100 protein-coding genes, 1 tRNA gene and 1 pseudogene (2 of these 102 cut by a window edge) are annotated in these 115,343 nt (G+C 40.8%); 51 read left to right on the forward strand and 51 right to left on the reverse strand.

What is annotated here, in order from left to right; genetic code table 11:
• The 5 genes from H6G69_RS08370 to H6G69_RS08390 form a co-directional block, all read left to right on the forward strand.
• Positions 1–1,745: the 3' portion of an HAD-IIB family hydrolase gene (locus H6G69_RS08370; protein WP_190684474.1), read on the forward strand. 472 nt of this gene lie to the left of the window's left edge; only the last 1,745 of its 2,217 coding nucleotides appear in the window; the start codon falls outside the window, past its left edge; its stop codon occupies positions 1,743–1,745.
• A 288-nt stretch (positions 1,746–2,033) separates the two neighbouring features.
• Positions 2,034–2,813, forward strand: a complete 780-nt coding sequence (locus H6G69_RS08375) for a class I SAM-dependent methyltransferase (RefSeq protein WP_190684477.1) — start codon at positions 2,034–2,036, stop codon at positions 2,811–2,813.
• A 57-nt stretch (positions 2,814–2,870) separates the two neighbouring features.
• Positions 2,871–3,707, forward strand: a complete 837-nt coding sequence (locus H6G69_RS08380) for an urease accessory protein UreD (protein ID WP_190684481.1) — start codon at positions 2,871–2,873, stop codon at positions 3,705–3,707.
• Between the two features lie 22 nt (positions 3,708–3,729).
• A complete protein-coding gene (gene ureA, locus H6G69_RS08385) occupies positions 3,730–4,032 on the forward strand; it encodes an urease subunit gamma (protein WP_190684484.1) in 303 nt (100 codons plus the stop codon).
• A gap of 10 nt (positions 4,033–4,042) precedes the next feature.
• Positions 4,043–4,348: an urease subunit beta gene (locus tag H6G69_RS08390; protein ID WP_190684487.1), complete on the forward strand. Its 306-nt coding sequence runs from the start codon at positions 4,043–4,045 to the stop codon at positions 4,346–4,348.
• Between the two features lie 40 nt (positions 4,349–4,388).
• Here the strand turns inward: H6G69_RS08390 and H6G69_RS08395 are convergent, their stop codons facing one another.
• The gene (locus H6G69_RS08395; RefSeq protein ID WP_190684490.1) at positions 4,389–4,766 is read right to left on the reverse strand and encodes a GxxExxY protein; all 378 of its coding nucleotides are present in this window, start codon (positions 4,764–4,766) and stop codon (positions 4,389–4,391) included.
• Positions 4,767–4,834: 68 nt separating this feature from the next.
• Here H6G69_RS08395 and ureC point away from each other — a divergent pair, with 68 nt between their 5' ends.
• Complete coding sequence (gene ureC, locus H6G69_RS08400) at positions 4,835–6,541, forward strand: urease subunit alpha (protein ID WP_190684493.1); 1,707 nt, start codon at positions 4,835–4,837, stop codon at positions 6,539–6,541.
• Positions 6,542–6,729: 188 nt separating this feature from the next.
• Here ureC and H6G69_RS08405 read toward each other — a convergent pair whose 3' ends face one another.
• Entirely contained in the window at positions 6,730–7,431 is a 702-nt protein-coding gene (locus H6G69_RS08405; protein ID WP_190684495.1) for a hypothetical protein, read from the reverse strand.
• Positions 7,432–7,878: 447 nt separating this feature from the next.
• Here H6G69_RS08405 and H6G69_RS08410 point away from each other — a divergent pair, with 447 nt between their 5' ends.
• Positions 7,879–10,149: a transglycosylase domain-containing protein gene (locus H6G69_RS08410; protein ID WP_190684498.1), complete on the forward strand. Its 2,271-nt coding sequence runs from the start codon at positions 7,879–7,881 to the stop codon at positions 10,147–10,149.
• 65 nt (positions 10,150–10,214) lie between these two features.
• On the opposite strand, the gene H6G69_RS08415 is transcribed toward H6G69_RS08410, so the two are convergent.
• Both H6G69_RS08415 and H6G69_RS08420 read right to left on the reverse strand, forming a co-directional pair.
• Positions 10,215–11,678, reverse strand: a complete 1,464-nt coding sequence (locus tag H6G69_RS08415; protein ID WP_190684501.1) for a DUF4335 domain-containing protein — start codon at positions 11,676–11,678, stop codon at positions 10,215–10,217.
• The gene (locus H6G69_RS08420; protein WP_190684503.1) at positions 11,675–12,301 is read right to left on the reverse strand and encodes a DUF3038 domain-containing protein; all 627 of its coding nucleotides are present in this window, start codon (positions 12,299–12,301) and stop codon (positions 11,675–11,677) included. The genes H6G69_RS08415 and H6G69_RS08420 overlap by 4 nt, the downstream gene beginning before the upstream one ends.
• A gap of 547 nt (positions 12,302–12,848) precedes the next feature.
• Between H6G69_RS08420 and H6G69_RS08425 the strand changes: the two genes are divergently transcribed.
• From H6G69_RS08425 to H6G69_RS08435, 3 genes are all read left to right on the forward strand, one after another.
• On the forward strand, positions 12,849–13,367 hold the full coding sequence (locus tag H6G69_RS08425) for an adenine phosphoribosyltransferase (protein WP_190684506.1): 519 nt from the start codon (positions 12,849–12,851) through the stop codon (positions 13,365–13,367).
• A 115-nt stretch (positions 13,368–13,482) separates the two neighbouring features.
• A complete protein-coding gene (locus H6G69_RS08430) occupies positions 13,483–14,523 on the forward strand; it encodes an ABC transporter permease (RefSeq protein ID WP_190684509.1) in 1,041 nt (346 codons plus the stop codon).
• Positions 14,524–14,712: 189 nt separating this feature from the next.
• The gene (locus H6G69_RS08435; RefSeq protein ID WP_190684511.1) at positions 14,713–14,994 is read left to right on the forward strand and encodes a hypothetical protein; all 282 of its coding nucleotides are present in this window, start codon (positions 14,713–14,715) and stop codon (positions 14,992–14,994) included.
• Positions 14,995–15,026: 32 nt separating this feature from the next.
• Here H6G69_RS08435 and lspA read toward each other — a convergent pair whose 3' ends face one another.
• Together lspA and H6G69_RS08445 are read right to left on the reverse strand one after the other, a co-directional pair.
• A complete protein-coding gene (gene lspA / locus H6G69_RS08440; protein WP_190684514.1) occupies positions 15,027–15,500 on the reverse strand; it encodes a signal peptidase II in 474 nt (157 codons plus the stop codon).
• A gap of 91 nt (positions 15,501–15,591) precedes the next feature.
• Entirely contained in the window at positions 15,592–16,179 is a 588-nt protein-coding gene (locus tag H6G69_RS08445; RefSeq protein ID WP_190684517.1) for a biotin transporter BioY, read from the reverse strand.
• Between the two features lie 759 nt (positions 16,180–16,938).
• Between H6G69_RS08445 and pstS the strand changes: the two genes are divergently transcribed.
• The 4 genes from pstS to pstB all read left to right on the forward strand — a co-directional run bounded on the left by pstS (position 16,939) and on the right by pstB (position 21,127).
• Entirely contained in the window at positions 16,939–18,120 is a 1,182-nt protein-coding gene (gene pstS / locus H6G69_RS08450) for a phosphate ABC transporter substrate-binding protein PstS (RefSeq protein ID WP_190684519.1), read from the forward strand.
• 196 nt (positions 18,121–18,316) lie between these two features.
• Entirely contained in the window at positions 18,317–19,267 is a 951-nt protein-coding gene (gene pstC / locus H6G69_RS08455; protein WP_190684521.1) for a phosphate ABC transporter permease subunit PstC, read from the forward strand.
• A gap of 19 nt (positions 19,268–19,286) precedes the next feature.
• Entirely contained in the window at positions 19,287–20,168 is an 882-nt protein-coding gene (gene pstA / locus H6G69_RS08460; protein ID WP_190684523.1) for a phosphate ABC transporter permease PstA, read from the forward strand.
• Positions 20,169–20,320: 152 nt separating this feature from the next.
• Entirely contained in the window at positions 20,321–21,127 is an 807-nt protein-coding gene (pstB, locus tag H6G69_RS08465) for a phosphate ABC transporter ATP-binding protein PstB (RefSeq protein WP_190684526.1), read from the forward strand.
• 274 nt (positions 21,128–21,401) lie between these two features.
• Here pstB and H6G69_RS08470 read toward each other — a convergent pair whose 3' ends face one another.
• The gene (locus H6G69_RS08470; protein WP_190684528.1) at positions 21,402–23,354 is read right to left on the reverse strand and encodes an APC family permease; all 1,953 of its coding nucleotides are present in this window, start codon (positions 23,352–23,354) and stop codon (positions 21,402–21,404) included.
• A 282-nt stretch (positions 23,355–23,636) separates the two neighbouring features.
• On the opposite strand from H6G69_RS08470, the gene H6G69_RS08475 reads away from it, so the two are divergent.
• Entirely contained in the window at positions 23,637–23,783 is a 147-nt protein-coding gene (locus H6G69_RS08475; RefSeq protein WP_190684530.1) for a hypothetical protein, read from the forward strand.
• A gap of 20 nt (positions 23,784–23,803) precedes the next feature.
• On the opposite strand, the gene crtW is transcribed toward H6G69_RS08475, so the two are convergent.
• Positions 23,804–24,589: a beta-carotene ketolase CrtW gene (gene crtW / locus H6G69_RS08480; protein WP_313950330.1), complete on the reverse strand. Its 786-nt coding sequence runs from the start codon at positions 24,587–24,589 to the stop codon at positions 23,804–23,806.
• 659 nt (positions 24,590–25,248) lie between these two features.
• Here crtW and H6G69_RS08485 point away from each other — a divergent pair.
• Complete coding sequence (locus H6G69_RS08485) at positions 25,249–26,145, forward strand: SGNH/GDSL hydrolase family protein (RefSeq protein ID WP_190684532.1); 897 nt, start codon at positions 25,249–25,251, stop codon at positions 26,143–26,145.
• Positions 26,146–26,158: 13 nt separating this feature from the next.
• Here the strand turns inward: H6G69_RS08485 and H6G69_RS08490 are convergent, their stop codons facing one another.
• Positions 26,159–27,595: a carotenoid oxygenase family protein gene (locus H6G69_RS08490; RefSeq protein WP_190684534.1), complete on the reverse strand. Its 1,437-nt coding sequence runs from the start codon at positions 27,593–27,595 to the stop codon at positions 26,159–26,161.
• Between the two features lie 296 nt (positions 27,596–27,891).
• On the opposite strand from H6G69_RS08490, the pseudogene H6G69_RS08495 reads away from it, so the two are divergent.
• Both H6G69_RS08495 and H6G69_RS08500 read left to right on the forward strand, forming a co-directional pair.
• Positions 27,892–28,053, forward strand: a pseudogene (locus H6G69_RS08495) (Hsp20/alpha crystallin family protein); the annotation flags it as partial.
• A gap of 419 nt (positions 28,054–28,472) precedes the next feature.
• On the forward strand, positions 28,473–32,372 hold the full coding sequence (locus H6G69_RS08500; protein ID WP_190684538.1) for a PAS domain S-box protein: 3,900 nt from the start codon (positions 28,473–28,475) through the stop codon (positions 32,370–32,372).
• Between the two features lie 98 nt (positions 32,373–32,470).
• Here H6G69_RS08500 and groL read toward each other — a convergent pair whose 3' ends face one another.
• The 3 genes from groL to H6G69_RS08515 all read right to left on the reverse strand — a co-directional run bounded on the left by groL (position 32,471) and on the right by H6G69_RS08515 (position 35,217).
• Entirely contained in the window at positions 32,471–34,108 is a 1,638-nt protein-coding gene (groL, locus tag H6G69_RS08505; RefSeq protein ID WP_190684540.1) for a chaperonin GroEL, read from the reverse strand.
• An 83-nt stretch (positions 34,109–34,191) separates the two neighbouring features.
• Positions 34,192–34,503: a co-chaperone GroES gene (groES, locus tag H6G69_RS08510; protein ID WP_190592386.1), complete on the reverse strand. Its 312-nt coding sequence runs from the start codon at positions 34,501–34,503 to the stop codon at positions 34,192–34,194.
• Between the two features lie 552 nt (positions 34,504–35,055).
• Positions 35,056–35,217, reverse strand: a complete 162-nt coding sequence (locus H6G69_RS08515; protein ID WP_190684542.1) for a hypothetical protein — start codon at positions 35,215–35,217, stop codon at positions 35,056–35,058.
• 431 nt (positions 35,218–35,648) lie between these two features.
• On the opposite strand from H6G69_RS08515, the gene H6G69_RS08520 reads away from it, so the two are divergent.
• The gene (locus H6G69_RS08520; RefSeq protein ID WP_015113911.1) at positions 35,649–36,326 is read left to right on the forward strand and encodes a response regulator transcription factor; all 678 of its coding nucleotides are present in this window, start codon (positions 35,649–35,651) and stop codon (positions 36,324–36,326) included.
• A gap of 616 nt (positions 36,327–36,942) precedes the next feature.
• Here H6G69_RS08520 and H6G69_RS08525 read toward each other — a convergent pair.
• The gene (locus tag H6G69_RS08525; RefSeq protein ID WP_190684545.1) at positions 36,943–37,596 is read right to left on the reverse strand and encodes a DUF3386 domain-containing protein; all 654 of its coding nucleotides are present in this window, start codon (positions 37,594–37,596) and stop codon (positions 36,943–36,945) included.
• A gap of 103 nt (positions 37,597–37,699) precedes the next feature.
• On the opposite strand from H6G69_RS08525, the gene H6G69_RS08530 reads away from it, so the two are divergent.
• The gene (locus H6G69_RS08530; RefSeq protein ID WP_190684548.1) at positions 37,700–38,362 is read left to right on the forward strand and encodes a LuxR C-terminal-related transcriptional regulator; all 663 of its coding nucleotides are present in this window, start codon (positions 37,700–37,702) and stop codon (positions 38,360–38,362) included.
• Between the two features lie 173 nt (positions 38,363–38,535).
• Complete coding sequence (locus H6G69_RS08535; protein ID WP_190684551.1) at positions 38,536–39,159, forward strand: hypothetical protein; 624 nt, start codon at positions 38,536–38,538, stop codon at positions 39,157–39,159.
• A 153-nt stretch (positions 39,160–39,312) separates the two neighbouring features.
• Here the strand turns inward: H6G69_RS08535 and dcd are convergent, their stop codons facing one another.
• Positions 39,313–39,912 carry a dCTP deaminase gene (gene dcd, locus H6G69_RS08540; protein ID WP_190684554.1) on the reverse strand — a complete coding sequence of 200 codons (600 nt, stop codon included), beginning with the start codon at positions 39,910–39,912 and terminating at the stop codon, positions 39,313–39,315.
• 56 nt (positions 39,913–39,968) lie between these two features.
• Positions 39,969–40,505, reverse strand: a complete 537-nt coding sequence (locus H6G69_RS08545; protein ID WP_190684556.1) for a P-loop NTPase family protein — start codon at positions 40,503–40,505, stop codon at positions 39,969–39,971.
• A gap of 333 nt (positions 40,506–40,838) precedes the next feature.
• On the opposite strand from H6G69_RS08545, the gene H6G69_RS08550 reads away from it, so the two are divergent.
• The 6 genes from H6G69_RS08550 (at position 40,839) to H6G69_RS08575 (ending at position 46,540) form a co-directional block, all read left to right on the forward strand.
• Complete coding sequence (locus H6G69_RS08550) at positions 40,839–41,402, forward strand: nucleoside monophosphate kinase (RefSeq protein WP_190684558.1); 564 nt, start codon at positions 40,839–40,841, stop codon at positions 41,400–41,402.
• 150 nt (positions 41,403–41,552) lie between these two features.
• Positions 41,553–42,293, forward strand: a complete 741-nt coding sequence (gene rph / locus H6G69_RS08555; protein ID WP_190684560.1) for a ribonuclease PH — start codon at positions 41,553–41,555, stop codon at positions 42,291–42,293.
• A 115-nt stretch (positions 42,294–42,408) separates the two neighbouring features.
• Positions 42,409–43,029, forward strand: coding sequence for a Uma2 family endonuclease (locus H6G69_RS08560; RefSeq protein ID WP_190684563.1), 621 nt, complete (start codon positions 42,409–42,411; stop codon positions 43,027–43,029).
• A 740-nt stretch (positions 43,030–43,769) separates the two neighbouring features.
• Positions 43,770–44,492 (forward strand): 6-phosphogluconolactonase, encoded by a 723-nt coding sequence (pgl, locus tag H6G69_RS08565; protein WP_190684566.1) that lies wholly within the window; start codon positions 43,770–43,772, stop codon positions 44,490–44,492.
• A gap of 278 nt (positions 44,493–44,770) precedes the next feature.
• The gene (locus H6G69_RS08570; protein WP_190684569.1) at positions 44,771–45,652 is read left to right on the forward strand and encodes an FHA domain-containing protein; all 882 of its coding nucleotides are present in this window, start codon (positions 44,771–44,773) and stop codon (positions 45,650–45,652) included.
• A 147-nt stretch (positions 45,653–45,799) separates the two neighbouring features.
• Positions 45,800–46,540 (forward strand): M50 family metallopeptidase, encoded by a 741-nt coding sequence (locus H6G69_RS08575; protein WP_190684571.1) that lies wholly within the window; start codon positions 45,800–45,802, stop codon positions 46,538–46,540.
• Positions 46,541–46,697: 157 nt separating this feature from the next.
• Here the strand turns inward: H6G69_RS08575 and H6G69_RS08580 are convergent, their stop codons facing one another.
• Positions 46,698–46,910 (reverse strand): bromodomain-containing protein, encoded by a 213-nt coding sequence (locus tag H6G69_RS08580; RefSeq protein WP_190684574.1) that lies wholly within the window; start codon positions 46,908–46,910, stop codon positions 46,698–46,700.
• A gap of 565 nt (positions 46,911–47,475) precedes the next feature.
• Between H6G69_RS08580 and H6G69_RS08585 the strand changes: the two genes are divergently transcribed.
• Entirely contained in the window at positions 47,476–47,748 is a 273-nt protein-coding gene (locus H6G69_RS08585; protein ID WP_190684577.1) for a GlsB/YeaQ/YmgE family stress response membrane protein, read from the forward strand.
• Between the two features lie 121 nt (positions 47,749–47,869).
• Here the strand turns inward: H6G69_RS08585 and H6G69_RS08590 are convergent, their stop codons facing one another.
• From H6G69_RS08590 to petJ, 8 genes are all read right to left on the reverse strand, one after another.
• Positions 47,870–49,198, reverse strand: coding sequence for a sorbosone dehydrogenase family protein (locus H6G69_RS08590; RefSeq protein ID WP_190684580.1), 1,329 nt, complete (start codon positions 49,196–49,198; stop codon positions 47,870–47,872).
• A 105-nt stretch (positions 49,199–49,303) separates the two neighbouring features.
• Entirely contained in the window at positions 49,304–50,488 is a 1,185-nt protein-coding gene (locus H6G69_RS08595; protein WP_190684583.1) for an FtsW/RodA/SpoVE family cell cycle protein, read from the reverse strand.
• Between the two features lie 61 nt (positions 50,489–50,549).
• On the reverse strand, positions 50,550–51,500 hold the full coding sequence (locus H6G69_RS08600) for a glycosyltransferase (protein ID WP_242072010.1): 951 nt from the start codon (positions 51,498–51,500) through the stop codon (positions 50,550–50,552).
• 57 nt (positions 51,501–51,557) lie between these two features.
• Positions 51,558–51,818 (reverse strand): MoaD/ThiS family protein, encoded by a 261-nt coding sequence (locus tag H6G69_RS08605; RefSeq protein WP_190684586.1) that lies wholly within the window; start codon positions 51,816–51,818, stop codon positions 51,558–51,560.
• 290 nt (positions 51,819–52,108) lie between these two features.
• Positions 52,109–52,405 carry a hypothetical protein gene (locus H6G69_RS08610; protein ID WP_190684589.1) on the reverse strand — a complete coding sequence of 99 codons (297 nt, stop codon included), beginning with the start codon at positions 52,403–52,405 and terminating at the stop codon, positions 52,109–52,111.
• Positions 52,406–52,500: 95 nt separating this feature from the next.
• The gene (locus H6G69_RS08615) at positions 52,501–54,597 is read right to left on the reverse strand and encodes a TonB-dependent receptor domain-containing protein (RefSeq protein ID WP_190684591.1); all 2,097 of its coding nucleotides are present in this window, start codon (positions 54,595–54,597) and stop codon (positions 52,501–52,503) included.
• Positions 54,598–54,721: 124 nt separating this feature from the next.
• Positions 54,722–55,639 carry a tetratricopeptide repeat protein gene (locus H6G69_RS08620; RefSeq protein WP_190684593.1) on the reverse strand — a complete coding sequence of 306 codons (918 nt, stop codon included), beginning with the start codon at positions 55,637–55,639 and terminating at the stop codon, positions 54,722–54,724.
• A gap of 79 nt (positions 55,640–55,718) precedes the next feature.
• The gene (gene petJ, locus H6G69_RS08625) at positions 55,719–56,054 is read right to left on the reverse strand and encodes a cytochrome c6 PetJ (RefSeq protein ID WP_190684596.1); all 336 of its coding nucleotides are present in this window, start codon (positions 56,052–56,054) and stop codon (positions 55,719–55,721) included.
• A 263-nt stretch (positions 56,055–56,317) separates the two neighbouring features.
• Between petJ and H6G69_RS08630 the strand changes: the two genes are divergently transcribed.
• Entirely contained in the window at positions 56,318–58,468 is a 2,151-nt protein-coding gene (locus H6G69_RS08630; RefSeq protein WP_190684600.1) for a PAS domain S-box protein, read from the forward strand.
• Between the two features lie 25 nt (positions 58,469–58,493).
• Here H6G69_RS08630 and H6G69_RS08635 read toward each other — a convergent pair whose 3' ends face one another.
• Together H6G69_RS08635 and H6G69_RS08640 are read right to left on the reverse strand one after the other, a co-directional pair.
• On the reverse strand, positions 58,494–58,979 hold the full coding sequence (locus H6G69_RS08635; RefSeq protein ID WP_190684603.1) for a GNAT family N-acetyltransferase: 486 nt from the start codon (positions 58,977–58,979) through the stop codon (positions 58,494–58,496).
• Positions 58,980–59,070: 91 nt separating this feature from the next.
• On the reverse strand, positions 59,071–60,240 hold the full coding sequence (locus H6G69_RS08640; protein WP_190684606.1) for an RpoD/SigA family RNA polymerase sigma factor: 1,170 nt from the start codon (positions 60,238–60,240) through the stop codon (positions 59,071–59,073).
• Between the two features lie 890 nt (positions 60,241–61,130).
• On the opposite strand from H6G69_RS08640, the gene priA reads away from it, so the two are divergent.
• The 6 genes from priA (at position 61,131) to kdpC (ending at position 70,311) form a co-directional block, all read left to right on the forward strand.
• On the forward strand, positions 61,131–63,725 hold the full coding sequence (gene priA / locus H6G69_RS08645; protein ID WP_190684609.1) for a primosomal protein N': 2,595 nt from the start codon (positions 61,131–61,133) through the stop codon (positions 63,723–63,725).
• Positions 63,726–63,750: 25 nt separating this feature from the next.
• Positions 63,751–65,052: an NAD(P)/FAD-dependent oxidoreductase gene (locus H6G69_RS08650; protein ID WP_190684612.1), complete on the forward strand. Its 1,302-nt coding sequence runs from the start codon at positions 63,751–63,753 to the stop codon at positions 65,050–65,052.
• A gap of 329 nt (positions 65,053–65,381) precedes the next feature.
• Positions 65,382–67,067, forward strand: a complete 1,686-nt coding sequence (kdpA, locus tag H6G69_RS08655; protein WP_190684614.1) for a potassium-transporting ATPase subunit KdpA — start codon at positions 65,382–65,384, stop codon at positions 67,065–67,067.
• Between the two features lie 126 nt (positions 67,068–67,193).
• On the forward strand, positions 67,194–69,299 hold the full coding sequence (gene kdpB / locus H6G69_RS08660) for a potassium-transporting ATPase subunit KdpB (RefSeq protein WP_190684616.1): 2,106 nt from the start codon (positions 67,194–67,196) through the stop codon (positions 69,297–69,299).
• 62 nt (positions 69,300–69,361) lie between these two features.
• Entirely contained in the window at positions 69,362–69,631 is a 270-nt protein-coding gene (locus H6G69_RS08665; RefSeq protein WP_190684619.1) for a potassium-transporting ATPase subunit F, read from the forward strand.
• A gap of 77 nt (positions 69,632–69,708) precedes the next feature.
• Entirely contained in the window at positions 69,709–70,311 is a 603-nt protein-coding gene (gene kdpC, locus H6G69_RS08670) for a K(+)-transporting ATPase subunit C (protein WP_190684622.1), read from the forward strand.
• A gap of 179 nt (positions 70,312–70,490) precedes the next feature.
• Here kdpC and H6G69_RS08675 read toward each other — a convergent pair whose 3' ends face one another.
• Complete coding sequence (locus tag H6G69_RS08675) at positions 70,491–71,480, reverse strand: SH3 domain-containing protein (protein ID WP_190684625.1); 990 nt, start codon at positions 71,478–71,480, stop codon at positions 70,491–70,493.
• A gap of 195 nt (positions 71,481–71,675) precedes the next feature.
• Between H6G69_RS08675 and H6G69_RS08680 the strand changes: the two genes are divergently transcribed.
• From H6G69_RS08680 to H6G69_RS08695, 4 genes are all read left to right on the forward strand, one after another.
• Positions 71,676–72,842, forward strand: coding sequence for a universal stress protein (locus H6G69_RS08680; protein WP_190684628.1), 1,167 nt, complete (start codon positions 71,676–71,678; stop codon positions 72,840–72,842).
• A gap of 293 nt (positions 72,843–73,135) precedes the next feature.
• A complete protein-coding gene (locus tag H6G69_RS08685; RefSeq protein WP_190684630.1) occupies positions 73,136–74,290 on the forward strand; it encodes an anhydro-N-acetylmuramic acid kinase in 1,155 nt (384 codons plus the stop codon).
• Positions 74,291–74,514: 224 nt separating this feature from the next.
• On the forward strand, positions 74,515–74,964 hold the full coding sequence (locus tag H6G69_RS08690) for a hypothetical protein (RefSeq protein ID WP_190684633.1): 450 nt from the start codon (positions 74,515–74,517) through the stop codon (positions 74,962–74,964).
• 534 nt (positions 74,965–75,498) lie between these two features.
• A complete protein-coding gene (locus H6G69_RS08695) occupies positions 75,499–77,109 on the forward strand; it encodes a serine/threonine-protein kinase (protein ID WP_190684636.1) in 1,611 nt (536 codons plus the stop codon).
• 404 nt (positions 77,110–77,513) lie between these two features.
• On the opposite strand, the gene H6G69_RS08700 is transcribed toward H6G69_RS08695, so the two are convergent.
• The 4 genes from H6G69_RS08700 to H6G69_RS08715 all read right to left on the reverse strand — a co-directional run bounded on the left by H6G69_RS08700 (position 77,514) and on the right by H6G69_RS08715 (position 81,167).
• Positions 77,514–77,711: an NblA/ycf18 family protein gene (locus tag H6G69_RS08700; RefSeq protein WP_190684639.1), complete on the reverse strand. Its 198-nt coding sequence runs from the start codon at positions 77,709–77,711 to the stop codon at positions 77,514–77,516.
• Between the two features lie 596 nt (positions 77,712–78,307).
• Positions 78,308–79,036 carry a Stp1/IreP family PP2C-type Ser/Thr phosphatase gene (locus tag H6G69_RS08705; protein ID WP_190684642.1) on the reverse strand — a complete coding sequence of 243 codons (729 nt, stop codon included), beginning with the start codon at positions 79,034–79,036 and terminating at the stop codon, positions 78,308–78,310.
• Between the two features lie 18 nt (positions 79,037–79,054).
• On the reverse strand, positions 79,055–80,740 hold the full coding sequence (locus H6G69_RS08710; RefSeq protein WP_190684645.1) for an AarF/ABC1/UbiB kinase family protein: 1,686 nt from the start codon (positions 80,738–80,740) through the stop codon (positions 79,055–79,057).
• 112 nt (positions 80,741–80,852) lie between these two features.
• A complete protein-coding gene (locus H6G69_RS08715) occupies positions 80,853–81,167 on the reverse strand; it encodes a DUF6825 family protein (protein ID WP_190684646.1) in 315 nt (104 codons plus the stop codon).
• A 677-nt stretch (positions 81,168–81,844) separates the two neighbouring features.
• On the opposite strand from H6G69_RS08715, the gene H6G69_RS08720 reads away from it, so the two are divergent.
• Positions 81,845–82,813, forward strand: a complete 969-nt coding sequence (locus H6G69_RS08720) for a hypothetical protein (protein ID WP_190684649.1) — start codon at positions 81,845–81,847, stop codon at positions 82,811–82,813.
• 12 nt (positions 82,814–82,825) lie between these two features.
• On the forward strand, positions 82,826–83,260 hold the full coding sequence (locus tag H6G69_RS08725; RefSeq protein WP_190684652.1) for a hypothetical protein: 435 nt from the start codon (positions 82,826–82,828) through the stop codon (positions 83,258–83,260).
• Positions 83,261–83,279: 19 nt separating this feature from the next.
• Here H6G69_RS08725 and H6G69_RS08730 read toward each other — a convergent pair whose 3' ends face one another.
• Positions 83,280–83,930 carry a TetR/AcrR family transcriptional regulator gene (locus tag H6G69_RS08730; RefSeq protein WP_190684655.1) on the reverse strand — a complete coding sequence of 217 codons (651 nt, stop codon included), beginning with the start codon at positions 83,928–83,930 and terminating at the stop codon, positions 83,280–83,282.
• Between the two features lie 163 nt (positions 83,931–84,093).
• A complete protein-coding gene (locus H6G69_RS08735; protein WP_190684658.1) occupies positions 84,094–85,596 on the reverse strand; it encodes a phenylacetate--CoA ligase family protein in 1,503 nt (500 codons plus the stop codon).
• 327 nt (positions 85,597–85,923) lie between these two features.
• Between H6G69_RS08735 and H6G69_RS08740 the strand changes: the two genes are divergently transcribed.
• Both H6G69_RS08740 and H6G69_RS08745 read left to right on the forward strand, forming a co-directional pair.
• Positions 85,924–87,609 (forward strand): serine/threonine-protein kinase, encoded by a 1,686-nt coding sequence (locus H6G69_RS08740; RefSeq protein WP_190684662.1) that lies wholly within the window; start codon positions 85,924–85,926, stop codon positions 87,607–87,609.
• 103 nt (positions 87,610–87,712) lie between these two features.
• On the forward strand, positions 87,713–89,851 hold the full coding sequence (locus H6G69_RS08745; RefSeq protein ID WP_190684664.1) for a serine/threonine-protein kinase: 2,139 nt from the start codon (positions 87,713–87,715) through the stop codon (positions 89,849–89,851).
• A 159-nt stretch (positions 89,852–90,010) separates the two neighbouring features.
• Here H6G69_RS08745 and H6G69_RS08750 read toward each other — a convergent pair whose 3' ends face one another.
• The 5 genes from H6G69_RS08750 to H6G69_RS08770 all read right to left on the reverse strand — a co-directional run bounded on the left by H6G69_RS08750 (position 90,011) and on the right by H6G69_RS08770 (position 94,092).
• Complete coding sequence (locus H6G69_RS08750; protein ID WP_190684667.1) at positions 90,011–90,349, reverse strand: hypothetical protein; 339 nt, start codon at positions 90,347–90,349, stop codon at positions 90,011–90,013.
• Positions 90,350–90,556: 207 nt separating this feature from the next.
• Positions 90,557–91,243, reverse strand: coding sequence for a glycerol-3-phosphate 1-O-acyltransferase PlsY (gene plsY, locus H6G69_RS08755; protein ID WP_190684669.1), 687 nt, complete (start codon positions 91,241–91,243; stop codon positions 90,557–90,559).
• 206 nt (positions 91,244–91,449) lie between these two features.
• Entirely contained in the window at positions 91,450–92,667 is a 1,218-nt protein-coding gene (locus tag H6G69_RS08760; protein ID WP_190684672.1) for a DUF3086 domain-containing protein, read from the reverse strand.
• 66 nt (positions 92,668–92,733) lie between these two features.
• A complete protein-coding gene (locus tag H6G69_RS08765; RefSeq protein WP_190684676.1) occupies positions 92,734–93,150 on the reverse strand; it encodes a DUF3119 family protein in 417 nt (138 codons plus the stop codon).
• 141 nt (positions 93,151–93,291) lie between these two features.
• The gene (locus H6G69_RS08770; protein ID WP_190684679.1) at positions 93,292–94,092 is read right to left on the reverse strand and encodes an MlaE family lipid ABC transporter permease subunit; all 801 of its coding nucleotides are present in this window, start codon (positions 94,090–94,092) and stop codon (positions 93,292–93,294) included.
• A 399-nt stretch (positions 94,093–94,491) separates the two neighbouring features.
• Between H6G69_RS08770 and H6G69_RS08775 the strand changes: the two genes are divergently transcribed.
• The 3 genes from H6G69_RS08775 to aroH all read left to right on the forward strand — a co-directional run bounded on the left by H6G69_RS08775 (position 94,492) and on the right by aroH (position 96,458).
• Positions 94,492–94,788 (forward strand): hypothetical protein, encoded by a 297-nt coding sequence (locus H6G69_RS08775; RefSeq protein ID WP_190684682.1) that lies wholly within the window; start codon positions 94,492–94,494, stop codon positions 94,786–94,788.
• Positions 94,789–95,147: 359 nt separating this feature from the next.
• Positions 95,148–95,969: a signal peptide peptidase SppA gene (gene sppA / locus H6G69_RS08780; protein ID WP_190684685.1), complete on the forward strand. Its 822-nt coding sequence runs from the start codon at positions 95,148–95,150 to the stop codon at positions 95,967–95,969.
• An 87-nt stretch (positions 95,970–96,056) separates the two neighbouring features.
• Positions 96,057–96,458, forward strand: coding sequence for a chorismate mutase (gene aroH / locus H6G69_RS08785; RefSeq protein ID WP_199335841.1), 402 nt, complete (start codon positions 96,057–96,059; stop codon positions 96,456–96,458).
• Positions 96,459–96,472: 14 nt separating this feature from the next.
• Here the strand turns inward: aroH and H6G69_RS08790 are convergent, their stop codons facing one another.
• A complete protein-coding gene (locus tag H6G69_RS08790) occupies positions 96,473–97,573 on the reverse strand; it encodes a PstS family phosphate ABC transporter substrate-binding protein (RefSeq protein ID WP_190684691.1) in 1,101 nt (366 codons plus the stop codon).
• Between the two features lie 109 nt (positions 97,574–97,682).
• Between H6G69_RS08790 and H6G69_RS08795 the strand changes: the two genes are divergently transcribed.
• A complete protein-coding gene (locus tag H6G69_RS08795; protein ID WP_190684847.1) occupies positions 97,683–98,813 on the forward strand; it encodes a serine/threonine-protein kinase in 1,131 nt (376 codons plus the stop codon).
• On the opposite strand, the gene H6G69_RS08800 is transcribed toward H6G69_RS08795, so the two are convergent.
• Both H6G69_RS08800 and crtR read right to left on the reverse strand, forming a co-directional pair.
• Positions 98,790–100,718, reverse strand: coding sequence for a sensor histidine kinase (locus tag H6G69_RS08800; RefSeq protein WP_190684694.1), 1,929 nt, complete (start codon positions 100,716–100,718; stop codon positions 98,790–98,792). The two genes, H6G69_RS08795 and H6G69_RS08800, sit on opposite strands and share 24 nt — an antisense overlap.
• A gap of 320 nt (positions 100,719–101,038) precedes the next feature.
• Positions 101,039–101,932 carry a beta-carotene hydroxylase gene (gene crtR / locus H6G69_RS08805; RefSeq protein WP_190684697.1) on the reverse strand — a complete coding sequence of 298 codons (894 nt, stop codon included), beginning with the start codon at positions 101,930–101,932 and terminating at the stop codon, positions 101,039–101,041.
• A gap of 413 nt (positions 101,933–102,345) precedes the next feature.
• Between crtR and pyk the strand changes: the two genes are divergently transcribed.
• A complete protein-coding gene (gene pyk, locus H6G69_RS08810; RefSeq protein ID WP_190684700.1) occupies positions 102,346–104,112 on the forward strand; it encodes a pyruvate kinase in 1,767 nt (588 codons plus the stop codon).
• A gap of 33 nt (positions 104,113–104,145) precedes the next feature.
• Here pyk and H6G69_RS08815 read toward each other — a convergent pair whose 3' ends face one another.
• From H6G69_RS08815 to H6G69_RS08830, 5 genes are all read right to left on the reverse strand, one after another.
• Positions 104,146–104,733, reverse strand: a complete 588-nt coding sequence (locus H6G69_RS08815) for a Uma2 family endonuclease (RefSeq protein ID WP_190684703.1) — start codon at positions 104,731–104,733, stop codon at positions 104,146–104,148.
• A gap of 146 nt (positions 104,734–104,879) precedes the next feature.
• Positions 104,880–105,311, reverse strand: coding sequence for a type II toxin-antitoxin system VapC family toxin (locus tag H6G69_RS08820; protein ID WP_242072011.1), 432 nt, complete (start codon positions 105,309–105,311; stop codon positions 104,880–104,882).
• Positions 105,308–105,574, reverse strand: coding sequence for a hypothetical protein (locus H6G69_RS08825; protein WP_190684706.1), 267 nt, complete (start codon positions 105,572–105,574; stop codon positions 105,308–105,310). Before H6G69_RS08825 ends, H6G69_RS08820 begins: the two co-directional genes overlap by 4 nt.
• Positions 105,553–105,684 (reverse strand): hypothetical protein, encoded by a 132-nt coding sequence (locus H6G69_RS34345; protein WP_277883366.1) that lies wholly within the window; start codon positions 105,682–105,684, stop codon positions 105,553–105,555. The genes H6G69_RS08825 and H6G69_RS34345 overlap by 22 nt, the downstream gene beginning before the upstream one ends.
• Positions 105,684–105,896: a hypothetical protein gene (locus tag H6G69_RS08830; RefSeq protein ID WP_190684708.1), complete on the reverse strand. Its 213-nt coding sequence runs from the start codon at positions 105,894–105,896 to the stop codon at positions 105,684–105,686. Before H6G69_RS08830 ends, H6G69_RS34345 begins: the two co-directional genes overlap by 1 nt.
• Before the next feature lie 160 nt (positions 105,897–106,056).
• On the opposite strand from H6G69_RS08830, the gene H6G69_RS08835 reads away from it, so the two are divergent.
• Together H6G69_RS08835 and H6G69_RS08840 are read left to right on the forward strand one after the other, a co-directional pair.
• A complete protein-coding gene (locus H6G69_RS08835; protein ID WP_190684711.1) occupies positions 106,057–108,480 on the forward strand; it encodes an NACHT domain-containing NTPase in 2,424 nt (807 codons plus the stop codon).
• Positions 108,481–108,567: 87 nt separating this feature from the next.
• Complete coding sequence (locus H6G69_RS08840) at positions 108,568–108,798, forward strand: four helix bundle protein (RefSeq protein WP_190684714.1); 231 nt, start codon at positions 108,568–108,570, stop codon at positions 108,796–108,798.
• 9 nt (positions 108,799–108,807) lie between these two features.
• Here H6G69_RS08840 and H6G69_RS08845 read toward each other — a convergent pair.
• Both H6G69_RS08845 and H6G69_RS08850 read right to left on the reverse strand, forming a co-directional pair.
• Positions 108,808–108,892 (reverse strand) — tRNA-Ser (locus H6G69_RS08845).
• 70 nt (positions 108,893–108,962) lie between these two features.
• Positions 108,963–109,898, reverse strand: coding sequence for a TIGR04168 family protein (locus H6G69_RS08850; RefSeq protein ID WP_190684716.1), 936 nt, complete (start codon positions 109,896–109,898; stop codon positions 108,963–108,965).
• A gap of 191 nt (positions 109,899–110,089) precedes the next feature.
• Between H6G69_RS08850 and nadA the strand changes: the two genes are divergently transcribed.
• Entirely contained in the window at positions 110,090–111,067 is a 978-nt protein-coding gene (nadA, locus tag H6G69_RS08855; RefSeq protein ID WP_190684719.1) for a quinolinate synthase NadA, read from the forward strand.
• Positions 111,068–111,200: 133 nt separating this feature from the next.
• Here nadA and H6G69_RS08860 read toward each other — a convergent pair whose 3' ends face one another.
• The 3 genes from H6G69_RS08860 to cbiD form a co-directional block, all read right to left on the reverse strand.
• A complete protein-coding gene (locus H6G69_RS08860; RefSeq protein ID WP_190684722.1) occupies positions 111,201–112,112 on the reverse strand; it encodes a hypothetical protein in 912 nt (303 codons plus the stop codon).
• 654 nt (positions 112,113–112,766) lie between these two features.
• Positions 112,767–114,389 carry a glutamine-hydrolyzing GMP synthase gene (gene guaA, locus H6G69_RS08865; RefSeq protein WP_190684724.1) on the reverse strand — a complete coding sequence of 541 codons (1,623 nt, stop codon included), beginning with the start codon at positions 114,387–114,389 and terminating at the stop codon, positions 112,767–112,769.
• Positions 114,390–114,616: 227 nt separating this feature from the next.
• Positions 114,617–115,343, reverse strand: the 3' portion of a protein-coding gene (cbiD, locus tag H6G69_RS08870) for a cobalt-precorrin-5B (C(1))-methyltransferase CbiD (RefSeq protein ID WP_190684727.1). The gene runs 389 nt beyond the window's last position; the window shows 727 of its 1,116 coding nt (coding positions 390–1,116); its start codon lies off the right edge, out of view; the stop codon is at positions 114,617–114,619.

Below are 115,343 nucleotides of genomic sequence, written 5' to 3' on the forward strand. Positions count from 1 at the left end.
AGCAGCAACGCCTTTTAGAACAAGGAACCAAACCAGAAACCATTGAAGAACACTTTCATATTAGTACGCGCATCGAAGCCGAAGAAATTACCCTCAGTGGTGCAGCATTAGTTGTTGCTAGCACTTATCAAGAAATTGAAGAACAATATAGTGTGTACGACCAATATCAACCCCAAAGAATGGTAGTGATTCCGCCTGGGGTAACTTTAGAACAGTTTTACCCCGCCCCGGAAAATTGGTCAAATCCACCCATTTATCAGCAATTGCAACGGTTTTTAAAAGAGCCTCAAAAGCCGATGATTACGGCTATTTCCCGTCCAGCAATTCGTAAAAACGTTAATCGTTTAATCAAAGCTTTTGGAGAAGACCCCGAACTGCGCCAGCTAGCTAATCTTGTAGTTGTATTAGGACAACGAGAAGATATTTCAACAATGGAATCTGGGCCGCGTCAGGTGTTTAGCGAAATCTTTCAATTAATAGATCGCTACGATCTTTATGGTCATATTGCTTATCCCAAACACCATACATCTTCAGATGTGCCTGATTTATATCGTCTGACAGCTAAAACTCGCGGCGTGTTTATTAATCCTGCACTCACAGAACCATTTGGGTTAACGCTAATTGAAGCCACAGCTTGCGGTGTACCCATTATTGCCACCTCTGATGGCGGGCCAAAAGATATTATCGCGGCTTGTCAAAATGGTTTATTAATCGATCCGCTAGATATTCAAGACATCCAAAATGCCCTGCGTCAAGCTTTGACAGATACTCAACAATGGCAAACTTGGTCTAGCAATGGCTTGGCTAATGTGCGTCAATCCTTCTCTTGGGAAAGCCATGTGGAACATTATTTAGAAAAAGTGCGCTTATTTCCGCAACAAAAAGTCCAATCATTACTTTCTCCCGTCCGCGGCTTTCCTCGAGGCGATCGGCCCAATTGGAAAATCCCCGAAACCAACCACTTACCAACCGCCGATCGCTTCTTGATCACAGAAATTGATAACACCTTATTAGGCGACCAAGAAGCATTGCACAAGTTAATTGTCAGGATTCGCCAAGAAGGACATACAACGGGTGTTGGCATTGCTACAGGGCGCAACCTCGAAAGTACTTTAAATATGTTAGAAGAATGGCAGTTTCCCATGCCAGACTTGCTCATTACCTCTACAGGTAGCGAAATTTACTACGGGCCAAAAATTGTCACAGATACAAGTTGGCAAAAACACATTAGCTACAATTGGCAACCTGTCTCCATTCGCGCCGCAATGCGAAATCTGCCTGGGCTAGAATTACAACCACCAGAAGCTCAAAGCAAATTTAAAATTAGCTACTTTGTCGATCCAGATAAAGCACCAAGTTACCGCGAAATTATCCGCCATCTGCGCCAGCAACAACTCCCTGTTAAAGGAATTTTTTCCCACAATATGTATCTTGACATAGTGCCATTTCGTGCTTCTAAAGGCGATGCACTGCGCTATGTAGCATTGAAGTGGGGTTTACCCGTCAAACGTTTCTTAGTCGCAGGCGCATCTGGTAACGATGAATCAATGCTAGCGGGAAATACTTTGGCAGTTGTCGTTGGCAATTACAGCAAAGAAATTCACAAATTACACGATTATCCGCAAATTTACTTTGCTAGAGGTCGCTACGCTTGGGGAATTTTAGAAGCCCTAGATCACTACGACTTTTTTGGGAATTTATCTGTCACTCAGCCGGAACCGGAACCAGAAATGGTGGCGGTTTAGAAGGGAATAGAGGTTAGGGGCTAGAGACTAGACCATCGATTTAGTCATCAAAAACCTAACCCCCCAGCCCTCTCTTCCCTACTAGGGAAGCTACGGTGTACACACAAGTCTTGAACTCCTATCTAACGTTTGGTTTCGTCTTCTAGCTTTCGGTTTTGCGATGGCGTCCCCGCCAGCCGGAGGCACTCGGGGCTAATGGAGCTTGGTATGACGAAGAAAATTGGGCAAAATTTCCTATTATTAACCTGATTAACTTTTTCGCAATTATAGTTTTTGCACCTAAAAATCATGAGCGAAACTGACGCAACACCTTTATATACACTCAATCCGCTAAATAGATTCTCGGATAGGGCCGCAGATTATGTAAAATACCGTCCTAGTTACCCAGCCGCAGCAATTGATATTATCCTCGAAAGTTTATCTTCCACTTTACACATTGTCGCCGCAGATATTGGCGCAGGTACAGGAATTTCTTCAAGGTTATTAGCTGAAGGTGGTGTGAAAGTCGTAGCCATTGAACCCAACACAGCAATGCGAGAAGCTGCTGAACCTCACGCTTTAGTAGAGTTTCGTAATGGAACAGCAGAATCTACCCAATTACCTGATAATTATGTTGATTTAGTCACTTGTTTTCAAGCTTTCCACTGGTTTAACCCAGAACCAACTTTATTAGAATTCCACCGCATTCTCAAACCATCGGGACGCTTGGCTGTGGTGTGGAATAACCGCGACAAAGAAGATGTATTCACCGCAGAATATAGCCGCTTGGTGCGTGAAGCATCTAATAACCATCCAGGAGAGTCAAGAATGCAATCTGTTGAACCTTTGCTAGAAACTCCGCATTTTGGGAATGTCCAAGAATATAACTTTGTGTATCGCCAACAATTAGATTTAGTAGGACTTATTGGACGTGCAATGAGTGTTTCTTATCTTCCTCGTGAAGGTGTTGTTTACGAACAAGTTATTGCTGGTTTACAAAATTTGTATCAGCAATTTCGTAGTGAACAAGGTTTTGTGTATATGGTTTATTGCACTAGCGTACACATTGGTGAAGTAATTCAAAAATAAAAGATGGTAAATTGCAGGTGAATGTAACGTACCTGTAATTTAACGTTTTCTATATAAATGATTTCTCACCCACAGACAGCAGCAGGTTGGCATGGCAAACTTGATTTAGTCTATGCCGATCGCCTAAATTCTACCCAACTGATTTACAATCACCATCAAGCACCACTAAAAGTCCAACGGCCGTTTTATCCCGAAGGTGAAAAAGTCTGTCATAGCGTCATTTTACATACAGCTGGGGGTGTTGTGGGCGGCGATCGCTTATCATCTCATTTCCACCTCCAACCCAACGCCCAAGCTTTAATCACCACAGCCGCAGCTAGTAAGATATATCGCAGCAATGGCTTGCAAGCTAGACAAACTATAAATATCCAAATTGATGCGGGTGCTTGTTTAGAATTGTTACCACAAGAAACAATTTTGTTTAACGGCGCAGATTATCGCCAAGATTTACGGGTAGAATTAGCACCCAAAGCCAGTTTTATAGCCTGGGAAATTACCCGCTTTGGTCGTAGTGCTAGAGGTGAGAAATTTTTACAAGGACAATGGCGATCGCATACGGAAATTTGGCAGCAAGGTGTACCCTTGTGGATAGATAGGCAATTTTTACCCGGTGATTCAGAAGTTTTTCACAGTCCACACGGTTTATTTGGACAGCCAATTGTCGGTAGCTTAATTTGGCTAGGTTATCCAGTCTCAGCCGAAATCGTGGAAAAAACACGTTCTCTCTTTACTCCCCACTCTATCGGCGTGACACAAATCGAACATGGACTTTTGTGTAGATATCGGGGCAGTTCCACATCGGAGGTGCGAAACTGGTTTACGGTTGTTTGGCAGATACTACGAACATCATTTTTAAATCGTAGTAACTGTATACCAAGAGTTTGGCAGATTTAAACGAACCAAAAAGGACGCAAAGATGCAACTAACGCCGCAGGAAAAAGATAAATTATTAATTTTTACTGCTGCTTTATTAGCGGAAAGACGCAAAGAAAGGGGTTTGAAATTGAATTATCCCGAAGCAGTTGCTTATATTTCTGCTGCTATTTTAGAAGGCGCAAGAGATGGACGTACTGTTGCAGAATTGATGAGTTATGGCACAACTTTATTAACAAGAGATGAGGTGATGGAAGGTGTTTCCGAAATGGTGCATGAAGTCCAAGTCGAAGCAACATTTCCTGATGGTACTAAGTTAGTGACAGTACACAATCCAATTCGTTAATTTAAATATTATGATTCCCGGAGAAATTATCCCAGCAGCAGGTGAAATAGAACTAAATGCGGGTCGTCTGACTGTAAAATTGCTAGTAGCAAATACAGGCGATCGCCCTATCCAAGTAGGTTCTCATTTTCACTTTTATGAAGTCAATAATGCTCTAAATTTTGATAGAGAACAAGCAAAAGGAATGCGCCTGGATATTCCCGCCGGGACAGCAGTTCGCTTTGAACCAGGAGATGAAAAGGAAGTTACCTTAGTTCCTTTGGTTGGTTCTCGTCAAGTTTATGGGTTTAATGGCAAGGTGAATGGAAAGCTATAAACGCAGAAGGGCGCGGAGGTGAACGCAAAGGTGCGCGGAGTTAGAGTTTATTGGCGACGCGTTTAATGCCTTCTTTGAGGTGGAGGACGTTAAAGTTGAGGAGAAGACCGAGTTTACAATGAGTGAGTTTTAGGTAAGTTAACAGTTGTACTGAGTGGATTGGTTTGATAGCTTCTACAGATTTGACTTCAATAACTACCTTATTTTCTACTATTAAATCCAATCGATAAACACAATCTAATTCTACCTCCTTATACACAAGAGGTAATGAAATTTGTCTACCAACCTTAAATCCCTCCTGCTTCAACTCATAATGCAAACACTCCTCATAAGCAGACTCCAACAACCCAGGCCCCAAAGCCGTATGCACCCTCATTCCACAACCAATAATCATTCCACTCAAATCATTCTCATCCATACTCCGCGTTCCTCTGCGTTTACCTTAGCGATACTCTGCGTTTAAATTCTAACTTCAAGGAGAGTATAATGTCTTACAGAATGTCTCGCCGCGCCTACGCAGAAACCTACGGGCCGACAGTAGGCGATCGCATCCGGCTTGCAGATACAGAATTATTTATCCAAGTAGAACAAGATTTCACCACTTACGGCGATGAAGTGAAATTTGGTGGTGGTAAAGTTATTCGTGATGGGATGGGACAATCCCCCATTTCTAATGCTGATGGAGCCGTAGATTTAGTCATTACTAATGCTTTAATTCTCGATTGGTGGGGAATAGTTAAAGCAGATATCGGCATTAAAGATGGCAAGATATTTAAAATTGGGAAAGCGGGTAATCCTTATATTCAAGACAACGTAGATATTATTATTGGCCCGGGAACGGAAGCCTTAGCAGGTGAGGGAATGATTCTCACAGCTGGCGGCATAGATAGCCACATTCATTTTATCTGTCCCCAACAAATTGAAGTGGCGATCGCCTCAGGAATCACCACGATGATTGGCGGCGGAACTGGCCCGGCTACCGGAACCAACGCCACCACCTGCACCCCCGGCCCTTGGAACATTTACCGAATGTTACAAGCGGCAGATGCTTTTCCGATGAACTTAGGTTTTTTGGGTAAAGGCAATGCTAGTCAACCCCAAGCATTAGCAGAACAAGTCCAAGCTGGTGCAATGGGTTTAAAGCTGCATGAAGACTGGGGAACTACCCCTGCAACCATTGATACTTGTCTTAACGTTGCTGATGAATATGATGTGCAGGTAGCCATCCACACCGACACCCTCAACGAAGCCGGATTTGTCGAAGATACTATCGCCGCCTTTAAAAACCGCCCCATCCACACCTACCATACCGAAGGTGCAGGCGGTGGCCACGCACCAGATATTATCAAAGTCTGCGGTCAAGCGAATGTGCTGCCGTCTTCAACAAATCCTACTCGTCCTTACACTGTCAACACCTTAGATGAACACCTAGATATGTTGATGGTATGTCATCACCTCGACCCCAGCATTGCTGAAGATGTCGCCTTTGCTGAGTCTCGTATTCGCCGGGAAACCATCGCCGCCGAAGATATTTTGCATGACTTAGGCGCGTTTAGTATGATTTCTTCTGACTCCCAAGCGATGGGGAGAGTGGGTGAGGTGATAATTCGGACTTGGCAAACTGCCCACAAAATGAAGGTACAGAGGGGAAGTCTTGCCGAAGATAGCGGATCTGATAATCTCCGTGCCAAAAGATATGTTGCCAAATACACTATAAATCCGGCAATTACGCATGGGATTGCTGATTATGTCGGTTCAGTAGAAGCGGGAAAACTGGCAGACTTATGTTTATGGCGACCTGCATTTTTTGGTGTCAAACCAGAGATAGTCATTAAAGGCGGGATGATTGCCTGGTCGCAAATGGGTGATGCTAATGCCAGTATTCCTACACCGCAACCAGTACATATGCGACCAATGTTTGCTAGTTTTGCTGGTGCGCGACACAGCACATCATTAACTTTTGTTTCGCAAGCGGCATTAGAAAAAGAAATTCCTAGCCAGTTGGGTTTAAAAAAAGCCGCCATTGCCGTTTCTGGAACGCGCCAGTTGAGTAAGGGTGATTTAAAGCTCAATGATGCCTTACCGCAAATTGAAGTCGATCCTGAAACCTACGAAGTCAGGGCAGATGGGGAATTACTCACTTGTGAACCTGCGACTGTTTTACCAATGGCACAGCGTTATTTTCTATTTTAAAAAATTATGAGAGAGAATGCGATCGCACTCTCTCTCATCTTTTTTACCCCACTAGCTTTTAACTTCCTGTCATATTATCTTCGTCTAATTAAACTTCACCAAAATCTTGTTTTACTGTCAGCCTTCTCGATGAGTGTTTAACAAGACTCCATATCACAGAAGTTTTTCCCCAAACGGATTTTATCTTTTTATTTAGTAGGTGATGCGGAACCAGGCTGGATGCTATCGTTAGGTACATTTGTCGTACCAGGATTTGAGCCGGAACCAGGTGTAGTTGTGCTACCAGGAATTGTGCTGGAATCTGGTGTAGTTGTGCTACCAGGCGCGTTTAGATTGCTGGAGCCAGGAGTTGTGGTGCTACCAGGTGTGCTGGAATCTGGTGTAGTTGTGCCAGGAGTTATGTTACCAGGAGGAGTAGCATCGGGCGCAGTTGAGCCAGGATCTGAAGTCGCCGGAGTAGTGTTACCTGGTGTATTGATATTGTTAGTGCCAGGAGTTGTCGTTTCAGGTAGTGTACTGCCTGGAGCAGGAGTTGTATTAGTAGAGTCGGGAGTAGTTGTACTGCCAGGAGTGCTTGGTTCAGCAGGTACAGTGGTACTGCCAGGAGTTGTAGTTTCCGAAGGCTGTGTTTCTGGTGTTGTAGTTGTGCCAGTCGAACCAGAACTGCTAGGAGAAGTCAATGGCTGACCGTTAGGACAACGAGAGTTTAGAGGGAAACGCTCACACAGAATTTTGAAACCTTCTGGTGACAACTGAATTTCCGTTGTTGAACTAGTGGATGTGCTACTGGATTGGGCAATTTGGGAGTTACTGGATTGAGCAACAGCAACATTAGCGCTGAAAGCCAAGGTCAAGGCTGTACCAATCAACGACAGAGATTTTCCCTTCATTATGAAATTAACCTCAACGGAAACGGAACACTTCGCCCCATTAAACCAAATAATTCAATTTATAAAATCTTCCTAAATGCTGATGTTTAATTTAGAAATCAGATTAGTTAAATTTGATCAAATCTTTCTCAGTTAAGCGTTTCCATCAGGTTTTATAGTTATTTAAACTACCATAATTGTCAATATTAAATTTAGTTATTCCCCAAAAAAATCTACATATAATCAGCTTGCACCAGTCAAGCCAAAAAAATATGAATGTAAATCAAATTACTAAACTCGAAAAGGAACCTTAAAATTATAGGGATTGTCTTGGTGTAAGATTGAATCGGCAAAAATCGCATACAGCCAAATTCTACTTTGGCTTATGAGTAAAATGGTGTAAGACCTGCATGGAGATCGCCGTTCACCCGATTCTTCACTCAAAAATCATTGTGATGTAAATAGCCGATGAGTTCCCCCCAGCCCCCGCACAAGCCGCAAACCTTACTTGGTCAACTGACTCAAGCAGTACATACGATTCAAGCTAGAGTTGATTTTTCCAAGCTGGCACTTAAGCCTAACGCCAAAGTACCAGAACTGTGGGTACAGGACGCGGGGGCAGATAAGGCAGAAATATATCCCCTACTAGGCGATCGCTATATCCTAGGTAGAAGTTCTAAATCTTGCGATATCGTCGTTCGCAACCCAGTCGTTAGCCAAATTCATCTTTCATTATCGCGGGACTCGACACAACGCAAGGCAGTTTTCATCATTCGAGACGAAAACTCTACTAATGGGATTTATCGCGGGAAACGGCGGTTGTCTTCCTTAGAAATGCGACATGGCGATGTTCTCACCCTAGGGCCACCAGAACTTGCTGCATCCGTCAGACTACAATATTTCGATCCACCACCTTGGTATTTCAAAGTAGCCACTTGGGCAGGTTATGGGATAGGTGGTGCGGCTGCTTTATTAGTATTAGTAATTGGGGTGGAATGGCTGAAATTTAAGGTCAGACCCTTACCAACCGCCACTCGCGCCCCAGTCATAGTTTATGCCCGTGATGGTTCCACTCCCCTACGGGAGCCGCGCACCACAGCGCACGTAGATATGAAGCGTCTACAAGATTTTGGCCCTTACTTAGCCAACGCTGTAGTCGCCTCCGAAGATAGCCGTTACTACTGGCACGTTGGCGTAGATCCTTTGGGGATTTTACGCGCTGTCTTAATTAATAGCCGTAGTGGAGATTTACAGCAAGGAGCCAGTACAGTTACCCAACAAGTCGCTCGTAGCTTGTTCCGCGACTATGTTGGTTCTCAAGACTCCTTGGGGCGAAAATTGCGTGAGGCGATAGTTGCACTCAAATTAGAAACCTTTTACAGCAAAGATGATATTTTGCTGACTTATTTAAATCGGGTGTTTTTGGGTGCTGATACTTCCGGCTTTGAAGATGCATCTCAATATTACTTTGAAAAATCAGCCAAAGAATTAACCCTAGCAGAAGCAGCTACATTAGTGGGCATTTTGCCTGCTCCCAACGCTTTTGATTTTTGCGGTGGCGGTGCAAATAAACTAGAAGCTGCTGATTACCGCAATCGCGTGATTAAGCGGATGCTCGAAATGGGCAAAATCTCCCAAGAAGAGGCTAACCGCGCCCGACGCTCTACAGTTCAAGTCAGCCCCAAAGTCTGTGAACAACAAGCTAAAACCATCGCCCCCTATTTTTACAGCTATGTCTTTCAAGAACTAGAATCAATTTTAGGGGAAGGAGCGGCCAGAGAAGGCAACTATATTATTGAAACCCAGTTAGACCCAGCAATTCAAGCTCAAGCAGAAACATCATTGCGGAACTCAGTGAATAATGCTGGCTCCTCCTTTGGGTTTTCCCAAGGGGCGATGGTGACTCTAGACTCTAAAACTGGCAGTATTTTGGCAATGGTAGGTGGCACAGATTATCGCAAAAGCCAATTTAACCGCGCTGTCCAAGCCAAAAGACAACCAGGTTCCACCTTTAAAATCTTTGCTTACACAGCTGCCATTCAACAGGGAATTTCACCCTTTAAAACTTATTCTTGCGCTCCTTTAACTTGGCAAGGCTTTACTTATAAACCTTGTCGTTCTGGCGCAGATATCAGTTTAGATATTGCTACAGGTCTGGCCCTGTCGGAAAACCCGATTGCTTTAAGAGTTGCCCGAGAAATAGGGTTAAATAAAGTCGTGGCAATGGCGCAAAATTTGGGCGTAAAGTCCCAACTTGACCCGGTTCCTGGCTTGGTACTAGGTCAAAGTGTGGTTAACGTTTTAGAGATGACAGGTGCTTTTGGTGCTATTGGTAATGAAGGTGTTTGGAATCCTCCCCACGCCATTAGCCGTATTCTTGATAGTGGTGATTGCAAGGATCGTAATGATTTAAAAAGTTGCCGTGTCATTTATTCTTTTGATCAAGACCGGGAAGCAAACAAGCGAGTCTTATCAACGGGAGTAGCTAATGAAATGACGACTTTAATGCGGGGAGTTGTCAGTAGAGGTACTGGCCGTAGTGCTGCTATTGGTTTGGGGGAAGCAGGGAAAACTGGTACTACTGATAAAAACGTTGACCTCTGGTTTATTGGTTTTATTCCCAACCGTCGCCTAGTCACAGGTATTTGGCTAGGAAACGACAATAATTCCCCTACCTCTGGTAGCAGCGCCCAAGCTGCCCAATTGTGGGGTAATTATATGGGGAGAATCACAAGGTAGAGTTGAGAGTAGGGGAAAAATTTAATTACCCAACTCCCTACTCACTATTTCCTCTGCCCCCAAACTTACTGATATCCTTGCCAGGGAGTCACTTCCAACTGACCGCTAGGACTAAACACTACTTGGTAATGTGCTAGTGGTTCTTTGCTGTTGGGTGCTGCGCCATTGGAGCCATAAACCGCTTGAAACATATTCGGTAAAGGTGTTTCGCGGAAATAATCGAAGGCAACTTGGTTGAGTGGTTCATAATCAGCAATGATGCCTTCTTTATTGACGGCGACTCGGTAACGCAAATCTTTGGTGTAAGTAGGTTTACCTTTCCAATTTTGGCGAATTGTGTTGTAGAGTTTCTGGTTTAAATCTTTGACTGTCTGAGCGTCAGTGATTTTACTACCAATGACTTGGGGGGTACTGGCATAGCCACGCCAAGGACTCACTTCTAGCACGCCTCTAGTTGTAAAGACAACTTTAAATTGAGCTATCGGTTCATTAGAACGCTTGGCAGGGTTATATAGAAGTTTTGGTAAAGGTGTTAATTCTATGCCTTCATTTGACCCTTGATTGACTGCTTTATAACCAACGATCGCACCATCACCCGCAATACCTACACGATACACTAAATCTTGTTGGACTTTGGTGCGATCGCTCCAAGCCGGATGGATTTGATTCCACACTTGACGATTTAACGCACGTAATTGCGATGGGTCAGTAATTTCGGGAACTGTCTTTAACAGTGATTCTAAATCTGCAACTGCGGTTGTTGTGGCGGCGGTAGTTGTCGGTGTGGGAGTTGCTGTAGCTGCTATAGGAGTAGTGGTTGGTGTCGCCGCAGCTATAGGAGTGTTAGTCGTCGCTGGTGTCGCCGCAGCAGTAGTATTAGGTGATGGTGTTGCGCTGCTTTGCTGTTCTGGCTGTGGTTCTGGGGGACGAACTGTGGGAGGCGGAATCAAACTAAAAGCAACTGCGGCCACAGCGACACTTGCTACCCCAATACTTGCTGGTACTGCTTGCTTGAAAATCGCCTCATTTGCCCGACTGTAACGTTTAGCAACTGGTTGTAACTCTAAAGATAACTCTGGTAAAGTTTGCGTATCCGCAAAAAATTGATCTACAGCTTCTACTAAATCAAATAATTGCACCGTATTCATATCGATTTGAATCGGCGAATTAGAATAGTGAGAATTTGGCTCTAAAGCTTCTGAATTAGCTTCACCATGAACAATTAATCTATGCCGATTACTATCAATTTTTTGTAACTCTACTATTTCGGAATCTTGATTATGGGCTTGTGGGTTAGGTACATTGCTTAAAAATTCTTGGGCATAGGCACTCACAGCCCTGACCAAACTTTCAAAAAATTCCCGTCCTCCTACAAGAGGCTGTTTATAACCAGATATATAGCACTCTACATTTACCAATATTGATAATTCGGGGCGCAATTCTTGTAAACTTGCTACCCTTGTAGCATCACTTAAACCCTCTAAAAGCAACGTACAGTTAGGAAGACTGTACTTCCGTTGAATGTTCATTCCACTTCCCCGTCAAAAAGGCTAATCCAAAATCGCTGCATTCCGGCTGTGCCAGTGCAAAATAGTAATTGTCCTAATAAATTAATTGCTAACTCATCTAATTTTTCGTCAGAAGTTAAAGCCAATACGCCAGAACGGCGAGCATTCATTCTACTTTTAAAGTGGGCGCGAAATCGCTCTAAATAATTAGATAAACGCAAATTTTGTTCTAGTGGTATTTGCTTATCATTCATTTGCTGATATATCATTAGCATCTGGCGAATGACCACTGTTAATCGCCGGGCAATATAACAAGCAATTACTACTAAAGCTTTTGCTTCCATAATAGTTAAAGGACGACGAATATTCGCTCTCCGCATTGGGTTAGAGCTACGCATCCGCCACAAATTAACTCTGTCTTTAATAATTTCTTTTAAATCTAACTCTTCAGCAAACGTTAAAATTGCTTCCGAACCACCAAGCTCTAAAGCTTCGATCGTCAGTAAAATCAGGTCGATTTGTAACCGAGTTCTGGGTGGACATCCTTGTCCCGCGATCGCCGGATCTGGTAACGTATCCAAAATCATCGGCAATGAAGCAGGATTGGGACTGTTGAACGGCGTTAAGCTTGCGGAGACATTCATTCTATAAATTACCTTGTGCGCTTCCAACAGACTAGATACAACTAGTACAACTAAATTTAAGATAAGTAGCCAAAAAATAACATTAAACTTGTGGCAGTAGCCATAATACGGGACGTATACATGACTTAACTTGTTCTACTACAAGATTTATCTATAAAGAAATTTCAGTTTTTGCAACATTCACTTTACCTTCCTGGAGTATGGCTAACATTCATATTTAAGCTTGGTGTACATTCTCCGTATCGTCAATGGATGATGATACTAGAGTCGTAAATCCAGCGTATGACATTATAGTGTACGATTTTTCAGGTAATGGCAGAAAAGTATGAAGTATGAAGTATGAAGTATGAAGTATGAAGGTTGAAATACGACATTTCCTCCTGGAGGCTCTTACCCCTAGTATATTTCGGCTTCAACAAAGCACCCATAACCAAGGAAAGCGGCACAAACAAAACATTTCATACTAGCCTGCGGCAAGCCGCTGCGCGTCTACATACTTCACACTTCATACTTCATACTTCACACTTCCCCTATTCCCTAACTGTTTATGGATCTAAAATCTCTCATTCGTGACATTCCCGATTTTCCCAAGCCCGGTATTTTATTTCGAGATATTACTACTTTACTGCGCGATCCCGAAGGGCTACGCTACACTATTGACTTTTTTGCTGAAAAATGCAGTGAAGCTGGTTTAAATGCAGATTATGTCATCGGTATGGAATCACGGGGGTTTATTTTTGGCGCGCCCCTAGCCTATAAATTGGGGGCTGGGTTCATTCCTGTGCGTAAAAAAGGCAAGCTCCCAGCTGCTGTTCACTCCATTGAATATCAGCTAGAGTATGGTACTGACTGCTTAGAAATGCACCAAGACGCTTTGCATCCAGACAGCCGGGTTTTAATTGTGGATGATTTAATTGCCACAGGTGGTACAGCCAGCGCAACAGCAAGGTTAGTTCAACAAATTGGCTGCGAATTACTTGGTTTTGGGTTTATTATCGAGCTACGAGATTTACAAGGGCGCAAACATCTACCAGGTGTGCCAATTATCTCGTTAATTGAATATTAATTATAGGTCGTTAGTCATTAGTTATGTGGCTAATGACTAAACACAAAGCACAAATTCTCAACGCAGCAAACCTCCGTTAAGAACTTTGTAGGAAAAGACAAAGGACAAAAGACAAATGACGGCTACAAAAATTTCCTTGGAGACCAGCCGAGATTGGCTAATTAGGCTAATCACGAGTGAAACGTTTATCTATGTGATCAAACGGATATTGCAAGCACTACTCACTTTATTGTTGGCATCAGCATTATCGTTTTTCATTATTAAATTGTCTCCAGGGGATTATGTAGATACTCTGCGGCAAAATCCCAAAATTTCCCCAGAAAGAATTGATGAAATTAGAAGGCAATTTGGCTTAGATAAATCTTGGCCTGAACAATATTTTTTTTGGTTGTGGCGGATATTTACCAAAGGAGATTTCGGTACAAGTTTTGTTTATCAGCGTTCAGTTGCTTCGCTGTTGTGGGAGCGAGTACCGGCAACTTTACTACTTGCGATCGCATCTTTAATTGTGACATGGGCGATCGCTATTCCCTTGGGAATTATCGCTGCTGTTAAACAAAATAAACTTACCGACCGCATCTTACAGATATTCAGCTACACCGCGCAAGGATTTCCCAGTTTCATTACTGTCATTGTTTTATTAATATTCGCTCAATATACCTCACCTTTGTTCCCAGTGGGTGGAATGACCAGCATTAACCATGATGATTTATCTTGGTTTGGTAAAATTATTGATATCGGCTGGCACATGATTTTACCTACAATTGCCTTGAGTATCACTAGTTTTGCAGGTTTGCAACGCATCACTCGCGGTGAATTATTGGATGTCCTGCGTCAAGATTATATTCAAACAGCCCGTGCCAAAGGACTATCCGAAAACAGAGTCATTTACTTTCATGCTCTCCGCAATGCTATCAACCCCTTGATTACTTTGCTAGGTTTTGAATTAGCTGGTTTATTAGGTGGTGCATTCATCGCTGAATTCTTCTTTAACTGGCCTGGTTTAGGCAGATTAACCCTACAAGCCGTTACCGCCAAAGACCAATATTTAGTTATGGCTAGTCTTGTTATGAGTGCCGTATTGTTGAATATTGGCAACTTACTTGCAGATTTAATGTTAAAAGTTGCCGATCCACGTATTCGATTAGACTCTTAAATATTAGTTATTAGTTGATAGTCAATAGCTAGTACAACAAGGCAAAAGTAAAAATAGTGATACTGCCAAAAAATTGTAGCTTGGGTTACGCTTCGCGTAACCCAAGCTTTAATTCCCTATTTTAGTCCGGTCACGCCACTACTCTATTTCACACTTCATACTTCATACTTCATACTTCATACTTCAAATATGCTTTCCGATGTTTATTATCTATTGCGTGTAAAAGCCGATGGTCGTTATCTTACAGCCCGTCCTAACGCTGAAGATAATGGTTACTTATTAATATTTCGGGAAAACTTTGATGCTTTAAGCTATCTCAACACCCATGCAGCCGAAGTAGCCAACCGCTTTGCTATCGAATCTCTACCTGGGAGCCAACTTAGCAGCGTACTCAAACGTTGGGGTTTTATTGGAGTAGCTGTTGTCACCGACCCATTATTACCCAAAATCGAATTTTTACAACACAAATAAATCTAAACAAAATTCCCTATTTTGCATCTACTTTACCTTCTCCGGTTAGTAGTTGGAGTTTTCTGAAAAGAAGCAAGTAACAAACAAACAATACCAATACTAATAAATGAATCCGCTACATTAAAAACAGCAAAATTAATCAAGCGAAAATCTAAAAAATCGACGACAGAACCTGAAATAAAACGGTCAATTCCGTTACCCATCGCCCCACCTAAAATTAATCCATATCCCAACTGATCTAAACGATTTAATACTGGCCCAAACAAAGCCAAAGCTATTAATACTAAACTAACTCCTAAAGATAACCAGCGTAGCCACTCCACTTTCCCACTGAACAAACTAAAAGCTGCACCCGTATTAGTCACATAAGTAAAGTGAAATACCCCTGGGATGAGTGCTAATGTCTCTCCTAATTTAAAGCTTTGTACTACCCAGTATTTTGTCAGTTGGTCTAAAAAAACAACAGTAAAAGCAGCTATCCAGTAAAGGTGATTTTTTAAAGTCATGGTTAAGTTCGTCAAAAGTCAAAGTCAAAGTCAAAAGTCAAAAGTCAAAAGTCATTCTATTGACTATGGACTATTGACAAAGGACTATTAACTAATAAAACATTAAATGCCGCAATAAATATGCTATTACGGTAACGGCACAGATGACAGCTAATTGTCCTGGAAGGGGAAACCAGGAATATTTGAAGATTGCTTGCGTTAAAGACAGGTTTTCTGTGCCTTGCCACTGAAAAAAGTAACTCATAAACAAATAAGTAATACCGCACAAATGGACAGTTAACAAGCCACACATACAGCTAAATGCTAGTGATTCTAGTTTTGGCCTAGCTTGAAACGCTATAAAGCCACATACCCATGCTCCCGGAATAAAACCCAACAAGTAGCCAAACTGTGATAACTTGACATAACCAAGACCGCCACCTTCAGAAAAAACCGGAAGTAAAGTTAATCCCATGACTAGATAGGCAATTTGTGAGAGCGCGCCAGCATTTTGGCCTCCCAGACAACCAACAAGTAGTACCGCACCAATTTGACAGGTGACACCTAAAGGAAAAGTTTGAATTCCGTGCTGACTCCAACTCCAAGGCAAGGTGATACCATAGGCTTCGAGGAAGGTTCCACCCATTGTCAGGAGTAAGCCAATCATAGACCATAATAATTGATTGGAAGCGGCAAACATCTATAAGGCAAAAGCAAAAAGCAATAGCAACCAGTATAGGCATTAATTAGAAAAATAGAATTTTTTGCTTTTAAGGTAGGTGATTATGAATTTTAGATATGAAAAAATTTTCTAATTCTTTCTTAATTGCCACTGTTAATGATGAAAATTTACGGAAAATAATGTAAAAATATTTACATTTTTATCTCAAGTATATGCTTTTGTGGTTGATTTTGGATAAAAATTTATGAAAGATTTTGGCGACAAATTATTTTAGCGATCGCACTCCATTTCATCCAGTTAATCAGATATTAAATTTAAAGTCTTCGCTTTTTCTTTTAACTAATGTTTGCCTAACTTTAATCAACTAGTATTAATATTTTCTAAAGTTAATTTTCTATTTTGCCCACACATAGCAACAACTGAGGTTCTATTTCCCTAAATTAATTTACTTGAAGTTGCCTCTGTTCTTCAAAGATATCATTTAAGTATCACATCTGAATTTGTCATTGCTTTACAAAATTTTTCCCGGGTTTATCCATAAAAATACTGTGCTAATTCACCTTTTTTAGATAGATTACGTTAGCTGAGACTCATTTAGAACTTCAAACATAGATTTTAAGTATAAATTGTATCATTTAAAGAAACTTAAAGAATATAAAATTTATCTAAAAAAGAGTTCTTTTTAGCTTTCTCTTAACCTTTTCTTTACCTGCGGATCTATCCTTTAGGAGTATGTTAGAGGCGCACGATAGGAAACTTAACCAAAAATTGATACCAATGCTTTCACATCTACACGCAATAAAAAATAACCGTTTTGCAGCTTCAACAGCAGTATTATTACTGACGTTGAGTCTGAGCGCTTGTGGTGGACAGCAAGGCTCAGACAATACAGCTAGCAAAGACGCACCTGCTGGTACAGCTAAAGATGCTACAGCCTCCAGCACCGCAAAACTAGATTTGGGTGGTAACGTTGCCTTAACCGGTGCAGGAGCTTCTTTTCCGGCTCCTTTATATGCAAGTTGGTTTAAAGACTTAAACACAAAATATCCCAACTTACAAGTCAACTACCAATCAGTTGGTAGTGGTGCTGGAGTTGAGCAATTCATTAAAGGTACTGTAGACTTTGGTGCTAGTGATGTGGCAATGAAAGATGAAGAAATTCAAAAAGTGCCACAAGATAAAGGCGTAATTTTATTGCCAATGACAGCTGGTAGCATTGTTTTAAGCTATAACTTACCCGATGTTGCAGAACTGAAACTACCACGAGCAGTTTACACGGATATCTTGTTAGGCAAAATCAAAAATTGGAACGATGCCAAAATTAAAGCGGCTAACCCAGACGCTAAGTTACCCGACCAAGCAATTACGGTAGTACATCGTTCTGATGGTAGTGGTACTACAGGCGTATTTACAAAACATCTGAGTGCTATCAGCCCAGAGTGGAAAAGCAAAGTTGGCGACGGTAAAACCGTGAACTGGCCAGTGGGAGTTGGGGCGAAAGGTAATGAAGGTGTCACTGCCCAAATCCAACAAACTCAAGGCTCCATCGGCTATGTTGAATATGGCTACGCTAAACAAAATAATCTCAAATTTGCTGCTTTAGAAAACAAGGGTGGTAAATTTGTTGTACCAACTGATGAATCAGCTGCTAAAACTCTAGAAGCAGTAACTTTACCCGCAAATCTGCGTGCTTTTATTACTGACCCTGAAGGTGCAGACTCCTACCCCATTGTTACCTACACATGGATTTTAGCTTACAAAAAATATGCTGATCCGGCCAAAGCCAAAGCAGTAGAAGCATTAATTGAGTACGGTTTGACAGAAGGTCAAAAAGTTGCTCCTGAGTTAGGTTATGTACCACTACCTCAAGCTGTGATTCAAAAAGTAGCGACTGCTGCTGATCAAATCAGCCCAGACTACAAAATAGCAGTTGGTGGCAGTACCAGTGCTAGCAAGTAGCATTCAAAAAATAGTGAATATTTAACAGACTCAAATGAGGCATCTACAGTCAAAATTATCTGGTTAATAAGATAGGAGCAAAGCAGTTAACTTTTGACTAGCTGATGTCTCAATTCTTAAAAGTCGAGATTAATAATTTCACTATTTTTCACTGTTCAGATATTTTTCTCTAATCGAACCATTAAAGTCAGTATACATGGCTACAAATTCTCAGAATTTGACATCGGCAATTAAAAATCGCTCGGAACTCGGCAGAACGGTAGATCGAGGCTTTATTTGGTTGACTCGAATTTTTGCCTTAGCTGTTGCCGGGACTTTATTATGGATTGCTTTACAAGTTACCATTGGTGCTTGGCCAGCCATTCAAGAATTTGGGATCAGCTTTTTAGGCAAGAGTACCTGGAACCCAGTTAACAGTGATTATGGGGTACTACCTCAAGTTTATGGAACTTTAGTTAGTTCCTTAATTGGACTTTTGCTAGCTGTGCCGATTGGTGTTGGTACAGCTGTTCTATTAAGTGAAAATTTCCTCCCAGCCAAAGTCAGACTAGTATTGGTGTTCTTGGTAGAACTGCTAGCAGCTATTCCTAGCGTTGTGTATGGGGTGTGGGGCATCTTTGTCTTGATTCCGATTTTGAACAACGTGGGTAAATGGTTGAATCAATCGTTGGGTTGGATACCCTTTTTTAGCACTGAGCCTACAGGCCCAGGAATGTTACCGGCGGGAATTATTTTGGCAATTATGACTTTGCCAATTATCACAGCCATATCCCGTGATGCTTTAATTTCTGTACCATCAACTTTACGCCAAGCATCTGTAGGTTTAGGTGCAACTCGTTGGGAAACGATTTTTAAAGTACTTATACCAGCTGCCTTTTCGGGAATTGTCAGTGCTGTGATGTTAGCACTAGGCCGAGCAATGGGAGAAACTATGGCAGTTACCATGTTGATTGGTAACTCTAACAATATTAGTCTTTCGCTATTAGCTCCAGCCAATACCATTTCTTCTCTATTAGCAAATCAATTTGCAGAAGCTAGTGGTCTACAAGTTGCAGCGTTAATGTACGCTGCTTTAGTTTTGTTTGTATTAACACTGATAGTCAATATTTTGGCAGAGTTTGTGGTTCTGAGAGTGAAGCGACTGTAGCTTATTTGTGGATTAAATTATGACTTCTCATTATCCTGAAAGGAGTTTAACTCGTGTCTCGATGTCTCCCCGGACATTGTTTAATACCTCAATGACTGTGGTAGCATTTCTCTGTGGGGCGTTGGCACTTTTGCCGTTGCTGGCTGTTCTTTCTTACGTTTTGATTCAAGGTTTCAGCAGTCTGAATCTGAGCGTGTTCACTGAATTACCACCTGCACCATTAAGAAAAGGTGGTGGTTTTGGAAATGCCATTTTAGGAACTTTGCTGATGGTTGGGATTGCGGCTTTAATTAGTATTCCATTTGGGGTAATTGCCGCAATTTATCTGACAGAATTTAGTTCTGGTAAAATAGCTAGATGGGTAAGGTTTGCGACTAATGTCCTGAGCGGTGTGCCTTCAATTATTGCAGGTGTATTTGCTTATGGCATTGTAGTCTTGACATTAGTTAGGCTGAACTTAGGTTCCTATTCAGCTATTGGCGGAGGATTTGCTTTGGCAATTTTGATGTTGCCAATTATTGTGAGAACAACAGACGAAGCTTTACAACTAGTGTCGCAAGATTTACGACAAGCATCTGTAGGTTTAGGTGCAACTAACTTACAAACAGTTACACAAGTTGTGCTACCAGCGGCCTTACCAGCCATTGTAACTGGTTCAACCTTAGCGATCGCCAGAGCCGCAGGAGAAACAGCACCACTCTTGTTTACAGCTTTATTTTCGACTTTCTGGCCGAATAGTTTATTTCAACCCACAGCATCTTTGGCTGTTTTAGTCTATAACTTTGCGATTTCTCCATTTAAAAATTGGCAGTCACTAGCTTGGGCAGCATCTTTAATTTTGGTGTTAATGGTTTTGATTACCAGTATTATTGCCCGTTGGGCAACTCGCCAAAAAGCCTAATAGAAATGCTGAAGTATGAAGTCTGAATTATGAAATGAAGCAAGTCATCTACGACAGGACTTTATTTCTGTTAAAAATCTTACTTAGTCAATTCACGACGCACGTCATAGCACAGTTGCATTGCCATCCCTAACACTTAAATTAGAGCATTTATGGCTACTAACATTAGCACAGCGAACATTACCGACACCGTATTACGTACAGAAAATCTGAACATCTATTACGGTAAATTTTTAGCATTGCAGAATATTTGGTTAGATATCCCAAAAAATAAAGTTACAGCTTTTATCGGGCCTTCTGGTTGCGGTAAAAGTACATTGCTTCGGTGCTATAACCGCCTCAATGATTTAATTGAGTCTTTTAGAGCCGAAGGTAAAGTTTTTTATTACGGTAAGAATTTATACGCAACTGATATTGACCCTGTAGAAGTGCGTCGCCGCATTGGGATGGTGTTTCAAAGACCAAACCCATTTCCAAAATCAATTTATGAAAATATTGCTTTTGGTGCGAGAATCAATGGCTATAAAGGCAATATGGATGAACTAGTCGAACGGAGTTTGCGTCAAGCTGCTTTGTGGGATGAAGTGAAAGATAAATTAAAACAAAGCGGTTTATCTTTGTCTGGTGGACAACAACAAAGATTATGTATTGCTAGAGCCATAGCAGTTCAACCAGAGATTATCCTCATGGATGAACCTTGCTCGGCACTAGATCCTATCTCTACCTTGCGAGTAGAAGAACTAATTCACGAGCTAAAAGAGCAATATACAATTGTTATCGTTACCCACAATATGCAGCAAGCTGCACGGGTATCTGACAAAACAGCCTTTTTCAATGTGCGTCCGACAGAATCAGGTGGCAGAATTGGCTATTTAGTCGAATATGATGCCACAGAAGTCATCTTTAACAGCCCTAAACAAGAAGATACCCGCGATTACGTCAGTGGCAGATTTGGTTAAAGATTATCTTCGTTGTTGAAGTCTCAAAAACTAGGGGTGCAAAAGCTTGATGGCTCTGATTGTTTCATTTTGCATCCCCAACAAAATATTTGTAAATCATACTTAGGTATGAGCTATATTAATAAATCTTGCCTTCTCACATCCATAGCAGAGCTAAATAATTTTTGAACCATTAGATCCCCACTTTGCAGAAAGTTGGGGGTCTTAGTTTTGGGAATTTTCGCGTCAGTATAGTTAAGTTTAATTGTGAGTTAGAATACAATTTTTGCTATTCTTACCCACCAACGTGAATTCCTGGCCTTCTTGCGGGATTTTTTTCGGCGCGGCGCAGTACTTCACGGGTAACTACAGCAATATCACCTTCACCAAATAGAATAAATCGCAACAAATATTGGATGGGATTTCCTTCTACCCAACCGAAGTATGCATGAGGAATTTTACCTGTTTGATCGCGAATGTACAAGAGTAAGGCTGCGATCGCATTTGGTACGGCTGCACCTTCCGCCCGGAGAACGCGGTAATTACCAACTTGTTCGCCTTTAACTTTAATCACGTTGGCAAACTCTGAAGCATCCGATATTGTAATTTCTAAAAAGAGAATCGGATCTGTAGGGGGAATATGGTTATCTTCGCGCACCTCTTTCTCTTTTAAAAAATACTCTTGTTCATCGCCTTCATTCCGACGATTGGCGATTAATCGAATTGCGCCTTGGCTTTCTTCAACAATAAAATCATGGGCGTAATCATCAACTTCAATTTGTTCAACCCGCAATTCTGTAGAACGCCAAACTCGTGATACCAGGGAAGTTAAAATGATTGCACTGATAAAGAAAGCGGCAATTCTAATCCCTTCAGGTCGTTCAATAATATTAACAACAGTCGTATATATAAATACTAAGGTAATAATTGCAAAGATCAATTTGCCCTTAGAGGCATTTTGCCGATAAGCAGCTAGGGTAACAGCAAAGGCAGCAGAACTAATTAACACCAATACACCAGTAGCGTAAGCTCCTCCTTGGGCTTCGACATTGGCGCGGAAAATTATGGTCACGACAAAGGCGATCGCTGTATACACCAATACTAATGGTCTGGTTAATAATGCCCAACTCGGAGCCATACCATAGCGTGGTAAGTAGCGAGGCACAATATTTAATAGTCCAGCCATTGCTGATGCGCCCGCAAACCACAAAATAGAAATCGTGCTTAAATCATAAATTGTCCCGAAGCCATCACCTAAGTAAAGGTGGGCTAGATAAGCTAGGGCGCGTCCGTTGGCTTTACCGCCTGTGGCAAATTCTGAGGCGGGAATCAGGAGAGTTGTCACAAAACTACTGGTGAGCAAAAAGAAGCTCATAATGACAGCCGCAGCTGTCAGCAGCTTGCGGGTATTGCGAATTCTGCCTCTAGGCAGATTGGATGTATCGTTGCTGTCTCCTTTGACAAGGGGCATCACGGTTACACCCGTTTCAAAACCTGATAAGCCCAAAGCTAGTCGCGGAAACAACAGAATCGCTATGCCAATGATCATCAAAACGTTGGAATTACCTGCAAACAGGGCTGTTTGCCAGTTGGCGATTGTGTCTGGATGAATCGCAACTTGATATAAACCAACACCAATTACAATAAAGTTTAAGAATAGATACACTCCTACCAAAAAGACTGCAATACCAATTGCTTCTTTAAAACCTCTCAGAAAAACCGCACCGAGTAATGCGATTAAAATCAAAGTAATAGCAATGCCTTGATCGTGAAGCAGACTTGGGGTCAGGGGATTTTCGATAATATGGGCTGTAGCATCAGCAGCCGAGAGTGTAATTGTAATAATGAAGTCGGTTGCCACAAAACCAAGTAAGCACAAAACCAATAATTTTCCTTGCCACCAAGACAGTAAATGCTCCAGCATGGCGATAGAACCTTCACCATGTGGACTTTTACCTGCAATGCGCCGATAAATTGGTAATGCACCAAACAGGGTTAGTAAAACCAAAATTAATGTTGCTATCGGCGAAAGCGCACCTGCGGCGAGTGCCGCAATACCTGGCTGATAACCGAGGGTAGAAAAATAATCTACACCCGTGAGACACATAACTTGCCACCACGAATGCTGGCGGTGTGTCTCTTCCTTACGATATGGGCCTTCCTTCTCTCTGCGGTTTTTGTTTTCTGCCAACAACCAGTGGATAACTTTTTTGCGGAGACGTTTTGTGGAAAAAGTTGATTTAGCCATTAAATGCAATTTTGTAGTAACAATCGACTGTGTAACCTGAGAGAACACAGTTTATTATTAAATTGATCTGTCCTTAGCTACGTCCGCCTACGGTAGAAGAGTAGGTTTAAAACCATACCTAGCATTCGCCAAGGGAATTTTTACTTTGGGCAGTTACGAGCTTTATTATAAGGTCGATTTGTATTAGTAACTTAGGAAATATATAGTACTTATATTTAATTTTTGGCAAATCTTCATATCTGGAAGCTGGACATTCCTAACCAAATTTTAGATTGATGGACAATGCCCAGCTTATCTAAGAAAACTTACGGCTATTCTCTGGTAAGCAATCAAGTAATAGCGATCGCCCAAATTGTGCCATACTATCAATCTTGTGGCGATTTTCGGTCACAGTTTATTACATACCCAGCTAGGGTTTTTATGGGCTAAGTAATTTTGCTGATTTAACTTTAAGATATATCGGCATTCTGTTGACGAACCTCTGGCAGTCTCCACCAAGGAACCTGTGGATATTCATGATGTTCTTGGTGGTAGATAAAATGATACGAAGTGAGAAAAGACAAAAAAACCGGAAGTGCAACACTTTGAGCGCGATGAGGATTAGTGTAACCTTCCTTTGGTTCTTTATGTGTTAAGTATGTTCCAAAATAAAATAACTGAATTGAGCTTAGAAGTGAAGGCAAACACCAAAATAAAATCAAATTTACTGGAGATAAGTGTAGGATAAAACGCAAAAAATTAAAAATCAGTGTCCAGCCTAATAATTGTTTCCAAGTGCCGTAGTTGCACATAAAATGAAAATACCAAGCCCAAAAACTTTTGTGTTCACCATCATGAAAATCTGGGTCTTTTTGACTCCCTGGATATTTATGATGTCGCCAATGCTTCTGCACTAAGTCTTGATAAGGAAAAAGACCATATAAAGCTACACATATTGCCCCAATCAAATTATTAATCTTAGGATGTTTGGAGAAAACTAACCCATGCATAGCATCGTGGGCAGTAATAAATAAACCTGCGTATAAAAACGTTTGCCAAATTATCCCAAGTCCTATCCAGCAAAAATTAACTTTATCTATATCTACTAGCAATAAAAAAATTAAACTAATAGTCCATGTTCCTAAAATAATACCAGCAATTAATAATCCTAGAGCAAATATATTTTGTTCGCTAGTGAGCATCTTGAGATAATCCAAATTTTTGTCTGCTGCTGATGTTGATTTTGCTTGGGTCACGCTTAAACTCCGATAAATTAAGTTAATCTTATTGGCTAAATAACTATATATTTATTTAATGTTTTTACAGTAATTACCGCAAATTATATCTTAATTTATTTAGATAGCAATTATCTTAACTGGCAGCAAACAATAAATAGGAGAGCCGTTTGCTCATCATTTATTTAATAACATAGTATCATCTAAAATTTGAGGACTTGTAATTTTATGATGGCATAGAGAAATCTTATTGGATTTACAAACTTATTTGTTAAAAGAGGGAACAGGAAATAGAGAAAGGGTAACAGATTTATTTGGCTATCATTTAAAACTGCTATGTTAATCAAAAATAACAGGGAAAATCTCTATCTACAGATTAATTTTTGCTACTAACATAAAGATTAATTTAAGTACAGATATGATAAAATATAAAGCTATATATTTTTAGATAAATCGGTAATTATTAACTGTTATATAGAAGAATTCTATTAATAGTTAGGTGATTTTATGCAAAGTAAAGTAAAAGAAATTAGCTATAGCAAAATCCACACCTAAAAGTATTCGGTTGCTTGGTCAAGCTTTTTAGTCAGGTTGTTAACCTAGAGAAGCAATGAATTATCTATGCAAGCATGAGCAAAAATCATAACCCTTAGTTTATAGATTTTTTAGCGAAAAATTTCATGACGATAAAAAACTGGTTTTTAACAGCAAGACTAGCGTTTTTAGTTTTAATTATGGTTTTACTCACAAATTCTCTTGGTCGTACTCAACCTATTACCCAACTCTATGTGTTTGGAGATAGTCTATCGGATGCAGGAATGGTATTTCAGTCAACAGGAGGAATGTATCCGCCTAGTTCAACATATTTTCAGGGACGTTACTCAAATGGTCGTGTTTGGATTGAGTATCTAGCCGATCGCCTGCATTTAAACAGCAAGCAAACCAACAATTTTGCCTATGGGGGCGCAACTACTGGCAATTTGAGCAGTAGTTATGTACCTAGCTTGCTCACGCAAGTCCAATCATTTACCCAGACACATCAAAAGGCAAACCAGAATGCTTTATATGTAGTGTGGGCAGGGGCAAATGATTATTTGCAAGGGGTAAATAATTCTACATATCCAGTGGAGAATGTGACAACAGCGATCGCATCTTTGACTAATGTTGGTGCAAAAAAAATACTGGTGGGGAACTTACCAGACTTAGGCAAACTACCCGCAACCAGTACAAACAATAATGCTGTGCAACTTAGTGCTTTAACTCAAACCCACAACCAAAGCTTGCGGCGCTCGCTTAAAGTACTAACTCAACAGCATTCTGATTTGGAGATTGTTACACTAGATGCCCATAAACTTTATCAAGAGGCAATTAATCATCCCTCTGCTTTTGGTTTGAGCAATGTTACGAGTGCTTGTCTGGCAAGTTCTCAAGCTGCTTGCAGCAACCCAGATAAATTTTTATTTTGGGATGGCATTCATCCCACAACTACCGCCCACCAAATCATTGCAGATACAGCCTTTGCTGCACTTACAGAAGCAGGAATTATTCAACGTCCCGAAATTAGCCATCAAGGTTAGTTGGTGAAAAACCCTAGGCCCTGGCTTTCCACATTCCATGAAAGCTATGGGGAACGACACTAGGCAATGCTAGTTGACAAACTGGTTCTGCATCTAAGCGATCGCTATCAAAGATCCAAACTTCGCTACTATGACAATTGCCATCATAAACAACAGTTAGCACCCAACTTTGCTGATGATTTAAGGCATCTTGAACAGTTAGAGATTCACAAGGATAACGATTTTCGCCTAGGTTTGCTTCCGTGAGCGTTTGACTTTGATGATCAAAGCGGGCGATCGTGTTTAATAATTCTTGGCTAATGTCTGTTCCTTCACGGAATAAACACATATAGGTGTAGCGCGAGATTTGTCCCACATTCTGCGGTGGAACATTAGGAAATTCACCAGTCCTATCTAACAAAGTTTCAATTGTTTTTACTTTGCCAGTTTGGGGTTGTAATACTAACCGCGTCAATGTATTTTTAGCGATGTTGTGAGTTTCTCCGGTGGCAACTTCTTTGAGATATTGGTTGGTTTGAAAGTCGGCATAGCGAGTAAAATCTACAATCACTGCACCATGATCATCGACATAAGCATTGGCAAAATGCCATTGAAACCAAGCCTCAGTTTCTTGGCGACTGACCAAAGATAGATTTTCGCGGTCAATTACCAAAATTTGAGTCCCGAGATCAGGTTGCCACTTGAGCGAATCGCTGTAGCTGCTGGTTCCCATAATTATCGGCAAAATATCTAACCGCACTGCTGGAATAAAAAAGACAAGATACTTTCCTGCTAAAACAAAATCATGAATTAAGGGAATACCTGCTAGTTGAAACTGGGATTTTTGAATAATTCGGCCAGTCCAGTCACTTTTATAAATATTTAGTGTTGCATTTAATCCCAGACTGAGACCAAAGTTAAAAATTTCTTTGGTCTGAGCATCAATTTTTGGGTGAGCAGAATAAAACCATCCTGTCTTTAAACCACCCAAATTATCTAAACCTTGAGTTTCTAATGTTTCTAAATCTAGCGAATGAGGATGGCCACCTTCCCAAAGTGCTAATAGTTTATCGGGTAATGCTAATACCGAAGTATTAGCAGTATTTTTTGTGAGTTTTTGCCATTTCTGCCAAATCAGCCCTGGTGCAGTTGTGCCATAGTTACCATAAAGCAATTTACCTGCTGTAGTTTCTTGTTGATAACCCGCAGTCTGTACGTAGCGATAAATGCCTGTAGCTCCTGCATCATGAAAATTGACCGCGAGAATTGCTCCATCGCCGTCAAACCAATGTCCCATTTGAGTATTACCGCGTTTTAACCGTGCCGGGCCATTACGGTAGAGTGTGCCGCGTAAACCTGCCGGGATTTTGCCAGAGAGAATTGGCAGTGGCGTGAGGGGAAATTCTGTTGCAGGTTGAGATATTGCACCTGCCCAGGCTTTTTTTGCTGGTTTTTTATTCATTGTTTGCATAATAAATTACTATAGCAATCCTGGATGATTTATCAAATATTGGAGTAGCTAAAAAATGACAATTTAACTGATATACATTGAGTCCTTTTTATATAGATGTGATTATTTCTAAAGGTAGTTGCTGTCATAAATGCAGAAAAAGGGATTATTCGCTCAATACGGTTCAGTTAAGAGAATAGTAGGTTGGGTGTAGCGATAGCGTAACCCAACAAAGTATGCGTGAATGTTGGGTTCCGTTCCTCCACCCAACCTACACCAGTCTAAGTTGTTGCCTTAACTGAACTGTATTGATTATTCGCTCGGAATTCCGTTATGGCAGATTTCCAAGAATAATTCCATTACCTTCTTTAGTCCAAAATGATAAAGTTCAAGCTGAATATAAAGATGGTATTCTCCGCTTAAATTTGCCTAAATCGGAAGCGGAAAAACAAAAAGTTGTCAAGGTTAATATCGGTTAATTTACATTTGCACCTAGCCCAAGCAAATGTTTTAGAGAAATGGCATAAAAACTTAAAGTATGGGAATTTCATTATTGCCTATTGCCCGCTCTTGAATTTTATTTTCATGGAAAACTATCACAGATTTTGTTTATTCCTGATGGCAGCGTAAATTTAAATCTCCGGGTAGATAAGCGATCGCATACTCAAATACAACAATAAACTATGTAGTGTTGTTCTTCTGCTCACTCTAGGTAGATGCAATGTGTTATTCCAGTAGTAAAATCTAGAAAAACTAGAAGTCAGCCGATTTGTGCATTACGACAGTTGACCTCTGGGCTATTAACTGTATTTATCTTTGATTCATTAGCGATCGCGTTTACCAAAACAGTATTACAGTTAGACTTTGTAATAGTGGAGCGGACACAGTGAATCATTCAATGCCGCCACACAGTTTTGAGGATGTCTTTGCGGACGGTGGAGAAATGGGATTGCTGATGCGATCTCTTGACTGGTCACAAACGCTCTTAGGGCCAGTATCAACATGGGCGCAAAGTTTAAAAACGGCAATCAGTATTATTTTAAATTCTCGTTACCCAATGTTTATTTGGTGGGGTAAAGAATATGCTAATCTCTACAACGATGCTTACCGTCCAATTCTTGGTGCAAGTAAACATCCGCAATATTTAGGGCAGTCAGCCAAAGATTGCTGGGCTGAAGTCTGGGATGTTGTCGGGCCGTTAGCTGATAGTGTTTTGAATACAGGTCAGCCTACTTGGTCAGATAATCTGCGACTGTTGATGGATCGTTCAGGCTATCTTGAAGAAACCTATTTTACTTTTTCCTACAGTCCGATTCGAGATGAAACAGGCGGTGTAGGTGGAGTTTTTTGTGCAGTCATTGAAACTACCGAAAGAGTAATTGGTGAGCGTCGTCTCCGCACCCTTAGAGAACTCGCCGCCAATACAGCTGCTACTCAAACAGTTACAGCAGCTTACAGTATAGTGGCAGATACCTTAGCCCAAAATTTGACAGATATACCGTTTGCTTTACTTTATCAAATAGAATCAGCAGGCACACAAGCGCGTTTAGTAGGGGGAACTGGGATTACAGCAGGAACTTCTGTAACGCCTGAACAAGTTGATTTGACCCAAGAAAATTCTCCTTGGCAGCTGATAGAAGTTAAGCAAAGCAAGCAAGCTAAGATGATTGAGAGTTTGCTACCAGAAATCGGCATAAATTCGGCATCATCGGCGTTAGTTATTCCTATTGCCCAATCAGGCAAGCCAGAATTAGCCTGTATAGCTGTACTAGGCATCAGTCGGCAACGGGCATTTAATGATGAATACCAGGGATTTTTTGATTTAGTCGTCAGTAATATTACCACAGCGATCGCTAATGCTGAGGCCTATGAAGTAGAACGCCAACGCGCCGAGACATTAGCCGAATTAGATAGAGCAAAAACAATATTTTTTAGCAATATTAGCCATGAGTTTCGTACACCCATCACACTCATGCTAGAGACAAGTGCCACTTATATAGCAGAAGCCTTACGTTGGCTACCAACCGCAGGAAATAGGGCTGGGGGAACAGAAAACAGAGAAAATCAGCCTCACCTCCAGCATCTAGCTTCTGGCTTTTCTTCTGGTCGCATTCTTCTTGTAGACGATAATGCAGATATGCGCGAATATGTGCAGCGTCTGTTAAGTCTACATTATCAAGAAGTGATTGCCGTAGAAGATGGTATTGCCGCTTTGGCTACTATTCGCCACACAATGCCAGATATCGTGATTACAGATATTATGATGCCCAGACTAGATGGTTTTGGCTTGGTAAAAGAGCTAAGGGCAGATCCTCAGACAAAAACTTTGCCAATTATTTTGGTTTCTGCGCGTGCGGAAGAAGAATCTTGTGTGGCTGGTTTGGCAACTGGAGCAGATGATTATTTAATTAAACCCTTTTCGGCGCGTGAACTATTAGCTCGCGTTGACGCTAATCTCAAAATGTCCCAAATTCGGCAAGAAGTTGCCCGTTATGAGCAGAGATTACGCTATGAAGCTGAGGCAGCCCGTAATCAAGTTATTACAATTCTCGAAAGCATTACTGATGCTTTTGCCGCCTTTGACCGAGAATGGCGTTATACCTACGTTAACGAACAAGCTACCCAACTGCTACAAAAAACCCGCGAACAGTTATTGGGTAAACATCTTTGGCAGGAAATATTTCCTGAAGTGAAAGAACAACTGGTTTATCGAGAATTTCACCGTGCTGTTAACGAACAAGTTGCAGTTGTTTTAGAAGAGTTTATTGAAACTTTAGGTAAATGGCTGGAAATCCATGCTTATCCTTCACCTGATGGGCTAGCTGTTTATTTTCGAGATATCACAGCCCGGAAAAACGCAGAATTAGGATTACGGGAGAGTGAAGAAAAGTTTCGGAATATTGTCCAAACAGCCAACGAAGGTGTGTGGTTAATTAATCACCATGCTCAAACACTCTACGTCAACGAGCAAATGTCAACTATGCTTGGCTATTCTGCCAGAGAAATGATTGGTAAGCCGGTATTGGATTTTTGTTTTCCGGAAGATATTACTTTAGTCAATCAAAATATTCAAAAAAATTTGGATGGTAATGTTGACCAATTTGATTTTCGCTTGCGTCGGCGCAATGGTCAAGAATTACTCTTGTTAGCTTGTACCAGCCCAATGCGAGATGGACAAGGAAAGATTATTGGCGCACTGGGAATGTTTACAAATGTTACAGACCGCAAACGGGCTAATTTAGCATTACGTCAAAACGAAGAACGCTATCGTTCTTTAGTTGCGGCAACATCAGCAGTAGTATGGATGACAAATGCTCTAGGTGCTGTTGTCGATTTACAACCATCTTGGGAAGAATATACAGGGCAAACCTGGAATAAGTATGCTGGCTGGGGTTGGTTGCAAATGATCCATCCAGATGATCAAGAGCGTGTAGAATTACGCTGGCAACAAACATTAGCTGAAAAAACACTCTACGAAATAGAAGCACGGTTGTGGCATCATGCCACTGGTGAATATCGTTATATTATTGCGCGTGCAGTTCCGGTGTTAAATGCAGATGGTTCAGTCAGAGAATGGATTGGTACAAATACAGATATACACGAACGCAAACAATTTGAAGAAGAACGCAATAGTTTACTTGCTCGTGAACAAGCAGCCCGCGCCCAAGCAGAAGAAGCTAACCGCGTTAAGGATGAATTTTTAGCTATTTTGTCTCACGAATTACGTTCACCGCTCAACCCTATTTTAGGTTGGTCAAGATTACTGCAAACTCAAAAATTAAGCCCCGATAAAACTGCGGAAGCTTTGGCTACTATTGAACGCAATGCTAAATTGCAAACACAATTAATTGACGATTTATTAGATGTTTCGCGCATCCTAAGCGGAAAACTCAACTTAAATATTACACCAGTTGATTTATCTTTTATTATTGAGTCGGCAATCGAAACAATGCAAACTGCGGCTGTTGCCAAGTCAATTGTGATCAAAACTCAATTAGACTTCGTTGGCAAAGTTGCAGGTGACTCAGCAAGGTTACAGCAGATAGTTTGGAATTTACTTTCTAATGCGATTAAGTTTACCTCAGAGTATGGGCAAGTTTCGATCAAATTACAACAGGTTAGCAAATACGCGCAAATTACTGTGAGTGATACAGGTAAAGGTATCGAGCCAGAGTTTTTACCATTTGTTTTTGATTATTTTCGTCAAGCTGATGCTTCTATTACACGTAAATTTGGCGGCTTGGGATTAGGACTAGCGATCGTGCGACACTTAATAGAATTACATGGTGGTACAGTCACGGCTACCAGTCCAGGTGAAGGACTAGGGGCAACTTTTACCGTCATGTTGCCATTGTTGCCTGACCAATCACAAAATCAGCCAGAGAATCAATCTAGCAACTCGGTATTAGATTTAAGCGGAGTGCGCGTTTTAGTTGTGGAAGATGATACTGACTCGCGCGAATTTTTAGTTTTTGTTCTAGAACAGTATGGTGCAACAGTCATCGCCACAGCCAACGCCGCCGCCGGATTTGAAATATTGCCACAATTTCAGCCAGATGTGTTGATTAGTGATATTGGGATGCCTGTTGAAGATGGCTATAGTTTAATTCGCAGAATTCGCGCTTGGGAAACAACACAAGCAAAAAAAATTCCCGCGATCGCTCTTACTGCTTATGCTAAACATGAAGATAGCCAACAAGCATTAGCCGCAGGCTTTCAAAAACACCTAGCTAAACCTGTTGAGCCTGCGGTGTTAGCAACAGCAGTGGCTAGTATACTATCGGTATCATGGCATTAAGCAATTAGCGACTCTGATTCTGAAAATATAGAAATTGACAAAAAAACAGCCGCCCCCTTACAGAAGCAGCTGTTTTTTATTTATGTGACTACAGAGTATTAGTAATCGAAGTCACCACCACCCATACCAGCGCCAGCAGCAGGAGCAGCATCCTTGGGTTCTGGTTTGTCAACAACGATACATTCGGTTGTCAACACCATACCAGCAATAGAAGCAGCGTTTTGCAGTGCAGAACGGGTTACTTTAGCGGGGTCAACGATACCAGCTGCCAACATATCTACAAATTCGTTGGTAGCAGCGTTGAAACCAACGTTAAATTCTTGTTCTTTAACGCGTTCAGCAATGACAGCGCCATTTTGACCTGCGTTTTCAGCAATTCTCTTCAGAGGTGCGGGTAATGCGCGAGAGACAATTAAAGCACCAGTCAACTCTTCATCTTTGAGATTAGCTTTAGCCCAATCTTCGAGTTGAGGAGCGAGGTGAGCCAGAGTTGTACCACCACCAGGAACAATACCTTCTTCTACCGCCGCTTTGGTAGCGTTGATAGCGTCTTCGAGGCGGAGTTTCTTGTCTTTCATTTCGGTTTCGGTGGCTGCACCAACTTTAACTACAGCTACACCGCCAGCCAATTTAGCCAGACGCTCTTGTAATTTTTCTTTGTCGTAGGAAGATTCGGTTTCTTCCATTTGACGGCGAATTTGTTCGATGCGAGCTTTAACGCCAGCTTCGTTACCTTCAGCAACAATTGTGGTGTTGTCTTTGGTGATGGTGATGCGGCGGGCTTTGCCTAAACCATCGAGCTTGGTGTTTTCTAGCTTCAGACCAGCATCTTCGGTGATGAGTTGACCACCAGTGAGGATAGCGATGTCTTCTAGCATAGCTTTGCGGCGATCGCCAAATCCAGGTGCTTTCACAGCCGCTACGTTTAATACACCACGCAGGCGGTTCACAACCAAGGTTGCTAAAGCTTCTTTTTCAATATCTTCAGCAATAATTACCAAGGGCTTGCCTTGACGTGCAACTTGCTCAAGAACAGGTACTAAATCTTGTACTAAAGCGATTTTCTTATCGGTCAGCAGGATGAAAGGATCATCAAATACTGCTTCCATCCGCTCTGGGTCTGTTGCGAAGTAGGGAGAGATGTAGCCTTTGTCAAAGCGCATCCCTTCGGTGATTTCCAATTCGGTGGTCATGGATTTTCCTTCTTCCAAGGAAATTACACCTTCTTTACCCACCTTATCCATTGCTTGGGCAATCATCTGACCGACTTCATCGTCGTTACCGGCAGAGATAGAACCAACTTGAGCAATAGCTTTGGAATCTTCGACAGGACGAGCGTGTTCAGCAATTTTCTCGACCAAATAGTTAGTAGCTTTATCAATACCACGCTTCAACAGGATGGCGTTAGCGCCAGCTGCTACGTTCCGCAAGCCTTCTTTAACTATCGCATGAGCCAATACGGTTGCGGTTGTGGTTCCATCACCCGCAGCGTCGTTGGTTTTAGAAGCAGCTTGACGAATCAAAGAAACGCCAGTGTTTTCAATATGATCTTCTAATTCGATTTCTTTTGCGATGGTCACACCGTCGTTGACGATTTGTGGTGCGCCAAATTTCTTCTCTAGAACTACGTTACGACCTTTGGGGCCGAGGGTCACAGCTACAGCCTCAGCTAAGATGTCAATGCCTCGTTCTAGGGCGCGACGTGCGTTTTCGTTGTAAATAATGCGCTTTGCCATAGTTGTTAATCTTCCTGTGTCAGTTATTTTTTGTCAGTTGTTTTTTGTCATTTGTCCAAGGACTTGTGACTTTTGACTTGTGACTAGGAAACGATTGCTAGAATGTCTTTTTCAGAGAGCAGCACATACTCTTCAGTTCCGAGTTTCACATCTGTGCCAGCATATTTGGAGTACAGAACTTTGTCTCCAACTTTGACTTCCAACTCTTGACGGCTACCGTCATCGTTACGTTTGCCAGCACCAAGAGCAACAACTTCCCCTACTTGGGGTTTTTCTTTGGCGGTGTCAGGCAAGTACAGACCACCTGCGGTCTTTTCTTCTGATGCGCTTACTTTGACAAAAACGCGATCGCCTAAAGGTTTAACTGTAGATACGCTTAAAGATACAGCTGCCATACAAATTTCTCCAGAGTTAGCACTCTCAACTCCTGAGTGCTAATTTACCGAAGGAAAGCCTACAATGGCAATATTTTGCGATGTACGGGTTTCCGAACTATTGGTCAATTGTCAATAGTCAATGGTCATTAGTAGCTCTTTTCTCCCCCTGCTCCCTGCTCCCTGCCCCCTTGCTTCTTCCCCTCAACCCTCAGTAATCGGAAGTTCACTTAAGTATTAGTACCTAATTAAGTTTAATTTTCTGATTTCCATCCGTAAGTTACGAATATTTTTATATGGTCAACTTTATTTGCAAAGCTTGGAAATTGTTATAGAACAGTAAACAGGGAGCCAAATCATGAGTAACAATACCAAGATTCAAAAACCATCACATCGACAAAGCCATTGAGTATGTAGACAACAACAAAACCTTAAGTAATTGTGTAAAAACTTTAGAAATTGCAAAGAATCAGTGACATATTTTTATGTATGCTGAACACGAAGTTGCTAACTGCCGTTAACAGCAAGTTTTTGAATAATCGTGGGAATACATAAAACCAACGATTTCAAGAACTAAAAGTTGATGAGCGCGACTAAAGTTTCCCAGCCAGTATCTTGAAAATTCAAGACAATTGCTTGCCACTTTGTTGTTCTAGACAGATAATGGTTTTCTTCTCGGATTGTGGTGTCTGGTATCGCCAAGCAAATTTGCAAGTTATTGAGAGGATCATCCAAACATACTTGATCGGCATAATGGTGGTAGAAGAATTTGCATTTTTAACCCATCTTTGCCGGAAATTTCCCTACTTGCTTGTTAACATCTGATAAGGCTTCGCATCCGCAGGATATAGTAAAGCAGTAAGCTGATGAAAGTGCGAGTTGTTATAAAGCTAGGGTCATCGCAAGCCAATACTTACTAGTAAATGGCAGATGATTATTATTTAATCAGTGTTTTTTCACCCGCAACTTTCAAAGCGATATATAATAGCGCATTATAATTACTACTGCTCTACGTATCCTTACCGGACTTTTGCCGATGAGCTAGTGGTCTTAAATAAGGTGACAACCGCTTTTGAGACTTCGAGGAACCAAAGGCAAGTTAAGTGGGAAAAAAGACAACATCTCGATAAATCCACCATTATTAAGGATAACCATTAAAGACCTTGATGGACCGAAGCGCGACAAGTGCCACTGCTATGAAAGAGCCCAGCATGAAAGATCACAAACGCCTTCTACTAATTGATGACGACCCTAACCTCATCTTGCTGGTGAAGGATTACTTGGAATTTAGAGGATATGAAGTCGTCACTGCTGAAAATGGACGCGAAGCTCTAGAAATTCTAGAGCATGATGTTCCAGATATGATCATCTGTGACGTAATGATGCCGGAAATGGACGGTTACACTTTTGTAGAACAAGTCCGGCAAAACGAACGCACTAGTTGGATACCGGTTCTGTTTTTGTCGGCGAAAGGACAAAGTGCAGACCGAGTGAAAGGTTTAAATAAAGGTGCTGATGTTTATATGGTCAAGCCTTTTGAACCAGAAGAACTCGTAGCACAAGTAGAATCTTCGCTCAAACAAACTATTCGTTGGAAGGAACACCAAGCCAAAGGCGGGGAAAATGGTTCTCGCATTCAAGTTCCTTTTGATGTGCAGTTAACTCCAACTGAACTCAAAGTAGTGCAGTTCGTAGCTAGAGGTTTAGCGAACCGAGAAATTGCTGAAGAATTAAATGTTAGTCAGCGTACCGTTGAAAGCCATGTGTCCAATATGTTGGGCAAAACCAATCTCCATAACCGCACTGAATTAGCGCGGTGGGCGATTGAAAATCAAATGGCTTAAAAGGCTTTCAGCATTCAGCCGTCAGCTTTTTACTGTTGAACTGACCGCTGATAGCTGATAGCTGCTTAATAGATTACTGCTTAGGAGATTATTGGGGAAAAATTCTCCTAAGAGTTTGTAAGTAGATAAAGTGCTTCCCGTTGGCAAAGCTGCTTTTCGCTAGTTCAACAAAAAAGCAGCTAAATCTTTTCCAAATATGCCAATCTCAGGAGTATTGCACCCCATCGAAAAATCAAGTCATCCCGGGATACATCTAATTCAGCAATTATTACTGGCTAATAATTATTGAATATTTGGGACAAATGACATGATTGCATCTACCCTCCTTGGGGGTAATCTCATTTTAGATTTTGAATTTTAGATTTTGGATTGGGATCTGTTTGGGATGAGTGCTAAGACATAATCAGAGCGCAACAATGGTGAATCCTGCAATAAATCCACTGCATCACTCTAGCCAAAGATTAAAAGCGATCGCTCTAACATCATACAGGCGATCGCTTTTAGTTTTAATATGACTGACGTAATGAGAAAAAATCAAGGGTTTATGGAGGGTGTGGGGGTTTAGGGGTGTAGGGGTGTATCCAAGACCTTTACACACTCACGCCCAACCTATAACTTAAGCCACAGGTTCCAACAACTGAATATTCGAGAAAATAAACTCTTGAATATTCAGATGTCCATTGGTTTCGGTGCGAATTTCTCGGCGGTTGAGAATAAAGTATTTGCCTACTTTTTCATATTCATCGGTAAATTCGCTTCTACCACCCTTCTGTTCGCCAGTATTGGGGTCATGGTAAACAGAGTCATAAGTGTGGGATAAGTAACCTTCGCCAGTGTCGTGGCTGCTAAAAGTGTTGATAGTTACGACTACGCCGTGAATGTGACGGTGAACTAAGCTAACTTCGTTATTGCGGACTTTATATTTATCGCCAGTACCTTTACCACCAAGGATGATTTCGACTGCATCGCTTAAGTCGGTGTCACCATAGCTAAAAGTATTTTCGCCGTGGGTTTGTTCAAAACTACGACGAACGCGGTGAATGGCAATTTCCCAAGCTTGACCGTGGATAGCTTTTTTAACGGCTTCGTCTTCTACTCCCAAAACTTCTGCTTTGAGTTCAGCGTTGATGATGACTTTACCTGTAATAACTTTATCGTCATACTTATAGGTAACATCTGCGGTATAGCCGGGGAAATTATTATCCCATGTGTAACGGTTTTCATAAGCAGCCCGGAAAAGTTCCTGAGCAGAGAGTTTGGTAACTGTCATGTGCTTCTCCTAGCGTAGAAGAGTGATAATAGCGTTTTATTCTTGCTGGTATTAGCATAGATGTAATTGTCGAGCAGAGCATAGTCCCCAATCGGGTACACTTATGGCTAATTCTCTTCATGCTGTATTTGGTGCGATCGCTAGTGTCCGTAATGAGCAAGAATTACATCTAGCTCTCAAGGATAAGATTAGTGACCATTTTGGCGTGCAGCATTGGGGTATTTATCTTTTAGATGAAACAACACCAACCGAAATTGATATTCCCGCTATTCCCTCAGTTTGTTTAGAGGGGAACCCTGTCGGACGCTACGTCGTTGAGCGTCACGCTCCCGCCCATGAGCAGTTATTATTATCTCCAGGCGACTGGAAAAATTTTTGCTCTCGTTCTGACCACGAACACGTCATGACAGGGCCGATTGTTTGCGATGGTCAGTTAGTTGGTACTTTACACTTAGCACGCGATCGCGGCAAGCCTGCCTTTGATGGCAACGATTTAGCTGATTTAAGTGCTGTCTGCTTGCATTTGTCTGCTAAACTCGCCACTTTAAGAGCAAAACCCACAACTTCGCCTTTAGTTAGCCGCCTAACACCACGCGAGTTAGAAATCGCGGAATTGGTAGCCCAAGGTTTAACTAACGCCGAAATTGGTGAAAAACTTTGGATTACGCAAAACTCAGTTAAGCAAGCTTTAAAGCGGATGTTTCGCAAGCTAGAAGTATCAGCACGGGCGGAAATGGTGGCGAAATTACAGGATGTTTTAGTCTAAATTAATACTATCCTCGGCGATTGGAAATCGCAGCTACACAGGCAAAACCCACACTTCGACAAGCTCAGTGACCTCCTGCGCGGGTTAAAAACCAAGGATTTTTTTCAGTCCGCGCAGGCGGACTTTGTTTGTGTAGTAGTGAATTCTATTCGCCCCATACTCTAAATACTAATATGACTCGCCCGCCAATTCTTCAACCTGGTGCAAGCTATACCTTTAGCAAATATTTTGAATTACCTTACGCGCCAGCCGATATTCTTGCAGAATTTGATTTTAAATATGAACGCAAGCGGCTGGACTTACCAAGATATGAAGAGAAACTCAATTGTTTAGAATTTTTGAGTCGTTATTTGCAACGTAATTTAACCTACGTCAACCCAATTAGTGAAACAGCAAGACGAGAAGTATTAATCGCACCCACACTACTAGAAATTTGTGCCGAAACTCATGCTCAATTAAATATTGAATATCCTGTTAATGTGAATGAAAAATTAAAAGGAAGCTTTGACTATTACATTAACAGTGATGTGGGAATGTTAGTGGTTGAAGCTAAACAATCTGATTTAGGACGGGGCTTTACTCAATTAGCAGTTGAATTAATTGCCCTTGACCAATGGATAGAATCAGCAACGCCAATTTTATATGGTGCAGTGACGACAGGAGAAGACTGGCGATTTGGAATATTAAACCGTCATGAGAAGATAATTTTGCAAGACTTGAAGCTTTATCGTGTTCCTGAAGAATTGGAGGAATTGTTAAAGGTTTTAGTTGGAATTATTGTTACACCTTTACTGTGACGAAAACAAGAATTTTTAGTCTCGCGCAAAGGCGCAAAGGCGCAAAGAGTTAAAGAAAAGTCACTTGTTTAGTAGGCATAATCTAAGGCAGTTCAGTCTTCTCTGCGTCCTTGGCGTTCTTGGCGGTTCGTTAAAAGATTAGACTTGAACAAACTATACGCGAGCTAAGGTGACAATTTCTAACTGATCCTGATATTTACCCTGTCTTGTTTCGTAACTAATCGCACAGGGTTCTCCTTCTAAAAAGAGTAACTGCACTACCCCTTCATTGGCATATATACGACAGTCAGCACTAGAAGAATTAGAAAATTCTAGGGTTAAATGACCGCGCCACGCCGCTTCCGCAGGAGTTAAGTTTGCAATTATACCACACCGTGCATACGTACTTTTACCTATACAAACTACTGTAATATTATCTGGAACCTCTAGCCGTTCTAAGGCAACACCCAGCCCATAGCTGTGAGCAGGCAAAATAAAGTAACTACCATTGATATCTGTATGCAGTGGTGTTGACTCTAAGTTGTGCGGATTAAAGTTTTTGGGGTCAACCACAGTTCCCGGTATGTGGCGAAAAATCCGAAACTCAGTCGGGGAGAGGCGAATATCGTAGCCATAAGAAGAAAGACCGTAGCTGATAACGGGTTGAGCATCTACAGATGTTTCTTTCTGCACTTTTCGGATTAAGCTTGGCTCAAAGGGTGAAATCATCCCTTGTTGAGCCATTTCGGTAATCCATTTATCGTTCTTAATCACAAGTTCACAGGTAATTCCAACCGAACTACTAGAATATCGTGAACGGAGTATTTTGTTTAGGGGCGATCGCTCCGGCGAATTTCGGTGATTTGGTCGGCGACATCTAACAGGGATTTGGGCATTTCTGGGCCTGTGAGAATGATATCGATGTGGGGCGGACGTTTTGCCAGAAACTCTAAAACATCGGCTTCGGGAATCAAACCAAAGTTGATGGCTAAACTTAACTCATCTAAAACTACCAGCGAATATTTGCCCTCATAGACTACATTTTGTGTATATTGCCATAATTTTTGTAAAGCTTGGTTTTCGGCTTCATCTAGTTGTGGTGTATCGATACAGCGAGGCAAATCACAGCGTATCCAGTCGAGATTCTGTCCTAACTGAATTGGTTTGTCCTGTCCTTGACCGATACCGCCTTTAAGAAACTGTACTACTAATACAGATGTGCCTTGACCAGCAATTCTCAAGGCTTGCGCCATAACAGTGGTGAAAAAGTTACGGTGAGAACTGGTGAAAACTTGCACAAGCCCTTCTACTGGATTTGGTAAGGAAATTGTCGAATTGGCGCTGAAAGATTCTAACTGGGCAACCATAAGGAAAATTTAGAAAATTACAAAAAAATAAATATGTTCTGTTGAGAGTGGTTCAAATCTATTTATATGATTAACCTGATTTTGACAAGGGTGTTCTGAGGAGGGAAATAGGGAGTGGGGAGTAGGGAATGGGTAAGGCTGGAACGAAAAAGTAATCCAAAATCCAAAATTGGTATGAGATATTGACATTTTTGTTTTTTGGATGAAACTAGTCGCAACACGATCGCAAAATTTGGAGCCATGAATGAAGTTAGCCGAGTCTCATCAGAACTCTGAATTTGGAAAAAACAGAGTAGAATGTTGTGAATTTTACCAGATGAGGAGTGAAATCAAGTGAAATTAGTGATTCTGGGAGGTTCAGGATCAGGTAAAAGCACTCAAGCGCAAAGGCTGGGCAGACACTTTGATATACCTCAGATTTCTACGGGTGAAATTTTACGGGAAGCGATCGCTAACTATAGCGAACTTGGTCGCCATACACAACCCTACGTAGCCAGAGGCGAGTTAGTTCCCGATGAAATGATGATTGAATTAATGCGGCTGCGTCTGACCAAGCCAGATGTTGGTTATGGTTGGATATTAGAAGGTTATCCCCGCACAGCTTTTCAATCAGAAGAATTAGATTTTTTATTGGATGCTTTAGGACAGAAACTAGACTGGGCAATTTATTTACAAGTCCCGCAAGCCGTCATGGTTAGCCGTTCCTTGGGGCGTTCTCTTCCAGATGACCAACCAGAAATCGTCCAGCGTCGCGTAGAACTCTTTTACGATCGCACTATCCCCATCCTAGAATATTACGACCGTCGCCGCCGCTTATTAACCATCAACGGCGATTTACCACCCGATATGGTCGAACAGAATATTCTGAATTTGCTGTTAAGTGCTGAGTGCTGTTAGCGGTAGCGGGGCGTTTAGCCCGTGCTGAGTGTCGTACACTGAGCGGAGTCGAAGTGTACGTGTTGAGTCAAAAGATAAAATTTCAGACTTCATACTTCATACTTCACACTTCCCACAGTATTCTAATAGGAAAATCTTGAGGCAAATTCAATGGTATGGCAGCGTCCCGATGGCAGACAACCTTACGAACTCCGTCCTGTAAGCTTTCAGTCTGGCTTTACTCGCTTTGCGCCTGGTTCAGTGTTAGCTAGATGCGGCGATACTCAGGTACTTTGTAATGTCAGCGTGACTGAGGGAGTACCGAGATTTTTAACGGGAAGTGGCAAAGGTTGGTTAACGGCTGAGTACCGAATGTTACCCGCAGCCACTCAGCAACGCCAGGAAAGGGAATTGTTGAAATTGTCGGGAAGGACGCAAGAAATTCAACGGTTAATCGGACGTAGCTTAAGAGCAACTCTAGATTTTGAGACGTTAGGAGAACGTACCATCACTGTAGATGCTGATGTGTTGCAAGCAGATGCAGGAACCAGAACCACAGCCATTACAGGTGGTTTTGTGGCTTTAGCCCAGGCAATTTCGCAATTAATAAAGCGTGGGGTGTTAGAGCGATCGCCTTTATCTGGACAAGTAGCAGCCGTTTCTGTAGGCTTATTAGACGGTGAACCATATCTAGATTTAAACTACCCAGAAGACGTAGCCGCTACAGTCGATTTCAACGTTGTTATGGATAATCGCCTCGGAATTATTGAAGTTCAAGGAACAGCAGAAGAAGGTAGTTTTACTCGCACTCAGTTAAATCAGTTGTTAGATTTTGCCGAAAAAGGTATTCAACAATTATTAATTGCTCAACGTGAGGCTATTCCTGACTGGGAAAAACTTTATGAAGTGTGAAGTATGAAGTGTGAAGTATGAAATTTTGTCTTTTGACTCAAACTCACACTTCGGCTTCTCCTATCGGAGACGCTGCGCGAACGCTCAGTGTAAGACACTCAGCACTCAGCACTGTATGACTCAAAGCTTACATAAACTAGTGACATTCGATGAATTTATCGCTTGGTATCCAGAAAATTCACAGCGATGCTATGAATTTCATGACGGAGTAATTGTTGAAATGCCACCACCAACAGGTGATTATGAAGAAATTATTGGGTTTTTAGTTGGAGAAATTGTTACCGAATATAAACGTTTAAAACTGCCTTTCTTTATTCCCAAAACTGCGTTGATTAAACCATTAGAAAGTGAATCAGCGTATTCACCAGATGTAGTGATATTAAATCAGCCTAATTTGGTGAATGAACCTAGGTGGAAAAAAGAGTCAACTGTAAGTCAAGCTGAATCAATTCCTTTAGTAATTGAGGTTGTGAGTAGCAACTGGAGAGATGATTATTTAAAAAAAGTAGCTGATTATGAGGCGATAGGTATTCTTGAATATTGGATTGTAGATTATGCAGCTTTAGGTGGTAGGCGATTTATTGGCAATCCTAAACAACCGACTATCTCGGTTTATTATTTAGTTGAAGAGGAATACCAAGTTCAGCAATTCCGTAATCATGAGCGCATCATCTCACAGATATTTCCAGAGTTAAATTTGACTGTAGAACAAATTTTTCAAAGTGCGATCGCCTAATTTTGTAGGTTGGGTGAAACGTAGTGAAACCCAACAAATACTATGCAGAAAATAGCAAAATTTTCAACTACAAAAACATCTCAATTCCGATGGTAAAGTTTATGCTGCAATTATTTTAACTGTCAAAATATTTTCTCAATATATTCTAATTTGGTGTTGGGTTACGGCGCAATATACATTTGCCGTGTTGTTGTCAATAATTTATTGTGCGCCTGCACCCAACCTACTCGCCACTCAAAACAGAAGAATATCAGCATCCTGGATTTTGGGCGGCGTTTGTTCCTTCGGGTAATTGGAATGCTTTAAGGGAAAAGTAGTCAGCTTTCAGATCCCTGACTTTTTGAAAAAGTCGGGGATCTCATTCTCCTACACCCTGGTTACTGAGCGCAGTCGAAGTACACCCTTAAACCCTGACACCCCTCTTCCCAGTTAGTACCACTGACTACGGACAAAATAACCTGACAGATGATAACCATAAAATAGGTTAAACTTTGCCCACCTAACTGATGATGTTAGGACTTATGCAGTGAGATGAAAAATCAAAAGTTTGGGCAAGGGTTTAAGGGTGTAGGGGTGCATCTAAAACCTTTACACCCCATACCCTTACACCCCTACACCCCTTGTTCACAGACAATCTTGGTGCATAAGTCTTAGATGTTAAAAGTTTCAAAAGTTCAAAGGAGGGTTTGTAAGAAGTTCGGTATCGTATTGCTGGAAGCCGGCAATGTAATTATCAAGCCATGAATAAACAGGTAGAAGTTCTATCGGATCAGTCTGCGCTGATAGCGCGATCGCTAGAGTTAATTTTATCGAAGTTGGAAACTGCCATTGCTCAACGGGGGCAATTTACGATTGCCTTATCTGGCGGGAGTACACCCAAGCCTTTATATGAAGCGATCGCTACAAAAAATTTGCCTTGGGATAAAATTCACGTCTTTTGGGGTGATGAGCGTTATGTTCCCCCAAATCATCCCGATAGCAATGAATTAATGGCGCGGCGTGCATGGTTAGATCGTGTTGATATACCCGCCGCTAATATTCACGCTATCCCCACTTTAGACGGCGACCCAGCTGTATCGGCTGCCAAGCATGAGCAGGATTTACAAGAATTTTTTCATTCTGCTCCCGGTGAGTTTCCGGCTTTAGATGTAGTATTGCTAGGCATGGGAGATGATGCCCATACTGCATCTTTGTTTCCCCACACCGAAGCCTTAAAAGTGAGCGATCGCTTAGTGACTGTGGGTAATAAAGATGGCAATCCTCGCATCACTTTTACTTACCCTTTTATCAACGCTGCTCGTAGCGTGATTTTTGTAGTCGCTGGTGCTAATAAACGTCCAGCTTTAGCCAAAGTTTTCGCACCCCAAGCCGATGACTTTAGCTACCCATCTCGCTTAATTCGCCCTCAAGGCGAACTTTGGTGGCTACTAGATGCGGCGGCTGGGGCAGAATTGCCAAATTAAAAGTAAAAAGTAAAAAGGCAAAAGAGTTGATAGCAGTTGCTAATCATATGAGGTAGATCATAACTAGCATCTAATCTCTAACTTCCAGCACCTACAACAAGAAACGCTATTCTTTTTACTTTTGCTTTTTTACTTTTAACTTCCTAAAAAGTAGTTGTTAAAATCGAAAGCTAGGTTGCTTCCTTACCAAACTGCCAATTGGTAGAAGCAAAAACATCTACGCATTACCTCTGCTTGCCAGTACATCTTACGCTGATCTTCAACAAAGGCTTAAATCCATGATCGTCTGCCCGAATTGCAATCATCCCAATCCTAACGGCGCTGTCCAGTGTGAAGCGTGCTACACACCTTTACCAGCGACTAGTAACTGCCCTAACTGTGGCGCTACTGTTCAGGCTGATGCGGCTTTTTGCGGTCAATGTGGTTTTAATCTGCACTCTGCTGCTGCCGTACCTGTCCCTGCTGCCACAATTGCTCCTGAGGCGGCTGCACCACTACAAGTGCCACCTTTGGTCACACCAGACCCACTGTTAGACCTATTACAACCAGATGCGCTGGGAATGAACCAACCCCCTGCACCAATACCACCAACAGCTGTGGCTCCCCAACCAGCACCCCCACCAGTAGTAGAAAGTACACCCCCATCTCCACCTGCAACTGTCGCAGCTGTGGCTGCACCCGTAGTTGTAGAAGCAACTATTCCTGCACCACAACCAGAACCAGTTGTGGAAGTAGAACCAGAACCACAACCGGAACCAGAACCAATCCCAGCACCACAACCCGTAGCAACTCCAGTAGCAACTCCAGTTGTTGCTAGAACTCAATTACAGCAAGTGACTGCGCGGTTGGTTCATATTCAAAGCGATCGCGAAATTGAATTACCCCAAAGTCTATCGGTAATTCATATTGGTAAACCCAACGATCGCATCCCCCCCGATATCGATGTTTCTGGATTTAGTAATTCAGAAATTGTCTCTCGCATACACGCAGATATTCGCGTTGAGGGAGATTCTTTTTATGTTGAAGATGTCGGTAGTTCTAATGGCACTTACATTAACAACTTGCCATTATTACCAGGGAACAGACACCGCCTCCGCCCAGGCGATCGCATCAGCCTTGGTAAGGGTGATTTGGTAACTTTTCTCTTTCAACTAACCTAACAAAAAGTCTGAAGTGTGAAGTTTGAAGTCTGAAAATTTCTGAAGTCGGAAAACTAAAAAATCAAGCTCATACGTGACATTTCACACTTCATACTTCATACTTCATACTTCCTATAATTGGGGTAATGACATTCAATCAAGCAATCTATGAAAGAACCAACTAAAGTTTTTGAAACATTGCTTTCAACAGAAGCCCCACCAGAAGTAGAACGTATGGGGTTAACTTGGTTGGTAGCAGCTGCGATCGCTACAACCGTATTATGGCAAATTCCCGGCGGAGATTATATTTTATACCCATTTACCATCTTGGCAACTTGGTTTCACGAAATGGGTCACGGTTTGATGGCGTTGCTATTAGGCGGACAGTTTCAAAAATTAGAAATTTTTAGTAATGCTTCTGGTGTTGCTACTTACCGCATTGCCACATCACTCGGCCCAATAGGCCCTGGTTTAGTGGCGGCGGCTGGGCCAATGGGGCCGCCACTTGCAGGTGCAGCTTTGATTTTGGCTTCCCGCCGTTTTAAAACAGCTTCCCTCAGCCTGAAAATTTTGGGAATATTTCTGCTGTTATCGACATTAATTTGGGTGCGTTCTTGGTTTGGTTTATTGGCTGTGCCTTTATTAGGCTTAATTATTCTTGGTATTGCATTAAAAGCCCCCCATTGGGTACAGGGTTTTGCTATTCAATTTTTAGGTGTACAAGCTTGCGTTAGTACTTATCACCAACTGGATTATTTATTTAGCTATAGTGCTGGTTATTTAGGGCTTTCTGATACAGCCCAGATGCAAAGATATTTACTTTTACCTTACTGGTTTTGGGGTGGCTTGATGGCGATCGCATCTTTGATCATTTTGATTCAAAGTCTGCGCGTGGCCTATCGCCACTAGCCATTTTATCTTTTTTAATTAATGTTTGATGATGGCGATCGCCCAACAAAAGCAGCTATAGCAGTAGCCAAGGTAGTTAAGACTTATGTTAATGCTCAACCCTAGACACCACAAGTCTTTTAACTCTCTCACCTGTCCCCTGCTATATATTTTACATTTACATTTTTCTCTCAGGATCGGCTTTCGGTAATACAGATTTGTCTTCGTCTGCGGTTGGTAAAGGTACATTTAATAGCCGTCTGGCAGATTCCTCCGCCAGTTGTCTGTCTTGCTCATTTTCAAACTGGCTTTCATCCAACAAGTATTTATGTCTGATGGCTTCATCTCGACTAGGACGCGCGCCATTTTTCCATCGGTAATTAAAGTCCATAACAAAATGCCGAGAAACTGCTGTGTTGTTTTATAGTATTTATCCTAGACGTGTAATTGATGGCTGCACTCTATCAAAAGTTGAAAGAAAAATCTAATTTGCTTGTAAAGAATAATCACAATTGACTCCTAAGCTTAACTCTTATAGTAGAGGAGAGTGGCAATTAGAAATGAATATACTGCAATTACCAAGCAATGAATTTATCAGCCTATAGTTTTACAGCAACTATGGGCTTTTTCTTTTTTTATCGAACACAATACCTAAGTCAGTCGCCAGAATTCACTCTGAATTAAAGTGCAAAGCTGCGGATGAATAACCTGATTTAAACCCCCCACTAAATCCTAGCTTTGGTGGTCTTCAATCTGTCAGGGATTCACTTATAGCGACTGATTGATTCTGAATCCTTCTTCAATCATATTAATTCTGGTATATATCCAAAGAAATGGTACTTATTTTACTATTCCTTGAGGCTATTAATAATTAATTCTGATGGTAGATTGGCCGCAATTATTGAACTTGTTAATCTGTAAGTGTCAGAAAAAACATTACCAAAACAACAAAAGAAATGAACATTATTGCTTGGATTATCTTAGGTTTAATTGCTGGTGCTATTGCTAAAGCTATCTACCCCGGGCATCAAGGCGGTGGCATTTTAGGAACAATATTGTTGGGTATTATCGGCGCATTTGTTGGAGGTAGCCTAGGCGTATTCTTCAGTACGGGAAAATTTGCATTAACGGCTACTACTTTTAGCATTCCTGGTATTTTAGTTGCAGTGCTTGGTGCGATTATTGCCGTTTTCTTGTGGAATTTACTAACTCGCCACAGTGCCGTCTAATAGTGTAATTATCTCTAAAATATATTAATCTTCAGGGCGCATTATTAGTTATTTTTGTCCTGAATTTATTTGAAAAAATAGCGTCTGTCTAGTAGAAGGCAGACGCTATTATTATGGCTTTTTAATATTGAATGCGATAAATGCGGTTATTGGCTTCTTCTGTAACTAGGAGGCTGCCATCAGGTAACACTAGTAAACCAACAGGTCGACCCCAAGTAGTGGGAATAGATGGGTTGAGCAAAAATCCTGTGAGAAAATCTTCGTAGTAGCCTTGTGGTCTGCCTTGAGCATTAAAGGGTATAAATACAACTTTATAACCAGTGCCGCGATCGCGGTTCCAAGAACCACGAAAAGCTACAAAAGAACCATTGCGATATCTTTCAGGAAAAGTCTGACCATCGTAAAATTGCACACCTAAAGCCGCAGAATGAGCTTGAAATAATACATCTGGGTTACGGGTACGGGCGACTAAATCGGGGCGTTTACTTTTACCGTTAGCTGTTTGGCGTGGTTCAATGTTCTTTGGTGACAGATAAGCATAAGGCCAACCATAAAATTCCCCTGCACGAATGCGGGTAAAATAATCTGGCACTAAATCATCACCAATTCCATCTCGTTCGTTAATCGTAGCGTACAACTCTTTCGTGACAGGATGAAAATCTAACCCGACGGGATTTCGCAAACCAGAAGCAAAAGTCTGCTGTTGGGAACCGTCTAAGTTCATCACTTGTACTGAAGCCCTGGGTAAGGCTTCTTCGTCCACATTAGAACGAGAACCTACAGAAACATACAACTTCTTCCCATCAGGCGCAGCTACAACATTACGTGTCCAATGCTGGTTATAACCACCACCAGGAAGATTAGCAATTTTTTGCCCAGTACCTGATAGTTGCTGCTGACCTTTTTTGTAAGGAAAGCGTAAAACTGCATCTGTATTGCCTAAAAAGAAATAATTGTCTGCAAAGGTCATCCCAAAAGGAATATTTAACCCATTGGCTGCACTGGCAAATGTTTTTTTAATATCAGCAACTCCATCACCATTACTATCACGTAATAAGCGAATGCGATTTTGTCGAGTTTCCGTTACCAGTACGTCACCACTAGGCGTTAAAGCTAACCAACGGGGTGCATCTAAACCTTCGGCAAAGACATTAACTTTAAATCCTGGGGGGACACGCAGCAGGGGCTTTTCGGGAATTGAAACTACTTCTGGAGGCTTTGATGCGCTTTCGGTGGTGAAAGGTGCAGGTAAATTTTGTAAATTGATGCGAATGGGTTGGGGCGAAAACGTTTCAGTACGGATGAGATTTTTTGACTGTTGAGAATTTTGGACTAACTGGGGTGAAGGTGCGGCTACATCCGTTGTGGCATTTTCTGAAGAGGCACTTGTCTGGTTACAGGCTGCTGTTAGAAATAACAAAGCCAACCAGCAACACCCTGATAATTTCATGACAGTGTGAACTCGTACACAACTTTTTTACTGTAGATGGAAAATTTAATATTTGTCGCCCGTCGCAAGTTCGATTTTGATTTTAATTGGAAGTCCCTAAATATTTTATAGTCGTCGCTGACGATTATTAGTAGGTTGCGGTCTGCGTAAAGGGACTACTTCGGCTTCGCTGCTTTCTCGGGCTACTCTAATTAATAAGGCGGCAGCTACTAGGCTGGCAATCATGGAATTACCGCCATAACTAAACATGGGTAAGGGTAAGCCTGTTGTTGGCAAAGCACCTGTGGCAACGCCGATATGTAATAAAGATTGCCCTACCATGACAATTGTTACACCGATCGCCACTAGTCGATTAATGGAATTTTTAGATTTGAGTGCAACAATTAACCCCAAGGTGGTGAATATCGCTAACATTAGCAGCAGGGCAATACCGCCAGCAAAACCAAATTCTTCAGCAAAGACGGCAAAAATAAAGTCGGTATCTTGGATAGGTAAGAAAAATTGTTTTTGTTGAGAAAAGCCGTAACCAGCACCCCATGTTTGACCAGAACCGACAGCTAACAAACTCTGTACTAACTGGTAGCCATCACCTGTAGCGTCTGCCCAAGGGTCAAGAAACGACATCACGCGTTTACGTTGATACTCTTTGATACTAATACTGAGTAAGGCTAATAATACTCCACCGATCGCTGTTCCGGCTAAATATTTATAAGGTAATCCCGCAGCTAAGGCAATTAACCAAATTGTCATACCGCACAGCGCAGTTGTACTTAGGTTTGGCTGGGCGAGAATGCCTAATAGTACTAAACAAAAAATGCCTATCCAAGTTAAGCGCACTCGCCAAGTTAATTTTTCCCATTGGCCAAATAACCTAGCACTTTGCAATACTAAAAAGGGCTTGATTAATTCTGATGGTTGAATAGGAATGGGGCCAATGGCTATCCATCTGGCGGCATCAAACGCTTTTTTGCCTAACCCTGGGACAAGGGTAACGAAAATTAACAGTAAAAATATTCCTACAAACCAGTGGGACACCCGCAAAATTTTGCGTAATGGCAGATTCACAATAAAGTTAAAGGCAATGAGAGAAGCTAATACCCAAATTAGCTGACGTTTGAAGTAATATAACCCATCACCATGACGTGCGTCGGCAACTGGGTATGATGCTGAATACAGTACAACTAGCCCAAAAAATAACCAAACCAATGTCAACCAGCGCAACAGTCGTGCCTCGACAGCCCAGCTAGTGACAGAATTATCAAAAATTGGAATCAGTCGGCTTAGATTCACGATTTACTACAGGTAAAAATTTTAGAGTTCAGGTATAAACTCATAACTTATAACTTATAACTCAAATGTGATCAATTGCTTGCACTGCACCGTTAATATAATTTGGCAAACAAAAAGTATGTTTTGGTTTTTCTTTGTCTAAAAGTATTTTGACAGTTGCTATTGCTTGTTTGATATTCTGCACTTTGTAAGCTTTTGTTGCTCTTTTGGCTTGGCGGTCATACAATCTTGGCCAGGCAAATGCGATTAAAGGCACACCCAAGGCAGCACATTCGTAAACTGTATTGTATCCTGCACCCCCAAGCACAATATCAGCAGCAGCTATACATTCAATGCCGGGATGGTGACTTAGCCATAAAGCTTCTGGGCAGTTGGCCGGACAATTGGCTGCTAAAATTCTGACTGCACAGTCTGGGAAATTTTGCTGTAAATCTTGGGTAAGTTGGGCAAAGAATGTTAATTCGGAAGCGTTGCCGGCGGCACAAACCAGAATTAGTTGGATATCTGGCTTAACTTTGAGGATATGCGATCGCACAGTTATTCTATCTGGTAATTCTGCCGCATTGCGAATTAACCAAGGTGCTGTGTGTTGCACATTTGCTAAGTCTGCTAGGGGTATATCTTCGCCTTCCCCAGGGACAATCACTGTATTGTAATTCTCGGCAACAAAGGAGCGTAAATTTTTGGCAGTTACATAATCTGGGTTAATATCTCGATGAATTAAAATTCGCCGTATATGCAGCTGCGGTAAGATATCTGCTAATTCACCACCTAATCCTCTAGGGAAAGTGTCAATAATTAGGCGATCGCATTCAGTCTGCAATATAATTTTTCGTACTTGCTGGCTGGTGGTCAAAAAATCATTGTTCTCAGGAATGCTATATATAATGCAGCCCTCATGATTGATGTGTTTTGCATAAGGACTGTTAGTAATAATTTGCACACTTTTGTGGACTGCAGCAATTCTACCCAACGCCAAAGCCCGATTTAAATGTCCCCAACCACCACCCAAGGCATAAATTAGTCATTTGTTATTGGTCATTTGTGCTTCTCCCCTGCACCTTGCTTTTTAACCTCCACTCACGGGCGGAATTAAGACAACTTCATCGCCATTGTGTAGTAAGGTATCAGGCTCGACAAAAATTAAATTGATGCCAAAACGAGTAATTTCGCGCCATTTAGCCAATTCTGGACGTTCTGCAATCAGGCGATCGCATACTGCTTTTACAGTTGTTCCCTCTGGTAATTCTAATACTAATTCTGGCATTCCAAAGGCTTCTTGATAAGCAGCAAATAACTTAACAGTAATTGTAAGTGCCGATTTAGACATACACAAGCTTGACATTTCCGAAGTATTTTCAACCAAGAATTTCTTAAAATCAAGAAAAATTTAATATTAAAATCAGGTTGACAACACATCATTTATGGTGTTGTCGCAGTCTTATTTGATTTGTAGACCAATTGTTGAAGTAGATAATTGGGAGTGCTGATTTGACTGGTTTTCACTCATATAGCAATGGTGTATGAGTATATTTAGCAAAAATCCTATCACCCATTCATTCAGATACAACACTTTTTCACGTAAAGCAATAATCAAGCTCAATTTAATTTAAAATTGTCTTATTCCCAAGTTGACACATCGCGCAGTGTCTCGGGAATTTCGCCCATTTCTAGAGGGAATTCTAATAAAGTTTCTCGATAACCTAAATACCCAGACTCAGCAAACGACAACAGCATTCGCCTCAGAGCAAACCAAACCTCTGATTCGTATTCCCAATCACTATAACGCGCAGCCCGGCCAGCAATTGAACGTAATGCCCAAAAATAAGAATTTCTCACCACGGAGCCACCTTTTTTAAATTCTGGCAAGTCCTCATGATGGAGAAATAACACTTGATTTTCAATTCTGGCTCTCATGTAATTATCTGGTTGGATGCCTGAATTAGGGAATAGGTGACAAGTTATAGCTGCTGTCTTTACTGTTCCCTATCCCCTCTATACCATATTCAGCATTACAAAGAAGAACTTAACCCCAAACGGAAGGTAAACCCAGGGCTATAGATGCGGTTTGCTCGTTCGTATTGTTCATCAAGTAAATTTTCTAAGTAAACGGTGAGTCCTAAATTGCCTGCGATGGGGATACGACTGCTAAAATCTAGATTGACAAATGATGGGACAAAATCTGTAATTTGGTCGCCTGGGTTGTTAAAAAAGGCGCGGCGTGCGCCACTGTTGTATGTCATATACAAGTTAGCTTGCCAACCGGAATTTTGATAACCAACACCAGCTTGCAGTACAGAATAAGGAATCATCCCCAACTGTAAACCTTTTTCTGTGCCTGTTTTGATTTGGGCATCGGTATAAGTGTAGTTAAGAAAAGTTGACCAAGCCGAATTAATTTTGAGTTGTAAAGCGGCTTCTAAACCATTAGTATCGACTAGGCCAATATTGTTCCATCGTCCTGCTACTATGCCCAGTCGGTTATCGATACTACTGCCAAAATAAGTAAACTGGCCTGTCAAATTTTCTGCTAATTTCACATCAATTCCCGCAGTCCAAGAAGAACCAGTTTCGGGTTCTAAATCAGGGTTAGGTTCCCAACCATGAACTGTATCGTAAACATACAATTGATCTAGTCCAGGATTGCGCTGTCCACCTGCCCAACTACCGCGCATGGCAATTGTGGGGGTGAGGGCATAACGTAAGCCCACACTAGGATTCAGATAATTACCAAATTGTCCATCAAAGCTTTGGCGCAGTCCTAAATCTAGCTGAAAATTCTGAGTCAGATTCCAGCTATTAACAGCAAATAAAGCTGTATTTAATACGCTTCTATTTTCAGTTTCATTGTTGGCAATGCGTGTGGGACTGGTACTTAAGACATCGCCGTTTAAGTCGGTGTTTTTTAAATCTAATCCCCAGCGCAATTTATTATTTTCACTTAATTGCCATTCATGGTCTACTCTGGCGGATAACTGTTGAGTGTCTAAAACACCTGTACGATAAAAGTTACCTGTAGGGCCATAGGTGCTGAAATAGTCTTGATTGTAACCGATAGTAGTGGTTAAATTAGAGCGATCGCCACTACCTAAACGAGTTTTCCAAGATAAACCAACATTTAAACCATCATGGTCTAGTCTGTCTCTTTGTAGCGGAAAACCAAAATAAATTAATCCTCGACGGCTACTGAGGGTTTTAATATCTAAATTTAAAGTATTTTGAGAATCTAAATCTAAAGCGATATTCCCAAAGTAGGTGCTGGTTGCGGTATCTGCATTAAATAAATTGCCCTCAGCGTCACGGTTAGCCGCACCTAATGGCACACGATAACGATTATCGACAAAAAATCTTTCAAAGCTGAAATTATATCTCGCATCCCCTACAGAACCATTAAAACTAAATTGTTGATTATTTAAGTTTAAAGAACCAAATTCTATACTCCCATTGAGTTTAGGTTTACCATAACCCTCTTTGGTAATGATATTCACAACTCCACCAAAAGCAGAGGAGCCATATAAAGTAGAAGCAACACCACTTGATAATTCTACTCGTTCAATTGACTCCACTGGAATACTATTTAAATCTGTTGAACCATGATAAGTATTGATATTATTATTAATTGGTCTACCATTAATCAAAAATACCGATTGATTAATGGAAGCACCCCGATAATATGTACCTGTATGAATATCTGCACCATAACCGACATCGTTAATGGCAAAACCAGGCATTCTTTTTAAAATATCAGCTACGCTGGTCGAACCCTGTTTTTGAATTTCTTCTTTTTCGATGATATAAACTGGTGTCGAGCCAGATAATGTATCTTGTTCTCCTACTACTTCAATTGTGATATCCGCATCTTCATTGACAGTGGGTGTTATCTGTTCTTCTGGCTGATTTTCTTGGTTAACTTCCTCATTAGAGTTGATTTCTTGAGTGAGTAATTTAGCATCTGTAGGGGCTAATTCAATTTCTGCTAAATAAGGAATATTTGAAGTTACTGGATTTAAATTCCCAATTTGCTCTTGAATATCAGATTCACCCGCCAAGCCAGGTAAAGATATCAGTATAGTTGGGAAAGCACCAAGCAACCAACAATGATTTTTCACGTCTTTTCTCACACCAAGTAACAACAATCACCAATCGGTATTGTTGCTGTTACGGCAAAAGGTTGTCAAACGACATACTGTCGTACTTCAATTCATTTAATACTTGAGACTTCAGCTTTTTTGACTAGCCTATATTGACTGCAAGTTGAATTTCTTGTTGCATGAGTTTGAGAATACCCTTGGTTTGCTCATAAGCAACTGTTTGGTTTTGATTTGCAAAATACTTTGAGGCTTGATTTAAATCAGCGATCGCTCTTTGATGATATCCTAGATTATACTCAGCTATAGCGCGATTTAAATACGCTTTAGCATTATTTGGCTCTAGCTGAATGACGTGCGAAAAATTACTAATTGCCTCTCGGTCATTTCCTTGCCAAGCGGACACACAACCTAGGTTAAAGTAAGCCCTAGAATCTTGAGTATGGAAACGAATGGCAAATTGAAAGTTTTGCATAGCTGCGGCAACATTATGCAAGTGAAAATGCGCCAAACCTCTATCGTTGTAGATATCTGCAAATGAGAAATTAGGGATTTGAGCAATTTGCGTTAATGCCAGATTAAAATCAGTAATGGCGGCTGTATAATCGCTCAGGGCGTTATGAGCTACACCCCGATTATAGTAGGCGCGAAAATCATTTGGTTTCAGGGCGATCGCTAAATTATCATCTTCAATAGCACTGAAATAATTACCTTGCCTGTAATAAGCTAATCCGCGATTTAGATAAGCTTCGAGATTATTTGGCACAAAATTTATGGCTTGTGTACAATCGGCGATCGCTTGGTGATAATCTAGTACATAGAGGTAAGCCAGACAACGGTTACTGTAAGCAGCAGCAGTTTTTTCTTTTTGTTGAATTGCTCTATTAAATTGGGCGATCGCTGCTGTATAATTACCTTGCTTTAACTCCAGCACACCTAAATTAAAAGCAGTACCACCTGTAGTTTGAGCCAGCACTTGAGGCGATAATAGTAAAAATTGAGTTGCAAAAATTAAAGCCACTGCAACTATTAAACTGCGTAAAAACAGCCAAAAATTCGTCATAACTACCAGCGACAATTTCGGCAAAAAAATTAGAATTTGCGGGACAACTGTCCCGCATTTTATCAGACTATTTACTACTTTACTTCCAAGCTTTGTCTGCTTGTCCTAATACGTAAGCAGCTACATCTTCAATCTGATTAGCTTTTAATTTAGCTTTAAAAGCTGGCATTGCACCTTTACCATTGGTTACTTGAGCAATAATGGCTTCTGGTGAATTCATACCATATTTTGCTAAAGCATCTTTTTGTAAAGTTTTGGCAGGTTGAACTAAGTTTTTACCACCTGCGTGACAAGCAGCACAATTAGCACTAAATACTTTAGCACCACTAGCTATGTCTGCTGCGAATGCTGGGCTGTTGAAGGCAAATGTAAAAATGGCAATGCCTAACAGTATCACTGAAATAATTTTTTTCATCGAGTGTTTCCTCTCAAACCAAAGCTGATGCGTAGCTTATCCTTGATAATTGTCAGTTGACTAAATTCCCTTCGTCAAAAGACAGGCTGTCAAACTTCGCCCAAATAACTGAAAAAAGCTAAGTTTTCCAAATACTCAAAATTATTTGACAGTCTGTAGCAGATACATCCTTTTTGTCTAAAAATAATGTGATTTAGTTGACATAAAAGGGAACTCTAAATTGAGAAGCAGCATACCCTCAATCTCGAATTTTCTTTGACACAATGAAATATCAAAAGCAAAATATTCCCCACGAACGTTGTCAGAATCACTCCATCCAGGAAACGACAGAACTAAATCAAGTCAATCTCGGATGTGAACTAGATTTGACACAAAACTTAAAACAATTAGAAGATAAGTTGTGCTTGCTCCTCCAAAAAAATCCTTTGCCAATAATTGAGTGGAATACAGCCTTTGAGGTGACACAATGGAACCCGGCGGCTGAAAAGTTATTTGGATACAGCAAAAGTGAAGTTATTGGCCGCAATTTTACAGAATTAATTGTGCCAGTCAGCGAAAGGGACGAGGTTCGCCAAATGATGCAGTTGTTAGTGCAACAACCAGTAACAACTAACAAGATTAATCTCCATAAAAATATTACTAAAAATCAAACATTAATTCTTTGTGAATGGTCGCATAATACTATTTTTGATTTAAATGGCCAAGTTGTTAGTATTATTTCCACAATACAAGATGTCACACAAATTCAATCTTATGAAAATAATCTAGGCAATAGCGAAAAAATTTATCAGCAGATATTAGATGCTATTACTGATATGGTACTAGTTAAAGGTGAAAAATCACGGATTATTTGGGCAAATAAAGCCTTCCGTGATTATTACGGTATGAGTATAGAAGAACTGCAAAATATAATTGATGCACCTTTTAATGAACCAGATAACACGCTTCAGTATATTAAAGATGATGCTTATGTATTTGAAACTGGACAGACTTTAGAAATTCCCCGAGAACAAGTAACGCGATATGATGGAGAAGTCCGTTTATTTCATACAATTAAATCTGCTATTTTTAATGAAAAAAGTCAAGTAATAATGACAGTAGGTGTATCTCGAGATGATAGCGATCGCCTACAAACAGAAAAAGAAAAAGCCAAATTATTAGCAATTCTAGAAGCCTCACCAGACTTTATTAGCACTGCTGATTTAGCTGGACAAGTTCTCTACTTTAATAAAGCTGCTAAAAGAATGTTGGGTTTATCAGCAACAGAATCATTTGCAGGCAGACATTTATCTCAAAATCACCCTAATTGGACAAACGAAATTATCTTAAATCAAGGCATACCTACATCAGTGAGATATGGTAATTGGGTCGGAGAAACGGCTCTTTTAGACGCAGATGGACAAGAAATTCCCCTATCTCAATTAATTATTGCTCATAGGTCTGCTGATGGAGAAGTGGAGTATTTTTCCACAATTGCTCGAGATATTAGCGACCTCAAAGCCGCGGATGCAGCCTTAAGGCAAAAAGCCGAAGATTTAGAACAAACCCTCAAAGAATTACAATTCACCCAAGCGCATCTTATTCAAAGTGAAAAAATGTCATCTGTTGGTCAATTGGTTGCGGGTGTAGCCCACGAAATCAATAATCCGACAAGTTTTATTTACAGTAATATTGAACCTGCCAGTGAATATATCCAAAATTTATTGAAGCTAATTCAGCTTTATCAAGAACATTATCCTCAGCCAGTAAAAGTTATTCAAGACCAGATAGCAGCGATTGACTTAGAATTTTTGAGTGTGGATTTACCTAAGTTACTCTCATCTTTAAAAATGGGTGCAGACCGCATTAAAAAAATCGTTCTTTCCTTACGAAATTTTTCTCGTATGGATGAAGCAGAGTATAAAACTGTAGATATTCACTCTGGTATTGATAGTACTTTAACAATTTTAGAACATCGTTTAAAAGCCCAACATAACCGTCCAGCAATTGTAGTTATTAAAGAATACGGCAACCTACCTTTAGTAGAATGCTATGCAGGGCAATTAAATCAGGTTTTTATGAATATTTTGGTGAATGCTTTAGATGCTTTAGAAGAACGAGATCAACAACGTTCTTTAGAAGAAGCACGCCAAATACCAAGTACCATACGAATTCATACTAGTGTCGCTGATACGCAAAACATTGTCATTCGATTTATTGATAACGGCCCAGGTATCCCTGAGCATATTCTCAAGCGTTTATTTGATCCCTTTTTTACAACTAAACCTGTAGGTGTAGGTACAGGTTTAGGTTTATCAATTAGCTATCAAATTGTGGTAGACAAACATCAGGGAAAACTTACTTGTATCTCCACACCAGAACAGGGGACTGAATTTAAAATTGAGATTCCTATATATCTGGCAAGTAGGGAATAGGGCACAGGGAAATAAACTTTGTGAGTTAACTTTTAGCGGCTAACTTTGTGATTTCTGCTTCTGTCACCCGACAAATTCGCCAATCATCTAAGATGGTGGCTCCCATACTGCGGTAAAATGCTTGCGCTGGCTCGTTCCAATCAAGGACGCTCCACTCTAAGCGTCCGCAATTGCGCTCAACAGCAATTTGGGCTAATTTAATCAAAAGTGCTTTACCAATACCTTGACGGCGATACGCTGGTAAAACAAATAAGTCTTCGAGATAAATTCCTGGCTTGGTGAGAAAGGTGGAATAGTTATGAAAAAACAAAGCAAAGCCCACAGCTTGTCCTTGGGATTCTGCTAAAATTGCTTCGATATATTTTGGCGAACCAAATAAATGCTCTTTGAGTGCCGCAGCATTTCCTGTTACGGCATGAGACAATTTTTCGTATTCAGCTAACTCTTTGATTAATTGAAACAGCACCTCGCTATCAGCTGGTTCTGCAAAACGCAAAGTTAAATTAGTCATTAGTCATTAGTCATTAGTCACTAGTCCATAGTCATTAGTCCATAGTTAATGGACTGTAGTCAATAGGCTTTTGACTTTTGACTTTTGACTTTTAAATTAACCAGCCTTTCAAACGTTTGGCGATGTGGGGACGGCGTAATTTTCGCATGGCTTTGCTTTGAATTTGGCGGACTCGTTCGCGCGATAAGTTGAACATATTGCCCACTTCTTCTAAAGTGCAGGGTTCACTGGTTGTGAGTCCGTAACGCAAAGAAATTACATCTTTTTCCCGTGGGGTTAGCACGTCACCCAAGACTTCCCAAATTTCCTGACGCATCATATTTTCATTCATTTTGGCTTCAGGAGAAAGGTTATCTTCGTCTTCTAACAAGTCCATCAATTCTGTGTCTTCTTCTTTACCGACACGGTGGTTGAGGGAGAGTGCTTGACGACGGAGTTGTTGCAGTTGACGTAATTGTGGAACAGTCATGTCTAAGGAAGCGGCCATTTCGGCTTCCGAAGGGTTACGCGCGAGGGTTTGCTTGAGTTCTCTTTGCGCTTTTTTAAGTTTATTAAGTTTTTCAACTATATGAATGGGTAAGCGAATTGTGCGAGCATCATTAGCGATCGCTCTAGTAATTGCTTGTCTAATCCACCAATAGGCGTATGTAGAAAACTTATAGCCTTTATCGGGATCAAACTTTTCTGTGGCGCGATTTAACCCCATCGCCCCTTCTTGAATTAAATCTAGAAAAGGCACTCCGCGATTCAGATATCGCTTGGCAATTGAGACAACTAATCTCAGGTTGGAGCGAATCATTTTGCGTTTCGCTACTCTACCTTGATATAAGCGGCTTTCTAGCTGCTTTTCTGTCATATCTAACTGAGCTGCAACTTGTTGTTTTGTCGGTTGCTGTCCCAGTTCGGCTTGCAACGCGGCCTGAATTTCTCTAAATTCTTCTAAAAATCGGACTCGTCGCGCTAATTCTACTTCTTCATCGGGTTTTAGCAGCGGATAACGTGCCATCTCTTTAAAAAATGCACCTACGGCATCATCATGCTCAGTTTTGTTATATCCTGAAGGTCGAGCGGCTGCCATTTCGTCCCCATCACGTTCTTCTGTCTCCAGATTTTCTATTATTGGGGCTTCTTCTTCTACCAATATGTCTAAATTATCGAGTAGTTGCTCTTCTGTATCGGCAGCGTTCTCCAGTATTTCCATTGTTCCCAATTCAGCAATATTCATAGTTTCCTTTAGGGATGGTTGCTTTGTTTGGTACATAATTTTTTGACAGCTACTCGTTTGCAGCTTGGTAGTTTCCCCTTAGAAACAAATGCACCCTCTCTATAGCAAAGTACAAGTTTCTACTAATTACTTAGCAAAACCAAAATTCTTTTCTAGCTGTCATTTTTTGGGTTCTTGCTAGATAGAACCTTTTACAAATATTGGTTACTGCACCTAAAAAATTATTGTCTCAGGTTCTAACAGATATATTTCTTATTTTTTGATTAATCCCTAAAATCTGTCAAACTCCTTCAACCATGCTTAACCTTAACAAATATAAAAGAAACCAAGTAATTGTCCCTGATCTTAAAAAAATATATATTTTTATAAAATTTTAAGATTTTGGGGTAGGGATGATTGTCGAGATTCAAATCTTGGTTCTGGGCTTATTTGTATTTCATAAAATTTCCTGAACAACACAATTTCAGTAATTTAATATGCTGAAATAAATTATTTGTATAAAAGCATCTCATATACGCAAAGTCTTGAATATCTATCAATAGGCGGAAAAAGGGCTATACCAGATTTAGTAAATAGACAAACAAATTCATAAATAAATAGGGATATAGAGGAATCTGATTTTATGACTGAACATTGTTATGTAGAGCAGAAACAGCAAAAAGAGCAGGCAAAAATGTGTATAGTGTCGTAACAATCAAAGACAACTTCTGTAGTGAGTTTTATTCGGCTTGGGTGGACTTCAAATATTTATTGCACGTATGGCTTAGTTCGATTTGTCTAGTAGGTTACATAAGAGGAAACTTATCAAGTATCATGAGTTGTAAAAGTATTGCGAAATACAAATTTAATTTGTATAGAGAAAAAAGATAAAAGTCAGAGAACGCAGTGAAGGGAGAATAAATTCCTGTCGCTAAAAATCAAAAAATATGTATATTAATGACTTAAATTTACAAAATTTATTAGTGGCGGAGCCTGGAGAAACTTATCAATCCCAAAATAGGGGAAATCGCTATGTAGAAGTGTTGGTAGACTGTCCAGGCGCGACAGGATTATTTACCTACCGATTACCAGCGCAGTTAGAAGTCAAACCAGGGGATATTTTAACTGTGCCATTTGGCGCGCAACAATTAGGAGCGATCGCCATTCGCTTATTAACAACACCAAATATTGATTTAGCTGCCGATAAAATTCGAGAAGTTGAAGATGTGGTGAGCGTGGGGTTCTTTCCTAGTAGTTATTGGGAACTATTAAATCGAATTGCCACATATTACTATACGCCGCTAATTGCAGTGATTAGAGTCGCTTTACCACCAGGATTATTAGGCAAATCGCAACGTCGCATCAGGTTAACTCGCCGCTATCAAGACCACAGCAAGACCCAATTATCTACATTAAATTTATTAAGTCCTGCGGCACAGCAAATTCTTCAAATGTTGCAAAATCAAGCATTGGGAGATTACAGTTTTGCTTACCTGCAACAGAAAGTGAAATTTGTCTATCGAGGAATGCGGGAATTATTGCGTTTAGGTTTGGTGGAAAGTTATTTAGAGCCACCACGACTGACACGCCCGAAACTGCAAAAAGCAGTGACCTTAATTAATAGTAGCGATCGCGATTTAACTTTGCGTCAAAGAGAAATTGTCGAAGTTCTGCGCCGACACGGTGGGGAATTGTGGCACAGCGAACTACTGCAAATTTGTAGTGCTAGTACTTCCATCCTCAAAACCTTGGCACAAAAAGGTTACATAGTGATTGAAGAACGAGAAATTTTACGTTCTGAACAAAGCCCAACCATAAACCAAGACCAAGCCAAAACTTTAAATCCTGCCCAAGCTCACGCCTTAAAAACTATCAATAGCATTCATGGATTTGCTCAAGTCTTATTGCATGGTGTCACAGGTTCCGGCAAAACCGAAGTATATTTACAAGCGATCGCCCCACTACTCAATCAAGGTAAATCAGCCTTAGTTTTAGTCCCCGAAATTGGACTGACACCCCAACTCACCGATAGATTTCGCGCCCGTTTTGGTAACAGAGTCGCCGTTTATCACAGCGCCCTTTCCGAAGGAGAACGTTACGACACCTGGCGACAAATGCTCACAGGCGAACCTCAAGTTGTCATCGGGACGCGCAGTGCCATTTTCGCCCCCTTGCCCAACTTAGGTTTGATTATTTTAGACGAAGAACACGACAGCAGTTTCAAGCAAGATTCGCCCATCCCCACCTACCACGCCCGCACCGTCGCCCAGTGGCGCGCCGAGTTAGAAAATTGTCCTCTGGTGTTAGGTTCAGCGACTCCTTCGTTGGAGAGTTGGGTGAGTTTGAGAGAGCAGGGGGGCAGCCCTTCGACTTCGCTCAGGGCGAGGGGGCAGGAGGTAGAAGAAAGTTCTTCCCTTACACCCCTACACCCTCACACCCTCACACCCTCACACCCCACTCACTACCTTTCCCTACCAGAAAGAATCAACTCCCGCCCTTTACCGCCAGTGGAAGTGGTAGATATGCGACAAGAATTGCAGGAGGGAAATCGGTCAATATTTAGTCGTAGCTTGCAAGCGGCTTTAGGACAATTACAAGCAAAAGGGCAACAGGGAATTTTATTTATTCACCGCCGGGGACATAGTACCTTTGTGTCTTGTCGCAGTTGTGGCTATGTATTGGAGTGTCCGAATTGTGATGTGTCGCTAGCCTATCACCATACAGAAGAAGGTGCGCCGCAATTATTACGCTGTCATTACTGTAATTATGGGCGATCGCATCCCCAATTCTGCCCTGATTGCAGTTCGCCTTACTTAAAATTCTTTGGTAGCGGTACGCAACGCGTCACCCAAGAATTAGCCAAACAGTTTCCCCAATTGCGCTGCATCCGCTTTGATAGCGATACCACCCGCAACAAAGGCGCGCACCGCACTCTACTAACTCGGTTTGCTAACGGCGAAGCACATTTATTAGTCGGGACGCAAATGCTCACCAAAGGTTTAGACTTACCCCAAGTCACACTAGTGGGTGTTGTCTCTGCTGATGGACTGCTGCATTTATCAGACTACCGCGCTAGCGAACGGGCATTTCAAACTTTAACCCAAGTTGCCGGACGCGCTGGCAGAGGCGATGATGCTGGCAGAGTAATTGTCCAAACTTATACCCCAGAACATCCTGTAATTGAAGCAGTCCGTACCCACGATTATCAATCTTTTTGCCAAACGGAATTAGAACAACGCCAAGCCCTTGATTATCCTCCCTACGGCAGATTGATTTTATTGCGCCTGAGTAGTCTTGACCCCATCCAAGTACAAAATACAGCCCAAATCATCGCTACTCATTTAAGTAGCAATGAAGGATGGGAAATCCTCGGCCCTGCGCCAGCAGGGGTGATGCGGGTAGCGAACCGTTACCGTTGGCAAATTTTATTGAAATTTCATCCTGAAGACTTACCTCAATTACCCCATTGGGAGGATATTAGAGCGTTATGTTGTGATAACGTTAGCTTGACGATAGATGTCGATCCTGTGAATATATTATGAAATTGCGGTTGTGGTGAGTTGAATTATGGTTAAAAAAGTAGCGATCGTTGGTGCTGGCCCTAGCGGAGTTCTACTAGCTCACTACTTATTACGCCGTCAAGAAAATTATCAAATCGATATTTTTGATTTTCGTAGCGATCCCCGCACAGTGGCATTTTCTAAGTCTCGAACTTTTCCTATTGTACTGTCTCACAGAGGCATGAAGGCTTTGAGACAAATTGAGGGAATGGAGGAAGCTGTTAAAAGCATCAGCTTAGAAATGACTGGCAGTGTGATACACCAAAATAATGGTAAAACGCGAATATTGAACAGAAAATATACTCAGTGGAGCGTCAACCGTACCAGCTTGGTAATTACTTTATTAGAACAGTTGAGCAAAAAAAGCGATCGCCAGCAACTCAATCTTCACTTCAACCATCAATGTACGCAGGTAGATTTAGCCGCCAAGCAAGTAAAATTCCAAAAATTAGATGCAGATGCGGAAATTACTGTTGATTATGACTTATTAATTGGTGCTGATGGCGCACGTTCAGTGGTGAGAGCAAGTTTGAGCAAAACAGATAACTTTCAGTGCGCAGAAAATTATTTCATCAATGATTATAAATCTATTTTTATTCCACCTGTAGAGCCAAAATTAGAACTCAACTGGCCAAAAGATAAAGTCCACGCTTGGCGGCTAGATGACGGAACAAATATTTTATTGGTATATCAAACTGATAACAGTATTAATGGTGTTGTCATTTTCCCTCATCACAATCAAATTATTCCCCAGCTAGCGACACAGCCAGCAGTATCAAACTACTTTCAGCAATATTTTCCCGAAATTGCTCAGATACTACCACCATCAGCAGCCGAAGATTTTGCCAATCGTGCTGTATCTAGAGTATTAACAGTTTGCTGTAATCGCTATCATCAAGGCAATAGCGTTCTCTTAATTGGAGATGCGGCTCATGCTGTATCCCCTGCCCTTGGTCAAGGTTGTAATTCAGCGTTAGAAGATGTAACTATTTTTAATCAAATTTTGGATGATTATGATGATAATTTAGCCGTCGCTGTCGAACAATTTACTCGGCAACGCCAAGCTGATGGAATGGCTGTATTAGAATTAAGCAATTATGGCTTACCTTCCTCGAAAAAGCTATTTTTTGAGTTTTTATTAAGAAATATTTTGAGTCAATATTTGCATCCCATCTTACCTAAAGTTTTCTTACCTTCTTTATTTGAAATACTTGCTGAAGGTAAACATTCTTATTCAGAAATTTTAAATTTATATCAAAATTGGATAGCTAAAGTTAAGAAATCCGATCAAAAAGTTTTATCACAATAAATTAAACTGACAATTCGTCATTAGTAAGTGTTCTAAATTGCAAATATAAAAGTGTCAATTTATACTTTTTGTTGCGAGATGTATATTAAACAACTAATAAATTAGTGCAATTACATAAATAACTTCCATCTACCAATTATATAAGTAACTAACATTAAAATTTAAATACTCTTGACAGAAACTTTAAAAAGTAACTAAAAAATTGTAGTGAATGTACAGAGTATATCTAGATAGATGTATTGAGACTCACTCAATTATTGCCAAATATCTCACTCTATATATCTAAAATAATTAGCTTTCGAGTATAAGTTAAATTGAGCGCGAAATAAATGGGACAAGGTTTTTTACAAATCTGCTTGACGCTGTGTCTTGTCATAGCGATCGCTCCAATCTTCGGAAGATACATAGCGCGTGTGTTCATGGGAGCGAGAACGCTGCTCGATCCCCTGATGAACCCGATAGAACGTAGCATTTACTTACTAGCGGGTGTGAATCGAAAAGACGATATGACAGGCTGGCAGTATATCCGGGCGATACTGTACAGCAATCTGGTCATGGGTATTTTAGTTTATGGGCTGATATATTACCAAAGATTACTGCCCTGGAATCCCAACGGCTTTGCTGCACCGCGTTGGGATATCTTACTACACACTGTGATTTCTTTCGTGACTAACACCGACCAGCAGCACTACACCCCAGAGACAACCCTGAGTTACTTTAGCCAAGCAGCAGCTTTAGGGTTTTTGATGTTTACCTCGGCAGGTACGGGGTTAGCGGTGGGGATCGCGTTTATTCGTGGGTTGACGAGCAAAAAACTAGGCAACTTCTACGTTGACCTCACCCGTGCAATTACGAGGATATTACTACCAATTTCGGTGCTTGGGGCGACCGCTCTCGTTTTATTAGGTGTACCGCAAACCCTAGCTCAAACCTTGGTAGTAGAAACCTTAGAAGGAAGCACACAATACCTGGCCAGAGGCCCGGTAGCTTCCTTTGAGATGATCAAAATGCTGGGTGAGAACGGTGGTGGCTTCTTTGCGGCCAACTCTGCCCATCCCTTTGAAAATCCTAATGGCGCGACTAACTTAATCGAACTCATCGCCATGATTTCTATTCCCTCAGCGATGATATTTACCTATGGGATGTTTGCCAAAAATATCAAACAAGCGTGGCTGTTGTTTTGGATGGTGTTTACCGCTTTTGTGATTTTGGTGTGGGTAGCAGTTAGTGGCGAAGTAGAAGGTAACACATTAATCAATGGCACTGTTGGATTACAAGGGGCAAATTTAGAAGGGAAAGAAATTAGATTTGGGGCAATAGAAACAGCATTGTGGGCTGTCACAACCACTGCCACAATGACTGGTGCAGTTAATGGAATGCTCGATTCCATGATGCCCCAAGGATTATTTGCGGCATTATTTAACTTATTTGTGCAGATTATTTGGGGAGGTCAGGGAACAGGCACAGCTTACCTATTTGTTTATCTAATTTTGACAGTCTTCTTAACTGGGCTAATGGTGGGGCGTACCCCAGAATTTTTAGGACGAAAAATCGAAAAGCGAGAAATCGTGATGGCGAGTGTCGTGCTGTTGGTTCATCCCATTGTGATTTTAATTCCCAGTGCGATCGCCTTAGCTTATCCCTTCTCCCTCTCAGGAATTACTAATCCAGGCTTCCACGGCATTTCCCAAGTCGTGTATGAGTATGCCTCAGCAGGTGCAAATAACGGCTCCGGCTTAGAAAAACTCACCGATAATACCCTGTGGTGGAATTTAAGCACTGGTTTGAGTATGTTGGCAGGACGCTACATCCCGATAATGGCCATTTTGTTATTGGCTAATAGTATGTCTCGCAAACCCATCACACCAGAAACCCCCGGCACTCTCAAAACCGATTCACTACTATTTACTACAGTCACTGCTGGCATAGTGCTAATTTTGGGCGTATTAACATTTTTCCCCGTTTTAGCCCTAGGCCCCATCGCCGAAGGATTTAAACTAGCATCGGGCAGTTAATAGAGTGCTGAGTTGAAAGTGCTGAGTGCTGAGTAGAAGAATTTTCTTCTACCTCCTGCCTCCTCGCCCTGAGCGAAGTCGAAGGGCTGCCTCCTGCCCCCTGCCCCCCTTGCACCACTTAAATATATGACTCCAGTGGCACCTACCCCAAAATCAAAAACACCGAAAGCGCGTCCGAGCGATCGCCGTCAGGCACGGAAAAAAGCCAAAATCAAGACTAAGGGAATTTATCTGCGAGCTGTGATGGATGCTTTTATCAAGCTAAATCCGATAACAGCCATCAAAAATCCAGTCATGTTTTTGGTGTGGATTGGCACTTTTGTGACCCTTGCTGTGACGATTGAGCCGAATTTATTCGGCCCTACTCAACAGAAAAATCCCCAATTATTCAACGGTATACTCACAGGGATTTTGTTTTTTACTGTTTGGTTTGCTAACTTTGCCGAAGCCGTAGCCGAAGGACGCGGTAAAGCGCAAGCCGATGCTTTGCGGGCAACTAAATCAGAAACAAACGCCAAAAAACTCGCCCCCGATGGCTCGATTAGCGAAGTTCCTTCTAGCAGTCTCAAACAAGGCGACAACATATATATAGTTGCAGGCGATATCATCCCCACAGATGGGGAAGTAATTATGGGTGTCGCTTCGGTGGATGAATCAGCAATTACTGGAGAATCTGCACCAGTTCTGAAAGAATCAGGTTCAGACGTAGCGAGTTCCGTCACTGGTGGAACCCGCATCATCTCTGACGAGTTAATCATTCGCGTCACAGCTGAACCCGGTCAAGGCTTTATTGATCGGATGATTGCTTTAGTTGAAGGTGCAGAACGCAGCAAAACACCAAACGAAATTGCCCTCACAGTTTTACTCGCAGTCTTAAGTTTAGTATTTCTGTTTGTTGTGGCGACGTTACCAGCATTTGCTTACTACGTTCAAACTCCGATTAGCATTCCTATTTTGATTGCCTTATTAGTGGCATTGATCCCAACCACAATTGGTGGCTTACTCAGTGCGATTGGGATTGCCGGGATGGATCGAGTCGCCCAATATAATGTGATTGCCACTTCTGGACGTGCGGTGGAAGCTTGTGGTGATGTCAACACCCTAGTGCTAGATAAGACAGGTACAATAACTTTGGGCAACCGCCTCGCAGAAGAGTTTATCCCGATTAATGGTCACTCTATGCCAGAAGTTGCTTATATTGCCCTGCTGGCTAGTGTATTTGATGATACACCAGAAGGTAAATCGATTGTGCGATTAGCACAACAACTCGGTGCTAGGCTTGATTTTGACTACAACCAAGCCGAAGCTGTAGAGTTTTCTGCCAGAACTCGGATGAGTGGCACGAATTTACCAAATGGGAGAGAAGTCCGTAAAGGCGCAGTCGGAGCCATTAAAGGATTTGTCCGTTCTCGTAACGGTGGAGACAGTCGGGAACTAGATTTAGCTTACGAGCGAGTATCTCAACAGGGCGGTACACCTCTAGCACTTTGTCTCGATAACGAAATCTATGGCGTAATTTATCTCAAAGATATTGTCAAACCAGGTATTCGGGAGCGATTTGAACAACTGCGGCGGATGGGAGTCCATACCGTTATGCTGACGGGAGACAACCAGATTACAGCATCTGTAATTGCTCAAGAAGCTGGGGTGGACGACTTCATCGCCGAAGCGACACCAGAGGACAAAATCAACGTCATTCAAAAAGAACAAGCCGAAGGTAAATTAGTCGCTATGACAGGCGACGGTACTAATGATGCACCAGCCTTGGCACAAGCTAATGTTGGTGTCGCTATGAATACAGGGACGCAAGCAGCAAAAGAAGCCGCCAACATGGTTGATTTAGATTCCGATCCCACCAAGCTTATTGATATTGTCAGTATTGGTAAGCAATTATTAATTACGCGCGGAGCATTAACAACTTTTTCGATCGCTAATGATATTGCCAAGTATTTTGCCATTATTCCCGTAATTTTTGCGGCCGCTAATCTGCAAAGTCTCAATATTATGAATTTGACTAGCACTAATTCGGCTGTACTGTCGGCGTTGATTTACAATGCTCTGATTATTCCAGCTTTAATTCCCCTCGCTTTAAAAGGCGTGAAATTTAGACCATTGACAGCTAATCAACTGCTACAACGCAATATTTTGATTTATGGCTTGGGTGGGGTGATTGCACCATTTATCGCCATTAAATTGATAGATATGCTGATTACGGCAGTTGGGCTGGCATAATCAGGCAAAAGAATAAAAATTTTAATTTTTACCCTACGGTTAGGGTGAATAAAACTAGAAATATGAATAAACAGATGAATGTCAAAGATAAGTATGTGCCGATGGATTTGGTGCAAGCGATCGCCTATATTTGGTCACAATGGCGAAAGCAGAAATTACCGCTCGTAATTTTTACTGTTATGTGTCTCAATTTAGCCCTGACTCAAGTTGTTTATGCAGTTGATAACATTCAGCCAATTCGATTTACTTGGGCTTATGGCGTTTTAGGCGCAGTAGTTATAGGTATGATTTTTTACTTATTTGTTGTGATTTTTCAGCCAGAACGCTTCTAAAGAATTTAGTAGTTATCATGAACTATCTAAATCAGTAAAATAAGTTTTTACTCAGCACTCCCTACTTTTTAATGTTTATGGTGATTATTCGAGAAACTTTCAGAGCAATTCGGATGACTCTGATCCTGTGGTTAATCACAGCACTTATTTATCCTTTAGCCATCTTAGTAATTGGTCAAGGTTTATTTCCTTTTCCAGCCAATGGTAGTGTCATGTTAAATATAGATGATAAACCGATTGGCTCTGCTTTGATTGGGCAAATATTCACAGCTGACCGCTATTTTCAAGGTCGTCCAAGTACAGTCAGATATAGCCAAGGTAGAAAAGCTAAACCTACAGGAATATCTGGTGCTAGTAATCTGGCTCCGAGTAATCCAGAGTTACTTAACCGCGTTATTGAACAGGTGAATCAATCTCAAGAACAAAGTAGTCAACTGAGTGAAGATTTAATTTATACTTCTGGTTCAGGTTTAGATCCACATATTTCTTTAAAAGCCGCAAGACAGCAATTATCCAGGGTCGCCAATGCGCGCGGTATTAATGAAGATGACATTATACCTTTACTTAACAAGTATACTGACGGTAGATTTTTATGGATTTTTGGCGAGCCAGGAGTCAATATTTTGCGGTTAAATTATGCCCTTGACTTACAAGATATTAATCGTAAGCTCAATAAATAAAATGAAGCAAAAAGTAGATTTTTCACGTAACTATTCTGAGTAATAAACATCTGACAAATGGGTTGAGAATCCTACTTTTGCTTATGAGTTAGGCACTCACCCACCCCAAATTAATTTACAGAATTTTCTATCTATATCTAGGCGTAACTTTCGATTATTACTAGCTTTCAAAAAATCTTTTATGGACTCTTATCTCCTGTGACAAAATCACCTCTTACCCAACCTCTAACAGTAATATAAGATGTTGGATCATCTTTGCTTATACTGGTGACATCAACTTTGAGCCAGCAATAGTTATCTCTAACAACTTGCTGATAAATAATTACAGGATTTCCAGAAGATGCCACATGAACAACGGCAGATTCGGTACTGGGATTTTCTCGGATTCTGATTGAAGCCGGAGAGTTGCTCGAATGAATTTCTGGGTCATATATTATGTAAAATTCCAGTGGCCCTTTTTTAAGCTCTCGATTATCAACACAGCCTTGATGATTAACTTGAGTAGCTGATGCAGTAGTTTGTCTAGTTTGAGATTCAGCAGTTTTAGTCCCAAACTTGAAGCTAGTTAATATATCATTAAATATATGATTGATAACTGGGCTATTGTCTTCATTTAACGTATCGATCGCAATGCCTAACTGTTTATCAGATGACAAAAATACGGCTGTAATCAAGCCCTTTCTGCTAGCTTCGTAAATAAATGCAGGTTGGCCAGCTATTTTGGTTTTTTTGAGCAAGCGCGCAAAATTGTCGGAAATCAACCCAGATTTGGTAAACTCAGGAATAGTTTGATACTTACCATTTGTCGGAACAATTGATATTCCCGCAGTCGAATCAATATCTCCACCAATGGAATTGTGGTTTAGACATTCTAAATATTCATATTCAGCAGGACTAAAAACCTCAATATATTGACCCTGATTTTGCTTGGTAGTATTGGTAGTGCGATAGTTTCTGGGAATTTTGAAAACTACACCGAACTTATCGAGCTTAATTTCGCGGAGTGTGGAGGATGGCGGAATCTGTTTAGTGATGTCTTCACAAGAACTTTGAGCGACAACAGGAGCAATCATCTGGTAACGCCCATCGTAGGCGATCGCAAAAACTGGCAAGATAGTAACACTCGTAAATAACAAAATTAATTTCTGCAGGTACTTTACTTGTTGCATTCATTTCCTTATGGGTTTTAATAAACATAAAAAATGATCCAGCTTTTTGCTATATAAGAGCAAATATTGTTGGTTCAAGATTAAACTAAATACGACATATCATTTATTATTAAATGTGATCTAAAAAACCTTTGTTCACAAAAAATACTTTGTTACAAACTTAAGAATTAATACTAATCCTTCATCACCTAACTTATGTTAGATAATACTAATTCTGATGCAGCTACCAATGCCTCCATTTATCCAGCACGCCGAGGAAAACATAAAATATTCATCGGGATGGCTCCCGGTGTAGGTAAAACTTACCGGATGCTAGAAGAAGCAAAACGGCTAAAACAAGAAGGATTTGATGTTGTCATTGGCTTATTAGAAACTCACGGACGCAAAGAAACCGCAGAAAAGTCATCAGGATTAGAACTCCTACCTCGTAAAGAGATTTCCCGAGAGGGATTAACCCTCACCGAAATGGACACAGAGGCAATTCTCCAGAGATTACCCCAATTAGTATTAGTGGATGAACTCGCCCATACTAATGTCCCTGGTTCCTTAAGAGAAAAACGCTATCAAGATGTGGAGGTAATTTTAGCTGCGGGAATTGATGTTTACTCGACAATGAATGTGCAACATTTAGAAAGTCTCAACGATGTTGTAGCGAGAATTACGGGTGTGGTGGTTAGAGAAAGAGTCCCTGACCGCATTTTAGATGAAGCAGATGAAGTTGTAGTAGTAGATGTAACACCCGAAACTTTACAAGAAAGATTATTAGAAGGAAAAATCTACGCTCAAGCAAAAATCCAGCAGGCTTTAGAGAACTTTTTTCAGCGTCGGAATTTGATTGCTTTGCGAGAATTGGCGTTAAGAGAATTAGCAGACAATATTGAAGAAAATGCGATCGCTTCAATTCCCAATGGTCAATTCTGCAACATCCATGAGCGAGTTTTGGTCTGTGTTTCTACTTATCCTAACTCTGTACAATTACTGCGTCGTGGAGCCAGACTAGCCAATTATATGAATGCACCTTTGTATGTTGTGTTTGTCGCTGATCCTGAGCGTTTCTTAACAAAAGAAGAAAGTTTACACATTCATAATTGTGAAAAATTATGTCAAGAATTTGAAGGTAATTTTATTCGCGTAACTAGTAGTAATATAGCCACAGCGATCGCCGAAGTTGCCGAGAAATACCGCATTACCCAAATTGTCATCGGCGAAAGTCAGCGCTCTCGTTGGCAAATCCTGTTCAAGGGTTCATTAACTCAAAAGTTAGTCCGCTTACTCAAAAATATTGATATTCATATCATTGCCAGTGACCAAAACCATAGAGATTCAAGTCAAATGAGTTTAAAAACAGGCAAAAGGCAATAGGAAACAACGAACATATAAAGAAATATTTTTATATACCCTTGTATAAGCATTTCCTAATATATAACAGTCCGTGTAAGAGTTAAAAAATCTCATACCCATTCCTACTGATGATTCCATATCTCCATAAATGATTGCAGAATTAAATAGGATACTCTAACGTTTAAAAAAATCTTCCATTTATCTATGTTTTCCGTGGTTAAATAATTGCTCAACCACGCAGACAATTTCTGTTTTCGTCAGCAGTCATTCATCAAGACTCCAAGACTAAAAATAAAATTATGGACTAATTAATTATGACTCTTGTTATTGGTTTGATTAGTGGTACATCTGTAGATGGTATTGATGCAGCCTTAGTTGAGATTTCAGGCACAGATTTAGACCTCGAAGTCAAGTTATTAGCCGGACAAACCTTTGCCTATCCCACTGAACTCAGAGAGAAAATATTGGCGGTTTGTGCTGGAGAAGCCATCTCAATGGCAGAATTAGCCCAATTAGATGATGCGATCGCTATTAGTTTTGCTCAAGCTGCTCAAAATATTCAAACTGGTAATCAACCAGCTATTTTAATTGGCTCTCATGGGCAAACAGTTTACCATCGACCACCTAAAAAAGCAGGAGAGAATACTTTAGGTTATACCTTGCAACTTGGGCGTGGTGCTTTGATTGCTCATCTCACCAAAATTACTACAGTCAGTAATTTTCGAGTAGCTGATATTGCTATTGGTGGTCATGGCGCGCCTCTTGTCCCCCGAGTAGATGCTTATTTGCTGAGTCACCCAGAAGAAGGACGCTGCATTCAAAATCTAGGAGGGATAGGTAATGTAGCTTATATACCACCCCGCCGCGATCGCTGGTTAGAAAAAATGCGCGGCTGGGATACTGGCCCAGCCAATAGCTTATTAGATTTAGCAGTAGCACATTTAACGAATGGCGAGAAAACTTACGATGAAAATGGTAAATGGGCAGCCACCGGAAACCCCTGTCAACCATTAGTAGAACAATGGTTAGAACAAGAATATTTTCATCTTCCACCACCTAAATCCACAGGCCGGGAATTATTTGGTGTAGATTATCTGCATCAATGTTTAAAAGATGCCGAACCATACCAACTCAGCCCTGCTGACTTGTTGGCAACACTTACAGAACTCACAGCAGCTTCTATTGTTCACAGTTATCAAACTTTCTTGCCGCAAATGCCACAACGAGTATTTTTGTGCGGTGGCGGTAGTCGAAATCTTTATCTCAAACACAGATTACAAACACTATTAAGTACAATCCCCGTTTTAACTACCGATGAAGTCGGCTTAAATGCAGATTTCAAAGAAGCGATCGCATTTGCCGTGTTAGCCTACTGGCGACAGTTAAATATTCCCGGAAACCTCCCATCAGCTACAGGCGCGCCTTATGAAGTCTTACTAGGAGAAATTCACCAGCCGATGAAATCGTAAAAGTACTGGTTGAGGCAGAGAATAGGGAATAGGGAGTAGATTTGTTGGTCAGCTGATGTGCATTCAAGTTGCAGAATTTGAATTGTTGGTAAAAACTTCAAACCCTCTCCCCCGCCCCCTTGCCGGGACACGATATTATTTCGGGAAACAAGCACCTGACATTTTTGGGTTTCAAATATATCGTTGAGTTTTAGCGTGACTCGATTAAACAAGGAACTGATCAGGTGGCTCACACTTTTTTAATGGAACCAGGACGCTGGACATTTCAAGGCAGTTGGCTAGAAAGGAATGGAATGCCAATCAGTGTTAAAGGTATGACCTTAGTTGCTTGGAATCGAGATAACTGGTTCACAATGGCAACCAAGCTAATTTTTCCGGGAAGCGATCGCTCAGAAATCTCCTTACAATACAAAGGGCGTTTGCACGAAGGAGAACGCCAGTATACTTTTTTACTACAACATAATATTTTAGGTCAAATTGAAGGCGAAGGGTGGATTGGACTAGATACCATAGTGCAAAGGTATTGGGTACTCAGCGATCGGCAACGTCGTAGTGGCTTTGAAACATTGCATCGTCTATCAAATGATACTTACTATTTAAGTAGTGGCATCATGGTTGGGCATTCCTTAACTAGCACAATGGAAGCCAGCCTAGAGCGTCAGCCACTTAAATAGTCCTGAGTTGCCAAACTTGGTTAACTGCCAAAGAACTTCCAGAAAAGATGTTATTAACAATCAACTCTCAAGATATTTCTCTGTGCTACCCCTCATGATGGGATATCTTTGGAGTTGGAAGTCCTGAAGAAATGCAGGGTAAAAGGGTGTAAGAGTATAGGGTGCAAAAAGTTTTGACATCATTCAAATAATAGAAAATCTATAGAAATCATCGATTCATAGATATTTATTCCCCCAAAGTTGGGCAAACTAATACTACATCAAAATCAAAGTGACGGAATGGTAGAAAAAATCAGCATAAATCTACCTGCTCCTTCAGTTTGAATTGGCATCTTCTATCAGGTGCATAAACCACCCAGGTGACAGACAGCGGATCAAATATAAAATTCTCGAAACAATTCCTAGACAGAGCTTCAGTTGATTAATGTGAACTGTAGCAAATTAAGTCAAAGTCTAGGTAGAGAAAAGATGTCAGTTTAAACAAACTTTTATTTACCACACACTTACACGCTACTTTTGGAGTCGAATTTTTATATGTCAGACCCCAACATTGGTCGTTTACTCGGCAGCCGCTATCAACTTCAGGAATTAATTGGAACTGGAGCTATGGGTCGAGTTTATCGTGCTAAAGATATTTTGTTGGGAGGTGTACCTGTTGCTGTCAAGTTTCTGGCACTCTCGATTCAAAATGAAAAGATGCGGTTACAAGAACGCTTTGAAAGAGAAGCCAAAACCTGCGCTTTATTAGGACAGAAAAGTATTCATATTGTGCGCGTCATGGATTATGGCTTAGACGAAAATAAGACTCCGTTCTATGTCATGGAATATTTACAAGGACAGAGCCTCAGTCAAATTATTCGTCAAAATAATCTGACTTTGCCCAGATTCTTGAGTATGGCGCGGCAAATCAGTCTGGGATTACAGTGCGCCCATGATGGCATCCCAGTTGACGGCACTATTTACCCTATCATTCACCGAGATATTAAGCCTAGTAATATGCTAGTGATTCAAGACCCCAGTTTTGGCGAACTAGTAAAAGTTCTAGACTTTGGAATTGCAAAATTACTCCAAGCAAATAGCGACCAAACAAAATTTTATTTGGGAACTTTAGCCTACTCCTCCCCAGAACAAATGGAGGGTAAAGAATTAGACAATCGCTCAGATATTTATAGTCTGGGAGTAATGATGTTTGAAATGCTCACAGGCAAAATGCCATTAGTTGCACCTACTCATTCCTTTGGTGCATGGTATAAAACACATCATTCTCAAGAGCCACGTTCTTTTGCTGCTGTTAATCCTGGGTTAGAAATTCCCCAAGAAGTCCAAAATTTAGTGATGAGTTGTCTTGCTAAGTCGCCAAAAGATCGCCCGCAAAAAGTAAGTGAAATTTTAGCAGTCTTAGAATCTATAGAAAAAAATTATCACTTACGCCCAACTAAAACTGACCAACCTGCACCTACACCAAAATCAACACCAGAAGCAACACCAACACCTGCATCCACACCAGTTCGGGCCTTAACAATTCCTGTTGAGCCAAAAATATCTGAGCCACAGATAAAAGCTGATGTGCAGATATTACCTTCCCATGATGAAATTCTTCGTTCTGCTCGTTGGCCAGAGAATAAGCCCATTGCTGATATTGTTTTTCCCCAGACTATTCATATTAATGAGGAAGTTTTACCAGCTTTGTGGGTGATGCTACCACAGCAAGAAATTATCAAACGCTATGCCTGTAACCGTTACAATCAATTTCTTTTTTTACCAACACCCCACCCGATGCTGCTATGGATAACTGTTATTTATAACCGTAAACATGGTGTTAAATGGTTGCCTCATTACCTTGATCTGAAAACTAACTTAGGGCAAGAAATCATTCGTTTACTTGCGAAAACTGGTTACTATCGCTTGTTATTTTTCGCCCGAGAATCGCCAAGTCGTTGTTCTCATATATTGCTTTGTAGTATTGCTGCGGCGCAGCGCCAAAACTTAATTAAGTGGGCAGAAGAAGGTAAGATTTTAGCCTCATCGGCTGATCCCCAGCTTAGTAAAAATGTACTAAAAAGGGAATATGAAAAAATTAAACCCCAAATTATTTCTAAATTAGAATTAATCGCTACAGATTCCCCTTTTGACTTTTCGGCCTAGGATCTCTCTGTCAGAGCAATGTAAACTTTTATGACGAAAAATCTATATTCGGTTGTAAGCCTTGCGTTATAGCAAATATAATAAATAGCGATGGTAATGACCAGTTATAAGTAATTGGATCTACGCAAACCTTTCTCTGTGTCCAATACAATTAGTGAATTAGCTTACTTGAATAGCCATATTTTATTTAAATTGGCTAATTTTAGGTGCTAATCTATCCCCTACAATACAGCTTGGTTTTAACAAATATATGCAGCCTAAAATCAAGTTTTATGTTGCATAAACTTAAGTGACAAACAGTCAGTATAAATCGAATCTAAAGTTGACGCCCCAGCATCCCCAGCTCTTTTCCTGCTTGGAACGGAGCAAGAGAAGGAGGTCGCCCACTGCGACACAAAACAACTCTATGCCAAAGTGGAACCTGAATCTAAGCCCCATTGGTGTTTGAGTAACTCTTGGTAGGTTGCCTCACGCACCACCATTTGCTCATATAGCTTGACCAAAAAATCTTTTGCTTGGTCATGGCTCATGTTTTGAACTTGGGTGGCAAAGGAACGGATGCTGAACTGTTGCTCTAGGGATAATTCGATGGGTTGGTTCATAGTAAACTCCGAAAACAACGCGTAAAAGTGATTAAGCGGAACATATATCCCAAGAAGTATGGGATGGGATATCTGTCTACATTTGTTCCTACGTATTACGAAAGATAACAATTGTTTGACAGTTTTGACCACACTCCAAAGGATAAATTTTTCTGTCGGTAATGTCTTGTGCGTAAACCTAGTGATATACAACCCAAGTCTACCAAGACATGCAGCTAGAAATTTCACAAATAGTGAAACTATATAGCTAGCTTTGCCCTTACTTTATAATCAGCATTTCTATGTGAGAGTTGCTGATGACGGCAAGGGCAAATAAGGGCTATTAAATCTGAATTATATGCGCTATACCGTAATAGGTGCAAGATGTCAATTCAACAATTTATATAAACATTGGCTCCAATGGCTAATTTGGAGATTAAAAGTATTTGTATCAAGTTGTCAATCATAAAAATGCTCAGGCTGAACAAATTGCTGAGTATATTTACTAAAATAAAGTCCACAATCCAACAATTTGGGATTTTAGATGATTTTTTTGCGAAGTAAATCTTGGTCAAAATTACTTTTGACCAATGGCTATTGACTATTGAGCATCTAGTTCACTCTTCTAGTTCAACGATGACAACTGTGATGTTATCGTGTCCACCTTGCTCTTTAGCAGCTTCTATCAAGGATATAGAAGCTTTTTCGAGTATGGGAGTGCTGTTGAGGTAGTGGGCGATTTTATGATCTACCAGTTCTTCTGTAAGACCGTCACTGCATAACAACAAGCGATCGCCTTTTTTGATATCTAATGGCTGTATATCAACTTGATGCAGGTCTTCTCGACCCAAACACCGAGATAAAACATGACGAAAAGGATGAATTCGCGCTTCATCTGCGGTAATATCGCCAATTTTGATAGCTCTGGCTACCCAAGTGTGATCTTCGGTGATTTGTTCTAATTGGGAGCTGCGGAAGCGGTATAAACGGGAATCACCAACATGGGCGCACCAAGGCCCATCTTGATGACGAAAAATGACTACTACAACTGTAGTACCCATGTCAGCGCGTTCAGGATGACTTTGCTGATCTTTTAAAATCGCTTCATTTGCTTGCCACAAAGCTTGTTCTAGTAATTTATCGGCTGATTCTGGCGAATCCCAATGAGCAACTAAATGCGCTTGAATTTCTCTAGTAGCAATTTGGCTGGCTTCTTCACCTCCTGCATGACCACCCATCCCATCAGCGACTATGAAAAATCGTCCTTCGGGATCGACATAGTAAGCATCTTGGTTACTAGAACGAATAAGTCCCGGATCGCTAAAACCCGTGAATTTTAATTTCATAATTTTTTATGGCAATCATTAATACATACGTTCATAACGGTCGAGGCGCAGAAGCAAGCGGATCAGAATTACTGAGACTGCGGCTGCAATCAAACCTGCAAGACTCGCCAGCCATACATAATGATTCACTAATAAAATAGTGGCTGACAGAGTAAATCCACTGATTATCAAGGCGTAACTGATTGCTAGTTGAATATTGCCCTGTCTGCGTAGCAGGCGTTCTGATTCGATGGAACGTACCCGCACACGCATATCACCACGTTCTAATTTTTCCAGAGTGTCTTCTAGTCTACGTGGTAGTGCAAACGCGGTCGTACTGACTTGAACTGCTTGACGACTTAATTCATTTAAAAAGCTATTACTATCAGCGCCATTCATATTTGTCATAAGTTGCATTGCGTAAGGTTGAGCAACTTCCATGAAATTAAATTCTGGATCTAAGCCTTTACCTACACCTTCAAGGGTGGAAAAAGCTCGCATCACAAAAGTGAAAGTTGCAGGAAATCTAAATGGCTGATTATAAGCTATTTCGTATAGATCATCACTAATTGCGGCCACTGATTGGGCTTCAAATGGCTTATCCATAAAGTTGTCCAACATATATTGGACAGAACGACGGACTGGCCCCATATCATCGACTGGTGCGATCGCTCCTAAATTTATCAGTGATTCTACTACGCGATCGCCATCTTTTTGAGCAATGCCAAACAAGGTTTCCATCAAACCTTCGCGGATATTTGACTTAATTCGCCCCATCATCCCGAAGTCGTAGAATATCAACGACCCATCGGGACTGACCGCAATATTACCAGGATGAGGATCGGCATGAAAAAAGCCATTATTGAGCAGCTGATGTAAATACGCTTGGGCCCCTTGACGCGCGATTAACTTGCGATCTAAACCCGCAGCTTCTAAAGCTTCATATTGACTAATTTTAATTCCCGGCAAATATTCTAAAGTCAGAACTCGTGGCGAAGTGTAACGCCAATAAATTCTCGGCACTTTTACCCAGTTATAAGCGCGAAAGTTGCGGCGAAATGTATCCGCGTTGCGCCCTTCACTGAGATAATCAATTTCTTCCCAAAGAATGCGACAGCACTCTTCGTAAATACCCATCCAATCTCGCCCTTTCCCCCACTTAGGATGGTTTTGAAAGTAGCGCGCAATTCCTTTGAGAATTTGTAAATCGATTTCAAATAACTTTTTCAGTCCAGGACGCTGTACTTTGACTACCACAGCTTCTCCACTGTGCAGCACAGCTTTATGAACTTGACCTAAACTTGCAGCGGCTAGAGGAATTGGTTCAAAACTTTGGAAAAGTTCAGGAATTTTCTTTCCCAGTTCTTGTTGGATAATCGTTTCTACTTGCTCGTAGCTAAATGCTGGTACTTTATCTTGCAGCTTGGCCAACTCTTCGACATATTCACCAGGGAATATATCAGCACGAGTCGAAAATAATTGCCCAACTTTAATAAAGGTAGGCCCCAAATCTAGCAGTGTATTGCGAATCCACACTGCTTGAGCTTTGCGCCTTGCAGCTTGTTTTGCTTCCGTTACGCCACCGGGATAACTCCAAGATTTGTTATAACGCCATAATTTGAACATTAGGGTCAACACAAAACCCCAAATGTCCACAAAACGGCGTTTGCTAGAGTAGTTTTCACGATTCCAACGGTATGCTTTGTCTGAATAACTTTGTTCCATATTTTTTGCGTACCGTTGGTTGTTCACCGAATCAACTGGAAGATAAGACACTCTGATTCCTAAAACTGTGTTTGATAAAGGTGTCAATTGACGCTTGACTATTGACCATTGACTAAACAGAACTGCTGCGATAACGCTGCAACTCATTCCGCAATAGGGCAATTTCGGCTCGTAGTTCATCAATATTGGCTTGCAAATCCACTGGCTCTTGTCCAACTGTGGTTGTTTGACCAACATTCGCCGCTTCTGCTGCCCGATTTGCCCGTTCTATAACTTCTTGGGTAAACTGACGCAGTTGTTCTCTGGCTTCGGCATCAAATTTACCTATCTCACTTAAAGCATCGGTCAAGGCGACCTCTACGCGCTCGTTGATGACTTCAGCTACAGCTCTGCCTACAAAAAAGGCTTGTAAAAGGGGGTTACTCATAAATTTTTGTTACGCTCATCCGCAAGAGAATTATAACTTGCTCGTATGCTTCACGGCTTCCATCTAGTAGAGAGTTTGGAGCCAAGTTAATAACTACTTTATATAGCTATAAAGGCTTAGAGTTATATAACTAATTATAAATTATTTTTAAGCAAATCTCAAATACAGGAATCCGGTTTGATTTGTGAATCTAGTTGTGTAGTTAGGGAGTAGGCAATGGGGAATGGGGAGGAGGAAAGAAGATTGTTCTGGATGTACTGTTTTTCATAAATCAAATATGAGTTCTCTAGTTAGTTGAATCAATTTGAGATGACTTTAATAATTGTTTACATATTGCAGTTAAATCATTAAATTTCAATCATTAAATTATCAACTTAAATTTTGCAAAATTTGAACTTTGTTCAAAAACAAACATTAAGTTTTTTATGACATAGGCATAAAGAGATTATAGTAGCAGATACCAGGAATACTTTATTGAGTACACCGGAAATTTATGGTGCGTTAAACAAGTAATTAACGCATCACAATTAGCCATGCTAATAAACAATTGAATTACAGTTAAGGTGTATTTCCAAGGTGAGCATACAAGATTAACATCCACGCTGATATTTGCAGCTTATATTTACAAATTTACTTTATAAGTCACTGGGGAAACGTTGAAATATTTATTAAGAATAATGAGAGTTTTCAACTTTCATTATCTATCTCAAGGTGCTATTTCTAAATCGGCTATAAGTTGCGTTGCTCTTAGTTTAGCCCTTAGTAGCTGTACGCCAGAAAAAAGAGCTATGCTCAGAGCGACTGCGGAAAGTTTTCGCAATCAAGCTGTCGAAGCTATCACTGCATATAGGGAAATTAATCAACTAGAACTGAGAAATACAACGGTTGATGACCCTAATACTACTATTGCGGAGTTACTCAATAATCCAATTATCGAGGATAGTTTTAATGAGGGTGTCATAGATTTTAAGCAGTTGGATCAGATTATTTTAGGGGAGCAAAGTCAACCATCCGCGCTTGACACAGCTTTGAATAATTTACAAGCAGAATATGATAAGGCTGTAGAGGTATTTACCAACCTAGAAGCCATTGATTATGAAAGTAGCAAGATAGTAGCACAAACGGCTCAACCAGCCAGATGTTTAACAGTTAAGATGTTGCTTTTAGCGCAATTATTACAAGAGAATCCACCAAAACCAAAAAATCCGGAAAGAGCCGAGATTGGACTGGAGTTAATTAAGCTGCGTCAAAATTATCGTCAAGCAAATCTATCAGAAAGAGAAAAGCAAGAAATTGAAAATCAAGTTGGTCGATTAGTTAATAAATGGCGCAATTTGGATGTAGAAGAAAAAGAAATGATAGAAGGTGCGATCGCTAAATTTTTAGTAGCAGCAGATAAAGGACAAAGGCTTTCAAAACTGATTGATGAATACCCTCATCTTAGCTTTGATGTAATTTCGGCTAGAATTACTCAAATTTTGAGTTTAACTACAAATATTACTGGCAATAACTATAGTTATTTGACAGTAAAAATTCATAATATCGAACGGGAAATTCAATCTGATCTTACTCTCAATAGTTATTTAACAGATGTTGTTAATGGGCAGTTCAAGCCAGATAAATCACAACTTAAATGCCAAAATTAACCAGGGATTTATATGAACAACGATTCCGGAAATTTATTACCAGTCATAGATAATAAAACTATAGATAAACTCATCACAATTCTAGAGCAGCTAAAAGCAGCACCTAGTGATAGCATTGATTTAGCAAAGCTACAACAAACAGAAGATAAATTAGAAGACATCTTATTAACGCTGCAATTTGAATTGAAGCTAGCCAAAGATAAAAGTAATTGGGATTTAGTCAATAAATTAAGACCAGCCGTTCAAGAATGTAAATATACCATAGATAGTATTAGAGCAGCGATTATCAATAAAATTGTGATTGGTGTAAATTCCGAAAATATACAGGAGATGGAAAAAATATTAGATAATATAAATCAAGCCCGCCAAACCCAGTTAGAAATTAATGCTGTAATTGGCTTATTTGGCTTTTTGCGTAGGTTGTTATCGGGAAGGATATTGCTTTGAAAAATATAGTTTAATTTGATTAATAACAATCGGCTTCATATTTTCCATTTGCACTTATAATTGGTACAGATGAAGGGCTAATCCCACGTACAAAAATGTCCACACAGGTATCAATATATTGCTCGCAGCTATAGCTATTGTGCTTGAGTTTGGCATTGCGGCATAACATCCCTGCCAGCAGCATTCCTAAGAACATATCAACTGCTGGGGCGGGATCAATGTCAGTTCTGACAGTACCGCATTTTTGGCAAGATTTGAGGTAAGCAACTAATTTTTCGTTGAGGGGTTGGGCGGCTTCTTGAATAACTTGCTTGGCTGCTTCCGGATGACGTTTAGCTTCACCGATAAAGGTGCGAATTAAGTCTTCTTGGAGTTCTAACATTGTGTTGTACATTTGGGCATAACCCCTCAAATCAATATACAAGTTTTGCGTCCAAGTTTCGGGGTGTCCTAAGGCTTCTATTTGAAGTGCTAAAGCATTTTCAATCACTGCTTTGAGGAGTTGTTCTTTGCTACTAAAGTGACGAAATAAAGTGACTTCATTCACCCCGGCAACACGCGCGATTTCACGGGTAGTTGCACCTTGAACACCTAAACTAGCAAATACTTGTGAGGCGGCTTCTATTAAACGTGTACGAGTTAGATTTGCTGAACGGATATTTTTAGTCATTTGGTTTGCAAGTGCTTGCTTGCATTATATTTGGTACGTGAAAAAGGTTTTGTTAACTAAATACAAATAATAAGCAACTTAAGGCAATATTTAGCAAAAAACTTTAAAGTTACGACAGAGTAGCAGCTAATAAAGTTTCACTTCTTACTGCCACTCTATCCGCCTACTTGCGGGTGTAGCGATGTTTAACTCCGATAGGAAAATATTCGCGATCGCCTGTTGCCTTTAAACTAACTTGGGGTGTTTGATATTCTGGGGGAACATAATTAGCAAATTCACTGTTGAGGCGTAATAGTTGCTGGAGAATTGAGGCGGTGATGGCTTGGCGTTTGTCTTCACTACTTTCAACTTCTGGTGCTAGTTCCACCACAACTGATAAAAATCGATTCTTGTCAGCATCTTCCTGAACTTGCAAGACAAATTTACCTGTCACCCATTCTTGAATTACTGGTTGTTCTAAACCTACGCTGATATTTTCTGGATAAATATTTGCCCCAAAGTAAGAAACTGTAAAGTTAGAGCGTCCAAAAATGTAGACGAAAGGTAGGGGGTGAATTCCTCGGGGGGAGTGGAGGTGTTCTAGGGGGTTAAAGTTCCATTTTGCTAAAAATTCCAGCATGGCATCGTAGGTAATAATGCCGCCTGTGTCGAGGATGTCGTAACGTATTAGAGGGATACCGTTATTGCCTGAGAATAACAATGAGCCGTCTTGAGCTTCAAAAAAGCGGCTAGTTGGGTCATATTGTACGAGTGTAGGTAGTCGAGATTCCCCAAATAAAGCTTTAGCTGCATCAGGATTTTTGGCTAAAAAACGGCGAATGCAAATACTTAAAGGCGTTTCGTTACCTAAAACGCCTGCATCCGCAGTTCCATAAAGGGAGGCGAAATCATAGCTAGGATTTTGGGAACCAACTCTCTCACCAACTAAACTACGCCACTCTTCACTAAATACTTCACCAGCCATGACTAGCTTAATCTGATATCTCTGCCATTCCACACCACGACTTAAGCCAGTATCAATCACATCTTTGAGAAATGGTGGGTATCCTAACAAAACAACTTGCTGAAAATTTGGCCCTAGTTCTTGCACTACGCGCAATATTTCTTCTTTGTTGTTTCCTGGTGTAATGACAGTGATGGGATAACCTTTACTGGCGAGATAGCGACAGCAATTTGTGGTGAACATTCCGCCTACCCAAGTTCCTAAGGTGAAACAAATCACGGCGAGGGTGTGCTTGGTGTCGGCGGAGAAACTATCATGAAAAATTTGCTCAAAGCGTGCAGCAATTTGCAATTCATCGGTGAAAAAGCGCGGCCAAAATGTGGGTTTACCTGTAGAACCGGAAGAAGCGGCTATCATATCGCAGGTTGCTAATTCACCGTGGCGACACAAGTCTGGTAGGGGATATCGCTGTATATAATTTTCTTTGGCGATCGCAGGTAATTTCTCAAAGTCTGCTAAAGTTTGAATGGTCTGAGGATCTATACCTCGTTCTGCTAAAAAAGCTTTGTATGCTGGGACGTTAGCAGCTACATCATGAAATAAACTTAAGACTGTTGATGAACTATCAGCCTGGCAATTTCTTTGTAGTAGGGTTTCTATAGAAGTAGAGATAAAATCTGCAAATGCTTTGATGCTGCGTTGCTGTTGTAAGTTATCGTTCATAAATTTATCTGATTAACTACTCAAACAAGAACATAGCTTGCTTTTGCTGGTTAATCTTTGACAAGATTGATTATTTAATTTTTTATACCTTAGATGTAATTTGTAAAGTTTTTTAACGCAGAGGCAGGCTGAGGTAAACGCAAAGGTACGCTGAGTCTTTATTCGCTATTTACTGATGGCTGTGGTGTAGAAGAGTAAATTTTATTAATAGTAGGCTCTATTCCATAACTCGGCTTTGGTTAGCACATAATTGTAGGTAGCACTTCCGTAAATAGAACTGCACCTGTTGTAGTAATTTATAAAAACCTTCGTTTATCCTTCAGCACCATGCAGGTATATTGCACTAAACAACACGCCAATCTTGAGAGTAATCGGTTTTGTACCTCTTGTGGTGAACCATTACCGCTTGCGGTTGGACAGGTTGTAGACAAACGCTACCATATTATCCGTCAGCTAGGACAAGGGGGTTTTGGGCGTACTTACTTAGCACAAGATCAGCATAAAGCTAATCAAGTATGTGTGCTGAAGGAATTTGCACCCCAAGTGCAAGAACAACAGGATTTACAAAAAGCCAAGGAGTTATTTGAACGGGAAGCCAGTGTGTTAAAACAACTTATGCATTCCCAAATTCCTCGGTTTCACGCTTCTTTGCAGGTGAAGATAGGTAGTAAAGATTTTTTCTTTTTAGTGCAGGATTATATAGAAGGTGAGAATTATTACAATTTATTAGAACAGAGGCAAAATCAAGGGCAGACTTTTACTGAGGCAGAAGTCATTACGCTACTGCAAAATATTTTACCTGTGTTGTCTTATATCCATGCCAAAGATGTGGTTCACAGGGATATTTCGCCGGATAATTTGATTTTACGCAGTTCTGATAATTTGCCTGTGCTGATTGATTTTGGCGGTGTGAAGCAATTACCAGCGTCTCAAGGTTTTTGGTTTACGAAGTTAGCCGTTAATAATACTTTGTTGGGTAAAAAAGGCTACGCACCAGAAGAGCAAATCCGCCAAGGCAAGGTATTTATTAATAGTGATTTGTATTCTTTGGCGGTGTCAGCGCTCGTATTATTGACAGGTAAGGAACCGCAGAAATTATACGACAGTTATCAAGGGCTTTGGTATTGGGGTAAGGAAATCAAAGTCAGCCCTAAACTAGAATCTGTATTAAAAAAGATGCTGGCTTATAAACCAAGCGATCGCTATCAAACAGCCGAGCAAGTCTTGAAAGATTTACCATCAACCTCGGCAATACAACCAGTTAATCCACATATTACCAAACTGAAGACTCAGATAGTTGCCCCAGGCAGAAAACGTACCAACACGATTGTGAGTAGAATCCAGAATAAGACGCAAGCAGTAACCAGCACTTTACCTGTTTGGTTACGCCCTTTTGCTGTTAGTCTGGGCGGTACAGCAATAGTAGTTTTAAGCGTTGCTGGTACTTGGGCTGCGGTAAATGCGGTTGTGCGGGGTATAACTTCAATCACTATCCCGTCGATTTCCCTGCCGCAAGTGCCATCTCTACCAAATCCTCTCGGTCAGCCTGTGAGCGACAAAGGCGGCAAAGGGAAAAATGTTTTAGCTCGTCGTCAAGAGTTAGAAATACCAGAAGTATTTTTTACGCGGATGGTAGATAGTTTATTTTATAGTCAAAGACCAGACTTGCAGGGGAAAACCCTCACATCGAAATCAGAAGATGCGCCTTTACGAAATGAATGGTTTAATATTGCTGATGACTTGTTAGATAAACTAGAAGCGGCTGATTTGAGTAGCGCAGCACGCCGTAAACTAGGAAGCTACACTCAACAAGATTACGAAAGATGGAGACAGCAAGCGAGAACGGGAAAATTGGGTAAGTATACAATCAGTCAGCTAAACAAAGACACAAATCAAAAATTTGATGAGTTGTTTCCCGGAAAGCAACGTGAGAAACAGAATCAACAGACTTACGGTCAAATTTGGTATGCGATCGCTGCTGATAAAGTAAGTAAAATACAATCGGATAATTAGTTAAGGTGCAAGGGTGATGAGTGAGAATGTCAGGGGTATCAGGGTACAGGGTGTAAGGGTACAGGGGAAGAATATCTTACTCAGCACTATTGACTATTGACCAATGACTAAAATTTATTGTTCTCGAGGTCATGAAAATCCCCCAGGTAGTCGGTTTTGTCTCCAGTGTGGCGAGAATTTGCTAGACTTACCTGTAATTTATGGTATCCAACCTGGTTTAACTTTAGGCGATCGCTATGTAATTGTGCGTCAAATCGGTCAAGGTGGGTTTGGACGTACTTATTTAGTGGAAGATATTAACCGCTTCCGCGAATTTTGTGTTTTAAAAGAATTTTCTCCCCAGGTTCAAACTGCTTACGTTTTACAAAAAGCCGAAGAACTGTTTCAGCGAGAAGCTGAAGTTTTGTATAAATTGCAGCACCCGCAAATTCCCCGCTTTCGGGAATTATTTCGGATGAATCTGCAAGGGAAGGAATATCTTTTTTTAGTGCAGGATTATGTAGAGGGACAAACTTATAATTCTTTATTAAATGCTCGCAAACAGCAGGGTTTAAGGTTTACAGAAACAGAAGTCCGCCAACTGTTGCAGCAAATTTTGCCAGTTTTAGAATATATTCACTCGATGGGTGTGATTCATCGAGATATTTCCCCAGATAATTTAATTTTACGCACTGCCGACCAACTGCCAGTATTGATTGATTTTGGTGGTGTCAAACAAGTAGTTGCTACGGTTGCTTCTCAATATTACCAACCAGGAGTCGCCCAAACTCCCGCCCCCACGCTACTCGGAAAAATTGGTTTTGCACCCCCAGAACAAATGCAAAGTGGTGCGGTATCGCCACATAGTGATTTATATGCGTTGGCGGTAACAATATTGGTGCTGTTAACCAGCAAACAACCACAAGACCTGCTAGATAATTACACTCTCTCCTGGAAATGGCAGCAGGAAGTTAGCCTGAGTCCGATTTTGGGACAAGTATTAAATAAGATGTTAGCTCCTCGACCGAGCGATCGCTACCAATCAGCTAGCCAAGTTTTACACGCACTTAATCCCGCGCCTGTTTACTATCCGCCTACCCAAGCACCGATGGAACAACCGCCTGCAACATCGGCGACATTTGCGGTTGCCCCTTCTCCTCATACACCACCTGCACCCCAGACTCCGATTTCGCCATCGCCTGTACCCCCACAACAAACGGGTGGGTTGACACCAGCCAAAACTTTGTTCGCCGCTTTAGCCGTTGTTGGCGTTGTCGGTATAACTGTGTGGGGACTGACGAGAAATAATCATGGTGGCGGAAATATTGCTGTTACGCCTACCCCAAGTGTTACCCAACCCGTTGATGCTTCATCGCAATATTCGCCAGAAGAAAAGCAACGTAAAGCTAGATTAAGCGATCGCCGTCAACAATTAGGCATTAGTCAAAGTTTTTATATAGACTTAGTAAATCAGATTTTTTGGCAGAGAAATCCTAGTTTGCAGGGACGTACCCTTAGCGATGGTAAAGAAGATGAAAGTTTACGCGCTGCATGGGATAAAACCGCTGACGAACTATTGGATAAGCTGTCAGTTTTGAGTGCTAATGCACGTCAGCAACTAGGAAATTATACTGCATCTGATCGCGATCGCTGGAAAGTTCAAGTTAACCAAGTGAACGTAGGTAGTCGCGCTTTGTATGATTTAGGTGATGCAGCTTTTTACAATGTATTTCCCCAACAGCGCGGTAAAGAATTTTTAGATCAACCCATTGGGCAGGTGTGGTATGGGTTTGTCAGCGATAAAGTTACTGCTATCCTCGCAGGAAGTGTATTTCAAAAAATTGTTTTTGATGCAGGGGCAACAAATAAAACCGTTAGCGGTACACTCAAACCTGGCGGTGGCAAAGTTTTAATTGCGGAACTCGCCCAAGGGCAAACATTGGAATTGAATCTCAAAGCCAATTCTCAAGTTTTGTTATCGGTTTATTCTCCCTCTGGCAAAGTCAGATTTTTGGAAGATTCAACCAAGCGCACTTTGTCAACTGAATTACCAGAAAATGGATTTTATGAATTTGCGATCGCTTCTACTGCATCATCATCAGTAGAGTATCAACTTAGTATCACCGCCACCAGCCCCGCCCCTATTGAAACACCTACACCCACACCCACACCTACAGAAACATCCAGCCCATCGCCAACACCCACTCCAACGGAGACAAATACACCTTCGCCTACGCCAACTTCAATAGAAACAACACCATAATTCAATACGTTTCAGTTAAGGCAACAACTTAGACTGGTGTAGGTTGGGTGGAGGAACGGAACCCAACATTCACGCATACTTTGTTGGGTTACGCTATCGCTACACCCAACCTACTATTCTCTTAACTATATTTGTCGAGAAAATTGCTATTAGCAACCCTTACTTTTGTTGTTGTCTGCGTAGTTGTTCTTGTTGCCATCTATAGTTTTCTAACTGTTGTCTTTGTTGCAGCCTATATTCTTCTCTTTGTTGCTGCTGTTGTAGCTGCATTTCATCTTGTCGCAATCTAAATTGTTGCCACATTTGTTGAGATTGGCTATTGCCATTTAAGCCATTCTGTCTTTGTGATTCTGTTTGGTTTTGTCTTAATTGTTGTTGTATTTGTCTGAGTTGTTGTTGCTGCTGAAGCAAATTTGGCGAAGTTACACTTTGGGCATAAACAGGCGCATTAGTCAGCAAGCCAACAATAAATATAATAAATGGTAGCTTTGCTTTCATGATTAATTAATGAATGATTGCTTTTTAATTACTCGAAATAAAAAATCAAGCCTTGTTTTCTCAATTCATGAGTAATCTTTGTTAGCAAAGAAAGGCTAAAGTCCACTACCTATATTATATAAATTTTCTAATTTAGTTGCGATCGCCGCACTAATGCCACGCAGAGATACAGAAACAATCAAGATTTTGAGAATTTAATCCTTCTTGTTAATTTACTGCTGTCTTTTCCGGTTCTGTTGCCAATTTCTGCCCAATTTTTGGTTCTGTCCCTGCGAAGATTCGTTCAATATTACTCCGGTGACGCACTATCACATACAATCCACCAAAAATACCAAACAAAATATAGGGCAATGGTTGATGAAAAACTACCATGAAAATTGTGACAGCAACTGCCCCAGTAATCGAACTCAACGATACAATGCGGGAAATAGCTATAACCACAGCAAACACGCCCAAGGTAGCTAAACCGACTTGCCAACTTATCGCCAATAATATTCCTAAGCTGGTTGCCACAGATTTACCGCCAGTAAAACCCAGAAAAATAGATTTACTATGCCCCAATATGGCAGCTAACCCGACTAAAGTTACCAACCAAGGCTGCCAAAATTTTATATCTACAGTTGGGGGGATGACATTTTGGCTAGCCGCAAAGTTAAATAAGCCATAAACAAGAGCGATCGCTAATACTCCTTTTAAGCAGTCAATTCCTAAAACGATAGCTCCTGGCCCTTTACCCAAAGTTCTTAGTACATTAGTTGCCCCAGTTGAACCGGAACCGACTTCTCGAATATCAATACCTTTTAACTGCTTGACAGCAATGTAGCCAGTGGGAAAGGAACCCAACAAGTAAGCTACTACCAAAACTGCCCCACACAAACTTAACCAGATAGCCATAAACAACTCAAAACAGTCCAGTGTCCATAGTCAATAGTCTAAGATATCGCAGGTTACAGGTTATATCGTGTCCTGTTAAAGACTTATCATTAAGGCCGCAGGGGAGTAGGGGTGCAAGGGTGTGGGGGAAAAGAAAGCATCGAACCACACTTGGAAGCCCTGTCTTCACACTCAGCCACACCCTGTTCTTGACCATTGACTAATCACTAAAAATCATCATCATAATTTCGCATAGCTTTGGGGTCAGGCGCAAAAGCCAACCACAAAGGAAATTGCAACAGTCCTAAACTGATTTGCTCTTCAGAGTCATCAATGATAATTAAGGGTAGTTGATTAGCCTTAACTAAACGGTCAGCTTTTTGGGCTAAAGCGTCTGATGCTTCAAATAATACTACACCTCGGTCTGGGCCAAAATCGGGACGACCGATGCCTAAACAGTCTTGTAAACCGCGCCGCCATTCACCTAGACGTTCTGGGGTATTAGCTAAAACAAGAGTACGGACGCGATCGCCATACAATTTATGTAGTATGGAAATCACCGCAGAAGCAATCAAAGTATTTTGCAAGCGGCTACCCATTGTCCGTAAAGCACCCCGTCCCCCTTGACCAAAAAACCAATTCGAGACGCGTTCTGCATGGACTGGTTCAAAGGTGCGGCGTAGTTGCCAAGCGGGGCCGTAATAATCTGGTTTATTCCGATATTGGTCAATTAAACGGCGAATTTGCTTGGTTGTCTCTTGAAATTGCTGCTGGGCAAATTGTGGTGTAGTTAATTCTGGTTCTGTGGGTTTAGCTTCTTTAGCCGTTGGTTTTTCGCGTTCTCTTACCTCTGGAACTAATTGCAACTGCTCGGCGGCGGCGGCTAAATCTTGTAGGCTCCCGGTGAGATAATCTTTAAAACCTTGTACGCGAATGGCCAAGTCCTGTGACGCTCCCGCAAAGGTGGTTTTCATTTCATTACGGATGCGTTCTTGGCGGCGTTCTAGCTGTTCTATAGAAATTTGCAGTGCTTGTTTGCGTTGTTCAAGTTGCGCTAACGTTTCTTGGACGATGCGCCCTAGTGCAGTTTGCGTATCACTCAATTGAGTTTGCAGAGTGTTGTAAGTTTCTTGCAACTTGGCAATTTCTGTGATGAGTTCAGCTTTCTGGTGTTGCAGCTGCACCAATGTTTGCTCTACTGCATCTATTGATTCTGGTTGTATATCTGAACCCACTTCATCTTTATCAGTTGCGATAGCCACAAACTCAGGCGTTGACTCTGCAATTGGTTCATTTAAAGCCTCAGCTGATAAAGTGGGCGTTTCTGTTTCCAGAACTGACTCTAAAGATGAGTTTTCTGGTTCTTCTGTATTCGGATCTTCTGGTTGTATTTGTGCCAACCACTCATCTATTGGTTCTGGAGTTTGAGATGCCTCAGGATTCATAAACTATAATTTAATTCCTATGATGCGAATAAATATTGGTCATTTGTCCTTTGTCTAAAACGACTCTTAAATCCGGGGACAGCGTTCTTCCAAACAAGCTTTTAGGGTGTTGGGGTCAAATAAAATGGGTAAAAAGTGAATACTGTTGATTTCTTTAAAATAAAACAGTACAGGAAAACCATTCCAGAATATACGCCAGTTTTGCCATTCTCGGTAAGGAAAACGCCGAATTAACTTTTCACCTCTGTAAATGTCTAAGTCTGTAGTGGTAAATTGCAGACGCAGCGTTACAGTTTGAAACAAAAGAAACAAGCCAAAAAATGCGATCGCTCCTGCTACCCAAGGTTGCACAATCAGGAGGGGTATCGCTGCAATTACCAGTACTAAAGGGATATTGTAACTAGGTTTAAGTTCCACCGTGGCTGCGGAGTTAGGCGCAAATGAACTGGTCACTGTTTCTAATCCTGTTTCTTTTTTAGACATCTTTCCTATTTTAGGATTAGGCGGTTGAGTTAGGGAGTGGGGCGTGGGGAATAGGGAGTAGGGTGAGAAATTAACGAATAAATATTATTTTGATTGCGTTACACAAATATTGTAAATTTCTAGCTCTAACCCCTAGCCTCTTTAAAATCCATGTACAAATGCACTACCCGCACCTTGGAACATTAACCAAGACAAAAAGAAGTTGCTAATAAATATCAGCAGCAACGCCGTCACCACAGCTGTTGTAGTTGATTGTCCCACACCTTTAGCTCCGCCTGTGGTGGTTAAGCCCCAACTGCAACCAACAACAGCAACTAACATTCCAAAGCAAGCTGCTTTAATCAAGGCACTACAAATATCCCAAGTATCCAGCAAGCTGCGGGCAGATTCTAAAAATACATTATCTGCAATGCCATATATATTAATGGCAATAATCAATCCACCAAACATCCCGGTGATTAACGACAGCAGCGTTAAAATCGGCAGCATTAAGCAACAAGCAATCATCCGTGGAATGACTAAATAATCGATGGGGTCGGTTTTTAACATCAACATAGCATCGATTTGTTCTGTCACCCGCATAGTCCCGATTTCTGCGGCAAAGGCGGAACCAACGCGTCCAGCTAATACGACAGCTGTAAGTACGGGGGAAAGTTCCCTGGTTAAGGCTACCGCCAGCACGCCCCCAACCAGATTTCCTGCGCCAAAGTTAATAAACTCTCGCGCAACTTGAATAGTAAATACCGCCCCAACAAAAATAGCTGTTAACAGGGCGATAAACAAAGAGTCTGGCCCTACTGCGGCCATTTGTTCTAATGTGTTCCGCCAATGAATTCTGCCTCGCAACAGGTGTACTATCAGCTGTCCACCTAAAAAAATCGCGGCTAACAATCGCTGACCCCATGCTGCTAAACTTGATTTGGATGTTGTACCTTGACTCAATGTTTTGTAGCTAACTCGATAATTGCCTTAAGAATAGCGAAAGTCATCGGTGATTAGTCAAGAGTCAATGAGTTAATCATTTTTTGATTGTTGAAAACTGGTCTAAATCAGGTTCAGGTTAACTTAGTTTAAACTTGCTCTCATAAAATCACACTTTGCTCATAGTGGCTTTAATTTGTGCTATTTATGAAAGATATACTCAAAGCTTCATCTAGTAAGGATTTGAATAATTGCCAAGTTTGCACGGAGATAATGCAGCTTGTGTAGTTAATGTCTGTTTTTTTAATGAAAACTTAAGATTTTTGACATATTCACTTTTAAGGGGCGATCGCTCGTATTGTAGAAAATGAATAATAGCTGTTTGGCTATTTTGCGATTCCTTCCTGGAGGTTGTCTTCCATGAATCTTTTGACCAATCTGCTTCGTTCCCTACTAGTGACGATTATTTTTAGCTTTGTCGCTCCGATGTTGTTTATTGGCGGTACTTTGCTGATATTGTCTTGTCTGGGCTACTTTCCTGGTTTACAAGTAGTCACCGAAGCAAGTGCCAAGGGTATATTACATTTTCTTGCCATTTTTGGTAGTGGAACTCCTTTACGCGGGTTGTTAATTATCAGCTTAACTTGGAGCTTTGTCGGAGCTTTGTTTGATACTTATGCTTATTATAGATGTCAAATTTTACGCATAGATTCTTAAGTAAAGAATCAGCGATCGCTAAGTGATTATCAACAGTAAATCAGCCAAAACTCTTGTAGATAAGATAATATGGCAGCTAGACATTTAAATTATTAGCTCGATGCTCGTAAAATAATATAGTTAAATTTAATACATATATTTGAAAATTCAAAATCATGAGTTGCTCAAAATTAGCAACTAAACTGTTAGAGCATGTATATAAATGAGATGATAAATTTTTAGGTAGCGAGCATTTAGCAAAGCCTAACATCAAGCCGTCTTTTGATTGTCTACTATAAAATGCTGAATAGCAGAATGTCCATTTATTTGACCTCTGGGCATTTTATAGTGAGATTATATAAGAGGTTTGTTGACTGCACATGGTTTGGCCGTTTAAGTCTAAGTTTCGTAAACAAATTGCTCGGATTGAAATTACGGGTGCGATCGCTAGTGGCACACGCAAGCGAGTTTTAGAATCATTAAAAACCGTAGAAGAGAAGAAATTTCCTGCCTTACTTTTACGTATTGATAGCCCTGGTGGTACAGTTGGAGACTCCCAAGAAATTTACAGCGCACTCAAGCGGTTGCGCGAAAAAATCAAAATTGTCGCCAGTTTTGGTAATATTTCCGCTTCAGGTGGTGTCTACATTGGTATGGGAGCCGAACATATCGTCGCTAACCCGGGAACAATCACCGGGAGCATTGGTGTAATTTTGCGCGGTAATAACTTGGAACGCTTGCTAGAAAAAATTGGTGTTTCCTTCAAAGTAATCAAATCTGGGCCGTACAAAGATATTTTGGCATTTGATCGGGAATTAACAGAACCAGAACAACATATCTTGCAAGAATTGATTGACACCAGCTATCAACAGTTTGTGCAAACAGTTGCCGATGCTCGGTCTTTAACAGTAGACACTGTGAGAAGCTTTGCTGATGGCAGGATTTTTACCGGGCAGCAAGCTTTAGAATTGGGAATTGTAGACCGCCTGGGAACAGAAGAAGAAGCACGTCGCTGGACAGCAGAACTGGTTGGTCTTGACCCCGAAAAAACCCAATGCTTCACCTTAGAAGAACCGAAACCATTTTTAAGTCGCTTTCTCCCCGGGAGTCGTCAGGTTTCCTCAAAATTGGGTGCTGGTGCTGACTGGCTGGAATTTGAAATGTCTACTAGTGGTCTGCCATTGTGGTTATATAGACCATAAATTTTAATAGTCATTGGTCATCAGCCAATGACTATTGACTGTTAAGTGTTAACTGAATCAAGGAGGATTTTTGGCGTGGAGTGGCAAATGCGAGCGATTCGTGGAGCAACAACGGTTGCAGAAAACACGATTGAAGCCATGCGAGAAGCGGTAACAGAACTGCTAGATGAATTAGAGCAACGAAATCACATTCAACCAGAGGATATGATTAGCGTGACTTTTTCCGTCACACGCGATTTAGATGCGATTTTTCCGGCGGCGATCGCTAGAAAACGTCCTGGTTGGGATAACGTCGCTATGTTGGATGTACAACAAATGCACGTCGAAGGCAGTTTACAACGCTGCATCCGCTTTTTAATTCACGCTTATTTGCCTACTTCTGCACCAATTCAACACATTTATTTGCGTCACGCCTCAAATTTGCGTCCAGACTGGAGTTTACCCCAGACTTTACAAAAATCACAGTCAGTTATTGAGTCAACAGTTTAGATTGCTCCAGCAGCTTATTTTTGACTTTGTTGAAAACTAATTTCCTGAGAGTTTACAGGGACAAAACCAGCCTGTGCGATCGCCTGTTGTCCTTGGTCAGTTAGCAACAGTTTGGCATAGGCTTCTCCGGCTTGCTGTTCTCGTCCTTGATTTTGCTTAACAATTACATACAACGCAGAAATCAGAGGGTAACTGCCATTTTGGATAACTTTGATATTGAGGCGATTTCTTTGTTGTGGACACTGATTGGACGGCGTTACTGGTTCGCTATAAAGAGAAACCAGTTTTTGAGAAGTCAAACCCAAGGGTAGTAACTTGGCATTACACTGATAGACTACTCCTCTGGCAGAAGCATAATATAAACTGCCAGGAGTTGTTTTGATGCGTCTTAGTGCTTCGGTTGTGGAATAAACATACTGGACGCGTGAACTCAAACTTTGCTTGTCAGCAGATTTATCAGGAAACAATAATGTATCTGCATTTTCCGGCGATTGAGACAAAGGAACAATCGGCAGATTTGGCCCACCTACTTGTTGCCAATTAGTAATTTGTCCCAGGTAAATTTGCTGCAATTGGTTCACAGTTAAACCAGAAACTGGAAGTTCGGGATTAACTACTACCCCTACTGCATCAAGACCTACTTGACGTTGTGCAAGTTTTAACCCTTGTTTTTGCGCCTGGGTTTGTTCTGCGGAACTCAGAGGCCGGGAAGATTCTGTAAAGTCTAATTTTCCTTCCAGCAACATTTTAATGCCTGTACCAGAACCAGGACTTCCCACGGCGGGATTTACGTAAACTAATTGAAATTCTGGGCGAATATGTTGGATTTGTGAATTGACGAGTTGTCGAATCGGCGCCCAAGCTGTACTTCCCCCATAATTGAAAGTATCCATCGGTACGTTAGGTACGCCGGCAAAGCTTGAGCCAGTGCGGTTAGTTCCCGGAAACTGCTGAGAAGCAGACACCGCATAATCATGATCGTAAGTACGCGGCCTTAACCAGAACCACAGACCGCCAATAACTACCAGCGTCATCACTTTTCCAATGATCAAGCCTCTGATCATTTGAATCGCGTCTGTGCTGAGTGAAGCAGATTTTCTGCTAGTTTTGCTCATTTAAATTTAAATTTATATAAAGTATTTTCTAATAAAAACTATATATTAAATCTATATGTGAATGCACTTAAGTAAGATTACCGAAACTAACCGTTAGGTTCATCATATGATGTTAACTAAGCTACTAGGAGAACGTTACCAGGTTGTGCAAGTTTTGAGCCAAGGAATGTTTTGTAAAACTTACATAGCCAGAGATACATTGCTGCCTGATCACCCTACTTGTGTGGTCAAACATTTTTTACCTAGTAGTGAAATATTGATTTCAGAAAATATCCGTCAAAGACTATTTAAGCGAGAAATAGCTGCTTTAGAAAAATTGGGTGATTATGATTTAGTTCCCCATCTTTTGGCTTATTTTGAGGATGAACGAGAATTTTATTTAGTCCAAAAATTTATTGCCGGACACACCTTAAGTGCAGAACTTCATCCTGGTTATCGCTGGGGTGAAAGTAAAGTGATTCAACTGTTACAAGAGGTTTTAGAAATTCTTAAATTTATCCATACTCAAGGGTTAATCCATCGAGATGTCAAGCCCAGCAATATTATCAGGAGACAACAAGATCAGCGTTTGGTTTTGATTGATTTTGGTGCAGTTAAGCCAATTTTGACGCAATTAATTAAAGACCCAAAAAATTCTTTATCTGTTGAACATTCTACAATTGCGATCGGAACCCCAGGCTATATGCCTAGCGAACAACAGCGAGGTAGACCACAACCAAGCAGCGATATTTATGCCTTAGGGATGATTGCTATTCAAGCACTTACAGGTAAACATCCTACACAATTATTAGAAGATAATCAAACAGGAGAAGTTGTTTGGGAACATTTAGCTGAAATTAATCTGGAGTTAGCTGTAGTAATTAACAAAATGGTTAGTTACAACTTTCAAGACAGATACAAATCAGCAACCGAAGTCTTAGAAGCAATACAACCATTTTTGCATTTAAAAACTGCCATCAAAGATACAGATTCTACTCTGATTTCACCATTAAATCCTCAAGAGGCTTTATTTCCAGATCAGACTCATCCAATTGTTCCATTTTCCCACGCTCAGACAAATAAGCTGGATATTTCTGAAGTTACTAAAAAATATCCTATGATTATAGGGTTAGTAATTGGAGTAGTTTCGGGATTGATTCTGTTGCTAGTAAGTTACTGGTCTATACAGTTAATCATTTTTCCAGAAAATAAAATTCAAAATTCTCTACCGAGAAAATCAGGCATTACTTATGAGCTTTGAGAAATTTGAATGCTGATAAATCGGAATCTCTATAAAAAATTTTGTACCTGCTTGTGGCTGAGACTCAAACCAAAGCTTGCCGTGATGTTTTTCGTTAATAATTTGATAGCTAATTGATAATCCTAAGCCTGTACCTTTACCAACAGGTTTAGTTGTAAAGAAAGGATCAAATAATTTTGATTTGTTTTTTTCGGGAATACCAATACCATTATCAGCTATGGTAATCATGATAGAATTATTTGATTTTATCTGCGTTTGAATCAAGATAGTTTTAGGCTGATTTCTTATCTCTGGGTTTCTAGCTTTGTAGCTATTTTCTTCTAAGCTATCAATAGCATTGATTAATAAATTCATAAATACTTGGTTGAGTTGCCCAGCATAGCATTCAACTAATGGTAACTGTGCATATTCTTTAATAACTTCAATCTCTTTTCTAGTGGAATTAGCTTTAATTCGATGTTGCAAAATCATTAAGGTGTTATCTATACCTTCGTGAATATTCACAGCTTTAAATTCTGCTTCATCTAATCGGGAAAAGTTACGCAGCGATTTGACAATTTCCCGAATCCTCGTCGTACCAATCTCCATTGAATAGATAACTTTGTTCAAGTCTTCGTACAGAAATTCTATTTCAATTTCATCAACTTCTGCTTGTAACGCTTTAGGTGGATTGGGATAATGTTGTTGATAGGATTGAATTAATCTTACTAAGTCTTGAGTATATCCTCTGACATGATTGAGGTTTCCATAAATAAAACTGACTGGATTGTTAATTTCGTGGGCTACACCTGCTACCATTTGTCCCAAAGCTGACATTTTTTCCGTTTGTACTATTTGAGATTGAGTACGATGTAACTCTTCTAGGGTGTGTTGCAGACGTTGATTATTTTCTCTTAATTCTTGAGTGCGTTCGGCGACTTGATTTTCTAAGGTTTGACTGTAGGCTTCTAACTGTTGGTTGGCTTGTTGCTGTTTGGCTAATAGGTGATTAATGGCGTAAATTAGTTGATTAAACGAGGTAGCTAAAACACCAACTTCATCCTCGCAAGTTATGGCTACTTGCTGATCAAAATCAGAATTGAGGATTGAAGTTTGTACTACATTTGTCAGATTTTGAAGCGGTTGAGCGATCGCTCGACTGGTGTAAAATGCCAACAAAGCGGCAATCATCACAGATAATAGCAGGCTGGTAATAATAATTTGCGATCGCAGTTTTTGTGCAGATTTGATGATGCTAGCTGCTTCAGCATACTCGCTAGCAGCACGGTCAACCATCTGCGTCAAGTCATCAGAGAATCGATTAATTTGAAATACTTCTGGACTATTACTAAAGCTAATGAGTTTCTGTTTTGCTGTCTCAATATATTCTGGCTGGACATTGTTTAAATTAAGGGAATTCAGCAATTCTTCAACTTTGAGTAAATATGCTTCTGGAACCCCTTGGTAAGTCTGCATAAAATTTTCGACTTTAGCAATTTCCTCATCCGAATCATACTTGGGGTCTGGTTTTCCTTCCGCAACTTGCAAAGCTAACCAGGCTTTTTTAAATTCAACAATAGATGTTTTGAGTTCAAAATATTCTTGCTGTAAAAGTTTGGGATTACCTAGTAAAGCAACTAGTTGTTGTCTTTTGTTGCGTGTTGTGAGTTCAGCAATTTTTAGGTTGTTGACTAGCCTAATCTCCTGAAGCGCGTCTTCTTGCGATTCAATTGCGACTTGATTGTAATAATCTCCCAGCTGCAAACCTCCACAGGTTCCCAAAACTGCCACACTTAAAGCAATTCCATATCCGCAAGCAATTTTTTGTCCTACCTTTAAACGGTGCGGCCACGAAAGAATTTTTGAGTAAGAAAGTGTTTTCCAATCAGACTTTCGGACTGATGAGCTTGAGTTGAGAGCAGCCATATCTAAGAGTTTTAGGATAGTAGGTTATCCGCACTTTAAGCTAATATGATGACAAGTTTGACTTAAAGTGATTAAGCCTATTATTCCCAGTAGCTATTTATAATTACTCAAGATTCATCAGTATTATTATGTGATTTTAATCACTCAATATTTATCATGATTGTGCTTGAGATTGCTGGTATGTATGAGTTTATCAGTCTAATATTAGCAGGTACTTATACCACTTTGAACTTTATAAGATTTAAGTCAGAATTCAGCACTCAGGAGTCAGAATAGTTCTGGATGCTTCTACTCTTCTGATTCCTGAATCGCGCCTTGATTTATTCTTTGGAGTGATGAAAGCGAATGCCTAAAAAAATGTCATAAACAAATTCCCAAAAATCTTTTTTTTGTAATAATCCTGATGTTTGGTAACAACCTTTTTCATCCAAAAGCGGTTTCATTTTATAGTATGCAGGCTGATAGTTATACCAAGGAATCGAAGGCCATAAATGATGCACTAAATGATAGTTCTGCCCCATAATCAAGATGTTTAAAAATGGGTTGGGGTAGACACGGGCATTTTTCCAGCGATCGCGTTCTACAAATGGGCGATGTGGCAGATAATCAAAAAATAGTCCTAGTGCTATGCCAACTATGAATGCTGGGATAAACCAAAAATTCAGGATGTAACCTAAAAAGTGATACTGAATTGAGATATAAAAAATACTCACGACAATCAAGCGGCTAATAAACCACTCCCATAGCTCATACTTGCGCCAAAGTTGCCGTTTAAAGAAAAACACTTCATGGTACAAAAAGCGTACAGCAATCAACCACAAAGGCCCACCCGTCGAAACATAATGGTCTGGGTCATCTTTAGGGTGATTGACATGAGCGTGATGCTGTAAATGTACCCGCGTAAATACAGGAAAAGCAAAAGCTAACATCAACGCACTACCATGACCTAAAATGGCATTGATGACGCGGTTACGATGCGCCGATTGATGGCAAGCATCGTGAATCACTGTTCCTGAACAATGTAAGGCTAAAGTGTTAGTACAGAAACACAACCAGTGTGGCCATGCCCACAACCAGTAGCCAAAATTCGATAACACTAGCATTGTCACTGCTGCTAAAAATAGCAGCATTGTGGGGCTAAAATTACCGGCAGGCTCTAAAAACTCCTTGGGCGGGACTTTTAATGTTTTTTGTTCTGCCTCCAACGCCAGCATTCTTAACTCCTCGTTTACCAAACATTACGAATATACGATAAATATTAGTGAACAATAAAGTTTTACAAAGTTTTGTATAGCAATATTTATCTGCATATTTTGATAAATGACGTTATCATTCCAGACGAAACCCAAGTATTTGCTGATGCAGTAGGGTGTGTCACTCAAATCCCCAGTAGTGGATATCAATAAATCAACCCTGGGAAAGAGGACACCAAGATTAGTGTACGATAGCTATTCTGTCCTCTAGTTCCTATGGAAAATCAGAGGGAAAAATAAGTAATCATTTGTCTAATTCCACTCTTTATCTGCCCCTCGCTAACTGCTTAAATTGATTGATGTGGCAGTAACGGAATACAGCATCTCCCTTAACTTACTATGACTGCTTAATAAGCTCCCTAAACTCAGCCCCTATGCAATTAAGAGATTCTTTACGTCGGACAAAAATTGTCGCTACAATTGGCCCCGCCACCAGCAGCCCAGAAATGCTCAAGGCGATTATCGAAGCAGGCGCAACCACACTGCGGCTTAACTTTTCTCACGGTACTCATGCCGACCATCAGCGTAATATTCGCTTAATTCGGCAAACTGCTTTTGAACTAAATCAGCCAGTGGCAATTTTGCAAGACCTCCAAGGGCCAAAAATTCGCTTGGGGCGGTTTGAAAATGGATCTATAGTTTTAGCAAAAGGCGATCGCTTTATCCTCACCAATCGTCAAGTAGTCGGTACGCAAGAAATTAGCTGCGTCACCTACGAATATTTGGCAGAAGAAGTCCCAGCCGGAGCCAAAATTCTCCTTGATGATGGGCGAGTAGAAATGGTAGTGGAAGAAACTAAGCGCGACAAAGGCGACTTATATTGCCGTGTCACCGTCGGCGGTAAACTGTCTAATAACAAAGGCGTAAACTTTCCGGGGGTTTACTTGTCTATTAAAGCCATGACCGACAAAGACCGCGAGGACTTGATGTTCGGTCTAGATCAAGGTGTAGACTGGGTGGCACTTTCCTTTGTCCGCAACCCCCAAGATTTAATCGAAATCAAAGAATTAATTTCCAGTACAGGTAAACAAGTCCCAGTTATCGCCAAAATCGAAAAACACGAAGCCATTGAACAAATGGAAGCAGTTTTGGCTTTGTGCGATGGCGTAATGGTTGCCAGAGGTGACTTAGGCGTAGAACTACCAGCCGAAGATGTCCCCATACTACAAAAACGGTTAATTGCCACAGCCAACCGCTTAGGCATTCCCATCATCACTGCTACCCAGATGTTAGATAGCATGGTGAGCAACCCCCGCCCCACCCGCGCCGAAGTCTCAGACGTAGCTAACGCGATTTTGGATGGTACGGATGCAGTCATGCTGTCTAACGAAACTGCTGTAGGAAGCTACCCAGTTGAAGCCGTAGCGACAATGGCGAGAATTGCCGAACGCATTGAACAAGAAGAGCGCAACTCAGCCACACGGCAAATCAGAGATAGCCGCCGTTCCATTCCCAACGCCATCAGCCAAGCCGTCGGTCAAATTGCCGAAAACTTGGGTGCAGCCGCAATTATGACCTTAACCCAAACAGGGGCTACAGCGCGCAACGTTTCTAAATTCCGTCCCCACACACCAATTTTGGCAGTCACACCCCATGTCAACGTCGCACGACAGTTACAACTTGTCTGGGGCGTGAAACCACTACTAGTTCTGGGTTTACCCTCTACAGGTCAGACCTTCCAAGCTGCAATTAACGTCGCCCAAGAACATAAATTTCTCTTTGAAGGCGATTTAGTTGTGATGACTGCGGGGACACTGCAAGGGGTTTCTGGTTCCACCGATTTAATTAAAGTGGAAGTAGTCACAGCCATCCTCGGTCACGGAATTGGACTAGGACAAGGTTCTGTGAGTGGTCGCGCGCGAGTTGCTCAAACAGGTATGGATGTGAGTAACTTTAACCCTGGCGACATTTTAGTTGCACCCCGCACTGGGGCTGATTTTGTCGATGCTATTCGCAAAGCTTCCGGCATTATCACCGAAGAAGAAAGCCTCACTAGCCATGCCGCAGTGATTGGCTTGCGTCTAGGTGTACCTGTGATTGTGGGTGTGAAGAAAGCAACACAAGTCATTCGTGATGGTGCGATTCTCACCCTAGATGTGCAACGGGGTTTAATTTATTCTGGCGCAGTAGGGACACCTTAAAAAGGCAAAAGAATTTGCTGATTTGTTAAATAACTACTCTATTTGAGTTTCAAAGTTAACTCGTTCGTAAATCTGGCGATGGGGAATTTGGCAGTTAGCAGCAACTAAAGTTAAAATGCCATCTTCATCGTCAGTTTCTTTAAATAGCCAATTGCCATCAGGCGTTTTACTAAACTGCTCAATGTGAATTTGATATTGGTCAATCAAAATATATTCTTGAAATTCGGCAATGGAGCGATAATAAGTAAATTTATCACCTCTATCTCTGCTACTAGTAGACTTAGAAAGCACTTCAAAAATAATGCAGGGATTTAATACTGTGTCTTTTCTTCCTTCTTGGAAGATAGGTTCATCTTTGATAATTAAAATATTAGGATATGTGTATTCTCGGTAACGAGGAATCCAAAGCCGCAAGTCGCTCAAAAAAACTTCATAAGGCTGTGTTTGTAAGGCTAGTTCGAGTAATCTGCTAAGGTTGCGGATAATGCGATTATGATTAATTGAGCCTCCAGCCATTGGTATAATTTCTCCATCACTATATTCACTGCGGTACTCAGCAGTCTCTTCATGTGCCAAGTATTCCTCAATGGAGTATTGACGGGGGGGAGTCTGCACAACCATAGGATTTATTTAGCTAGGTAACATTAGCCTCATTATAAATAGTGCAATAAAAATGTAGCGATCGCTCGTTTTGTTTTACTGCAACAGATAGAGAGATGGGGAGCGATCGCTATTATATTGATGGTAACGGCGGAACCTCAAAATCATTAAATGAGCCAACATTGTAAGATGAAGCGTTTAAAGCTCTTACTAATTTGGCAGGCATCAAGAGTCAGTAAAGTGGCATTAACTTGCTGTGAAAGTGCAACATAACAAGCATCATAAGCGGAGATATTGTAGTTTATGGCAATATTCACCGCATCCGCCATCAAATCAGCCGTCGAGACAACACGCAAGGGAAAGCTTTTGAGCGTAGTTAAATCAGATGGTACATCTGCAACAGCATAAAGTCTAGCGCGGACATATTTCCAGATGATGTTGCCACACTCAATATAAAACAAGTCTGGGACAAAAATTGCCGTTTGGGGATTAGCAAGGTGAGCAAACAGTTGATCAACTTTTGGCATTAGTGGATCATCCGGTAGAAATTGCTTAATCCCTACACTGGCATCTACAACGCACCTAATAGGAGTAGTCATCTGTCGCGGTCTTCTCGAAGTAATGCTGTACTATCAGGCCATTCTGCATCAGTACGACGACTTTCACGGCGCAGGCGGATTTCTTCTAAAAGTTTTGGTACATTTTTGTATCTTTCGTCTTCTGCTGGCTGTGTTTTTGTCTGCAAAGCTTTCTGCAAGATGGTAATAACTTGAGCATCAACTGAGCTATTTTGAGCTTTAGCTAACTCTTGCAATTGTGCGTATAACTCATCAGGTATATTCAGGTCATGAAGGGTAGCCATTGCTTGACCTCCCAAAAGAATTTATTGGTAATCGTAGCACGATGGAGTTTGGGAGGGGTGAGGGTGCGATCGCACTGAAAAATCAAAGGCGATCGCTTTACTATCTTCACTACTTTTTCTGTGATTTTTCTGTTAGAGATTTTATTGGTGTTTTTAGTAAAAACCAATCGAGATAAAGTACAAGAATCTGCATTTTCAGAAAGTTGTTGGCACTTTTGATGTTTGCATCACTCAGTAGCCATTTACAAAACTTTTCTAGCAGTATTCCAGCAACTACTTCAATAGACTTATTAATAACCAAAGGGATTAGTGTTTCTAGCATTGCGATTTCCTCAGCAGCTTGACTGAGTTCAATGTCACAATTTTCTTTTGTAGCTAATTATTTGACCTATCTTGACTTAGCCTGACTTACACTGAGTTAACTCCACATTTTGATAAAAACTTTGGCTACACTGGCTTATAAGTAATTGTGAGAGTAGTAAATGTCTATACCAGAGGACTTTCTTAAGCAACTGGAGCAATACAGTGAATTGTCGCATCGAGAGAAAGAAGTTTTTCTGGAAATATTCGGTCGCAGTAAAAGTCGAGTCCAGGTCACTCAAGAATTAAATATTTCTGAAAGTAACCTCAGCACTTGCCTTACAGGTATTTACAAAAAATTTAGTATCACTGGACATGGCCCTGTTAAAGAAAGCCGCTTACGTGAGCATCTGAGCAAGAAATACTCACAGCAACGACCTTCTGGTCATTTAATTACAGATGATATATATGATTCTATTGATGCCTTAGTGCAAGAAATCCGCAAACAAGTCAAACCCTACATAAAAGAGAAGTATGGAACCATGAGGGTATTAGATATGCCTAAACCGATTAAGCTAACAGGAAAACAAGGTATTTACACAAATGTCAATATTCTGGAGAAAATAACAGGACGAAGACGACTTAAGATTGCGGAACTAATGCAAAGCTGTGATCATGATAACTTTGAGCGGCTTGGACTTAGCCACGTAAAACAGAAGCAGGTATCGGGATTAGAGGCTGTGCAGCGTTATAGTAAGCTAATGGTTTTAGGCAAACCAGGAGCAGGAAAAACTACTTTTTTAAAATATCTGGCAATGCAGTGTATTGAGGGAAATTTTCAAACAAACAGAGTTCCCCTGTTTATCACTCTAAAAGACTTTGCAGAAGTACCTAAAAAACTAGATATTTTGGAATTTATCGCTGAACAATTGTCAAGCTGTGGGGTAACTCATGCCAGTGTAACAGTAGAAAAACTGTTGAAACAGGGTAAGGCATTAGTATTGCTGGATGGGTTGGATGAAGTACGAGAGGAAGACACCAAGCGTGTTTTACGACAAATTAGGGAATTTTCTGACCTGTTTCACACCAATCAGTTTGTACTTACCTGCCGTATTGCTGCCAAAGAATATACATTTGAAAGTTTCACAGAAGTGGAAATGGCAGATTTTGACAAAAAACAAATAGCCGTTTTTGCTCAAAACTGGTTCCAATTAACCGACCCAGTTAAAAGTAAAAGATTTATTCAAAAACTGACGGAGAATCAACCAATTCAAGAACTAGCTAGTAGTCCTTTACTGCTGACATTACTGTGTTTGGTGTTTAGCGATAGTGGAGATTTCCCAGCAAACCGTTCTGAACTTTATAAAGAAGGATTAGATGTATTGTTGAAAAAATGGGATGCCAAACGCAACATAGAAAGGCATCAAGTATATAAAAATTTATCTTTGCATCGCAAGGAAGACTTATTGAGCCAAATTGCTTTGATCGCTTTTGAGCAGAAGGATTATTTCTTTAAGCAAAAAACAGTTGAAGTATATATTGCTGAGTTCATTCGTAACTTACGTGATGCTGACACCGACATAGAAGCTCTCAGGCTAGACAGCGAGGCTGTTTTGAAATCTATTGAAGCGCAACACGGGCTTTTAATAGAACGGGCGAATGGAATTTATTCATTTTCTCATCTAACTTTTCAGGAGTATTTTACTGCCAGAGAAATAGTTGCTAATTTTGCTTGGGAAAGTTTAGTGAAGCATATCACAGATAAACGCTGGCGTGAGGTATTTTTACTAACAACGGAGATGATGCGGAGAGCAGATGAATTAATAATTTTGATGAAGCAGAAAATTGACGAAATATATATAGAAAATGAACAATTACACTTATGTATAGAATTTATTGACCAAAAATCAAAGTTAATAGGAAATCAATATAAACCTGTAGCTGTCAGAGCATTTTATTTTGGATTATTTCATCTATTTACTGGACGAATTAGTTTTGGAGTGAGTTCTGAGGCTATATCTTTTGTTCAATCTACTGACTTACATATAGTCATAGCTCTTGCTTATAGTCAAGAACGAAAACCGATTCTTATTCCTGATCTCAATCTTGAACTTGCCAACATTCTTGGTTTTTCAATTTTTAATGAAGTCAATAAATGCACATTTGATTACTTGCTTGCTTATGCTTATGCTCTGAGTTTTACTTGCCAAGATAGGGATAAAAGTGCTTTTAACTTAGTTATGTTTTTGGACTTGTATCGTGGTATTTCTCTTATTATTAAGTATGCTCAACAATTTGACATTGAACTACAGCGAACACTTATAACTCTAAAGCAACAGCTACCAGAACCGAACCAATATCAAACAAGCTTTTTGCAGTGGTGGAAAGTAAATAGTCAGGATTGGGCAACGAATATTAGGAATGTCATACTTGAATATTTTGGTTTTGATCATGATTGGAAGCCTAAAGAAGAAAAACTTAAAATGGTAGAACAATATTATTATATAAATAAATTACTAATAGATTGTTTGAACAGTGATTGCTATACTAGTCAAAAACTCAGACAAGAAATTGAAAATACTCTGCTGTTACCATTTAATATTTAAAAAATATATAAGCTGAAAAAATATAAATAAAAATAAAGATTAATACAATAAATTTAGAAAAATGTTTGACTTTATTAATTACTACCTGTGAAAAAAGATATTTGCGATCACACTTTTGCTTTTTCAGTTCTTATAGTTAAATTGGGCCAGTTTTTAGATGACAAATCAGAAGTAGCAAAAACCCTTGCTCAACAGTTGTTAAAGTCAGGAACATCGATTGGAGCGAATCTTGGAGAAGCTCAAGCTGCCCAAAGAAAAGCATATTTTATCAGCAAGCTCATGATTACACTACCTAACCTCTTTCTCCTCAATTTTTAATTCCTCAAACGGAGAGGGGGAGATTCGAACTCCCGGAGGTTTTAGCCTCATCCGATTTCAAGTCGGACGCAATCGACCACTCTGCCACCTCTCCAAATTAACTGTCTAGCTTTGCTACCTTACTTTTTTGAGTGAGCAAAAAAGCTGACAGATAATACTATATCTTACATCTGAGCAGGTTGCACTAGTGAAGTCGATCGCTTGTACAAAATTTCTTCAGCAGCGACCTGAAAATCACTACCTACCCAAACTAAGGAAGCCTGTGTCACTTCACCTGCTTCTAGGCAAACAATTGAGAAATTCCGCAGCTTTTCGCCTTCTTTCTCGACAATTCGGGGAACGCTGGCAGCATTTAAGTAAATTATTCCCTCTGGGCTTCTAAAGATGGGTTTTCGGGTTTCTTTTTTGGTGTGCCGCAGTGTGTGGTGCATATGCCCAAATGTCACTAAAGCAATATTTTTACCAGTTGTGATGGCTTGCGAAATCGCTTCGGCAAAATCAGGGTCGCCAAAGTCGCCGCCGATAGGATCCCAATCTTTACCGCAGGGGTCTTCGGGCCTATTGCCTAATCCACTCGGCCCGTTATGACCGAGAAAGATAATCGTGTCGCAGGCTGCACTTTTAACTGATGCAAATATTCGCTCTGCTGATTCTTCCAGAGTTGTCACACCATAACGGTCTTTGCAGATGTCGGCAAATCTCCATTCATGACCGCCCCAGCTAAAAGGACGACCACCAACTACTGTTAAATTCCACTCGGGAAAATCCAGCTTGCTGTAACCAATATGGGCTTTACCTAATAAGTCGAGTTGTTCTTGTACCCAGTCTTCTTTAGTGCGATCGTAGGGACATTTTTTCCGTCCCCATTCTGTGGCTGTATACCAAGCATCGTGGTTGCCCATGACTGCTGCTTTGGGAATTTCCAGAGAAGCGATCGCTCTTACCACTTCCACTGATTCATTACCAAAATCGCCGACAAACAGCACTAAGTCAACACCTAAATGCTTGAGTGCGATGCCATCTTCCACTTCCCATTGGTCGTGAACATCTCCAACCACAGCAATTTTGAGAGTTTTCTGATTAATTTTTTGACTGGTCATGCCGCTTTCCTTGCCCTATATCTCCAGCATAGAAGAGGTCATGGGGAGTAGAGATAAAGGAACCCACAAAAAATAACTTTTAATCTATCACTAATATCAAATTACCATAAACCCCTCTTCTGTTTTTGGTAAAAACTACTATAATTAAATCCACTGGACAAAACAATTGCAACCCAAAGCAACCCTTAACTGTGTTTACAACTGCATTTGCCAAAACAAACCAAACCCAACCGGGTGGGCTACCACTAGATTTATTTGCTGCTATTGAGAATCTCAAAAAAGAACTCAACGCGGTCATCTTAGCGCATTATTATCAAGAGCCAGATATTCAAGATATTGCAGACTTTATTGGAGATTCATTACAACTAGCTAGAGCAGCAGCACAGACGAATGCAGATGTAATTGTGTTTGCTGGTGTTCATTTTATGGCAGAGACAGCCAAGATACTTAACCCTGATAAATTGGTACTTTTACCAGATTTAAATGCTGGTTGTTCTTTAGCAGATAGCTGTCCACCAAAGGAATTTGCTGCTTTTAAAGCTGCTCATCCTGATCATTTGGTAGTTTCATATATTAATTGCTCTGCCGAAATTAAGGCTATGAGTGATATTATCTGCACCAGTTCTAATGCGGTAAAAATTGTACAGCAAATACCAAAAGACCAGCCAATTATTTTTGCTCCAGACCGCAACTTAGGGCGTTATGTCATGGAACAAACTGGGCGGGATTTGGTATTATGGCAAGGTAGCTGCGTTGTGCATGAAACCTTTTCCGAGAAGAAAATTGTACAGTTAAAAATAGCACATCCCGAAGCAGAGGCGATCGCGCATCCAGAATGCGAAAGTAGTGTATTGCGCCACGCTAGTTATATTGGTTCTACAGCCGCTTTACTTAAATATTGTCAAACTAGTCCATCGCAGGAATTTATCGTGGCAACAGAGCCTGGTATTATTCACCAAATGCAAAAACTTGCTCCAGCAAAACACTTTATTCCTGCACCACCGACGACGAATAATTGCAATTGTAATGAGTGTCCGTTTATGCGTCTCAATACTTTAGAAAAACTGTATTTAGCGATGAAAAACCGCACTCCTGAAATTACGATGTCTGAAGATATTCGTGTTGCAGCTTTGCGCCCAATGCAACGAATGTTAGAGATGAGTCTTTAATTATTATTGTAAATACTGTAGAGATGCGATCGCATCTCTACAGATTAGTAATATATTCATCTTTAAATTTCCCTGTGTTGAAAAACTCAAACTTGTGCTTGCTGCTGTCCTTTGCCGTTTTACATGCTGTTAATTAAGATTTCGTTTTACTTTTCTCTGCCTCTTTCTGTGCTGTTTCGCTATATTCTCTGTACAATTTTGTCCGAATTTGCGCTTCTTTATAACGAGTATGAGTACTGGGTACTGCACCCATTAAATCAGATGCTCGTTGCCACTTAGCCGCTAAATCTAACCACTGAATTGAAGTTGTAGCGGTTTTACCGTCGATAGTTGCTTGGTTAGCAATTCTAACAGCAGAACCAAACGGATCAGCTTCTTCTGCAGGATCAACAGTATCATTTTTAGTAGGGCTGACTGCTGATTTAGTTGCCTTAGTCTTGGTTGTAGTAACAGGCTGCGAAGGTTCTACTTGGATGAAGATTTTTAGCTTATCTCCTAACTGAGAATATACAACCCAACCTAACAGCAACAATAAGCCTAAACTTATTGCTACGGGCATTTTGGATTTAGGTGCATATTTATGCTGATTTTTGTTAGCTAAAACTGAAGTCCGAGAAGATTGACCTTTCCGTAAACTAGATTGTGCTAGTTCAGTTGTAGCTTCTGTGAACTCTTCAATAATTTGCTTGAAGGTGTGTGGTTTCGTTAAGGTAATTTCCTGTGACCACAATACTTGATTTTCGCCGTTGTAAATATCTTTGAGCCACAGTAACTGTGCTTCTCGAACAATTCGACTATTAATATTGACTCGGCGAATGTTGCGTGGTGCAATAGATTCCAGAATTTGCTGGATTTTTTCTACTACAGTTGATTGCTCAAGTTGCTCTAGCTGAGATGCTTCACACAAAAGTTGCAACACTCCGTCGGCGAAAATAGCTCTGGTTCTCACACCAGAATCAGCTAGCTTTTCATTTAATAATTGAATAATCGCTGCAACGCTACCTTGGTGAGCTTGCCAAGCAATATCGTTTATCCGGTCTACCATTTCTAGCATTTGAGTTTTCGTGATAGCTGTTTTAACCCTGATTTATTAACGGACTGTTATATTTAGGCTGCTGTTCGGCCGAACTTTAGCTTGTCTTTGATTTTATGAGTAAAAATATGAGTTGCCAAATAAAATCTTGAAAATTCAGCTTCTCTGTGTAATTCCCCAAAATACTCTATCAGTATCAGTCAGCGTCAATTATAAAGGTAACTGATTGATGAAGCATCATAAACATTACTTTCGTAGTATAAAGTTCTGTACGTCTAAATAGTATCAGGATTAATACCGAGCGTTCTTAACTTCTTTTTAAAATTTTTATATGCGACTATATTTATCTGACTTGTTGTTCAACTTTTTACCTTGCTAGTCTTTCCTAGCAGCGTTTATAAATAAATTGGCACATAGTTGCTATTTGTTTATGAGATAGATGCTGCAAAGATAGGATGGATTTAAGTAGGCCTAACTCTTATTAAGTGCGTAAATTTTAAACGTTATATTTATAACTTAATAGTACCGTATTCAATAGTGGTGCGAAGGTGCGATCGGCTGAAAAAGTATAGAGTGGGAGAGGTATTAGTAGCAATATTAGCGATAATTTTTGAAAAAAAAGGTGGGAAGTACCCACCTCAATCTTTCATTTAAACATTCACTTAATTACTCCCATTCGATGGTTCCAGGTGGCTTGGATGTGATGTCGTAAACTACACGATTCACGCCTTTGACTTCATTTACGATGCGGTTAGAAATTACTTCCAACACATCATAAGGGAGACGCGCCCAATCTGCGGTCATACCATCTTCACTAGTAACAATCCGCAGGACAATGGGGTAGGCATAGGTACGCTTATCACCCATCACACCTACACTACGAATTGGTAACAATACAGCAAAGGCTTGCCAAACTTCGTTATATAAACCACGTTGATTAATTTCTTGGCGCACAATTAAATCGGCATCACGCAAAATATTCAATCTTTCGGCGGTGATTTCACCAATAATGCGAATTGCTAAACCAGGGCCGGGGAAGGGTTGGCGTTGGACAATTTCTTCGGGTAAACCAATAGAACGGCCAACTTTGCGGACTTCATCTTTAAATAGTTTCCGCAGAGGTTCAACTAATTTAAATCGCAAATCTTTGGGTAAACCGCCGACGTTGTGATGGCTTTTAATTTTGACTGCTACCCGTTCACCTGTTTGGGGGTCAACGTTGGTATCGGCAGATTCGATGACATCTGGATAGAGTGTGCCTTGGGCTAAATAATCAAAGGGGCCGAGGCGTTTTGATGCTTCTTCAAAGGTGCTAATAAATTCATGCCCGATGCGACGGCGTTTTTCTTCAGGATCTGTCACACCTGCAATGGTATCTAAAAAGCGATCGCGCGCATTCACATATTCTACAGGGATATGAAACTGCTCTTGGAACAATTTCACCAACCTTTCTGGCTCATATTTCCGCATAAAGCCTTGGTCGATAAATACACAAGTCAGTTGATCACCGATCGCTTTATGTAGTAAAAAAGCTAGGGTAGAAGAATCTACACCGCCAGATAATGCCAAAAGTACCCGTTTATCGCCTACTTTAGCGCGAATTTCTCTGATTGCTTCTTCGACAAAGGCAGCAGTCGTCCAAGTGGGTTCGCATTCGCAGATATGATAAACAAAGTTGCGAATTAAGGCTAAACCACCAATGGAATGTACAACTTCGGGGTGGAACTGCACACCATAAAGTTTCTTTTCGTGGTCAGCAACAGCCGCACAGGGGGTATTTTCTGTATGTGCCAAAATTTCAAAACCTGGTGGCATTGTCACCACAGAGTCGCCGTGACTCATCCACATGGTTGTGCCATCTTCGACGTTGGTTAATAAGTCGGTAGGATCATCTATATATAATGAGGCTTTACCATATTCACCGCGATCTGCTTTGGCGACTTCTCCACCAAGTTGGTTTACCATCAACTGCATCCCATAGCAGACACCTAAAATGGGGATGCCTAAATGCCAAATTTCCGGGTCACAGTGGGGAGCTTTTTCACTGTAAACTGAACTCGGGCCACCAGAAAGAATAATGCCTTTGGGGTTCAGTTGCCGCAATTGTTCGGCGGTGGTGCGATAAGACAGAACTTCAGAATATACTTGAGTTTCGCGGATACGTCTGGCTATCAGTTCGGAATACTGAGAGCCAAAGTCTAGAATAATAATCATTTGACGTTCAAGCTGCCTCAAGTCTTCCACTGGTTGAGGTGCTTGTTCGGTTAGTAGAGTCACCGCTGTATTCATGATGGGGGAGTTGAAATTAAGTAGTAGATAGTTGCACAGTGGTCTGACAAAAATACCATCTATTCATCTTAAAAGGCTAGTAAATGGTAAAAAATCCCCTACAAACACGCTTGATAACGGGTTTGCTTTGCCTTTCAATCTCAGATGGTATTAGAAGGAATAACTTAACCTAGAGTGGTTACTGAAAAAGTTACTTATTTGGATTATTAATGATTATTCATAATAAATTAACATAATTTTTCGATCAGCAAACAAGCAGTTTTGCTTTTTACGATAATTTTGCGATCGCGCTCAAAGAGAATTGAGCCGCACACTGGTACTGCTGTATCTCGGTTATTATGGCTTTTCATGTATTCTTGAGAACGCGTATCGATAGTTTCAGCGATCGCACTATAAACTTGATTCACCCAATCACTACCACTACCAGCATCTAATTCTTTTAAATATTTCAGTGCAGCTTCCGCAGTTTCACTATTAAATATTACTTGTATATCTGATGACTTCATCCCTAGCAAAGCGCAGTGGGCTGCTAAAATTTCTCGTCGCCCATCGGCTAAATGATGATGAGTGTGAAATATTCCCCCAGCTAGTTTTAGCAACTTGCCGTGATAGCCAAACAATAAGATTTCTTTAACACCCAAAGCATTCGCTTCGACTAACATCGGCCCCAACCAGTTAGCAGTTTTTACTAGTTGTTCAGGATTAATACCGAGTTTTCGCGCTAAATCTAAGCCGTTTTCACCAATGCAAAATACCAAGCTGCTAAAACTACTGGCTTTTTGTTGTAATTCGACGCGAAAAGAGCTTAACTGATCGGGTGAACTTAAAGGTTGAGAAATTCCGGTTGTACCTAACAAAGAAAGTCCTTCGACTACACCAAAAGCAGCATTAGAAGTGCGAACCGCCAGCGATCGCCCGAAAGGTAAAATAATCGTTACGGTGATTTTTTCACCT

Source organism: Nostoc sp. FACHB-110 (assembly GCF_014697425.1).
In the GTDB taxonomy this organism is placed as follows: Bacteria; Cyanobacteriota; Cyanobacteriia; order Cyanobacteriales; family Nostocaceae; genus Nostoc_B.

Coding starts and splice junctions, on each gene's coding strand:
- H6G69_RS08375 (WP_190684477.1), top strand. CDS start 2,034: ATGAGCGAAACTGACGCAACACCTTTATATACACTCAATCCGCTAAAT.
- H6G69_RS08380 (WP_190684481.1), top strand. CDS start 2,871: ATGATTTCTCACCCACAGACAGCAGCAGGTTGGCATGGCAAACTTGAT.
- ureA (WP_190684484.1), top strand. CDS start 3,730: ATGCAACTAACGCCGCAGGAAAAAGATAAATTATTAATTTTTACTGCT.
- H6G69_RS08390 (WP_190684487.1), top strand. CDS start 4,043: ATGATTCCCGGAGAAATTATCCCAGCAGCAGGTGAAATAGAACTAAAT.
- H6G69_RS08395 (WP_190684490.1), bottom strand. CDS start 4,766: ATGGATGAGAATGATTTGAGTGGAATGATTATTGGTTGTGGAATGAGG.
- ureC (WP_190684493.1), top strand. CDS start 4,835: ATGTCTTACAGAATGTCTCGCCGCGCCTACGCAGAAACCTACGGGCCG.
- H6G69_RS08405 (WP_190684495.1), bottom strand. CDS start 7,431: ATGAAGGGAAAATCTCTGTCGTTGATTGGTACAGCCTTGACCTTGGCT.
- H6G69_RS08410 (WP_190684498.1), top strand. CDS start 7,879: ATGAGTTCCCCCCAGCCCCCGCACAAGCCGCAAACCTTACTTGGTCAA.
- H6G69_RS08415 (WP_190684501.1), bottom strand. CDS start 11,678: ATGAACATTCAACGGAAGTACAGTCTTCCTAACTGTACGTTGCTTTTA.
- H6G69_RS08420 (WP_190684503.1), bottom strand. CDS start 12,301: ATGAATGTCTCCGCAAGCTTAACGCCGTTCAACAGTCCCAATCCTGCT.
- H6G69_RS08425 (WP_190684506.1), top strand. CDS start 12,849: ATGGATCTAAAATCTCTCATTCGTGACATTCCCGATTTTCCCAAGCCC.
- H6G69_RS08430 (WP_190684509.1), top strand. CDS start 13,483: ATGACGGCTACAAAAATTTCCTTGGAGACCAGCCGAGATTGGCTAATT.
- H6G69_RS08435 (WP_190684511.1), top strand. CDS start 14,713: ATGCTTTCCGATGTTTATTATCTATTGCGTGTAAAAGCCGATGGTCGT.
- lspA (WP_190684514.1), bottom strand. CDS start 15,500: ATGACTTTAAAAAATCACCTTTACTGGATAGCTGCTTTTACTGTTGTT.
- H6G69_RS08445 (WP_190684517.1), bottom strand. CDS start 16,179: ATGTTTGCCGCTTCCAATCAATTATTATGGTCTATGATTGGCTTACTC.
- pstS (WP_190684519.1), top strand. CDS start 16,939: ATGCTTTCACATCTACACGCAATAAAAAATAACCGTTTTGCAGCTTCA.
- pstC (WP_190684521.1), top strand. CDS start 18,317: ATGGCTACAAATTCTCAGAATTTGACATCGGCAATTAAAAATCGCTCG.
- pstA (WP_190684523.1), top strand. CDS start 19,287: ATGACTTCTCATTATCCTGAAAGGAGTTTAACTCGTGTCTCGATGTCT.
- pstB (WP_190684526.1), top strand. CDS start 20,321: ATGGCTACTAACATTAGCACAGCGAACATTACCGACACCGTATTACGT.
- H6G69_RS08470 (WP_190684528.1), bottom strand. CDS start 23,354: ATGGCTAAATCAACTTTTTCCACAAAACGTCTCCGCAAAAAAGTTATC.
- H6G69_RS08475 (WP_190684530.1), top strand. CDS start 23,637: ATGCCCAGCTTATCTAAGAAAACTTACGGCTATTCTCTGGTAAGCAAT.
- H6G69_RS08485 (WP_190684532.1), top strand. CDS start 25,249: ATGACGATAAAAAACTGGTTTTTAACAGCAAGACTAGCGTTTTTAGTT.
- H6G69_RS08490 (WP_190684534.1), bottom strand. CDS start 27,595: ATGCAAACAATGAATAAAAAACCAGCAAAAAAAGCCTGGGCAGGTGCA.
- H6G69_RS08500 (WP_190684538.1), top strand. CDS start 28,473: ATGCCGCCACACAGTTTTGAGGATGTCTTTGCGGACGGTGGAGAAATG.
- groL (WP_190684540.1), bottom strand. CDS start 34,108: ATGGCAAAGCGCATTATTTACAACGAAAACGCACGTCGCGCCCTAGAA.
- groES (WP_190592386.1), bottom strand. CDS start 34,503: ATGGCAGCTGTATCTTTAAGCGTATCTACAGTTAAACCTTTAGGCGAT.
- H6G69_RS08520 (WP_015113911.1), top strand. CDS start 35,649: ATGGACCGAAGCGCGACAAGTGCCACTGCTATGAAAGAGCCCAGCATG.
- H6G69_RS08525 (WP_190684545.1), bottom strand. CDS start 37,596: ATGACAGTTACCAAACTCTCTGCTCAGGAACTTTTCCGGGCTGCTTAT.
- H6G69_RS08530 (WP_190684548.1), top strand. CDS start 37,700: ATGGCTAATTCTCTTCATGCTGTATTTGGTGCGATCGCTAGTGTCCGT.
- H6G69_RS08535 (WP_190684551.1), top strand. CDS start 38,536: ATGACTCGCCCGCCAATTCTTCAACCTGGTGCAAGCTATACCTTTAGC.
- H6G69_RS08545 (WP_190684556.1), bottom strand. CDS start 40,505: ATGGTTGCCCAGTTAGAATCTTTCAGCGCCAATTCGACAATTTCCTTA.
- rph (WP_190684560.1), top strand. CDS start 41,553: ATGGTATGGCAGCGTCCCGATGGCAGACAACCTTACGAACTCCGTCCT.
- H6G69_RS08560 (WP_190684563.1), top strand. CDS start 42,409: ATGACTCAAAGCTTACATAAACTAGTGACATTCGATGAATTTATCGCT.
- pgl (WP_190684566.1), top strand. CDS start 43,770: ATGAATAAACAGGTAGAAGTTCTATCGGATCAGTCTGCGCTGATAGCG.
- H6G69_RS08570 (WP_190684569.1), top strand. CDS start 44,771: ATGATCGTCTGCCCGAATTGCAATCATCCCAATCCTAACGGCGCTGTC.
- H6G69_RS08575 (WP_190684571.1), top strand. CDS start 45,800: ATGAAAGAACCAACTAAAGTTTTTGAAACATTGCTTTCAACAGAAGCC.
- H6G69_RS08580 (WP_190684574.1), bottom strand. CDS start 46,910: ATGGACTTTAATTACCGATGGAAAAATGGCGCGCGTCCTAGTCGAGAT.
- H6G69_RS08585 (WP_190684577.1), top strand. CDS start 47,476: ATGAACATTATTGCTTGGATTATCTTAGGTTTAATTGCTGGTGCTATT.
- H6G69_RS08590 (WP_190684580.1), bottom strand. CDS start 49,198: ATGAAATTATCAGGGTGTTGCTGGTTGGCTTTGTTATTTCTAACAGCA.
- H6G69_RS08605 (WP_190684586.1), bottom strand. CDS start 51,818: ATGTCTAAATCGGCACTTACAATTACTGTTAAGTTATTTGCTGCTTAT.
- H6G69_RS08610 (WP_190684589.1), bottom strand. CDS start 52,405: ATGAGAGCCAGAATTGAAAATCAAGTGTTATTTCTCCATCATGAGGAC.
- H6G69_RS08620 (WP_190684593.1), bottom strand. CDS start 55,639: ATGACGAATTTTTGGCTGTTTTTACGCAGTTTAATAGTTGCAGTGGCT.
- petJ (WP_190684596.1), bottom strand. CDS start 56,054: ATGAAAAAAATTATTTCAGTGATACTGTTAGGCATTGCCATTTTTACA.
- H6G69_RS08630 (WP_190684600.1), top strand. CDS start 56,318: ATGAAATATCAAAAGCAAAATATTCCCCACGAACGTTGTCAGAATCAC.
- H6G69_RS08635 (WP_190684603.1), bottom strand. CDS start 58,979: ATGACTAATTTAACTTTGCGTTTTGCAGAACCAGCTGATAGCGAGGTG.
- H6G69_RS08640 (WP_190684606.1), bottom strand. CDS start 60,240: ATGTACCAAACAAAGCAACCATCCCTAAAGGAAACTATGAATATTGCT.
- priA (WP_190684609.1), top strand. CDS start 61,131: ATGTATATTAATGACTTAAATTTACAAAATTTATTAGTGGCGGAGCCT.
- H6G69_RS08650 (WP_190684612.1), top strand. CDS start 63,751: ATGGTTAAAAAAGTAGCGATCGTTGGTGCTGGCCCTAGCGGAGTTCTA.
- kdpA (WP_190684614.1), top strand. CDS start 65,382: ATGGGACAAGGTTTTTTACAAATCTGCTTGACGCTGTGTCTTGTCATA.
- kdpB (WP_190684616.1), top strand. CDS start 67,194: ATGACTCCAGTGGCACCTACCCCAAAATCAAAAACACCGAAAGCGCGT.
- H6G69_RS08665 (WP_190684619.1), top strand. CDS start 69,362: ATGAATAAACAGATGAATGTCAAAGATAAGTATGTGCCGATGGATTTG.
- kdpC (WP_190684622.1), top strand. CDS start 69,709: ATGGTGATTATTCGAGAAACTTTCAGAGCAATTCGGATGACTCTGATC.
- H6G69_RS08675 (WP_190684625.1), bottom strand. CDS start 71,480: ATGCAACAAGTAAAGTACCTGCAGAAATTAATTTTGTTATTTACGAGT.
- H6G69_RS08680 (WP_190684628.1), top strand. CDS start 71,676: ATGTTAGATAATACTAATTCTGATGCAGCTACCAATGCCTCCATTTAT.
- H6G69_RS08685 (WP_190684630.1), top strand. CDS start 73,136: ATGACTCTTGTTATTGGTTTGATTAGTGGTACATCTGTAGATGGTATT.
- H6G69_RS08695 (WP_190684636.1), top strand. CDS start 75,499: ATGTCAGACCCCAACATTGGTCGTTTACTCGGCAGCCGCTATCAACTT.
- H6G69_RS08700 (WP_190684639.1), bottom strand. CDS start 77,711: ATGAACCAACCCATCGAATTATCCCTAGAGCAACAGTTCAGCATCCGT.
- H6G69_RS08705 (WP_190684642.1), bottom strand. CDS start 79,036: ATGAAATTAAAATTCACGGGTTTTAGCGATCCGGGACTTATTCGTTCT.
- H6G69_RS08710 (WP_190684645.1), bottom strand. CDS start 80,740: ATGGAACAAAGTTATTCAGACAAAGCATACCGTTGGAATCGTGAAAAC.
- H6G69_RS08715 (WP_190684646.1), bottom strand. CDS start 81,167: ATGAGTAACCCCCTTTTACAAGCCTTTTTTGTAGGCAGAGCTGTAGCT.
- H6G69_RS08720 (WP_190684649.1), top strand. CDS start 81,845: ATGAGAGTTTTCAACTTTCATTATCTATCTCAAGGTGCTATTTCTAAA.
- H6G69_RS08725 (WP_190684652.1), top strand. CDS start 82,826: ATGAACAACGATTCCGGAAATTTATTACCAGTCATAGATAATAAAACT.
- H6G69_RS08730 (WP_190684655.1), bottom strand. CDS start 83,930: ATGACTAAAAATATCCGTTCAGCAAATCTAACTCGTACACGTTTAATA.
- H6G69_RS08735 (WP_190684658.1), bottom strand. CDS start 85,596: ATGAACGATAACTTACAACAGCAACGCAGCATCAAAGCATTTGCAGAT.
- H6G69_RS08740 (WP_190684662.1), top strand. CDS start 85,924: ATGCAGGTATATTGCACTAAACAACACGCCAATCTTGAGAGTAATCGG.
- H6G69_RS08745 (WP_190684664.1), top strand. CDS start 87,713: ATGACTAAAATTTATTGTTCTCGAGGTCATGAAAATCCCCCAGGTAGT.
- H6G69_RS08750 (WP_190684667.1), bottom strand. CDS start 90,349: ATGAAAGCAAAGCTACCATTTATTATATTTATTGTTGGCTTGCTGACT.
- plsY (WP_190684669.1), bottom strand. CDS start 91,243: ATGGCTATCTGGTTAAGTTTGTGTGGGGCAGTTTTGGTAGTAGCTTAC.
- H6G69_RS08760 (WP_190684672.1), bottom strand. CDS start 92,667: ATGAATCCTGAGGCATCTCAAACTCCAGAACCAATAGATGAGTGGTTG.
- H6G69_RS08765 (WP_190684676.1), bottom strand. CDS start 93,150: ATGTCTAAAAAAGAAACAGGATTAGAAACAGTGACCAGTTCATTTGCG.
- H6G69_RS08775 (WP_190684682.1), top strand. CDS start 94,492: ATGAATCTTTTGACCAATCTGCTTCGTTCCCTACTAGTGACGATTATT.
- sppA (WP_190684685.1), top strand. CDS start 95,148: ATGGTTTGGCCGTTTAAGTCTAAGTTTCGTAAACAAATTGCTCGGATT.
- aroH (WP_199335841.1), top strand. CDS start 96,057: ATGCGAGCGATTCGTGGAGCAACAACGGTTGCAGAAAACACGATTGAA.
- H6G69_RS08790 (WP_190684691.1), bottom strand. CDS start 97,573: ATGAGCAAAACTAGCAGAAAATCTGCTTCACTCAGCACAGACGCGATT.
- H6G69_RS08795 (WP_190684847.1), top strand. CDS start 97,683: ATGTTAACTAAGCTACTAGGAGAACGTTACCAGGTTGTGCAAGTTTTG.
- H6G69_RS08800 (WP_190684694.1), bottom strand. CDS start 100,718: ATGGCTGCTCTCAACTCAAGCTCATCAGTCCGAAAGTCTGATTGGAAA.
- crtR (WP_190684697.1), bottom strand. CDS start 101,932: ATGCTGGCGTTGGAGGCAGAACAAAAAACATTAAAAGTCCCGCCCAAG.
- pyk (WP_190684700.1), top strand. CDS start 102,346: ATGCAATTAAGAGATTCTTTACGTCGGACAAAAATTGTCGCTACAATT.
- H6G69_RS08815 (WP_190684703.1), bottom strand. CDS start 104,733: ATGGTTGTGCAGACTCCCCCCCGTCAATACTCCATTGAGGAATACTTG.
- H6G69_RS08820 (WP_242072011.1), bottom strand. CDS start 105,311: ATGACTACTCCTATTAGGTGCGTTGTAGATGCCAGTGTAGGGATTAAG.
- H6G69_RS08825 (WP_190684706.1), bottom strand. CDS start 105,574: ATGGCTACCCTTCATGACCTGAATATACCTGATGAGTTATACGCACAA.
- H6G69_RS08830 (WP_190684708.1), bottom strand. CDS start 105,896: ATGCTAGAAACACTAATCCCTTTGGTTATTAATAAGTCTATTGAAGTA.
- H6G69_RS08835 (WP_190684711.1), top strand. CDS start 106,057: ATGTCTATACCAGAGGACTTTCTTAAGCAACTGGAGCAATACAGTGAA.
- H6G69_RS08850 (WP_190684716.1), bottom strand. CDS start 109,898: ATGACCAGTCAAAAAATTAATCAGAAAACTCTCAAAATTGCTGTGGTT.
- H6G69_RS08860 (WP_190684722.1), bottom strand. CDS start 112,112: ATGGTAGACCGGATAAACGATATTGCTTGGCAAGCTCACCAAGGTAGC.
- guaA (WP_190684724.1), bottom strand. CDS start 114,389: ATGAATACAGCGGTGACTCTACTAACCGAACAAGCACCTCAACCAGTG.